This window comes from Pseudomonas sp. BIGb0381, assembly GCF_024809815.1.
GTDB lineage: Bacteria > Pseudomonadota > Gammaproteobacteria > Pseudomonadales > Pseudomonadaceae > Aquipseudomonas.
The window spans coordinates 1-113,487 of the sequence record NZ_JANUEN010000001.1; the positions used below are offsets into that span (position 1 = coordinate 1).

Sequence of the window (113,487 nt, forward strand, 5' to 3'; positions counted from 1 at the left end):
CGATGGTAGTGTGGGGTTTCCCCATGTGAGAGTAGGTCATCGTCAAGATTAAATTCCGAAACCCCATTTGCGAAAGCAGATGGGGTTTTGTTTTGCGTGGTCGAAAAGTGCGGAAAGACGCACGACAAATTTGCACAGTTATTTCTGAACCAGACCACTAGAATAGCCACCTAACCTTTTTTAGAGTTTGAGCCCTATCTATGCCGGATCCGGTTGACGCCCTTGAGGTGTCGGATTTACCACTGGAGAACTTGGTGGCATGCCATGAGTGCGACTTGCTGATGCGCAAACCCGTGCTCGCCCTCGGTGAAAAAGCCCAATGCCCGCGTTGCGGTTATGAGCTCTACGCTCACCGCCATAACGTCGTTGAGCGCAGCCTCGCCCTGGTACTCGCCGCGCTGTTGCTGTACGTCCCCGCGAACTTTCTGCCCATTATGCAGCTCAATCTGCTCGGGCAGTCCTCAGAAGACACCGTGTGGAGTGGCGTAGTCGGCCTATTCGATACCGGGATGCAAGGCGTCGCCGCCGTGGTGTTCCTATGCAGCATGGGCATTCCGCTGCTCAAGCTGCTTTGCCAACTGGCGGTGCTGCTCAGTATTCGTTGGAAAATAGGCCGCAGTTACGGGTTGCTGTTGTACCGCATCTACCACCACATGAAGGATTGGGGGATGTTGGAGGTCTACTTGATGGGCGTACTGGTGGCGATCGTGAAACTCGCCGACATGGCCTCAATCACTATCGGCCTGGGTTTGGTCTGCTTCGTCAGCCTATTAATGGTTCAGGTTCTGCTTGAGGTGGTGATGTCGCCGCACCAGATCTGGCAAGCACTGTCAGGAGAAGATGATCATGCGGGCGATTGACGCAGGCATTCTGATTTGTACCGAATGTCATGAGCTGAACAAACAAGAGCCGGACACCGATGAGCAAACCTGCACTCGATGCGGTGCACTGATCCACGCCCGTCGCCCCAACAGCCTCGCGCGCACCTGGGCTTTACTGGTCACGGCGGCCATTCTGTATATCCCCGCCAATCTGTTGCCGATCATGACCGTCAACTCCCTTGGCCAGGGCGAGCCCAGCACCATCATGGCCGGTGTGATCCAGTTGGTGCAGCACGGTATGTTCCCGATTGCGGCTGTGGTGTTCATCGCCAGCATCCTGGTGCCGACGTTCAAGTTGGTGGGCATTGGCCTGTTACTGTTTTCCGTACAGCGTCACCAACCGCTTTCCGCGCAGCAACGCATTATCATGTACCGCTTTATCGAATTCATTGGCCGCTGGTCCATGCTGGATATCTTCGTGATCGCCATCCTGGTGGCGGTTGTAAATTTTGGACGGCTTGCCAGTGTCGAGGCTAACCTCGGTGCTGCAGCGTTCGCCAGTGTGGTGATCTTGACGATGCTTGCCGCAGTAACTTTTGATCCCCGACTGATTTGGGATAACACGGAGTCGGACGACGACCATGAGTGATTTGCCTAAAGCTAAAACCCGCCCGGCCTCCAACTGGTCAGCCATTTGGGTTCTTCCCCTGATTGCCTTGATCATTGGTGGTTGGCTGGGGTGGCGTGCCTATTCCCAGCAGGGTATTGAGATCCAGGTGCGCTTTGAAAGCGGCGAAGGCATCCAGGCCAACAAAACCGAAGTAGTCTACAAAGGCATGCCCGTGGGCAAGGTCAAGACCCTGGCTCTTGACGATGAGGGTAATAATCGCGGGGTGATCGCCACCATCGAGATGAACAAGGATGTCGACCAATACCTCAAGACCAACACCCGTTTCTGGCTGGTCAAGCCCAGCGTCAGCCTTGCCGGTATTACCGGCCTGGAAACCTTGGTCTCCGGTAACTACATCGCCGCGAGCCCTGGTGATGGTGAACCTACCCGTAAATTCAAGGCGCTCTCCGAAGAGCCTCCGTTATCTGACGCCAAGCCCGGTCTGCACCTGACCATCAAGGCCGACCGCCTCGGTTCGCTCAATCGCGGCAGCCCGGTGTTCTACAAGCAGATACAGGTCGGCCAGGTCAAAAGCTACTTGCTCTCCGAGGATCAGAGCACCGTCGAGATCAAGGTGTACATCGAGCCGACCTACGCCAGCCTGGTGCGCAAACACACGCGCTTCTGGAACGCCAGCGGCATCAGCATCGACGCCAATCTCTCCGGCGTGAAAGTGCGCAGCGAATCTCTTTCCAGCATCGTCGCCGGTGGCATCGCCTTCGCCACCCCAGAGAACCGCAAGGACAGTCCACCCACTGATCCGAGCCTGCCGTTCCGCTTGTACGAAGATTTCGACGCGGCCGCTGCCGGTATCAAGGCCAAGGTCAAGCTCACGGACTTCGAAGGTCTGCAGGCCGGGCGTACACCGGTGATGTACAAAGGCATTCAGGTGGGCAGCCTGAAAACCCTGAAGATCGACCCGGACCTGTCCAGCGCCAACGCCGAGCTGACCCTCGACCCATTGGCCGAAGACTACCTGGTTCAGGACACTCAGTTCTGGGTGGTCAAACCTTCCATCTCGCTGGCCGGTATTACCGGCCTGGAAGCCCTGGTCAAAGGTAATTACATCGCCATTCGCCCTGGCGACAAGGGCAGCGCCCCGCAACGCGAATTCGTCGCCCGTGCCAAGGCGCCGCCGCTGGACCTGCGCTCCCCAGGCCTGCACATGGTCCTATTTACCGACAACCTGGGCTCCCTGGATGTCGGCAGCCCGATTCTCTACAAGCAGGTCAAGGTCGGCTCGGTGCAGAGCTACCAGTTCTCGCGCAAGAACAAGCAACTGGTGATCGGCGTTCATATCGAGAAGGAATACGAAAACCTGGTCAACGGTTCGACACGTTTCTGGAATGCCAGCGGCGTCACCCTGACCGGCGGCCTTACCGGTGGTATCCAGGTGAAGAGTGAATCCCTGGCCAGCCTGATGGCCGGCGGTATTGCCTTCGAAACACCGCAGCCGAACGTACCGCTGAAAAAACGCATTCCACGTTTCCGCTTGTTTGCCGACCGTGAGGCTGCCAATCAGCATGGCACCCTGGTGACCATCAAGGTCGACCGTGCTGACGGTATGCGTCCAGGCACACCGGTACGTTTCAAAGGCCTGGATGTGGGCAAGATCGAGAGTGTGGACCTCAGTGCCGATATGCAGTCGGTGCTGCTCAGCGCACGTATCACCCAAGTGGCAGACCGCATCGCGCGCGTCGGCAGCCAGTTCTGGGTGGTCAAGCCAGAGCTGGGCCTGATGAAAACCTCCAACCTGGAAACACTGGTCACCGGGCAATACATTGAGGTGCAGCCGGCTGCGAAAAACGCCGGCCCGCAGAAGAGTTTCGTCGCGCTGGACCAGCCCCCTGACACTGTCCGTCAAGAGGCTGGCCTGAGCCTGACACTCAGCGCAGCACGCCGTGGCTCGTTGAAGGAAGGCGTACCGGTGACCTACCGTGAAGTCACCGTGGGCAAAGTGACCGGCTACGAGCTTGGCCAGACCGCCGACCGCGTGCTGATCCACATCCTGATCGAACCCAAGTACGCGCCGCTGGTACGCAGTGGCAGCCGCTTCTGGAACACCAGTGGCTTCGGCCTCGACTTCGGCCTGTTCAAGGGGGCGACGGTGCGTACCGAGTCCCTGGAGACGCTGGTGGCCGGCGGTATCGCATTTGCCACGCCAGACGGCGAGCGCATGGGGAACGCAGCGCGGCCGCAGCAAACCTTCCCGCTGTTCGACAAATTTGAAGAGGAATGGCTGACGTGGGCGCCTAAAATCCCACTCGGTAAATAGACTGAGGCGCTGCTATCGGGAGCAAGCCCCCTCCCACATTTTGAATGTGTTCACAAATCAAATGTGGGAGGGGGCTTGCTCCCGATAGGGCCGTCAAAAACACTGCAAAACCCCAGCCCAAAAAAAGGCCGCGATCCAATGGATCGCGGCCTTTTTACATTTCAGCGCAAAGCGTCAGACTTCATCCAACTCCGGCTCATCCGCTTGCACATTCACCGTCGCCTTCACCCCATCATGGCGGCGGATGTACTTCCAGTCCGCCTCATCGATGTAGATCCCGTTCGGCCCGCTGCCGCCCTCCAGGTCGATTGCCACCTGGGCAGACACCTGCGGCTTCACACTGGCGAGGATCGGCACAAAGCCCAGTTGCAAGCTGGTCTCCAGCAACGCTGCCTGGTTCTTCTCATCGATATCCGCCGCCTCGTCGAGGTAGTACGGCAGGCGCACGCGGCCAGCCTGGTCGCGGTCCATCAAGTGCAGCAACAAGTACATGTTGGTCAGCGCCTTGATGGTCATGGTGGTGCCGTTGGACGCCGCACCGTCGATGTCGGTGTGGATCACCGGCTGACCGTGCACCTTGGTGATCTCGAAGGCCAGCTCGAACAGGTCCTTGAGGCCCAACTGGTTATGGTTGGCGGCCACCAGGCGGGCCAGGTATTCCTTGGCCTCTTCGTTCTTGTTGTCCTGCTCGGCACTTTGGCTCAGGTCGAACACCGACAGGGTTTCGCCTTCTTCGTACTGGCCAGCACTGTGGATGATCTGGTCGATATGCTTGAGGGCTTCCTTGTTCGGCGCGAGCACGATGCGAAAGCTCTGCAGGTTGGACACCTGACGCTTGTTGATCTCGCGGTTGAACAGCGCCAACTGGTGTTCCAGGCTGTCGTAGTCGCTGCGGATATTGCGCAGGGTCCGCGCAATGTCAGTGACCGCAGCACGGCGTGCCTTGCCCAGTGTCAGCGCCTCATCGGTGCGGTGCGCATAGGCGTTGATCAGCAATTGCAGGCGACGCTCCACGTCATCCTCGCTGTCGAACTTGGCCACGCCCTTGAGGCGCACCTGAGCGTACAGCGCCTCGATCTGGCCATCGGCACGCAGCAAGCCCTGCCAGCTGTCCTGATAGTCATTGAGCAGCGGCAGCAGGTTGTCCATGGAGTCATCGACCGGGTCCATGAACGGCGTGCCGAATGGCAAGTCGGCCGGCAACAGCTGCCGGCGGCGCAAGGCGTCATCCAGCGTGCGTTGCTTGGCTTCCATATCGCCGATTTGCCGGCCCACCAGTTGCAGCTTGGCGGACAGTTGCTGGACGCGTTCGGTAAAGGCGTCACTGGAACGCTTCAACTCATCCTGGGCCGCTTCCATCTGCGCCAGGTTTTCCAGTTTTTCGCCTTCCTCGGCACTCAGGGTTTGCGCGCGACGGAAATCTTCCAGCGCCTTTTGCGCGTCGAGCACTTGCTGGTACAGCGCTTCGGTCTGGGTCTTGCTTGCGGCACGGTCAGAGGCCACGGCTTGCTGGGTTTTCAGCTGCTTGAGTTCTTTTTCCAGGCGCTCTTTCTGGTCGCGCAACGCCGCGCGATCCGCCAAGGCCTGCAACGCCGGTGGTTCGATGTGCGAGATGTCGATGGACAGCCCCGGCACTTCAAAACGCTCGCCCTTGAAGCCATCCAGGATCTGCTCCAGGGATTTGACCCACTGGCCGTCCTCGTCCAGCGTGATGCCGTGTTCACCCAATGGCAGGCTGAACAACGAGCTGTTGAACAGGCGCATCAGGCGCTCGACATCCTGCTGCGAAAACTCTTCGCGCAGCTTGGCGTAGCTGTTGTTATCCGCGTGATCAAGCTGCTGCTTGACCGACTTCAAGCGCTTTTCCAGGTCGCGCAAACGCTCGTCCAAATCCTCGGCGCTGAACTGTCGCGACTGCGCCAGGGCGCCCGCCAGTTCATCGTGAGCGTCCTTTGCCGCCAGCAGTTGCTGCTCCAGCACCTTGACGTCATCCACCAGGGCAAAGCGATGCTTGAGCACCGACAACTCGCCCAGCCAACGCTGGATACCACTGATTTCCCGCTCCAGGCGCATCAGCTCCTGGGTGCCGCCACGCTGATCGTTCTGCAGCGCATCCTGCTCGTTGCGGTAGTGCTCGGCCTGGATGGTCAGCTCTTCTTTGCGCGCACTGGCGTAGTCCGACCAGGTGCCCAGCAGCGAGTCCAGCAGCGGCGACAGGCGATGCAGCTTGCCGCGCAGGGCGTCGCGCTGTCGGACGCCATTGGCCAGGGCTTCGACCAGCGGGCCGGCAGCGACCAGGGCGTTGTAGTCCTGCTCCATACGTCGTACATCGCGGAAGGCCTCTTCGCACGCGGCGATGTAATCCACGCTACCCGAACGAAGGCTGTGCTCGAACGCATCGAGGAACAACTGCTTGAGCTTGGCGGCGGTGATTTCGCGCATGTGCAGCAGGTTGATAAACAAGGCGCGGAAGGTCTTCAGGCTTTGCTCACTGGTGGAGCGCAGCGGGATCAACGTCAGGTCCAGCGGGATCGACGTGTGACCACCCACCAGCAAACGGCGCAGTTCATCCGGCTTGAGTTCGTAGGCTTTCAGGCCTTCGCGTTCCAGATTGGTGAACAGCTCTTTCTGGCGCAGGCAGGTGTCGTTTTTCTGGTAGTGGGCCAGGTCCAGCTTGCCAGCATAGGCAAAGAACTGGTGACCAAAACCGCCGCCCGGGCCACGCCCGACCACGCCGATGACATGCGGGCCATGGGGCAGGGAGACTTCCACGAGGATGTAGCTGGTGTCGGTGGCGAAGTAGAATCGTCGCGATTGCTCCAGGGTGTACTTGCCGAAACTCATGTCCGACATGCGCGCCAGGATCGGGAACTGCAAGGCGTTGATCGACGCGGATTTACCCAGGTTGTTGGCGCCATACACCGACAGCGGTTCTTCCAGCGGGAATAAGCCCAAGCTGTAACCGGCAGTGTTCAATAGGGCGAAGCGGCGGATGCCGTAGCGTTCCTTACTCATGCGTCGGTCTCCTGTTCTTCGGCAATGGCGCGGGCCAGGGCGTCTTCTTCGCTTTCTTCAGCGAAGTCACTCAAGTCCAGCGGGTCATCGGTCTTCAGCAGCTTCTCATCGCTGTCTTCGTCGATGATCACCGGTGCCGGCAACGGCAACACGCTGTGCACGCTGGCCGCGAGGTCACGGTCTTGCTGCACCGACAGGCACACGTCGAGGAAGCGGTGCATCGGTGGCAGGAAGCGGTAAATGCCGTTGTCTTCGCTGGCAAAACCCAGTTGAGTCATGCGGCGCATGATTTTTTCTTCGAGTTCTTCCTGGGTCTGCACTTCGGCCTGGATAAACAGGTCGCGGTACTTTTCCAGCAGGGACGGCAGTTCATCACGACCGAGGCTGCCACCGTCGAGCACGGCAATCGGGTCGCGGCCCTGGTCGGCCAGGTGCTCGACGATGATGAAGGTGAACAGCGCCAGGCGCTGGGCGGTCTTGTTGACCTGCGCACTGGCAATCGCAGAGTCCGGCACGAAGTAGTAGAAGCCACGGGTATCGCACACCAGCTCAAAGCCCAGGGCCTTGAACAGCGTGCGGTACTGGTCCTGGAAGTTCGACAGTTGCGCGTACAGTTCGGGGTCGCGGCGGCTGACGTGGTAACCCTTGAACAGCTCGCGAAAAATCGGCGCCAGCTGGGACAGTTCGGATAGATCAAGATGCATAAGGTGTACTCGCAGGATGCTCGGCGGCGTCGGTGCCGGCCGGGAGCAGGGCGAATGAGCGCAGGCTGACCTGGTGCTCGTGTGTGTGGTAATCGCGGCGTTCCAGGCGCTCGCGCTTGAAGCGTTTTTCCCGCGAGAGCCGTGAGAACCAGTACAGCAATTCGTCGGTGGCGCCGTCCGGCTCCTGCTCCAGCAGCCACGTCATCAGGTCCGGCATCGGCAGCGCGTCTTCGCAGCGTTCGAGCATTTCCTTGACCGTACGCGGCGCGCGCTGGGCTTCGCCCTTGTGGGATTTGTGCGCCTTGGGGAACCGTGCCGGTTTAGGCTCGAAGTTCGCCAGCGCATACACATAGGCCTCGACCTGGCTGGCACTGCCCAGGAAGGTGCTTTGCGGCCGGGTGAACATCGGCATCGCCGCTTGCGGCACCGCGTCCAGGCCTTTACGGCGGATGGCCGACAGCGCGAGCGCGGCGCCACGGGTCACGGCGTTGTGCCGGCGTGCCTCTTCGCGCAGCGGCAACAGCAGCTCGCGGGCGTGACGCAGGGTCAGCTGGGCGCTGGTCTGCATTTCGAGGATGCGCGCGTGGGTGCGCAGCAGCATGTCGTCGTCCACCAGGTGGCCGAGGCGCTGTTGCTCGGTGAGCATGCGCAACAGCACGTTTTCCACCTTGCGCACGCCTTGTTCGAAGGCACCGTCGGCGTTCACCAGTTGAATCATCGGTTCGACGTATTCGTCCCAGGTCGCCAGGACTTCCGCGTAACGCTGGCGCAACGGGATCTGCCGGTCGCTGGTCTTGGCACGGTCGGCCACGGCCGCGAGGGCCTGTTCGTCGTTGGCGAGTTTTTTCAGTACGTCGCGTACGCGCATGTCGAGCAGGCGCAACTGGCGGGCCAGGTCGTGGCCATCACGGATGTCGAAGGCGTCCTGAATATGACCGGCCAAGCGCTCCAGATGGCGCAGGTAGGCTTCGATTTCCAGGCACAGGCCAAGCCGGTGCTCCTTGCGAAGATAAGCCAGGAAGTCGTGGATCTGCGCGTTGAGCTCGAAACGATTCGGGCTTTTGGCGACAGGCACCAGGATGTCCAGGCGAATCCACACGTCCAGCAGGCTGGTGATGTCCTGGGGCGTGCTGTCCAGTTGTTGGGCGGCCAGTTGTGCGCGCAACTCGCTCAGGCTGAGGGTGCCTTGGTCGAAGTGTTCGCACAGTGGCTCAAGTAAGGCCCAGTGTTCGGCGAGGGCGCGCAGGACGCGCTTGGGTTCGATCATGGGAATGGCCGGCTGGTTGGCGATTAAAAGTCGCGATTGTACTGCATCAGGCGCGGGATTTATCCACAGCCGGTCAGTGCACAGTGGGCGATTGTTACCGAACAGCGGTAGAATCCCCGCTCTTTACTTATCCACAAGTGGCCGAGCTGTGCTTATCGAGTCCCGACGTCGCGCTTACTTGACCGCCATGCAGGTGGTCAACTGGCTGCCCCGCACCGAACTGCCGTTCGCCGCCCCGTCGCGGCCCGAGCTGTTAGAGGCGCTTGAGCCCTATGAGGCGTTCGAGACCTCGGGCGAGGAGGCCGCCGCCCCGGTGGTGGTGGCCAAGCCAGTGCCGCCAGCGCGGCCGGCGGTCGAGCGGGCCAAGATCGAAGTGCCCCGTCCCTCGCCCATGGCCAAGCCGGTGGTAGCCGAAGAGGCAGCCCCGGTGGTCAAGGCCCCGGTGGTGCCGCCACCGCGTTTCGCCCTGCAACTGCTGAGGGCCGGGCGCTGCCTGCTGCTGGTGGAATTGCCCACCGGCGAGCGCTTCCAGACCCGCGACCCCGCCTACATGCTGCTCAAGGACATGCTGCGCGCCGCCGGCCTGCCCGACAGCCCGCAAATCGTCGGCGACCCGGTCCGTTGGCCACTGCTGGTGCGCGGCACCATGGACCAGGGCCCGGAAGCGGCGCGGGATTTTGTGCAAGGCTTCGTCTCGGCGCGCCTGGAAGACGAACCCTGCGTGTGCCTGTGGCTGATCGGCCTGCCCGCCGTACGGTTTGCCGGCGAAGCGAACGCCGAAGCCTGGTACCGCGAACTGCAGGTCGAGGGCCTGGGCGCTGTATGGGCCCTGCCGGGCCTGGAATTATTAATGGAAGAGCCACAGCGTAAGGCTGATGTCTGGCAAGCCATGCGCCGGCTGATGGCGCGCTGGAAAACAACCGATGAGTGAGGCTTTATCCTTCCGCCCGATGACCGAGGCCGACCTCGACGCGGTGCTGAAAATCGAATACGCGGCGTTCAGCCACCCCTGGACTCGCGGGATCTTTCTCGACGGGCTGGGCAAGTACCAGATCTGGCTGATGTTCGAAGGCGAGCAGCAGGTAGGCCACGGCGTGGTGCAGATCATCCTCGATGAAGCGCATTTGCTGAACATCACGGTCAAGCCGGAGAATCAGGGCCGTGGCCTGGGGTTGGCGCTGCTGGAGCACCTGATGTCCCGTGCCTATGCCGCCAACGCGCGGGAATGCTTCCTGGAAGTGCGCGACAGTAATACCGGTGCGTTCCGTCTGTATGAACGCTATGGCTTCAACGAGATTGGCCGTCGTCGGGATTACTATCCGGCTGTCGGTGGTCGTGAAGATGCGGTGGTCATGGCTTGCACCCTGGTCGACTGAGCACACAAAACCCATGTGGGAGAGGGCTTGCTCCCTCCCACATTCAGCTGTGCGGTGTGTCAGCGGTTACCGTCTACCGGGTCGATATCAGCCAACTCGGCCTCATCCAGCCCATTCCCGCCGCCAATGTCATCTTCATCCACAATGCTCAGGTCAAAATCCGCCGGGTTGTCTTCACCCGCCTCCCGAGCATCCCGCGCACCATCTTCATGGATTAGCGTTTCCGGGCTCATATCATCATCGGTCGACTCATGATTATCGGTCGAAGCCCCGGTCATTCCTGCCTCGCGCACCCGTTCGTCGGGCATCAGGTGTTCACGCTCGCCACGCGGAATCTCATTGCCAATCTCCGCCGTCGGTTCTTCCTCGTCAAAATCCAGCTCGCGCATCGAGCCCATGCGATCTTCGTTGTCGTCAATCGGTTCGGGCTGTGTAGCGCCGTAGGGACGTCGTGATTCAGTCATGGCCAATCCTCATACTGTGGGGCTTATAGTGTGTGGACAGGCATGGCCCACCAAGATTCAAGTAATTGCCCGCCGGCTATCTTTATGATCGGCGTGACCCGGACGGGCGGTCGTCTGTCAAAGCTGCGCATCATTCCTGAGGCTTTCCCTGATGAACGAACTACAAGACCTGCTTGATAACAACGAACGCTGGGCGGATGCGATCAAACAGGAAGATCCCGAATTCTTCGCCAAGCTCGCCCGCCAGCAGACCCCTGAATACCTGTGGATCGGTTGTTCCGACGCCCGGGTACCGGCCAACGAGATCGTCGGCATGCTGCCCGGTGACCTGTTCGTGCACCGCAACGTGGCCAACGTGGTGCTGCACACCGACCTCAATTGCCTGTCGGTGATCCAGTACGCCGTCGATGTACTCAAGGTCAAACATATCCTCGTCACTGGCCACTACGGCTGCGGCGGCGTGCGTGCCTCGATGCAGGACCGCCAGTTCGGCCTGATCGACGGTTGGCTGCGCACCATTCGCGACCTCTACTACGAAAACCGTGACGTGCTGGCCCAATTGCCGACCGAAGAGGAACGTGTGGACCGCATGTGTGAGCTGAACGTGATTCAGCAGGTGGCCAACGTCGGCCACACCAGCATTGTGCAAAACGCCTGGCACCGTGGGCAGAGCCTGTCGATCCACGGCTGCATCTACGGCATCAAGGACGGCCGTTGGAAGAGCTTGAACACCACCATCAGTGGTTTTGAGCAGTTGCCGCCGCAGTATCGCCTGCGTCCGCTGGGCGAAGCCTAAGGCCGTTTGCGGTCGCGCCAGCGGGTCATGAATGCCTGGCCCTCGGCGTTCAAAAGCTCTGTGCTGCCGGTGATCCACCCCCGGCAGTTCAGCTCGCCGCATTGGCAGGCGAACTGCCGGAACAAGGCGTCCTCGGTGCTGGCGTAATCCAGGGTCAGCGGGGCGCCGGCGGCTATGGGTTGCACGGTCCATAGTTCCAGGTAGGTGGTGTCGAAAAACACATTCGGGTTGCAGGAATGCCGTAGCAGGCCGCAGAACCAGCTGTCGTACAGGTGGATGCGGGCGGACAGCTGCAACGTACGTGTGCGTCGCTCGTTCACGGCGTAACCGGACACTCGGGCAATGCGCACGCGGCCGTCGAAACTCACGCGAGCCCTGACGCCGCCGTCGTCGCGCTCAACCTTAAAGTGCTTGGCCGAGGGATAGCCCTGTTCAACGAGCAGTGTCTTGAACGGGTACAAACAATCACTCACAGCGGTTTTAGCCTGGTCCATGGCTTGAGTTTTCATAACTCTCCTTGGTGAGGCTGCATCGACCTGCGGGTGGTGGCTGACTACCAGTCTTGCAGCGGATGTGCCCGGCTCAAGACTCGCTGAACATGGAGCCGATTTCTACTGTCAACTTTGACAGTAGAAATCGGTTTTTTTGGCTGTCTACAGCACCGGCGCCGTGATGGTGGGGGCGGGCGCTGTGTTCTTCAGCTGTTTGAGCTGCGTTTTGATCGCGGGCGTGGCGCATTTGGCGTTCGCCTGTTCCGGGGTCAGATTGCGCACCGAGGTGTAGAACAACTCACAGGTCTGCTCTTTGCGCGTGACCTGCCAGGTGTTCATGCAGGCCTTGAGCAGTACATTCGGATCGCTCGCCGGTTTCTGGCCCATTCCGGCCTGCCAGCAGGCGGCGCTCAAGTCCTGGCCCATCACTTTTAAACCCGCATCGTCGGCTTGCTGCTCGTTACCGTCATAGGTGTCCGGGCTGGCCGCGTACCAGATGTAGCTGGGGTGGTTGGCGCCCAGCACCGAGACGGTCTTGCCCGCGGCAGGGCTGATCTGCGCCAGGCCCAGCACACCCACGGTTTGCCCGTATTGTTGTTTGATCCAGCTGCGCACCGGCGCGCCGAACGCGACCATTGGCAGCGAGCCGTTGGGGTGCAGGCTCAGTTCGCTGACCATGCGGGTCTGGTAGTCGGTGAAGTAGCTATAGACGTTCTCCAGGTCCTTGCCCGCATTGGAAGGGGCGGCGATGGGCGCGATATCGATGATGGTCTGGTAGGCCGGGGTTTCGGTGGCCGGCACGCCGTTATCGGTAAGCAGGCTGGCCCAGCGGTCGGTGGTGGCCGACTCCAGGTAATCCTGGGCCTGGGTCAGCGAATAATCCGGCGGAAAATGCAGCAGCTCGATGCTCTTGCGGTTTTCCAGGGCCATGCCCAGTGGCAGGAACAGGTACCAGTTGTAAGCCCACTTGCCGTCGCTGTTGAGTTTGCTGGCGCCTTGGTAGGCCAGGTCGGCGGTGTTGAGCAGCGCGGTCAGGGGCCGGCCGTAACTGTCGGGTACACCGCTGAAGGTCGCGGCGAGCTGCCCTTCATGGTTTTTGACGCTGACCTTGGCTCGGCTGTAGCCGTCGCGCTGCAGGCTTTGGTTGAGGTAGTGCTCGGCGGTCTGCTCCAGCGTCCACGGCCGAAAGCAGATCACATTGCAGTTATTGGGGTAAGCGAACAACTGGGTGACCCGTTGCGTGCTGCCCAGAGGGACTTCGATGTCGGCGTGTACGACCGCACTGGCCATCAGTGCGGCCACGGTGAAGGACAACCTGGTCGGTTTGAACATACTTGATTCCTTGTCAGCGAAAGCCCGTCTGCGCGGGATGAAAGCCCACCCCCTCACAGTAGCGGTTGACCAGGAAAACCGCGTGCTAAATCGCCAGGCATGTCGCTATTGGATAAGCGTCCTACACGCTGAACTGCAACGCGTTGCTCAAATCCCCCATGGGTTTCTGGCCGCGGGCAATCATGGCGTCATCGCGTTGCTTGAGCCCGTCCAGGGTCTCCAGCTGGAAGACCCGCGTTATCAAGCGCAGGATCGACGCGGTGTCGTACACCGTATGGTCCACGGTGCCTTTGCGCGCGAAGGGCGAGACCACCAGCGCCGGGACCCGCGTGCCTGGGCCCCAGCGGTCGCCTTTGGGTGGGGCGACGTGGTCCCACCAGCCGCCGTTTTCATCGACGGTCACCACGACCACCATGTTTTTCCACTGCGGGCTTTCCTGCAGCACCTTCAAGGCGCGGACGATATGGCGGTCGCCCGAGGCAATGTCAGCGTAACCCGCGTGCATGTTCAGGTTGCCCTGTGGCTTGTAGAAACTCACGGCCGGCAGCTTGCCGGCCTGGGCATCGGCGAAGAACTTGTTGGTGCTCGCCTCATCGCCCAAACCGCCATCGCGCAGGCGCTTGTCACGCTCCGCACGGTTCTCGGGGCCTTGCTGCTTGAAATAGTTGAACGGCTGGTGGTGGTACTGGAAGTTTGGAATCTTCGGAATGCCGCCCGAATCCTTGAACTGATCCAGCGTTGCCTGCCATGCCCCGGCGTACCACGCCCAGTCGACGTTCTTTTTCGACAACTTGTCGCCGATATGTTCGTGGGTCTGCGGCACCAGCACGTTGGGCAGGTCGGCTTTTGCGTAGTCCGGGTTTTCCGGGTCACGAATCCAGGTCGGCCAGTAAGGCGGCGCCAGGGTGTTCACACCGTAGCCGTCCGGGGTCAGCGCGCTGGGGCCGAACTGCGGCGGGCCGGTCATGGCGCTGGCCGGGGATTTATCCAGCGGCTTGAGACGCGGGTCGGTGGGGTCATCGCTTTGCAGCGTGGCGATCTGCGCCTTGGCCACCGACTGCGCGGCATTCGGGTAAAACGGCGCGGTGGCGCTGATCAGGTATTGATGGTTGAGGAACGAGCCACCAAACGCTCCCTGGAAGAAGTTATCGCAGAGCACAAACTCCTTGGCCACGTCCCACAGGCGCAGGGAATAACGGCTCTGGGCGTAATGGCCCATGACCAGGCCACCGGAGTCGGCCCAGGCGACGAAACCGTCGTTCTTGCCGCCGTTGATCTGCATCTGGTTCTGGTAGAACACGTGCCACAAGTCGCGAGTGACGAGGCTCAAAGGCAGGTCTTCAGCGTTCGGGCCCTTGAGGGCGAACGGCGCGTTGGGCAGGTTTTCCTGGAATTGCACTTCGCTGGGGTAAGTCACCCCATCCACGCTTTGCGGGCCTACTTGCAGCACACCGCCCCAGGTCGGGGGCAGGGTGGTCAAGAGGCTGCCGTCGCGGTCGCGTTGCTGCGTGTCGGCGGCAGAAAGCGCCGACAGCGGTTTCTCAACGCCTGGGAAGTCCGCAAACAGGTTGTTGAAGCTGCGGTTCTCGGCATAGATCACCACCACGGTCTTCACCTGGTCGCGCAACGCCTTGTCCAGCTCCTGCGGCGTGAGCGGTCGCGCCACGGGCTTGCCGGGCGCCTCACTGCTGTTGCCGCAGGCACTCAAGGTCGCGCCCACCCCCAACACCGCCGCGCCCCCCAGGAAGCGCCGACGGCCGGTGTCTACCGGCGGTTGGGCTATGGAATCGGGGGAAGGGCGGTCTTCGTGATCATCACTCATTGCGGGGAGTCCTTGCTGGCGAGATGTTGCAAGATATTTCGCAGGACGGTAGCAATGCAATGTGACGGAACGAAGACAGTCAGGTGATCACAGCAGACGCAGTGCCAATTGGCTGCCGGCGCGCAAGTACTCCACCTGAGCCGTCACGGCATCCTTGACGATTGCCTCGCCGGTGTCAGTCAGGGTGGCTTTTTTTGCATCGATAACGCTGGTCTGTAGCAGTTGCATGGCCACATCTATGGCCTTCTGGAAGGCCGTCACGTTGTTATGCAGGCCGAATTCCTTGATAACAGCGTCCATGCGGCGATCGGCGTCGTCTCGCAGGGTCTTGTACTCGACGAACGATACGTTGTCGTCCTTGTAAATATCATCGAGCAACTGCTCCAGTGATTTGGATAAGGGTGTCATCGGATTTTCCTTGTGCTATGTGAGGAGGCAGCCAAGGTTAATCAAAGGGGCTGGCAGGAGGAGTCAGGGGTTGTCATCTTATTGAGTAGGGCAACCCCGAAGCACTTCATCAGAAACACCGTGCTCTACGGCATGACGGGCGGCAAATACTTCAACGTCGTCCCCAATGCCCACAGCAGGAACAACACCAGCGGCGTATGCACCAGCAGCTGCACAAACGAAAACCCGATCAAATCCCGCGCCTTCAACCCTAAAACCCCCAGCAACGGCAGCATATAGAACGGGTTGATCAGGTTCGGCAGCGCTTCGGCGGCGTTGTAGATCTGCACCGCCCAGCCCAGGTGGTATTGCAGGTCATTGGCCACTTGCATCACATAAGGCGCTTCGATAATCCACTTGCCGCCGCCTGACGGAATAAAGAAACCCAGCACCGCCGAGTACACGCCCATCAGCAGGGCATACGTGTCGTGGGAGGCGATGGAGGTGAAGAAGGTCGAGATATGGTGCGCCAGGGTCTGGCCGTCGCCGCCCTTGACCACGGTCATCAGTGCCGCAATCGAGCCGTACAACGGGAACTGGATCAATACGCCGGTGGTGGTCGGCACTGCACGGGCCACCGCATCGAGGAAGCTGCGCGGGCGCCAGTGCAGCAGGGCGCCGACCATGATGAACAGGAAGTTGTAGGTGTTCAGCCCTGAAATCGCGCTGATCGCCGGCTTGGTCGAGAATTCATGGAACAACCAGCCCGCCGCCAGCAATGCCAGCAGAATGGTCAGCAACGGGCTGTGTTCCAGCCATTCGCCGGGGCGGGTCGGTGGTTGCAGCTTGGGCAGGTTGAAGGCCGGGTCGACGCCACAGGCCTTGGCGTCACGGGCGCTGTTGGGGCCGGGCGCGGTGGCGTAGGCGATGATTAGCGACACCACGATCAGCGCCAGCAACAGCACGCCGGATTGCCACAGGAAGATGGTGTCGGTAAACGGGATCACCCCGGTGATCGACAGGATCGACGGCGGCAAACTGGCCGGGTTGGCCTGCAATTGTGCGGCCGAAGACGACAGCCCCAATGCCCACACCGCACCAAGGCCAAGGTAGGCCGCCGCACCCGCAGCACGGTAGTCCATGCGCAAATCCGTACGACGGGCCAGCGCACGCACCAGCAAACCGCCGAACACCAGGGACAGGCCCCAGTTGAGCAGCGACGCCACCATGGAAATCAACGCGACCCACGCCACGGCGGAGCGGCCGTTCTTCGGGATGCGTGCCAGGCGGTCGATCAGCTTGACCGCCGGCGGCGAGCTGGCGACCACGTAACCACCGATCACCACGAAGGCCATCTGCATGGTGAACGGGATCAGGCTCCAGAACCCGTCGCCAAAAGCCTTGGCGGCTTCGGCCGGCGCCGCGCCCATGCCCAGGGTCGCGACGGCGACGATGATCACGGCGAGGGCGGCGAATACCCAGGAGTCGGGGAACCAGCGCTCGGCAAAGTTCGAGCAGCGCAGGGCAAATCGGGCATAGCGGCTTTCTTCGATAGCATCGGCCACGAGTCTTTCCTCTTGTATTTATTATGGTGTCGGCAATTTTCCGGCATGTTCCGCTACGGCCATTGATATGGGAATGCAGTTATCTTCATCGATCCATGAGGAAAACAAATATATCTGCCGCGATTGCCATCAACCGACTCAGCTCATAACCTGCACGCCATTTTGTTTGTCTGCCGAGCCTCAACATGACTGCCACCTCTGTTCCACAGGCGCAGCGTTTTTCCCGCTCCGACTACAAAACCCTGGGCCTGGCCGCCCTGGGCGGAGCCTTGGAAATCTACGACTTCATTATCTTCGTGTTCTTCGCGCTGACCCTCAGCCAACTGTTCTTCCCGCCAGAAATGCCCGAGTGGCTGCGCCTGCTGCAAAGCTTCGGCATCTTCGTCACCGGTTACCTGGCGCGCCCGCTGGGCGGCATCCTGATGGCGCACTTCGCCGATCACCTGGGGCGCAAACGCGTGTTCAGCCTGAGCATCCTGATGATGGCATTGCCCTGCCTGCTGATCGGGATCATGCCCACCTACGCACAGATCGGTTATTTCGCACCACTGATCCTGCTGGTGCTGCGCGTGCTGCAAGGTGCTGCGGTGGGCGGTGAAGTGCCCAGCGCCTGGACCTTTGTCGCCGAACACGCACCGCGCAACCATCGTGGCTATGCCCTGGGCTTCCTGCAAGCGGGCCTGACCTTCGGCTACCTGCTCGGCGCCCTCACCGCCACGCTGCTGGCGCAGGTCTTTACCCCGGCCGAAATCCTCGACTACGCCTGGCGTTTTCCCTTCCTGCTCGGCGGTGTGTTCGGCGTGATCGGCGTGTGGCTGCGGCGCTGGCTCAGCGAAACCCCGGTATTTCTCGAAATGCAGGCCCGCCGCCAGGCCGCCGCCGAGATGCCGCTGCGCACCGTACTGCGTGACCATCGCGCCGTGCTGCTGCCGGCGATGATCCTCACCTGCGTGCTCACCTCCGCCGTGGTGGTGCTGGTGGTCATCACCCCGACCATGATGCAGAAAACCTTCGGCATGAGCCCCAGCCACACCTTTGCCTTGAGCGCCCTGGGCATCGTCTTCCTGAATATCGGCTGCGTCCTCGCCGGCCTGCTGGTGGACCGCATCGGTGCCTGGCGCGCGGTGCTGGTCTACAGCCTGCTGCTGCCAGTGGGTATTTTCCTGCTGTACGCCAGCCTGATCAGCGGCGGCATCTGGCTTGGTGCGGCGTACGCGGTAGCGGGCTTGAGTTGCGGGGTGGTCGGTGCGGTGCCGTCGGTGATGGTCGGCCTGTTTCCGGCGCAGGTGCGGGTGTCGGGCATTTCCTTCACCTACAACATCGCCTATGCGCTGTGGGCAAGTACTACGCCGCTGATGCTGATCGCGCTGATGCCGACCAGCCCGTGGATTTGCGTGGCGTATTGCGTGGTAATGGGCGCGGTGGGGGTGGCGAGTGTGGCGCTGTTTGGTAAGCGCCACACGTTGGCGGCCTGAAGGTCAGGTCAAGAAGTGCCACAGCACCAGCGTACCGACCAACCCGACGACCGAAACAATTGTCTGCAACACCGACCATACCCAAATCGTCTGCTTCAGCTGCAAGCCAAAGTACTCGCGCACCATCCAGAACCCCGCATCGTTGACGTGGCAGAAGAACACCGAGCCGGCGCCGATCGCCAGCGCCACCAGTGAGCTTTGCGTCGCCGCCAACCCGGCCATCATCGGCGCGAGGATGCCGGCGGTCGTGGTGGTGGCGACCGTGGCCGAGCCGGTGGCCTGGCGCAGCGCCACCGCGATCAACCAGGCCAGCAGCAGGTACGGCATGTGCGCGCCTTCGGCGACTTTGCTGATGGTCTGGCTGACGCCGGCGTCGAGCAGGGTTTGCTTGAGGCCGCCGCCGGCGCCGATGGTCAACAGCAACACGGCGATGGGCGCGAGGGCCTTGCGCAGGGTGTTGCCGACTTCGGCGCGCGGCATCCCGGCGGCCCAGCCCAGGCAGATCACGGCGGCGATCACCGCCAGGCCGAGGGCGATCAGTGGTTCGCCGAGGAATTTCAGAGTCAGGCCCACGCTGCTTTCCGCTGGCAGCGCGACTTTGGCCAAGGTACTGCCGAGCATCAGAATCACCGGCAACAGAATGATCAGCAATGACACGCCAAAGCTCGGCTGGCGCGGAGCCTTGGGCGGGGCGCTGAACAGCGCGCCGATGTCGGCCGGCTCATCCACATGCAGGCGCTTGGACAGCCAGTTGCCATAGAGCGGCCCGGCGAGGATCACCGCCGGCACCGCCAGGCAAAAGCCCAGCAACATGGTCAGGCCCAGATCGGCGTGCAACGCGCCCACCGCAATCAGCGGCCCCGGGTGCGGTGGCATCAAGGCGTGCAAGGTGGTCATGCCCGCCAGCGCCGGGATGGCGATTTTCAACAGCGGCTGGTTCGAACGTTTGGCCATCACAAAGATGATTGGCACCATCATCACCAGGCCCACTTCGAAGAACAGCGGCAGGCCGATCACCATCGCCACCAGCGCCATCACCCATGGCAACGACTTGCCCTTGCCCAGCCCGAGCAGGGTGGTGGCGATGCGATCGGCCGCGCCGGATTCTGCCATCAGCGCACCCAGCATCGAGCCCAGCGCAATGATGATCCCGGCTTCACCGAGGATCGCCCCGGCGCCCTTGCTGAAGGCCTTGGCCACCTCTTCCGCTGGCAGCCCGGCGCCGACCCCGGCGATAAAGGTGCCGATCAGGATCGACAGGAATGGCGGCAACTTGGTCGCGCTGATCAGCACGATGATGCTGGCGATGGCCAGTAGTACGCAGAGCATGAGGCGGGTGTCGTGAACCATCCACGCGGCAGTCGATAACGCCAAGGCGGGACTCCTTATCGAACAGGTTGGGAAAATTGTTTCTTTTTGTTTCCTGCCCCAAAAGCATACCCGATAACGCCCGCCGCAGAGCCATTGCTGTCGGATTTGTAATCTTTGCTCCACCGCTCTGATAAGTCGCGAACGCTACATTGCCCCCGCTTGGACTTCTTGGGCGTGGAACTCTCGTATGGCAATTTCCGTTAAAAAACTCTTGGGCGCGACGCTGTTGTGGGGAGCTGCCAGCATTGCCCAGGCACAAACCCTCACCCTCGACGCCGCCCTGCAAACCGCCTTCGCCAACAACCCCGACCTGGCGGCTGCGCAATGGGACATCGAGATCGCCGAGGGCGGTCGCCAGCAGGCCGGGCTGATCCCCAATCCGGTGGCGTCCTGGGATGCCGAAGACACACGTCGCGATACGCGCACCACCACCCTCAAGCTAAGCCAAACCCTGGAGCTGGGTGGCAAGCGCGGTGCCCGCATTGACGTAGCGACGCGTGCCCAGGACGCCGCCGCACTGACCTTGGAACAGCGCCGCAATACGTTGCGCGCCGAAGTGATCGACGGCTACTACGGTGCCCTGCGCGCCCAGGAACGTCTCGACCTGGCCCAGCGCTCCCTGGCCTTGGCCGAGCGCGGGCTGGTGGTCGCCAACGGCCGCGTGACCGCCGGCAAATCCTCACCGGTGGAAGCCACACGGGCCCAGGTGCAACTGTCGGAGATCCGCCTCGAATTCAACCGCGCGCAAATGGGCCTCACCGACGCCTATCGCCGCCTGGCCGCCAGTACCGGCAGCGCGGCGACCGACTTCCAGGCCGTCGCCATGCCAAGCCACTCCACACCGCCGTTGCCGTCCGCCACGCAACTGTTGGCGCGCCTTGAACAGACCGCCGAACTGCGTCTGGCCGAACTGCAGATCGTGCAGAACGAAGCCAGCGTGGGCCTGGAAAAAGCCCAGCGGATTCCCGACCTGGATGTGTCCATTGGCAGTCAATACGACGCCAGTGTGCGCGAGCGGGTGAACCTGGTCGGTGTATCGATGCCGATTCCGTTGTTCAACCGCAACCAGGGCAACGTACTTGCCGCCACGCGCCGTGCCGACCAGGCCCGCGACCTGCGCAACGCTGCCGAATTGCGCCTGCGTACCGAAACGCGCCAGGCCCTGGACCTGTGGCAAACCGCGAACACCGAAGTGCGCGCATTCAACCAGCAGATCCTGCCCGCCGCCCAAAGCGCGGTGGACAGCGCCACCCGCGGCTTCGAGATGGGCAAGTTCAACTTCCTCGACGTGCTCGACGCCCAACGCACCCTGATCGCGGCGCGCACCCAATACCTTGCGGCCACCGCCCAGGCCACTGATGCCTGGCTGCGCATCGAACGGATTTACGGCGACCTCGCCCGGTTTTGATTTTTTCTGGAGTGCCTTATGAACAAACGACACGGCGTGGCGCTTGCCGTCGCCTTGGGCCTGATGCTGTCCGGCGTTACCAACGCCGAGGAAGAAGAAGGCACGCTCGAGCTGACTGAACAGCAAATCCAGGCCGCCGGCATCGAACTCGCCGAGGCCCAACCCCGGTCGATCAGCACACTGCTGACGCTGCCGGGGGAGGTGCGTTTCGACGAAGACCGCACCTCGCATATCGTCCCGCGTGCGGCCGGCGTGGTGGAGTCGGTGAAGGTCAATCTTGGCCAGGCAGTGAAGAAGGGCGAGCTGCTCGCGGTGATCGCCAGCCAGCAGATTTCCGACCAGCGCAGTGAGCTGGCGGCCAGCGAGCGTCGGGTTGAACTGGCGCGTATTACCTTCCAGCGTGAACGCCAGTTGTGGCAGGACAAGATCTCCGCCGAGCAGGATTACCTGCTGGCGCGCCAAACCCTGCAAGAAGCCGAAATCGCCTTGAACAATGCCCGCCAAAAAATGACCGCACTTAGCGGCAACACCGTGCTGGTCGGCGGCAATCGTTACGAACTGCGTGCGCCGTTCGCAGGCGTGGTGGTGGAAAAACACCTCGGTGTCGGCGAGGTGGTGAGTGAGACCAGCAATGCCTTCACGCTTTCTGACCTGTCACAGGTGTGGGTCACCTTCGGCGTATTTCCCAAGGATTTAAACAAGGTCCGGCTCGGCAAACCGGTGAAGGTCAGCTCCACGGAAATGGGCACCGATGTGCAGGGCACCGTGGCCTATGTCGGCAATTTGCTCGGCGAGCAAACGCGTACCGCCACTGTGCGTGTGACGGTGCCAAACCCCGATGACGCCTGGCGTCCAGGGCTGTTTGTCACCGTGCAACTGGCCACGGACACCTACCAGGCCAAGGTCACCGTGCCGCAAGCGGCGATCCAGACCGTCGAGGAAAAACCGTCGGTATTCGTGCGCACGCCAGACGGTTTTATCACCCGCCATCTCGAACTGGGCGCCAGTGAAAACGGCTACGTCGAAGTGCGCCAGGGTCTGGAGGCCGGTGCCCAGGTGGCTACCACCGGCAGCTTCATCCTCAAGTCCGAATTGGGCAAGGGCTCGGCCGAGCACGCCCATTGATCCTGCGAGTGATTTCTCATGTTTGAGCGCCTTATCCAATTCGCCATCGAGCAGCGCATCATCGTGCTGCTGGCGGTGCTGTTGATGGCCGGTGTCGGCATCGCCAGCTATCAGAAACTGCCCATCGACGCGGTGCCCGACATCACCAATGTGCAGGTGCAGATCAACTCGGCGGCGGCCGGTTTTTCGCCGCTGGAAACCGAGCAGCGCATTACCTTTCCCATCGAAACCGCGATGGCCGGTTTGCCGGGGCTGCAGCAGACCCGTTCGTTGTCACGCTCCGGCTTGTCCCAGGTGACGGTGATCTTCAAGGACGGCACCGACCTGTTCTTCGCCCGCCAGTTGGTCAACGAGCGCCTGCAGGTGGCCCGCGAGCAATTGCCTACGGGGATCGAAACCGCGATGGGGCCGATTTCCACCGGCCTCGGGGAAATTTTCCTGTGGACCGTGGAGGCCGAAGAGGGCGCCCGCAAGGACGACGGCACGCCCTACACGCCGACCGACCTGCGGGTGATCCAGGACTGGATTATCAAGCCGCAACTGCGCAACGTGCCCGGTGTGGCCGAGATCAACACCATCGGCGGCTTCGCCAAGGAATACCAGATCGCCCCGGACCCCAAGCGCCTGGCGGCCTACAACCTGACCTTGAACGATCTGGTCACGGCACTGGAGCGCAACAACGCCAACGTCGGCGCCGGGTACATCGAGCGCAGCGGCGAGCAATTGTTGATCCGCGCGCCGGGGCAGGTGGCGTCCATCGACGACATCGCCAATATCGTCATCACCACGTCCGACGGCACGCCGATCCGCGTGCGCAATGTCGCCCAGGTCGAGATCGGCCGTGAGCTGCGTACCGGCGCCGCCACGGAAAACGGCCGCGAAGTGGTGCTGGGCACGGTGTTTATGTTGATCGGAGAAAACAGCCGCACCGTGTCCCAGGCGGTGGCTTCCAGGCTCGAACACATCAACCGCTCGCTGCCCGAAGGCGTGGTGGCGGTTACCGTCTACGACCGCACCAACCTCGTCGAAAAAGCCATTGCTACTGTGAAGAAAAATCTCTTCGAAGGTGCGCTGCTGGTGGTCGCGGTGCTGTTCCTGTTCCTCGGCAATATCCGCGCGGCGCTGATCACCGCGATGGTGATTCCCCTGGCAATGCTGTTCACCTTTACTGGCATGTTCACCAACAAAGTCAGCGCCAACCTGATGAGCCTCGGCGCGCTGGACTTCGGCATTATCGTCGACGGCGCAGTGGTGATCGTCGAGAACGCCATCCGCCGCCTGGCCCATGCGCAGCAGCGCCATGGTCGCTTGCTGACCCGCAGCGAGCGCCTGCACGAGGTGTTCGCGGCGGCCAAGGAAGCGCGGCGTGCGCTGATCTTCGGGCAACTGATCATCATGGTCGTGTACCTGCCGATCTTCGCCCTCACCGGTGTGGCCGGGAAGATGTTCCACCCCATGGCGTTTACCGTGGTGATCGCGCTGCTGGGGGCGATGATTTTGTCGGTGACCTTCGTGCCGGCGGCGATTGCGCTGTTCGTCACCGGCAAGGTCAAGGAAGAAGAAAACCTGGTGATGCGTACCGCACGCCGGGCCTATGCGCCGGTGCTGGACTGGGTGATGACCCGCCGGCCGCTGGTGTTCGGTCTGGCCGTGCTGACCATCGTCGCCTCGGGCGTGGTGGCCAGCCGCATGGGCAGTGAGTTTATCCCCAGCCTCAGTGAGGGCGACTTCGCCCAACAGGCCCTGCGCGTGCCCGGCACCAGCCTGACGCAATCGGTGCAGATGCAGCAGCAGCTGGAAAAAACCTTGATGGCCCAGGTGCCGGAAATCGAGCGGGTATTTGCACGTACCGGTACGGCGGAAATCGCCTCCGACCCGATGCCGCCGAATATTTCCGACAGCTACGTGATGCTCAAGCCGAAGGATCAATGGCCAAATCCGAGCAAGTCCCGCGAAGCCCTGATCGCCGATATCCAGCGCGCCAGTGCGATTGTGCCGGGCAGTGCGTACGAGTTGTCGCAACCGATCCAGCTGCGTTTCAACGAGCTGATTTCCGGGGTGCGCAGTGATGTGGCGGTGAAGGTATTTGGCGACGACATGGCGGTGCTCAACACCACCGCCGCAGACATTGCCGAGACCTTGCAAGGCCTCGAGGGGGCTTCGGAAGTGAAGGTCGAACAGACGTCCGGCCTGCCGGTGCTGACCATCAATATCGACCGTGACAAGGCCGCGCGCTTTGGCCTGAATGTCGGCGATGTGCAGGACACCATTGCCGTCGCCGTCGGTGGGCGCCAGGCCGGTACGCTGTACGAAGGTGACCGCCGCTTCGACATGGTCGTGCGCTTGTCCGACGCGCTGCGTACGGATATCGACGGCTTGTCGCGGCTGCTGATTCCGGTGCCGGCGCTGGCCGGGAATGCGGCGGGGCAGTTGGGGTTTATTGCCTTGTCCCAGGTCGCCAGCCTGGACCTGGTGCTCGGCCCGAACCAGATCAGCCGCGAGAACGGCAAGCGCCTGGTGATCGTCAGTGCCAACGTGCGCGGGCGGGATATGGGGTCGTTCGTGGAGGAGGCCGAGGCGGCGATCACGGCGCAGGTGAAAGTCCCGGCAGGTTACTGGACCACATGGGGCGGCCAGTTCGAACAACTGAAGGAAGCCTCCGAGCGTTTGCAAATCGTGGTGCCGGTGGCCTTGCTGCTGGTGTTCGGGTTGTTGTTCATGATGTTCAACAACCTCAAGGACGGGCTGCTGGTGTTTACCGGGATTCCGTTCGCGTTGACCGGTGGGATCATGGCGCTGTGGCTGCGCGATATTCCGCTGTCGATCTCCGCAGGCGTTGGCTTTATCGCCTTGTCCGGCGTGGCGGTGCTCAACGGCCTGGTGATGATTGCCTTCATCCGCAACCTGCGCGAGGAAGGGCGCTCGCTGTCGGTGGCCATCCACGAGGGTGCGCTGACTCGCCTGCGCCCGGTATTGATGACCGCACTGGTGGCCTCCCTGGGGTTTATCCCCATGGCCCTGGCCACCGGCACCGGCGCCGAAGTGCAGCGTCCGTTGGCGACGGTGGTGATCGGCGGGATCATTTCTTCTACGTTGCTGACCTTGCTGGTGCTGCCGGCGCTGTACCAGTGGGCGCATCGCAAGGAAGAGGAAATACCAGGCTGAACCGTGTAAACCGGCCTGGCTGGCTGCTGACGTCGGCGTGCCCCTGATGCAGGTGCATGATCGACTGCACAATGGCCAGCCCCAGCCCGGTGCCACCTTCGGCGCGGGTACGGCTGCTGTCGGCGCGGTAGAAACGTTCGAACAGATGCGGCAGGTGGTGCGCTTCGATGCCACGCCCGGGGTTGCCCACCGACAACGACACGCTCTGGTCGTAGGTCTCCACCAGCAGCAGCACGCTGGAACCTTCGGGCGTGTGGCGGATGGCATTGGACAGCAGGTTGGAAATGGCCCGCTGGATCATCAGGCGATCACCCGTCACCCAGGCGTCGCCGCGCAGGTTGAGGGTCACGTGTTTGTCTTCGGCGCTCAGGGCGAACAGTTCCATCACCCGTTGTGCTTCCGCGCCCAGCGACACCGTGCCGAACCCGGCTCGCGCCGCCGGATGGCTGACTTGAGCGAGAAACAGCATGTCGGAGACCATGCGCGACAGGCGCTCCATTTCCTCGGTGCAGGATTCCAGTCCGGCCTTGTATTCCTCACTGGGCCGTTCACGGGACAGGGTCACCTGGGCCTTGCCCATCAGGTTGGTCAGCGGTGCACGCAGTTCGTGAGCGAGGTCGTCGGAGAACTGCGACAACTGCTGCACGCCGGCGTCCAGGCGATTCAGCATTACGTTGATGCTTTGCGCCAACTCGCCCAGCTCCTTGGGCAGGTTGTCGATGGATAAGCGGTGTGTCAGGTCCTGGGTCGTCACTTGGGCGGCGATATGGCTGAACTGCTTCAAGGGCGCCAACCCGCGTTGCACCAGCCCCCAGGCGCCCATGCCGATAAGAATCAGCAGCATCGGCAGGGCGATGAGGGTGGCGCGCAGGTAGGCACTGAGCAGCGCCTGGTCATCCCTGCGGTCCAGCGACAGCAACACGCGCACGCGCTCGCCGCTGGCCAGGCGCATCAGGCTGGAGGCACTGAGTACCTGGTTGCCGTCTTGGTCTTCCCAGTTGAGGTAGCCGAGGGTTTCCCGGGGGGAAAAGTCGGTCAGTAACGGTTCCTGGGGTTTGGCGCCGACACTGAGCAGCACGGCGTTATCGGGCGCGGTGCCGACGATGGTCAGGTAGAAATTGTCATGGCCCATCACCAGGTCCAGCAACGAGTGGGGGCGGGCTTTGATTCCGTGGGTGTCCAGGCCCATCGCCAGGCTGTGCTGGATCTGTTCCATCTTGCTTTCCAGGCCCTTGCGCGCGAGCTTTTCCAGCTCATGGGTCAAGGCCAGGTAGGCCAGGGTCGCCAGCAGCACGACCAGCCCCGCGCCCATCAGGCTGACCGTCAGCCCCAGGCGCATCGACAGGCTGCTGGTCCTCATTGGCGTGCCTCCAGCACATAACCCACGCCGCGAATGGTGTGGATCAGCTTGACCTCGCTCTGGTCATCGACCTTGCCGCGCAGGCGGCTGATGGAGACCTCGACCACGTTGGTGTCGCAGTCGAAGTTCATGTCCCACACCAGGGAGATGATCTGCGTGCGGGTCATCACTTCGCCGGCCTGGCGCATCAACACATGCAGCAGGGCGAACTCCTTGGTGGTCAGGTCGATGCGCCGGTCGCCGCGATAGGCGCGATGACGACGCGGGTCCAACTCCAGGTCCGCGACGCGCAGCACATCCGGCAGCGGAATATGTTCGCTGCGACGCAGCAAGGTGCGCACACGAGCCAGCAGTTCGGGGAACTCGAAGGGTTTGACCAGGTAATCGTCGGCGCCCATGTCCAGGCCCTTGATCTTGTCGGCCAGGCGGCCACGCGCGGTCAGCATCATCACGCGCTGGTTGCCGTCACGGCGCAGTTGCTCAAGTACTTCCCAGCCGTCGGTGTTGGGCAGGTTGACGTCGAGGATCACCAGTTCATAGGTGTGCTGCCTGGCCAGGTGCAGGCCGTCGATGCCGCTGGCGGCGCAATCGACGACGTAGCCACTTTCGATCAGGCCTTGCTGCAAGTAGTCGGCGGTTTTCTGCTCGTCCTCAACCACAAGGATACGCATGGGGATTTACCTTCAAGGAAAACGAAAGGAGATGGCCTCGTAGAGGCTGAATAGGCTGTAGGAAAACTCTGAAGCCTGAAGTAGCTTTAAGGTCAAGCCGCGTCAGGCCAGTGCGACGATTCGTCACTGACCGGGCACACAAAAAAAACGCCCCGGCTGGGGCGTATAAAATTCATCTCTGTTCCAAAGGAGCTACACAAAAGCTGCAGAGATGAGATGTGTTCGATGCGCAGTATAAAAAGTGCAACTTAACGAGAAGGTGAGGCCGATATTACAGTTCTGACAGACTTCAACCTGTGAAGAGATGTAGGGCATCGGCAAGTGAATGTAAGTGCGTCTTAAAGAATCGCCAGTGGGTATTCGACAATCACGCGGACTTCTTCAAGGTCGGACTCAAATGAACTTGAACGCACGGTGGCCTGGCGCAGCCGCAGCGATAAATCCTTCAAGTTGCCGCTTTGCACCACGTACTTGGCTTCGATATCCCGCTCCCAGCGGCGTTGGTCGGTGAGCGGATCGCCGGCGGCATCGCGGCGCATATACACCGCGTTGGCATTGCTGTAGTCGGCGCCGGTGCCCTTGCCGTAGCGGGTCATGAACGACAGGCCGGGAATGCCGAATGGCTGCATGTCCAGGTCGTAGCGCAGCATCCACGAGCGCTCCTTGGGCGAGTTGAAGTCGCTGTACTGGATTGAGTTGTTGAGGAAAATCGAGTCCGACTGACGCAGGTAATCGAAGTCGTCATCGCCGTTGTTGCGCTGGTGCGACACAGCCAGGCTGTGGGCGCCCACCTTCACGCCGAGCCGGGCGCTCCAGATGGTGTTGTCGAATTCACCCAGCAGCTTTTTGCCTTCGTCCACAGCCTTGTAGTAGTTGACGTCGCCGAACAGCGAGACGTCTTCGTTCAGCGGGTAACTGGCGGCGCTGCCGACGTAGTACTGGTCCCAGGCGTCCTTCAGGCGGCTGCTGTACAGGCTCAGGCTCAGGTGTTTGTTCACGGTGTAGTCGCCGCCGAAGTAGCCGATCCAGGGGGAATCGACCGGACCGGCGTAAAACGTTGCGAACCCTTTGTTCATGCCGCTTTCGTTGGGTTGGCTCATACCGCTCAGGCGCCCGCCCTGCAAGGTCAGGCCGTCCAGGCTGGTGTTCTGCAGGGTCACGCCACGGAAGCTTTCCGGCAACACCCGCGAATCGCCGTAGGCCACCACGGGGGTCAGCGGGAACACGTCGCCGGCCTTGATCACCGTGTCCAATACCCGCAGTTTCGCCGCGCCGCCGACTTTGCTGTAGTTGTCTTCGGGATGGTTGTTGCTGTCCACCGGCAGCACGCCGAACGAGCCCTTGCCGCCGCTGCGGCCGGTGCCCGAGTCGAGTTTCACGCCGACCATGGCGAAGGCGTCCAGGCCAAACCCCACGGTGCCCTGGGTAAAGCCGGATTCGAATTTGCCGATCAGTCCCTGGGCCCAGGCTTCGGAATAGCCATTCCCGGTGGGGCTGGATTGGCTCTTGCGGTCATCGCGGTTGAAGTAAAAGTTGCGCGCCAGCACGTTCACGCTGCTGCCCTCGATAAACCCTTCAGGTTTGTCTTCCGCGGCCACGGCTGCCAGGGGCAATGTGGCGATCAGTGAAAGGGGAAGGGTGTAATAACGGATCCGCATGTTTCGCTCCTCGGTATTGGCAGTTATCAGCTTCTTATGGAGGCGGGCGTTCTTATTGATCTGGCCCGGGCTGATAGTTGCAAACCGTGGATAACGATTGGGTGGCGTGAACATTACAATTCTGGAAGCTCGCCACCACCTAACAAATAAGTAATGTTCTGGTGAACATCGCGTCAGGGTTCGTTCGTTAGTCTCGGCACTGAACTTTCAGTCGAGGAACAGGTGATGAACTTTTATAAAATCGCTCTGGGTGTATTAACGGCCGTCCTGTCTTTCGGCGCATTGGCCGAAGGCGGCGGTGATCGCACCTTTGCCCTGATGATGGAGCGCAATGAAAAGGCCATGGCCGATTACGCCGTGAGAAACGGCAAGCCGGTGCCTCAAGTGCAGGCCTATCGCTATGGAATGAAGCTGGACATTGCCAAGGTGGTCAACGTGACGCCGCCGATCCGCGCGTGCAACACCGTGCCTTCGCGCATGACCTATGAAGACTCCAGCGGCAAGCTCACGACTTTGGAGTACCAAGTCATGGGCGTGTGTCGAAATAACGGCAGTTAAATGTGCTAGCGCTCAACGCGTAGGGCGGTTCGCTAACCAACTGTCGAGCTGATCCATAGGACTCATGCTTAATGTCGCCTGCTGCCCGAACCTCACAACCAGCAGACCTATGACCTGTTCCTCGGCGAAGTGGTCGCAGCCTATGCCGATGAGCGGGTGTTCAGCGAAGGCCACCGGCACTTCGAAGGGCATGATGAATTACGGACTTTGCATCATGTGGCGGGAGGGCATTTCCTGACCATCGGCGAGCCCATCGATGGGCACTCGCTCTAAGCGTACTCAGCGTCCGAGCATCTTCACCCAACGCGACGGCGGCATACCGTAGGTGCTGCGAAATTGCCGGGTCATATGACTCTGGTCGGTGAAGCCGGCGATCAGCGCGGCGTCCACCAGCGACTGTCCCTGCGCGAGCAGACTGCGCACCAGGTCCAGCCGACGCATCGTCAGGTAGCGGTAGGGGCTGGTGCCGAACAGCACGCGAAAATCCCGCGACAATGCCCAGCGGTCGCGGCCGGCGTGGTCGGCGATTTCATCCAGGGTGATGCTGCGGCCCAGGGCGCTGTGGATAAACTCCCGGGCGCGTTCGGCGGCGACGTAATCGAACGCCTTGCGGCTGACGAGGGCGCCAGCGGCGTTGCTCAGCGCGTGGGCCAGGTCGAACATCGCGTCCTGTTCCTGCAACGGGTCAATCGGATGATCGAGGTTCTGCAGCAGCACTTCGCTGGCGCGGAACAGCCTGGGGTCAGTGGATAAACCACTGGGGATAAACGGCAACGGCTTGCCGCCGAGGATCTGCTGGATCAGCGACGGCTCCACGTAAATCATCCGGTACTTGAAACCTTCGTCACTGCCGGCGTGGCCGTCGTGGGTCTCATCGGGATGGAGCACCATGGTCGTGCCGGGCAGGCTGTGGATCATGTCGCCGCGATAGTGAAAACTCTGCACGCCAGACAAGGTACGCCCGATGGCGTAGGTGTCATGGCGATGCGGGTCGAAGGCAAAGCCTGCAAAGTACGCCTCGATACGGTCCAGGCCGCTGGCATGCGGGGCACGGTGCAGCCAGTCGAAGTTGCGGGTCGGTTTGCCCATGGCGGCTTGTCACAAGGAGAGGTGGAAATACGTTAACCCAGTCTGCAACCCTTGTCTGCCGGGGTCTTGTACGATTGTGCGGGCGGTGGGCGAGGTCTATGCTCCTTGCTCGTGCCCTGCGCTGATGGAGCTGCCCAATGGAATTTATCAACCCCGCCTACGTGGCTCCCCTGGTCTCGCTGGCCCTGCTGTGGACAGTGGCGGTGGTGACGCCCGGGCCCAACTTCTTCAACACGGCACAGTTGGCTGCCAGTTGTTCGCGCCGCCATGGCGTGGTGGCTTCGGCGGGCGTGTCCACTGGCACGATCATGTGGGGGCTGGCGGGTGGCCTGGGCATCAAGTCGCTGTTTACCGCCGCCCCCATGTTGTACCTGGCGTTCAAGATCATCGGCGGCTGCTACCTGATTTACCTGGGGCTGAAACTGTTCAAACGCTCGGCGCCAGCCATGGGCCAGAGCGTGTTGCCGGACGAAGCGCGCCGCTCGTTGTTTTCCGCCTGGCGCCTGGGGTTGCTGGGCAACCTGTCCAACCCCAAGGCCGCGTTGTTCGTCGCCACCATCTTCGCCTCCACCATGCCGCCGTCGCCGTCGCCGATGCTGCTGACCCTGGCGGTGATCACCATGGCCACCCTGTCGTTCAGCTGGTATTCCTGCGTGGCCCTGGTGTTTTCCAGTGCGCACATGGCCAACCTCTACAGCCGCTCGCGCAAATGGCTCGACCGTTTTGCCGGCGGTTGCTACGTGTTGTTCGGCGCACACCTGGTAGCGAATCGCTGACCGTCCGTGGTAAGAAGCCTTACTTTCGACAGTGAGGCCGAGTCATGAGCAAGGTGCGGGTGGGGATTATTTTTGGTGGTCGTTCGGCCGAGCACGAAGTCTCGTTGCAGTCGGCGCGCAATATTGTCGATGCACTCGACCGCACACGCTTCGAGCCAGTCCTGATCGGCATCGACAAGGCCGGCCACTGGCACCTCAACGACACCTCGAACTTCCTGATCAACCAGGAAAACCCGGCACTCATCGCCCTTAACCAATCCAACCGTGAACTGGCGGTGGTGCCCGGCAAGGCCAGCCAGCAGGTGGTGGAAACCTCCGGCAACGGCCTGCTGGCACACATCGACGTGATCTTCCCCATCGTCCACGGCACCCTCGGCGAAGACGGCTGCCTGCAAGGCCTGCTGCGCATGGCTGATCTGCCTTTCGTCGGCTCTGACGTGCTCGGCTCGGCGGTGTGCATGGACAAGGACATCAGTAAACGTCTGCTGCGCGACGCCGGCATTGCCGTGACGCCGTTCATCACCCTGACCCGCAGCAACGCCGCGCGTATTTCCTTTGACACTGCGGTGAATAAACTCGGCCTGCCAATGTTCGTCAAACCGGCCAACCAGGGTTCTTCGGTGGGTGTGAGCAAGGTGGGCAACGAGGCTGAGTACCACGCCGCGGTTGAACTGGCCCTGGGTTTTGATCAAAAGGTGCTGGTGGAATCGGCCGTGCGCGGCCGCGAAATAGAATGCGCTGTGCTGGGTAACGAAAACCCGGTCGCCAGCGGCTGCGGCGAGATTGTGGTGAGCAGCGGTTTCTACTCCTACGACAGCAAATACATCGACGGGCAGGCGGCCCAGGTGGTGGTGCCGGCTGATATCAGCCATGAAGCCAGTGAGCGGATTCGCCGCTTGGCCCTCGAGGCGTTTGACGTGCTGGGTTGCGCGGGGTTGGCGCGGGTCGATGTATTCCTGACCGACGATGGCGAAGTGCTGATCAACGAAATCAACTCACTGCCCGGCTTCACCCGTATCAGCATGTACCCCAAGTTGTGGCAGGCGGCGGGGATGAGCTACAGCGAGTTGGTGAGCCGGTTGATCGAGCTGGCGTTGGAGCGGCATGCGGGGCGTAAGGGGTTGAAGATCAGCCGTTGATCCTCAGGGAGTGGCCAGTAACGCCATCAGGCGTTACTGAGGACTTCCCGAAAAACGTCTGGTCTTATGGCCGCAATATGTAGCAGTGAGCGTGCTGCGCCGGAGGGGGAACGACGCCCCTGTTCCCACTCTTGAAGGGTTCTTACCGAAACCCCCAAAAGCTCGGCAAATTTGGGTTGCGACAGTCCTGTCTTGCTTCTTGCTTCGGCAGCTTGAGTGATTTCGATCTGCTGCACGGCGCCGTAGCGTCCTGCTTTAACATCCTGAATAGCGCTCAGTAATTCTTCGCCGATATTGCGTTTGGCGTCACGTTCCTTCAGTTGTTTATCAGTGAGTGGCATGGTTCATCTCCTTCGCAATTTTGTACAGGATGTGCGCTGGAATATTCTCCGTAGCGCCCTTGCCGTAAATCAGTAGGGCTACTATTGCTCCGCAAGCCAATTGAGTGGTGTAGATGACTCGCACTGCCCCCCTTTTGCCCTGACCCTCCAAGCACCAGCGTACTTTTCGGCAACCGCCCGAGCCAGGAATAACATTCCCGGCATCGGGATGGCTGGCAAGAAACGCCATGAAAATACCCTTTTCATCTTCGCTCCAATAGTCAGGCCATAGTTTGCTGAACAATGGAGATTCTATGATCGTTAACACGAGAAATTCTACGTCTTTGACGTAGCCCCTGGCAAGAAAGTGCGGGCCAGAAAATCGCAGGTGAAAAGGCGCCGCTCAAGAGGGGGTTTATCGCAAAAAATGACATGGCATTTTGCGATCTGAAGACATGTAGAGGATTTGAGAAAGAGTGTTGTAGGCCTTCTCGTGTCAGTCTGTACGAGCAATCCACGAATAAATCAACGTCTTCGCTTCCTCCGGCTGATGCGTCCTTCTGCGGTAGCTGGCAAACGTCGGCGACGTGCAGTAGGTGCACACCTCGCTCACGTCGATCTGCTCACGCTTGACGCCCGCCGCTTGCAGCAGCAACAACCCATACCCGCTCAAGTCAAACCACGCACTGCCTGCTTGCCGTGCATGGGGCGGGGCCATCTGCGGGGATTGCAGCGGTGCCGGTTGCACGAAGCTCCACGGTGCCTGGGCGTGTTGCCACAGGTGCCCTTGGTCACTCTGGAAGTCGGCGATAAAGCCTTCGCTCACTTCATAACAGCACGGCTTGATCGATGGGCCGATAGCCACTTGCAGCTGGTCGGCTGCAATCCCTTCGGCGGCAAAGCGCTGCATGACGTTGGCGATAATCCCGCGTTGCAGCCCCTTCCAGCCGCCATGGACTGCGGCCACCCGTTCGCCCGTTTTCGACGCGAACAGAATGGGCAGGCAATCTGCGGTGATCACCGCGATCGGGTGAGCGTGGTGCGTCAACACACCATCGGCCTCGATCGTATTGGCCACCTGGCCCGCCTGCCATTCAATCACCGAGGCGCTGTGCACTTGCTTGCAGATGAATACTTCATCCGGGCGCAGCGGGTCGTCGATCGAACAGAAACCGTGGTCGATGCCAGGGATGGCAGCGAGATTTTCAGCCTGGTGCAAGGGATTCCCTCCGTTCACTAAAGTCAGTCGCCGAGCGCTTCGCCTTCGCGCCGAGGGTCGGCGCCGCCGCTCAGCGACACCTTGCCCTGGGCGTCCCGCTTGAGCACGATGGCCTGGATACCGCTGGTCATGTCGATCTCGCTCAGCTCATGGCCCTTGTCCTTCAACGCCTGCTTCAGGCCTGGGCTGAACAAGCCCGCTTCCAGCTCGGTAGCCCCATTGCGGCTGCCGAAATTGGGCAGGCCGATGGCGGCTTGCGGGTCGAGGTTCCAGTCGAGCATCGCCACCAGGGATTTGCTCACGTACTCGATGATTTGCGAGCCGCCCGGCGAACCGACCGCGGCCAGCAACTCACCGCTCTCGCGGTCGAACACCAGGGTCGGTGCCATGGCCGAGCGCGGGCGTTTGCCGGGTTGCACGCGGTTGGCTACCGGCTGGCCGTTTTCTTCGGGGATGAATGAGAAGTCGGTCATCTGGTTATTGAGTAAAAAGCCCTGGACCATTACATGGGAGCCAAACGCGGCTTCCACCGTGGTGGTCATCGACACGGCGCCGCCCAGGTCATCTACGGCGACCACTTGTGAGGTGGAGATTCGCAGCGGCGAACGGTCCGGTGCGTACGCGACTTGAATACCGGCCGGTCGGCCTGGCTTGGCGATGCCCATGCTGCGCTCGCCGATCAGCGTGGCACGCTGTGCCAGGTAGTTCGGGGCCACGAGGCCGGCCACCGGCACCGGTGTGAAGTCCGCATCGGCCACGTACAGCGCGCGGTCGGCAAAGGCCAGGCGACCGGCTTCGGCGAGCAGGTGCACGGCCTCGGGCGTGGGTTCAAGCCCGGCAGGCGAGGCGCTTTTTATCGGTGTCATCGGCGCGATGGCCAGGCTTGGGTCGCGGGCTTCCAGGGCCTGCAATGTGCCGAGCATCTGCGCGACCGCAATCCCGCCTGAGGACGGCGGTGGCATGCCACAGACTCTCCAGCGCTTGTAATCGGTGCACAGCGGCGCGCGTTCCTTGGCGACGTAGCCCTTGAGATCCGCTTGAGTCAGGCTGCCCGCATTGCGGTTGCCCTGCACCTTGCGCGCAATTTCATCGGCAATCGGCCCGTGGTACAGGGCGTCCGGCCCTTCCTTGGCAATGCGCTTGAACACAGCGGCCAGCGCCGGGTTTTTCAGCCGTGTACCGGCGGCTTTTGGCGTGCCATCGGCATTCAGAAAGTAGGCTGTCATCTCCGGCGATTGCGGGATAAAGCGGTCAGCGGCGATCAGGCTGTGCAAGCGCGGTGAAATCGCGAAGCCCTGCTCCGACAAACGAATCGCTGGCTCGAACAGCTTGGCCCATTGCAGGCGGCCGGTCTTCTTATGGGCCATTTCCAGGGCCCGCAGCACCCCTGGCGTGCCCACCGAGCGCCCGCCGATCTGCGCGTCGGTGAAGGCCATCGGCGTGCCGTCGGTGTTCAGGAACAACCGCTCGGTCGCCCCCGCCGGGGCCGTTTCGCGGCCGTCATAGGCATGCACGTTTTTCCCATCCCACAACATGATGAACGCACCACCGCCAATGCCGGAAGATTGTGGTTCCACCAGGGTCAACACCGCCTGCATCGCAATGGCAGCGTCAATTGCCGACCCGCCCTGGCGCAACATCTCGCGTCCGGCCTCGGCCGCCAGCGGGTTGGCGGCGGCGGCCATATGGCGCTCGGCATGGCGGGTGCTGAGGTCGGTGCGATAGCCCGAGCCCAACTCCGGTGCCGGTGGCTGTTCGTTGACCGGCGTGTGGCAGGCAGCCAGGCTCAGGGCTGCCGCCATGAGCGACAGTTGGCGGAGGGAAATCGAAAACACGTGCTGAACTCCGTTCATTTTGCGAATGATCTTTTGTCCTGGGGGCGCTGCGGTTTACAGGTAAATCGTGCCTTGCATGTACAACACTGCCTTGCCGGAAATAATCACGCGGTCGCCCTGCAGCTCGCAGTGCAACTGGCCCTTGCGCTGGCCCCCTTGTTCGGCCGTCAAGTGCGATTTGCCCAGGCGCTCGGCCCAGAACGGTGCCAGCGAGGTATGCGCCGAACCGGTGACCGGGTCTTCATCGACCCCCACATTCGGCCCGAACCAGCGTGAAATAAAATCAAACCGCGTGCCCTTGGCGGTGACTGCTATCCCGCGCTTGGGCAAGCCCTTGAGCTGCGCAAAATCAGGCGTCAGCGCGGCGACCTGGGCTTCGTCGTCCACCAGCACGATGTAGTCATCGGTGCCGAACACGTCGGCGCTCTCGATCCCCAGGGCACTCAACATTCCAGCGGGCGGTTCGCAACGCTGTGGTTGCCGGGCGGGAAAGTCCATCGCCAGCTCATCCCCCTTGCGCGTCACCCGAAGCTCGCCGCTGCGGGTGGCAAAGCGCAGCACCTGGGGTGCGTCCGCCAGCGCGTGAATCAACACCCACGCCGTCGCCAGCGTGGCATGGCCGCACAGGTCGACTTCGACTTGCGGGGTAAACCAGCGCAACTCATAGAACCCATCGCGGGGCACGAAGTAGGCGGTTTCGGAGAGGTTGTTTTCGGCGGCGATATGCTGCAGTTGCTCATCAGGCAGCCACTCGGTGAGCGGGCACACCGCGGCAGGGTTGCCGCCGAAGGCATGTTGGCTGAAGGCGTCGACTTGATAGATGTCCAGTTTCACCGTGAAGCACTCCGTGTATGGGGAAGGCTGGACACTAACAGTGGCAAGGGAGGGCGTCAAAAACGGCCTACCTCGTGATAGGCCGTGTGGCTCAGGCAGTCAGAAGTCCCAGCGCGTGGTCAGCATGAAGTGACGCGGTGCGCCGTAGATGGCGGAGTTGTAGAAGCCCACGTTGGTGTAATAGGGCTTATCGAACACGTTATTGAGGTTCAGCGTGGTCGACAGGTTTTTCGTGAATTGGTAGCGCGTCATCAAGTCCACCACCCAGTAGGCCTCCTGGGAAAATTTCTCGGTCGTATTCCTGGGGCTGTTGTAGATGTCCTGCCACACCGTGTTCTGCCAGCGCAGGCCACCGCCGACGCTGACTTTGTCCAGCTCGCCCTTGAGCTTGTAGATCGTGAACATGCTCACCTGATCCTCGGGCTCAAAGGTCGAGACTTTTTTGCCGGCATCGTCGCGCACCACTTTGTGGGTGTAGCCACCCTGCAACTGCCAGCCTGGGGCGATTTCGCCGGACAGTTCCAGTTCATAGCCTTTGGTTGTCGCATCGGTGCCCTTGAAGGCAAAGTTGGGCGGTGTCGGCGTCTGGTTGTTGTACGCATCGTCGGGCAGGGAGCGGTTGCTTTCCTTCACCTCGAAGTACGCCAGGCTGGCGTTAAGGCGCCCATCGAGGAACTCACCCTTGAGGCCCACTTCATAGTTCTCGCCTTCGTCCGGGTCAATCAGCTTGCGGTTACGATCGAGGTTGTAGCTTTCCTGGGGCATGAAGACATCGGTGTAGCTGACATAGGCCGACAGGTTGTCCGTGAGGTCATAGATGGCCCCGGCATAGGGAATGAAGCGTCCGGTTTCACGGTAGGTGTCGGTGCTGCCGGTCAGGGTGTAGTCGACCACGCGCCCGCCGAGCAACAGTTTCAGGTCGTCGGTGAGGTTCCAGCGGGTGGTGACGTACATGCCGGTCTGGCGAATGGTGTCGTCGGTGACTTGGGAGGCCACGCCCCAGTCGGGCTTGGCCAGGTTGCCATGCCAGTTGAAGTAGTCGACCAGGTTGGCGGTGGGGAAGGTTTCGTCCCAATAACCCTTGCCCTTCCAATGGGCGGTGCTGATGGATCCACCGACCACCAGGTCATGTTCACGGCCGAGAAAATTGAACGGGCCGCTGATATACAGATCGGCCGAGTCGCTGGTGGTTTCGCCCTTGTAGCGCTGGGCGTTGATATTTGCGGTGCCGTCCGCCGCCGGCTGGTAGAACTGGATCGCACCCATCTGGGCGTCGTAGCCGTTGAGCTTGTGGTCCAGTTGCAGTTTGGTCACCCAGCCGTCGCCGAGGTCGTGCTCCAGGTTCGCGAACACCGTGCGGGTGTATTGCTGCCAACTGCTCCAGTCAGTGGCATTGCTGAAGGAGCGCTTGGCATTGTTCAACTCGCCGGCATAGTTGAACAGCGGGAAGCTGCCGGACCAGGTGGAGCCTTTGGGTTTGCTGTCCTGATAATCGGCGCCCACGGTGAGCAAGGTGTCGGGTGACAGGTCGAATTCGAGAATGCCGTAGAACACCGAGCTTTTGTTCGAGTAGCGGTCGACCCACGATTTGTTGTCCTGATAGGCCGCCACGGCACGCCCACGCACATTGCCGGTTTCGGTCAGCGGGCCGCTGACGTCCACTTCCGTGCGGTAGTGATCCCAGGTGCCCGCCGCCGTGGTGATGTGGCCGAGAAATTCCGCCGTAGGTTTCTTGCGCACCAGGTTGATGGTGCCGCCCAGGGAGCCAGCGCCGCTGAGCAGGCCGGAGGCGCCCTTGAGCACTTCGACCCGGTCATAGATCGCCATGTCGCTCAGGGTGTTGCCCGCCGAATAGGCCACGTTGCGCACGGCCGAGGGGATACCGTCGTACTGGAAATTGTTGATCGAAAAACCACGCGAGTAGTAATTGCTGCGGTCGGTGTCGTAGGCCGACACGGTAATGCCAGGGGTATGGCGCATCACGTCGTCGACACTGTCGAGGGCAAAGTCATCCATGTGCTGGCGCGTGACGACGCTGATGGACTGCGGCGTTTCGCGCGGGGTCAGCACCAGGCGCGTGGCCGTGGCGATGGTGCCCGGGGTGTAGGAACCGGTGCCTTCGGTGACTGTGCCCAACTGGTTGCTGATGACGGTGGTGGTGCCCAGTTGCAAGGCCGCGCCGGGTTGTTCGGTGCGGGTCAGCATGACTGCGTCAGGGCCGTTGCGCTCGAAGCTCAGGGGCGTGCCTTTGAGCAATCGGGTCAGCGCCTCCAGGGCGGTCATGCGGCCGCTGACGCCAGGCGATTCGACGCCTTGGGCCAGGTCAGCCGCATAGGCAATTTGCAGCCCGCTCTGCACACTCAATTGATCCAAGGCATTGACCAGCGACTGACGCGCGATGGCAAAGCTGCGGGTATCTGCTGCTTCACGAATGGCCGGTTTGCCCGCCGGTTCCACGGCAACCGCAGTGCTGCACGCCAGGCAGATGGCGAGCGCAAGAATGCTGCGGGCGTGGGTCGGATTGAGTGCTGGGAAGTGCATGTGAGCCCCGTTAGAAATAGGAATGATTTGCAAAGGCAAAGTTCTTGACGGGTTGAAGCTTCGAAAGCCGTAAAACTTTTTTCGACGGTGTCAGGTGGGCTGTGTCAGCGAATTACCAGGATGCCGCCAGGCAGGCGCTGGACCCGGGTTGAAGTGACTTTACCCAACGCCTGCACGATCGCCTGGGGATCATCCAACTGGTAATTGCCGCTGACCCGCTCCCCGGCGGCGGTATCGTTCAATAACAGGATCGGTGCGGGGTAATAGCGGCGGATTTCTGCCAACACCTGCGCCAGCGGCGCGTTCTGGAACGACAGCCGTCCGTTGATCCAGGCCATCTGTCGTTCACCACCGTCCAGGGACAGCGGTTGCAGATGCCCACCCAGCAACTGTTGCCAGTTGCCCGCCTGCAACAGGCTCTGTTCGCCCTTGCGGTTGGCGAAGCGTACCTGGCCTTGGCGCACGGCGACGGTGACGCCCGCGTCGCGCTGGCTGACGCTGAATTGCGTGCCGACTACGGTGACGCGGGCCTCGGTGGTTTCGATGCTAAGGGGGCGGTCTGAGTCATGGGCGGCTTCGACATAGAGTTCACCGCGCAGCAGCTTGATGCGGCGATGGGCACCGTCGAAAGCGATGCTGATGGCGCTGTGGCTGCCCAGCACGATGTGCGAGCCGTCCTCCAAGTCAAAGCGTTCCAACTGTGCAATGTCGGTCATGTGGTCAGCCTGCAGGCGCATCGGCACATCGGTCATCCAGCCGATGCCCAGCGTGATCAACACGGCAGCGGCGGCAGCCACGAAGCGTGTCTTGCGGTGCGTGGCGGCTTGCGGGGCAGGGGGCAACTCCAGGTCGCCGGCGAGGTTTTTCAAGGCTTGCTCGAAGGCACGGCTTTCCCACATCGCGGTCAGTTCCGCATACGCCGTGGCGTGCCGGGGATCCGCATCGCGCCACTGCTCAAAGCGCTGGCGGGTGATGGGGTTGCGCACCGTCTCATCGCGCTGGGCGAACCAGTCGGTCGCCTGCTTACGTATGGCATCGGGGATATCGGCACGATCAATCATGGTCGGTCGTTTGCTTGACGCAGGCAGTGAGGGCTTGGCGCAGATCTTTTTCCACCGTGCTCAACGACACCTGCAGACGTTGGGCGATCTCGCTTTGGGACAGGTCATGCAGTCGATGCAATACCAGGATTTGTTGCTGGCGTTTGGGCAAGGTAGCGAGCACCTGTTGAAACTGCAGCAGTTGCTGTTGGCCCTGGACCTGGCTCTCCGGTCCGGGTGCCGTGGTGGGCACCTCGACAACCAGGCTTTCGGCCAAATGGCACTCATAGCGCCTTTTGCTGCGCACACTGCGCAGATGATCAAAGGCCAGGTACTGCGCGGTTTGATAAAGAAACGGCTTCAGGTGTTCGATAGGGCGGGCGTACAGCGCTTTCGCCACCTTCAGGTAGGTTTCCTGGGCCAGGTCCTCCGCCTGGCTCGAACAGCCGACGACGCGCGACAGCATACGGATTAACGCACTGCGCTGCCCGATAAAAACGGCGCTGAGTTTTTCCTGATCCCCTGGCGTCCCTGTCTCCATGGCCCCGATACCCTGATGCGGCGTTGCGCGAATAGCAGGCATATTAATGAGAGGTGGTCTCATTTGATAGGGTGGCGGGGGATTTGTTTGGAGAGCAGCCCTGCCGGGCATGTCATGGGTTTGACCGGCGCGTCAGCCCAGTCGCAACACCATCGCCCCGCCGGCAATGATGCACGCGGCCATGATCCGGCGGCGGGTCAGCTGTTCTTTGAGCACCAGTGCCGAGATCACCACGCCAAACAGAATCGACGTTTCCCTGAGCGCCGAAACCGTGGCGATCGGTGCCGCCGTCATTGCCCAAAGCGCCAGGCCGTAGGACACGACGGTGCCGAAGCCGCCGATAACGCCAGGACGCCAGTGGCGCGCCAGATAGCGCCAGAACTCCCGCCGCCTGACGGCACATGCCCATAGGGCAAGCGCGATGCCGGTGAGCAGGAATATCCACAGCGTATAGGCCGCAGGCGCGCCGGATTTGCGCACACCCACACCGTCGATAAGGGTGTAGCCGGCAATGACTGCCGCGTTGACCAGCGCCAGGAGCAGCCCTTTTCGCTGACCGATGCCGGGGGTTGCAGCCATGCTCAAAATGCCGATGCAGATGATGGCAATGCCAAGCCAGGCGAAGGAGGACAAGGATTCGGACAACAGCCCTACGCTCGCTGTCGCCACCAGCAACGGCGCGGTGCCGCGCATGATCGGGTAGGTCTGGCTCATGTCGGCAATGCGGTAAGTCGAGGCGACCAGCACGAAATACACCACCTGCAAAATCACCGACGCGCCGATGAAGGGCCAACTTTCCTTGGATGGCAGTTCCAGAAACGGAATGACCGCCGATGCGATCAGTGATGCGATCGACGCGATCATGCAGGTGGTCAGCAGCTTGTTGTCACCGCCCTTGACCACGGCATTCCAAGTGGCGTGCAACGCAGCGCCCAGCATGATGATTGCGAACACATCAAGGCTCATGAAGGGACGTCCTATTGGCTAAGTTCTGTATCCAGGAGGGGCGCTGCGAGTATGCCCCAGGCACTTTCTTCAAGGCATAAAAAAACGGTCTACCTTTCGGTAAGCCGTTATCAGTACTGGGTTACGCGTCAATTGAGGGCAAATGCTGTTCGATTACGCCTGGCTACCCCATGCCCGGATATGTTTTAACGCCAGGCGTTCTTCTTCGTCTTCGCTGATGCGAACTCCTTTAAGAGCGCAATCGGCTTGATTTTTCCAGTGAGTGACCGTCGAGTCGGTGGCGCGAAGATGAGACAGTGCACCGGTGCATGCCGACAGTGGTGCGCGGCAGCTCGGTGCTCAATGTCTGCTCGATCGATTGTTGGCTCGGGGCTAGACAAACATGTTGTCTTCCTACTCAGAACACCTGCAACAGTCGAACGTTGATGCGGGCGCTTTCCTTGAAGCCATTTTCCACCTCAAGGTCGCGCCCAAGGGCTACTAGCAGTTGCGTCTTCGGGCGGATGAAGTAACTGCCACCCACGCTGATTTTTCGTTGCCGGGCTTCGTCGTTGCTGTCAACGCCATTGACCCGGGTCTCACCGCCCCAGGTCTGCGACAGGCCGACGAAAGCGTTGGCTCCGGGCGTGAACTGGTAACGCAAATATCCCTGCCCCTGGTAGAGCTGTTTCTGCTTGAGCGTGTCGCCGGCAGCGCCATAGTTGTCGTTCTTGCCGTGGAACATGACGTCGCCGGTCAAATCGACATACCAATTGTCGGTCAGCCCTTTGACGAAACCTACCTGTAAATCAAACTTCCAGCGGTTTTCACCCAGATTGAGCGGGCGGTCGTGGCTATAGCTACCCGTTGGAAGGTAAAGATAGGGCGCTATGGCTAGATAGGTGCGAGACGCTGAGTCGTTGATCAACCAGACTGGTGCGGCCAGGATGACGTCACCTACCCCGCTGGTCTTGCCCAGTGCACTCGTGTCGCGCCCGGCATCCAGCCGGCCAAACGGTACCAGGATCTGGGGGCCTACCGTCAGCCCGCCAATCGTGGTGTAGTGCACCAGCCTCCCGATACCGACATCCGAGACCAGCCGAGGATCCCGCGCCGTCTGCCGTCCCTGAGCATAGAGTTTGTCGCGCTTGGCATGCTGCAGGTACAGCAACCCCGCTGTCGTACCCTCCGGCGCCGGGACGAAATCACCGATGTCCACATCGATGGCCCGGGCGGTCATCGGTACCATCGTGACCATCGGTAGACAGGCCAAGGCCAATACCTTGTTCATGCAGCTCAGGGGCGAGTGGGTACCGGCCTTTGACACGTGGCCGGTCCTGCGGGCGACGCTGGAGAATGCTTGGGTCATTACGGAAGTCCTCTCTCGAGTAGTCATCTGTCATTGATCGGTCGGCGAAATGCGGCGACACAGGACAACGCGGTAGTGCGCATGACAAAGATAGGGGGGGAGCGCCCCAAGTCGCTTTGTTGGGGCGGTCATTCGTTGTGCTGGGAAGGACAGCTGCTCGGCGCTTACGCCTCGTGGCACGGGGGCCGCTTCAACTGCGTGCCTCTGCGCAGGCCATGGCGTCGTAGGCCGGCGAGCGCAGCAGGGCATGGAGTTGCCGGCGGCGGACCCCCATGTTGCCGCCGTCGTACAGGGGAAAACACAGCGCGTCCTGCATCAGGCCGGCCAACGGGTAGAGGTCGGTGTAGGCATCGACACCGACAACGCGCATGGCATCGTAGACAGCCTGAACGCACAGTTCCGAACAGTGCACCTTGGTGATGATGGCCAGTTCGCGGCTGCGTCCCTGGGTGATATCGAGCTGGTGACAGGCTTTCCAGGTCAGGTAGCGCGCAGCCTCGATGCGCATCTTGATGTCGGCCATCATGAAGCCAACGTTCTGGTGCTCAATCACAGGCACCGTGCCGGAGCGTTTGTCGGTGCGGGCAAACTTCAACGCGACGTCGAAGGCCGCGCGCATCACACCTACGCAGGCCGCGCCGATAAGAGCCGCAGTCCAGGAGAAGGCATCTTCCACCATGGCAATGCCATCGCCCGGCTTGCCCACAATATTGGCCGCCGGCACGCGCACATTGTTGAAATGGATGCGCGGCGAGATCGTCGCGCGATGGCCGACGGTATCGAGAAAGCCCGCGATCTCGATGCCCTGAGCGCTGCCGGGCACCATGATGACTGCCAGCGATTGCTGTGGCGGCAGGGCCGCATCGGTGCGGCATATGACGCTGTACAGGTGCGCGCCCTTGCCGTCCCAACCGGTACCGTTGGTGGTGTAGTGCTTTGCGCCGTTGATGACCCATTCGTCGCCTTCGAGGCGGGCGAATGTCTGTACGCCGGCGGAGGGGTCAGGGCTGTCGTAGTTCGCGCCTCCGGTGACCTCAGTGAAGGCCAGGGCGGCCAGGCGCGAGCCATCTTCGACGAAGTCCGGCAGGAAGCGGCGTTTCTGCTCCTCGGTGCCGTGGTGCAGCACCGCGTGCAAACCCAGGCCGGTGCCCAGTAAGGCCGAAGGCAAGTTGACGTCGGCGGCGGCGAGTTCTTCGGCAGCCAACGCAAAATCCAGCGTGGTCAGGGCGCTGCCGCCGAACGAGGCTGGCAGCAACGCCTTGATGAAGCCGGCGTCGACCATTGCATCGTAGAACGGCCGCGTGGCGTAGAACCGGTCTTCCGGTCGCGCGATTGGGGCGATGGTGGAGGCGACCTTGCTGAGGACTTCGACGGCGAAGGTTCGCGCGCTTGCCTGTAAAGCCTTCTGTGATTCGGTGAGCTGGAAATCGATAGCCATGGGAAGCGACCTTTCTTGCGGTGGGTTAGGTAACGGACAACCCATCGTAGGCAGCCGGACTGCCTCGGTCTCGCTGGAGCGTGCAACCCCAGTTGACGATTTGCGCAAGGGCGCAGGGCTTTCCCGACTGAGGTTGTGCCTTCTGCAGAAAGAGCCTGTAGCGGGTGAATGCCCCCTTGGTTCTGGCGCGGACTTTGCGTCTTTCTGCCGCAGGTCACATGGGGTCAGTCCTGCGCCTGATTATCCGGCGAAAAACTGCACCGACATGACACATTCGCATTCCCGCCGTGCACCGCGCAGGAACAAACGAAAATGCCGTGCCAGGGCGCCTGCAGCCCATCAACCGGCGACTTGCCTTTGCGTGCAAGACCAGTTGACGATCTGTGCAACAGGAGGAACACATGACACGTCTGAGCGGCCTGCAATACCGTGACATTGGCTCAGAAATTAGTCGCTGGCTTGCGCTCGTGATGATTGTCTTTTGCGCCACTGAGGGGTGACCGCAGGATGCAAATCTGGACTACCGAAGCGTGCGTGGAGCGCGAAAGATTCAGCTACTGGCGTGAGGTCCTCTGCGAAGCCTTCGTCTCGCTCAATCCCATCCTCAAGCAAGAGCATGCAGGATCGGACTTCACGGGCGAGGTGAGCTCCCGGCCCCTCTCCATGAGCGCGCAGACCCGCGTGTTTTCCCGTGCGCAGTTCGTCCAACGACGCTGGGATGAAATCCGCCGCAACCCGGTCGAGTTCTGTTTCGCGAACTTCCAGTTGGAAGGGTCATGCGTGGTGCGTCAGGATGGGCAGGAGACACTGGTGTTGCCCGGTGACTTCTCCGTCGTGGACTCCACGCGTCCCTACTTTCTCGATTTCAGGGAAGATTGGCGAGTGCTGTCATTCCGTATACCCAGGGAGCAACTGGTGTCCAGGCTCGCGGCACCGCGCCAGGCGACAGCGCGCTGCGTCAGTGGACAAGCGGGACTTGGATTGGTCGCGGCTCGCTTCGCCCGTTCGCTTGAACAGATGGACGCCAGCGTCGGCATACAGGCGCAGCATGGGCTCAGCGCCGCGCTCAATGGCGTCATCGCCATCGCGTTGGGCGCCACGCTGGAGGCGCAGGAGCAGGACCGGGTACCGGTGCGGACAGCCTTCCGCCAGGCGGTCGAAACTTATATAGCCGATCATTTATCTGAACCCGGGCTCGGGCCGGACCTGCTTGCGGCGCGATTCAAAGTCTCGCGCCGGACACTCTATGGCCTGTTCGAGGAGGAGCCATTTTCTGTCAGTGGCCTGATTCGGGAGCTGCGCTTGCGGCACAGCGCTCGCGATCTCTGCAGTTCCGGCCATCCTGGCGTATTCGCCGTAGCGCTGCGCTGGGGCTTTAACGATGCTTCGCATTTCTCCCGGTTGTTCAAGCAGCGGTTCGGGATCTCCCCACGCGGACTCGCAGCCAGCGTAGAAGGTGAAGTCAAACCAGGAACGAACAGTTGTGGATCGGTCCAGAATCTTCTTTGATGCCCCGAGCATTGCGGTCTTCGAATGCCCGGGGACAGTCTGACCTGGACTGGCGTCTCTCGACTCAGGCGGCCTGGTACAGACGACGCTCGACCAGCCTGCTATTGCGCAGGTGATGCGTTGCCTTCGCTCCGGCCAGCACGGCCAGGTCCAACAGCGGTTCGAGGATGACGACGGTCATATAGGCACTGCCGAAGGTCAGGACTGACAGTGCGTTCTCTGCCGTGAAGCCCTTCCCGTAGAAGGCCCAGAAGGCAACCCAGGCGACGATGCCTGACTGGAAGGCCGTCGACAGGCCCAGTGCCTGGCGATAGCTCAGATCAACATAGGGCGTGTTTGGCGCGATGATACGCCGCGCCAGGGCAGCAACTGCTAACAGCGGTACCAAAAGGGTGGTGACGTTCATGCCGTACTGCGGCAGGTCGAATGGGGCGAAGAACAGACCCTGGATTAACAGCCCCAAAGCGAGACCTACTGCTGCAGGTGCTGCACCGAACAACAGGAACAGCGTCGAGCCGAGTATGAGATGCACCTCCGAGACGCCAACCGGATGATGGGGTAGCAGTTCAAAGAAGCCAAACACCAGCGCCGTGGCGGCGGCGGCGCGAACTACCAGCGAGACGGCACCTCGTTCACCAATGGCGTCCGCAACGAGTTTGACGGTGTAGGTGCCGACGCTTGCGGCGGTAACATAGCTCAGCCAGAGTTTTCCGGCTTCCACGAGGCCAGGTTCGATATGCATGACGATGACTCCTTGGCCGCCTCTGCGGCTTGCTAGGTAAAAAAGGACAACAAAAAACTGCTCTGCCCTCAGTTAGAGGCTCGGCTGATTGCCACGGGCTTGCGAAGCGGCAGATGCTCAGAGGTGTGCCCGTGGGCCGGCGGACAACTTGCGTTGAGCAAAACCACCGGTTGTCCATGGGGAGTATTCAGGTAGGCCTGCCTCCATTCCTCGCCCCGCTGGAAGATGTCCTCCATCCCGGTCAGGCCGAGGGTGGTGACCATTCTTTCCATGGCCGTGATCCATTGCCGGTAATAGGCGTCATTGACGCTTTCTCCGGGTTGCGCCGGGGCAGCCTTGATCTCTTCGCTGAATACCTGCACCCAGTCCTTCCAGGGGAACACGCCGGCTTGGTGCAAGTGCACCAGCAGGGAAAAAGCCTGAGCCTGCCAAGGCTTGTCGAACACCGGGCCTTCATCGTCGAGAGGGAGGCCGACGGCCTTGTAGTCGTGGTGCATGCTCGTGTTCATACGGCCTCCAGGTAGTTGTCCCATAGGTCGATGCACACACTGTCGGGTCGCCGTACTCCCCACAGCTCTTCGGCACTGAAGCGTACGGCATAGACCTGCTGCGGCTGTTCGCCCAAACCATGGGCCATCGTGTCCGGGGTAGCGAACGCGCCATGTGCAATTACGATGGTGCCGACCTTACCGCGCGCGTAGCGTGGCAGCCGGGTGTGATTGGTTGGGTTGAGGCACTTCGTTCGCACCCGGTCACCGACTCGGAATTGGCCGGGGACATCTTCTTTTGCCCGCGACGAGGCGCCGCCGAGCACTACGGCGTCGACGATGTCCGGAGTTAAAACCGTGACGGGCTGTGTCGGTGGGGTTGGTTTGGCCGTACCCTGCAGTTCGGCGGCGCTGATGACACCCTTTTCTGTCAGCAGGGTCTCGAAGGCGTGCAGCCAGTGCTCGTAGTAGCTCGACTGCAGGTATTCGGCCGGCTTCATGCGTTCGATCGCGTGACGGAATTCGTCGACGTTGAAGTACCCGCCGACGAAGAGCGAGGCGAAGAGCGGAAAAACTCTGCGCTCCCAATCATGATGGAAGATGGGTTCGTGCTCTTCCGTGAGCACTGGGCCGAAGCCATGCATGCCGCCCAGGTCGTGTATACCATTCATGGGTTTTCTCCTTCTCAGGTTCAGGCTACTTGATCTGGTTTCTTAGGCAGTCCGGTGCCGATCATGGCGTCGCGAGTCACGAGTTCGACCAGTTGTTCCTCGTTCCAGCCATCAGTACCCGCCGGACGTTCCGGCAATACCAGATAGCGCAGCTCAGCGCTGCTGTCCCAGACGCGAACTTCCTTGTCATCAGGGATCGTCAGACCGAACTCCGCCAGCACGCCGCGCGGGTCAATGACTATCCTCGAGCGATAAGGTGCGGACTTGTACCAGACCGGTGGCAGGCCCAGGGTCGGCCACGGGTAGCAGGAGCACAGTGTGCATACCGTCACGTTGTGCACGGTCTGGCTGTTCTCCACTACCACCATGTCTTCACCCTGAACACCAGAAAAGCCCAGCTCGGCGATGGCTGCGGTGCCATCTTCCAGCAGCCTGTGTTTGTACAGGGGGTCGAACCAGGCTTTCGCTATCACCTGGGCGCCGTTTCTCGGGCCGACCTTGTGTTGGTAGGTGTCCACCAAAGCATCCATGGCTACGGGATCGACCAGCCCCTTTTCCGTCAGCAGGGACTCGAGCGCTTTGACGCGTAGCGCTATGGCCTCCGGTGGCTCAGTGTGGTCGTGATCATGATGATGTTCGTGCGTATGGCTCATGTCTTTGCCCCCTCTGAAGTTGATGAAATCGCTCCCTGCATTACTTGCCGATGGAGAACCGTTCGCCATGCGTCGAAAGCGGTCCCAGGGATATCGGTACACTCATCGGTTGTTTCCTGATCTGCTTATACGGATGAAGAGCAACGTTCGACGCACAACGTTTTTGAGCCGGCGGTGGAGCAGGCTTACAGCGTTCGCCAATCGACAGAAGCCTCGGATGCGGCGCTGTCATTGTGCTGAGCAATTAAAATAATTGGGGGGCCACGCTGTTGCTTGGTCGAACAGGACAACTACTTGTTTGAGCAGGACAGCTACCTGCTTGAGAAGGAACGTCTATCTGTTTCTGACTCAGAGTGGAAAGCGTGTTGAGTGCACCAACACCATTGACCTGCCACTGCACCTTGAAGGCTTCAATATTCAGGTCCTCGACGAGTGCAGCAATACCAGTATCCGGCGCCAGATAATCAAGTGGGCCGAGCGATGCTGCACATGAAGCCCGCGCGTCGAGGTCCTGGTGTTTTGTGACATCGGCCGCCAACCATTGAAGTTGATCCTCGAGTCGTCATTGCAATTGCTCCGGTCGCTCCCTGCGGGCCATGGCCAGGACGGCAAGCGTGTTCCTGAATTTGCTCATTAAGATTCCTGACAGTCTTGGCAGGTTGATAATGATCTTCAAGAAGTGTCCTCTGCCGACAGCTTTTTTGCAGGTTACTTCCCTCGTTTCGGCCAAATTACCCCAACGCTTTTCATTCCTTTGGCGGGGTCCATTTCGGGGTGTGCGAGTACAACGTCGCGGTAGGAGGGGCTCCCAATCACGGCTGGTTTGAACTTGACCAGAAAATCATTGACCTCTTTGCGCAGATCCGGTGCCAGATCGTAGTCGTTGTAGCATTCCTCAAGACAATCGAGCACAGCTTGCCAGTGCACCTCGGTAAGACCCATTCCGCGATGCGCGGTGACCATGTCCCTACCTCTGTATTTGGCGCTGCCACCCCAGTGTTCAGAAAGGAAGTCGACAAAATTGATGTGTTCCTTCTGGAATGTTGATTCGGACATGTGGGCCCAGATGTGGCCGATAGCGGGATGCCCCATGGTCTTCCGCAAAACTGCACCTGCGAACTGATAAATAACGTCGTAACCCCCAAGACGCGTATAGAGGGAGGGCTGTTGTTCCATGGAGGGTTGCTGGTCGGTCATGATGCGGTTTCTCCGTTTCGGCTGGGGACGATCTTATTCGCTGAATGTCGCGTTCCACGCGGTTGATAAGGGGCGCGAGAGCTTGCGACGGATCCAAATTAGATCTGCTGTCGAGTGCACGCTTTGCTGGCAAGGACAATCGTTTGGTCTAGAGGGACAACGGCTTAGAAAGCCGTGCTTACAGCAGGCGCAGAATGCCGACATCGGAACTGGTCTTGCGGCCATGGGAGTAGATATTGCCCGTTGCTGGGAGCTCCTTTATTTCTGTCTCAAACGGACGGTCGCTGTTCTAGATCCCCGTGGAGGTTGGTGTTTTACGATTGGTACCATTCCATCGGCGTTGCAGCACCAAGGTCCCGAGTTGCAATAGATAAGTGGCAAACTCTTCGGGGGCCATGTCCCATCTCTGTAAAAACCAGGATGAATCGGATAGTCGCTGCTGTTCTCGTAGATGCATGAGACACCTCGTCATTTGTGTTTGTAGGGACACGGCATGGAGTGAAAATTATCTAGGGGAGATGAAGCGCGCTTGGCTCGAATGGACAACCGTTTGGTTAAAAAGGACAGGTATAAATGTTCGGCATACCAATGCGCAGCGATGGTGTGGGGGGAGGAGGCGAGGCGCCCTGGGAAGTCGCATGGGGAGTGTTTAGACGGGTCTATCTACATACATTCCAGCCAAGTGTTCAGCAAGTAAGCGCCCGGCGAAGTCACCTACCCGATGCGGACAGTATCGCGAGTAGCCGGAAGGATCAGGTGACGCTGCCGCTTACATCCGGTGATTTTCCAGTAAGAAGTCCACGAACAGCCGCACCCGCGCTGGCATCGCCGATCCACCTACAAACACCGCATGAATCGGCTCTTGGTCGCCAGGGTTCCAGGCTTCCAGCAGCGGTATCAGGTCGCCACGCTGCAGATCTTCGCCCACGCTGAACTCGCCGATACGCGCAATGCCGGCACCTACTCGCGCGAGTTGTGCCAGCGCTTCACCACTGCTGCATTCGATGTTGCCACTGACCTTCAGGGAAAACTCTATTCCGTCGCGGGTGAACGGCCAGTTGGGTTCGGCACGCCGGAAGTTGAAGCGCAGGCAGTTATGCCGTAGCAGGTCTTCCGGTTCGCGAGGGATGCCGTGGCGTTGCAGGTATTCGGGCGAGGCCACCACTACCTGGCCGGTGTCGCCGATCCTGCGCGCGGTCAGCGGGCTGTCGGGCAGATGGCCAAAACGTACCGCCACATCGGCCTGGCCGCCGAGAATGTCGACCACTTCGTCGCCGAGGGTGAGGTCGACCAAGATGTTCGGATGGCGGGCGCTGAATGCCGCCACCAAGGGGACGATGGCCAGCCGGCCGTGGCCAAGGGCGGCGCTGACCCGCAATCGGCCCCTGGGTACGCCCTGGTCGGCGATGGCTTCTTCCACCTCGGCCATATCGGCCAGGATACGCCGGGCGCCGCGCAGGAAAGCCTCGCCCTCGGCAGTGAAGCTGATCGCTCGGGTGGTGCGCAACAGCAGCCGGGTGCCAAGGCGCTGTTCGGTACGCGCGATGATCCGGCTGACCGCCGAGGGTGTAAGCCCTAATGCACGCGCGGCAGCCGATAGGCTGCCTTCCTGCGCCACGGTGGCGAACACGAGCATGTCACCGGATCTGCCGTTGAAGTCCATTTGTGCTCCTTGCGCATAGGTGATTGCCAGAAATGCTATCTACCGCCTTAAAACGCTGGATCGTAGCATTGGCGGCATAGATAAGGAGCCTTCCATGCGTATCAATCCACCACTTGTCGCACTCGCCATAGGTGCCTTTGGCATCGGTGTTACCGAGTTCGCCCCCATGGGCATGTTGCCGGGCATCGCCGAGGATCTCGGCGTTTCCATTCCCGCCGCAGGCCTGTTAGTCAGTGCTTACGCCATGGGTGTACTGCTCGGCGCGCCACTGATGACCCTGACCACCGGCAGGATTCCCCGGCGCTATCTGCTGATCGGACTCATGGCGATTTTCACCCTGGGTAATCTGATGTCAGCCCTGGCGACCGATTACTACAGCCTCATGATCGCCAGGGTGGTGACCTCACTGAACCACGGTGCGTTCTTTGGCGTTGGCTCTATCGTTGCCGCCAGCGTGGTCGCCCCTGAGAAGCGTGCCGGGGCGGTCGCGGCAATGTTTATGGGCCTCACCCTGGCAACCATCGGCGGTGTGCCGCTGGCCGCCTGGTTTGGCGAACTGTTCGGCTGGCGCACAGCATTCTGGGGTATTACCGGCCTCGGTGTGGTGGCTATGGCCGCGTTGTGGTTCGCCCTGCCCAACCTGAAGGCGCCGCCAAGCGTTGGTGTAATGGCTGAAATTCGGGTACTGGGCCGTGGCCCGGTGCTGGGCGCGTTGGCCCTCACGGTAGTCGGCTCGGGCGCAATGTTTACCGTCTTCACCTACATCGCGCCGATCCTCAGCAGCGAGACCCATGCGTCCACTGCCTACATCACCGCCATGCTGGTACTGTTCGGTGTGGGGTTGACCCTGGGCAACATGTGGGGCGGCAAGGCCGCTGATCGCTCGATAGATCGCACCCTGATCGTTTCGCTGAGCGTGCTGATTCTCGTGTTGCTGGCGTTTACGGTACTGATGCGTTGGCCGCTGCCGGCGGCCGTTGCCATCCTGATATGGGGTATCGCCAGTTTCGCCCTGGTGCCGCCGCTGCAGATGCGCGTCATGGAAGCTGCCAAGGAGGCGCCCAATCTGGCCTCGGCGGTGAACATCGGTGCGTTTAACTTCGGCAATGCGATTGGTGCGGCGCTGGGCGGCGCGGTGATCAATGCCGGGCTAGGTTATCCGGCGATTTCCCTGGCCGGAGCGGCGGTGGCGGGGCTAGGGCTGCTGATGGTGTTGGCGTTTGCGTGGCGTTCCAGAAAGATTGCAACTGCGGTGGTGTGACCTTGATGTGAGCGCCAGTCGCTTAGTTGCTCCGTGACTTTCATCGTGTTTTGGGCATGACCACAGTGGATTGGCTGAATCGCCGATCAACACGCGCCTTGCTGCCCACGGGAACACTTAGAATGGAGCCTGATATGGCGGTTGGAGAGTAGCCTAAGGCCCGCGTTAAGACCCCTCATCTTCCTTCCTTGACACCTCATTAATGAGCACCGGGAAGTGTTGGGCTTCGTGTTACACCGCTCGAAAAATATACGTGCTTAGGGTCGTATTTCCCATCACCGGTACCTGCCGATAAATTTCAGGTTTGATCTAGATGCATGCTCTAGTTCGCGGTATGCCCCGGCCTCAGGCTCCAGGCTGGAAAGTGTCGTGTCAGCGAGAGGGCGTCGTTTGATATCCGTGCGTTCCATCCTTGTATGCCTTCAGCTCAATTTTTATTGAAGCATGCATGGGGGCATACAGGATGTGAAGGATTCGGGTGGATCAGCTTGGACATTCAGAAACAAGAAAGCCCGCACTAGGCGGGCTTCTTGAGGTGATTCATAGACTGCTGTAGACATCTATGGATCGGTACTTGGTGGCTACACAGGGACTTGAACCCCGGACCCCAGCATTATGAATGCTATGCTCTAACCAACTGAGCTATGTAGCCAAGTGGCGCGCATTATTCGCGTAGAACGGGAATGCGTCAAGCATTTATTTTGAGTTTTTATCTACGCTTTCAATTGTTTATCGGAAACGCGCGACTTGGGCGACGAGTGGTTGCTGATTCGCGTCTGCTGTGAAGTGACCCCCATGACGTCAAGCAATTCCTCGACTGCCGGGCAAACCAGCTCGTTGACCCTGCTGGCAGTTGGGCTGATGTTCGGTCGTGGCGGGATCAGTGCGGCGCTGTCAGGACTATTGCTGATCTTCCTGGCACGCACGAAAAAGGTCTGATTCGGTTGGGCAGATATCCCTGTCGCCCAACGCTTGGCCAGTCAGCCGGATTTACGATTGAAACGGGTTCTGGGTGGTGCGCTTGAGCTGTTCGCGCGCTCGCGACAGTCGTGAGCGAACGGTGCCGATAGGGATGTCCAATACGTCGGCTGTGTCCTGGTAGCTGCCGTCGGTTTCCAGCGAGGCGTACATCGTCCTGCGCATTTCCGCCGGCAGGTGGTCAATGGCGCTCAGGGTATTCTCAAGGCGGCGGTTGATCTCAAATTCCCAATCCAGGTTGTTGTTTTCTTCCTGTCCATGCCACAACGACTCATCAAATTCGCAATGCACGGGTTTGGCATACATGCGCCTGAAGTGGTTGCGAATCAGGTTCTGTGCGATGCCGCACATCCAGGTGCTGAGCGAGGCGTTGCCGCAGAAACGCTCGCGGTTGCGCCAGGCTTCCAGGTACGTCAGTTGCAGAAGATCATCCGCATCTTCCGGGTTGAGTACGCGTTTGTGAATGAAGCGCCTGAGCTTTTTCTGCTGGTCGTCTGTCAGGTGATGCATGAATTGAGGCGAGCTGCCAACGAGGTGAGCTAAAGCTTCAATGGGGAGATTCATGTTTTTTTTCCTTAGGGTAGACGCAGTCGAGCGGGTGTCGACAGGTCCCTTTAGCACTCCCTGTGCCAATCGGAAAAAAATCGTAACTTTATGATTTATATATATAAATATTCTGAATCAATGGTTTTTTTTGCAATGATTTGCACGGAGCGCTGAAGGCTTTTGCAAGTTTTATCAAATTCGTATTGAGAGAGGATTTCGATGGAACTGCATGGGGAGACATTGCCACACAGGGAAACACTCTTCCTGTACTGGCGTGTCCATGAAAGTCGAATCCAACAACGATGTGCAAACAATCCGCCCCCTGGATCAGGCGGCTATCAGCCATGCCTCAGTGCCCGCACCCGCGAAGGGCATCGATGAGCTTGCACATCTGTTCGGCCAGGAGGTGGAGCTCAACAGCCGAGCGCTGAGCGAGCGGAAGATGACGGTGCGCGTGCCCCCAGCCGCGCAGCTTGCGCAACTTTATGACCAGTTGGGCCATCCGGCCAAGAAGAAGCTGCCTTTCCTTTTAGCACTCTTCAGACAGCAATTGCAGGACAAACCTACTCTCGAAAAATTGCTGAAGCTTGCGGACGGGGACCCGGCGCGCGCGTTCGTGGTGCTCAAGCATATGGTGACCGAGGCAGGCAGCGAGGTCCGCCAGTCCGAGGCTACGTTGGCGCGCGATGCCATTGCCAAGCTTGAAGCCCGTTTCAAAGGGGAGATCCAGGCAGGCCTGAACATCGCCTTGGCATTGCAGTCTGCCGGGCTCGACCCTCAGGAGCGCCAGGCACTGCGTGTGCTCTACTACAGCAGTGTGGTCACGCGCCAGTCCCTGTCGACGATGATGCAGGCTTTGCTGGGTGTATACGGTGGTGAGCAGTTCCACGTCGGGCTCAAGGTGATGTGTGAGGCTTTGGCGGATGACATTGCGGCCAAGGTGTCGTCAATGCCCACGCCCCTGTTGCGCACTTTGCTGCTGGGCCTGCGGGACTGCGGGCAGTTGAGCTCCGTGTTGGCCGGGTGCAATGCGTTGATCGGGCGCTTGGGCATCGAACATGACGCGGTGGGCTTGTTGCAGCGTCTGCTGGCGTACGCCGGCAGCGGCATTGAGGCTGCTGAGGTCCTGCGACTGGCGAATGATCTGGGAGGGAGCTCATCCCTCCGGCAAGTGGTAGCCCTCCAGACGCTATACCCGTTGCTCCAGCAGTTGCCCTTGGCCTTGTGGTCTGACAGTCATGTACGACGGGATACCTTGGCTCGGCTTGTGGTGGTGGTGGATGAACTGGACCGGCATTTGCGCGGGCCTACACGATTTGCCGCTGAGCCGAGGACCATGACGTGACCGCTCTGTCGGCCATCAACCGCGTATTGCTCAAAGTGGCACAGCGCGCCGAAGTGTTGGGCGCGGTGGTGGTCATGGCCATCGTATTCATCTTTATTGTGCCGCTGCCCACCTGGCTGGTGGACATTTTGATCGCCCTGAATATCTGCATTTCGTGCCTGTTGATCGTGCTTGCGCTTTACCTGCCGGGCCCCCTGGCGTTTTCGTCGTTTCCGTCGATCCTGTTGTTGACCACCATGTTTCGACTGGCCCTGTCGATTGCAACCACGCGTCTGATCCTGCTGGAGCAGGATGCCGGCGACATCGTCGAGGCCTTTGGTAATTTTGTGGTGGGGGGCAACCTGGCAGTGGGGATGGTGATTTTCCTGATCCTGACCCTGGTCAACTTCCTGGTGATTACCAAGGGCTCGGAACGGGTTGCCGAGGTCGCGGCGCGGTTCAGCCTGGACGCGATGCCGGGCAAGCAGATGTCCATCGACAGTGACTTGCGTGCTGGCCTGATTGACGGCACACAAGCGCGGGACAAGCGCGAGCAATTGTCCCGTGAGAGCCAATTGTTCGGCGCGATGGACGGGGCCATGAAGTTCGTCAAGGGCGACGCTATCGCGGGGTTGATCATCGTCGTGGTCAACCTGTTGGGCGGCTTCTCTACGGGCATGTTCCAGCACGGCTTGAGCGCTGCTGATTCAATGGCGTTGTATTCGGTGCTGACGATCGGCGATGGCCTGATTGCACAAATTCCGGCGCTGCTGATCTCCCTGACCGCCGGCATGATCATCACCCGCGTGGCGCCGGAGGGGCGCAAAGGTATCAGTAACATGGGCGCCGAAATTGCCCGGCAAATGACCAGCGAGCCCAAGAGCTGGATAATCGCTTCGGTGGGCATGCTCGCGTTTGCGATAGTGCCCGGTATGCCGACCGGGGTATTTATCCTTATTTCGCTGATAACCGGCACCCTGGGGTATTACCTGATGCGCCAGCGTCAGCGACAAGCAGAGCCTGCGGCCGCAGCCGCCGAAGCCGTGCGTCCCGAAGAGAACGGAAAAGAGGACTTGCGCGGGTTCGATCCGTCGCGCCCTTACCTGTTGCTGTTCCCCCCGGTTTTGCGTGGGACGCCTGAGGTGGCGGAGCTTATTCATGGGATTCGCCAGTCCCGAAATGCACTGGTTGCCAATATTGGCCTGACCCTGCCGCCATTCGAAGTCGAACTCGATGACTCGCTGGCCGCCGACGAAATGCGTTTCTGTGTGCATGAAGTGCCGATGGTCAAGGCTTCGGTTGTCAACTATCTGGCCGTCGAGCGTAACGCCTTGACGGTCGAGACTGAGCATGGAATACCCGGGCTGGCTGAGCGTGATGAACAGGACTGGGTCTGGCTGGCACCGGATGATCCACTGCTCGATGACCCGCAATTGGAACGCTTTACTGCGACCACTCTGATCATCGAACGCATGAAGCAGGCCATGATGCTCAGTGGACCGCAGTTCCTGGGGATCCAGGAGAGCAAGTCGATCCTCAGCTGGCTGGAGCACAACCAGCCGGAGTTGGTGCAGGAACTGCAGCGAATCATGCCGCTATCGCGGTTTTCATCAGTGCTGCAACGTCTGGCCAGCGAAGGTGTACCGCTGCGGGCCGTACGGTTGATTGTCGAATCGCTGATCGAGTATGGCCAGCATGAGCGTGAGCCGGAAGCATTGGCCGACTACGCGCGTATTGCGCTCAAGGCGCAGATTTTCCACCAGTACAGCGAGGCCGACGGCCTGCATGCCTGGCTGCTTTCACCGCACTCTGAAAACATCCTGCGCGAGGCATTGCGCCAGACCCAGACCGGGGTGTTTTTCGCGCTGGACGACGACCATAGCGCTGTGTTGATCACCCTGCTCAGCCAGGCCTTTACCTTAAGGGCCAAGAGCAAGAGTGTGCTGTTGGTGGCGCAGGACCTGCGTAGTCCCTTGCGTACCTTGCTGCTGGAAGAGTTCAACCATGTCCCGGTGCTCTCATTCGCCGAGTTGGGGAGCACCTCCAAGGTCAAAGTGCTGGGGCGCATTGACCTTGGCCAGGACGAGCTGATGCGTGGTGCGGTGGCATGAGTATTTGGCCATGGCCAGCGTGGAGGTCTCGCTGATGTTTGAGTTAAGGGTGCTTGACGGGCTGCGTCAGGGCGCTGCGTTGCCGTTGTTTGGGGAGCAGTGGAGCATTGGCGCTCACGCGGACGCTGACCTGATGCTGAACGACCCGAGCGTCGTCGAGCAGCATGCGCGCCTGCGGTTTATCGACGCCAACTGGTTGGTGCAGGCCGAAGCCGGGCTGTTGCGAGACCCCGAAGGCCAGGTACTGGCGCAGATCGCCAAACTGGAACTGAACGTGCCGTTTTCAGTGGGAGGGGTGCGCCTGTGCGTCACCTTGGCCGAGCAGCCCTGGCCCCAACCCACAGCCCCTGCGACGGTAGCGCCGCTACCGGCCAATGAGCCTGCGCAAGGGATGAAGTTATCGTCAATCTCGCACTCGCAGCAAAAGCGCCTGATCAGCCTGGTGTTGGTGGTGACGGTAATTATCGTGGCAGTGGGCATGGTCTCCACAGGGGAGCGTGAGGCACAGGCTTCGCTGATGCAGCCCGTGGTTCATAAGCAGGAATTGGCCTCGTCTTTTGAAGTACGCCAGCAGCTGTTGAAGATGCTCAGCGAGCGTGAGTTGAGTCAGCGGGTCATCTTGCAAGTGATCAATGGCCAGGTGGCGCTCAGCGGAGATGTTTCTCAGGACGACGTGGAGCTGGTAGCGCGCATGCTCAGCCGTTTTGGTGAGCAATTCGACAGCTCGGTGCCGGTGATCAGCCGTGTGCGTGTGCGTGATAGCACGCTGCCATTTAGGATTGTGCAGATCGTCGGCGGGCCGAACGGTCACGTGGTCCTGGAGGAGGGCGGCCGACTGTTTGTGGGCGACGAAGTGGAAGGGTTGCGATTGGTGCTGATCGACAACAGCAAGGTGGTCTTCGACGGCGCGCAGCGTTACGAGGTGCGCTGGTGAGTGCAGATCTGCAAGCGCGTCTTGAAGCCTGGCAGCAGCGCCAGTCCCAGTCATTGAGCAGCTTTGCGCCGGTGACGATGCGTGGCCGAATCCAGCGCGTCAACGGCATGCTGCTGCAGTGCCGGCTACCCCAGGCGCGTATCGGTGACTTGTGCCAGGTGGAAAAAAGTCCGGGCGACTATATGCTCGCCGAGATCATCGGCTTCGATCAGCAGGATGCGGTGCTCAGTGCCTTGGGTAATTTGGAAGGCGTGCGGGTAGGGGCTGGAGTGGAGCGCCTTGGGGTATCCCATCGAGTCCAGGTCAGCGAGGCCCTGTTGGGCCAGGTGCTGGATGGTTTCGGACGGCCGATTACGGGGCAGGGCGTGAGTGCGTTTGTCGAGGCTGACTTACCGGATACCAGTGCGGTGTTGTGTGAAGCGCCGTTGCCCACCGAGCGGCCGAGGATTAACCGTGCACTGGCCACCGGAGTGCGCTCGATCGATGGCCTGATGACGATTGGCGAGGGCCAGCGTGTAGGCCTGTTCGCCGGGGCCGGTTGTGGCAAGACCACCTTGCTGGCCGAGATCGCGCGTAACGTCGAGTGCGATGTCATCGTATTCGGGCTGATCGGCGAGCGGGGGCGGGAGCTGCGTGAATTTCTTGACCATGAGCTCGATGACCAGTTGCGCGCCAAGGCGGTACTGGTGTGCGCCACCTCCGATCGTTCCAGCATGGAGCGCGCGCGGGCCGCGTTCACGGCCACGGCATTGGCCGAAGGGTTTCGGCGCAAGGGGCAACGGGTATTGCTGCTGATTGACTCCTTGACCCGTTTCGCCCGGGCCCAGCGTGAAATCGGCCTGGCTGCCGGCGAACCCCTGGGGCGCGGAGGTTTGCCTCCCTCGGTATACAGCCTGCTGCCACGGCTGGTGGAGCGTGCCGGGTTGACGCGTGACGGTGTGATCACCGCGATCTATACGGTGCTGATTGAGCAGGACTCCATGAACGATCCGGTGGCCGATGAAGTTCGCTCGCTGCTCGATGGGCATATCGTGTTGTCCCGCAAGCTTGCCGAGCGTGGGCACTACCCGGCGGTGGATGTGTTGGCAAGCCTTTCACGGATCTTGAGCAACGTCGCAGAGCCGGAGGACATCCAGGCGGGTACGGCATTGCGACGGTTGTTGTCGGCGTACCAACAGATCGAGCTGATGCTCAAGCTGGGGGAGTATCAACCTGGCAGCGATGCCCTGACCGATTTGGCGGTGGACAGCCGTCAGGCGGTCGACGGGTTCCTGCGCCAGGACTTGCGCGAGCCTACGCCGATGTTGACGACGCTGGAGCTGCTTAAGGACCTGACCGCCCATGTCCCATTCTGATGTGCTTCTCGGCGAAGTCGAGACGCTGCGGCGCCTGCGCAGGCATAGGGCTGACCGCGCCGAGCGCGCCCTGCGTGAGGCCAAGCGTGCCCAGCAGGCCCTGCTCGCACATATCCAGCAGGCTAAGAATGCGCTTGAGCAGACTCGGCAGGAGGAGGCTCGGCAAAGTGCTGAATTGCTCAGTCAGCATCAGGGTCAGGTGCTGAGCCTGAAGGCCTTGAAATCGTGGGGCGCACAGGAGCGAACATTATCTGCCGGTACCCGGCGGGACCAAGGCCAACTGGCGCAATTACAAGGCCAGCAGGACGAAAAGGAAAGCCGCGTCGGGAGTGCTCAGAGGCACGTCACCGAGTGTCTGCGGCAGGTGGAGAAACTTCAGGAGTTATCCCTACTTCTGGCTCAGGAGCCGACATGACCCAGGTTTCAAATAAACCCCTTGAGCGGCCACGTCCGCGTGAGGTGCGCGAGGAGCGGGAGCCGGGCGCTACGGGCGTAGTGCCTTGGGAACAAGTGCGACTGTTCACTCAACTGTTTGCCGATAACGATGAAGGCACTGGATCGGGAGCTTCCTTAGCGGGAATCAAGGCGTCGGCCGGTGCCTCCATGGTCGAGGCCCTCACCGAACAATTGGCCCCTCGTGTACAGGCCGGTTCCCAATGGCCGCTGCAGGCGGTGTTGTACTTGCCTCGGCTGGGGCGGATCAACGCCAGCGTTCGCCGTGAGCAGAGTGCCTGGAGCATCGAGCTGGAAGCGGAACATGACGCCACGGCACGTTGGCTCAGCGGCGTGCGGCAACAGTGTGAGGACCGGTTCTCGGCAGTGCTGGGGTTGCCGGTCAACCTGCTTGTGCCTAGTACCGGCTGCGCATGAGAGTGCCGCACTTGAGCTTTCCCTTGATCAAGAGCAACACGGTTGCCGCACGCCGTCGACTGGGGCGCGGCTTGTGCCTGGCGTTTCAGGTCGCCGGCGAGGACGGCGAGCTGCGACTGGAACCTGGACGGGCCCCAGCAGGGGCCGAGGCGTTCTGCTTCGAAACCGTGTGTGGTGTCCTGGCGCTCGCGGAAGCGGGGCCGTTGCTCAGCCTGCTGGGCGAATGCCCGGTGACATTGGCCCCGTCCGGCAACGATCCGGAGTCCTGGTTCTGGGCTTTGTTCCAGCATCACCTGAGCCCGCAGGTGAGTGCGTTATTGGGGTATATGCGATTGCTGGAGACCGATCGGCCCAAGGGGTTTGGTTGTCGGCTCAGCGTAACCTTGGGGGCGTCGCGGGTCGTGGGCTATCTGTGGCTGGCCCCTGAAACTTTCTTGGCGTTGTGCGACGCCGGGCCGTGGCGCACCGCTGCCGGGCCGATGCCGACGCGGTTCCAATTGGCTATTGCCGTGACCCTTGGGCGTTTGCAGTTACCGATTGCACAGGCTCGTAGCCTGCGTACCGGTGATGTGCTGGTGCTTGAGCAGACCTTTTTTCAAGCCCAGGGCAGCGGCTACATACAGGTTGGAAAGCAGCGGCTACATGGCTGCATTGACGATGCCACTGGTCTTTTGTGCCTGACCCTTACTTCTATCGAGGACACGTCCATGGACGAAGAGTTTGCAGCGCCCCATTATTCGGAATATGAGGCGGGGGAGCCCGTGGAGGATGTGTTTGGCCATGAGCCGTTCGATGAGTTGAGCATGGCGCTGAATGTACGCTGCGGAACGCTGAACCTCACGCTGGGTGAGCTGCGTAATCTCGCACCCGGCTCGATACTCGGTATTGCCGGCTATGCCCCTGGTATGGCAGGCCTGTACTACGGTGATCGGCCTATTGGCCAGGGGCAGTTGGTGGAAGTCGACGGGCGCCTTGGCTTGCAGTTATCTCGTGTGCTGTTCGGCCGATGATACTCCAGGGGCTCGACCCCCTCGTTCTCGCGCTTTTTCTTGGGGCATTGACGTTGATGCCCCTGCTGTTGGTCATCTGCACATCGTTTTTGAAAATCGTGATTGTGCTGATGATTACCCGAAATGCCATCGGCGTGCAGCAAGTGCCACCCAGCATGGCAATCAATGGCATAGCGTTGGCAGCGACTTTGTTCATCATGGCGCCGGTGGGTTACGAGATCGCCGAGAGCGTCAAGGCTTCGCCCTTGGACATGAGCAATGTGCAAACGGTACTGCAGACGGGTGGAGAAGCCATCAAGCCGTTGCGTGCCTTCATGCTGCGCAACGTGGACCCGGATGTGCTGACGCATCTGTTGGAAAATACCGCGCGGCTGTGGCCCGCACAGATGGCGCAGGAGGTGCAGCGCGAGGACCTGATCCTGCTGATTCCGGCCTTTGTGCTATCGCAGTTGCAGGCAGGGTTCGAGATCGGCTTCCTGATCTACATTCCCTTCATCGTGATCGACCTGATTGTCTCCAACCTGCTGCTGGCGCTGGGCATGCAAATGGTCTCGCCGATGACCATTTCCCTGCCGCTCAAACTGCTGTTGTTCGTGCTGGTGTCCGGCTGGTCGCGGCTGCTCGACAGCTTGTTCCTCTCCTATCTCTGAGTGGCTTATGGAACCGATCGTGCTGTTCAAACAGGGCATGCTGTTGGTGGTGGTGTTGTCGGCGCCACCGTTGATCGTAGCCGTCGTGGTGGGTGTGCTGACGTCCCTGGTGCAGGCACTGATGCAGATACAGGACCAGACGCTGCCCTTTGGCATCAAGCTGGTGGCGGTGGGTATTACGCTGATCATGACCGGGCGCTGGATTGGCGTGGAGTTGATCCAACTGATCAACCTCACCTTCGAGATGATCGGCCGCTCGGCCCTGAACTGAGGCCTCGCCTGTGCTGCTCTATCTCGAATTCCTGCCCAGCCTGGTGATCGGCATGGCGCGTATCTACCCCTGTGCCATCCTGGTGGCGGCGTTTTGTTTTCAGCACATACGCGGCATGCCTCGGCACACCATTGTGATGGTCATGGCATTGCTGCCCGCGCCTGGTATCCATGCGGCGCTGGAGGGCCAGGATTACTCGGCGCTCATGCTCGGTGGGTTGGTGCTCAAGGAGGTGGCGCTGGGGTTGTTGCTGGGAGTGTTGCTGGCGATGCCGTTCTGGATGTTCGAAGCAGTGGGGGCATTGCTGGATAACCAACGCGGTGCGCTTGCCGGTGGTCAGCTCAACCCTTCGCTTGGGCCGGATGCCACGCCCATCGGGCACTTGTTCAAGCAGCTGGCGATTTTTCTGCTGATGGTCAGCCTGGGGTTGGGCGCGGTGACGCAGGTGATCTGGGACAGTTACCTGATCTGGCCCCCCACCGTGTGGTTTCCGCTGCCTGCGCCTAATGGCATGAGTGTATTTGTCGGCCTGCTGGGCGATACCTTCACGCACATGATGCTGTACGCCGCGCCCTTCATTGCGGTGCTGTTGTTGCTGGAGTTCGGTATTGCGTTGCTGGGGGTCTACAGCCAGCAATTACAGGTGAGTACGCTGGCGCCGCCGGTCAAGAGCCTGGCAGGTATTGGTATTGTGCTGTTGTACTTTGCGCTGCTGCAGGACCTGATTGTCGGGCGCATGCTCCAGTTGGGTGACCTGAAACACTCGCTGGGGCTTCTCTTCAAGGCCTCAGTACCATGAGTGACTCGGGGGAAAAAAAGCACCCGGCTTCAGCCAAGAAACTGCGCGACCAGCGCAAGAAAGGCCAGGTCGCCCAGAGCCAGGATGTTCCCAAATTAGTGGTGCTCACCGCCATCAGTGAGATCGCCTTGTTAACCGCCGAGACCAGTCTTCAGCGCTTCCAGCAATTGATGGTGTTGCCGATGTCGCGCTTGAACCAGCCGTTTGTACGCGCGTTGGAGGAGGTGCTGGTTGAAGGGCTGGTCATGTTTGCTTCGTTTGCCCTGTTGATGGTCGCAGTGGCGATCACGGCGAAGCTGATCAGCAGTTGGATGCAATTCGGGTTGCTGTTCGCCCCGGAAGCGCTGAAGCTCGATTTCAATCGCCTCAACCCTGTCAGCCAGATCAAGCAAATGTTCTCTGCCCAGTCGGTGATGAATCTGATGATGAGCATCGCCAAGGCGTTCCTTATCGGCCTGATTGTGTACCTGGTGGTCTGGCCTTCGCTGGGGGTGTTGATCAATTTGGCAAACAGCGATCTGCAAAGTTACCTGCTGGCGCTGATTGCCCTGTTCCGCCATCTGCTGCACGCCTGCCTTGGGTTGCTGCTGGTGCTGGCCCTGATTGACCTGGCCTTGCAGAAACACTTCTTCGCCAAACGCATGCGCATGACCCAGGTCGAGGTCGTCAAGGAGTACAAGGACATGGAAGGCGACCCCCATGTGAAAGGCCAGCGCCGCTCGTTGGCGTACCAGCTGGCCCAGGAGGAGCCGAAGGTCAAGCTGCCCAAGCTGGAGGAGGCCGATATGCTGGTGGTCAACCCGACGCACTTTGCGGTCGCCTTGTACTACCGGCCCGGTAAGACGCCGCTGCCGTTACTGATCGGCAAAGGCACCGACGCCGAGGCCCGCACGTTGATCGTACGAGCCAAGGCCGCCGAGGTGCCCGTGATCCAGTGTGTGTGGCTGGCCCGCACGCTCTATACGAAACAGCTCGGCGCGAGCATTCCTCGCGAAACCTTGCAGGCCGTTGCGCTGATCTACCGCACCTTGCGCGAGCTGGATGACGAAGCCAAGCGCGAAACCCTGGAATTGCCGGAGCTTGAGCGGCGTTGATCAGCGACTGGAAGGCGCGTCCAGGGCGCCGAGGTTGGCCAGCGATAACATCCGGCTGAAAATCTTGTCCAGCGTGTTATGCGCTGCAGGCAGCGCGTGCCAGATCACCAGGGCGTACTGGGCATCGAGGTAGATGAAAAAGCCATCGTATAACGACGCGTACTCAAAGCGTCGCTCCAGTATCCATTGCAGTTGCCCGGTTTGTTGCGCTTCACGGGCGATATGCAAGGCCACCCCCGGCTGACTGCCGCCTTGCAGCGCGCACAGCTTGATGCCGGGAGCGAGCAGCTGGTGAGCGGCAGCGCCGCTCACCAGACTGTTCAGAAACACCTGGCGTTGTGCGTCGGGCATTTCCTTCACGCTCATCGTTCCAGTGATACCGTTTGATAGTCTTTTCGCTCCCCGGCGGGGCCAGGCTCGACACGCATTTGCGGTGGCCACCAGATCACCATTTTGTCCTTGGTCGCTTGCGGGCGAGAGCACGAGTCACCCTTGCAGGTGGGGGTGCAGCCGGCGACGAGCAGTACAGTGCCGATCAGGGTGACGCAAAATAAGCGGTGTTTCATGGGGTAGCCTTTTGAGCAGGAGTGATCAAGGAGGGGCGGGGCACACTGAGGTGTTCATCCTTCACCACAGGGCGCATGGCGATAAATACCTCGGCTTCTTCACCCGGCTTGAGCCAGGCGCGCGGCCATACGCTGACGGCCAGGGTCTGGGAGTTACTGCACTCCTTTTCGTCGATACGCACATTGCGTTTGAACTGGTTGCGCAACACCACCACCGCTACGTTGTACTCAGGGCCTGCATACCACTGGCTGCGTTCGGTGTTCAGCGCCAGCAAGTCGCGGGTGTTGCACAGGGTATTCAGCCCCAGCGGCATCGGTGCCGCCTTGAACGCCTTGGGCACTTCACCGCTGACCAAATGCGCCAGGGTGCTGATGATATCGCTGCGCTTGATCACCGGTTGGTGAGGGCTATAGCGCCGCGCCAACGGTGCGAGGGCTGCCTGCAATTCGACTTGGTCGTCCTGGGGCAGGTAGCGCGACGGATCGGCCTGGTCACCGATGACGCGCGGGGTGAGAATGAACAGGCGTTCACGCCGATTGTTCTGCCGTTCGGTCGAGGAAAACAGCGCCTTGCCCAGCAGGGGGATATCACCCAGCAGAGGCACTTTGTTGTGCTTGTCAGTGTTTTCGGTCACGTGGAAACCGCCGACCACCAATGAACGTTTTTCCGCCATCACAGCCTGGGTGCTGACTTTGCCTCGGCGTACGTCAAGGTTGCCGGGGAGGGGGTTGGTCTCGTCGAAATTGCCGTCTTCAATATCCACCACCAAGTGGATCTGATGGCCCCCACGGCTGGTGATGACGCGTGGCACTACCTGGAAGCTGGTGCCCACGGTGACCGGCAAAATGGTTGCGTTCTCCCTACCGGGCGTCAGGTATTGCGTGCGGTTGAAGTCGATCACCGCCGGTTGGTTTTCCAGCGTGAGCACCGAAGGGTTGGAGACCATGGTTGCCAGTCCCTTGGCTTCCAATGCGCGTATATCGGCATAGAAGCGATCGCGATTTTCGATCGACAGCTGCGACGAGGTGCCCGGTGACACGTTGGCACCGCCGCGGAAACGACTGTTCTGGAAACCCCAGTTCACCCCGAACTCACGCAACTGCGTGCGTTCGATATCGAGAATGATCGCGTCGATTTCCACCAGCTTGCGCGCCACATCGAGTTGGGTGATCAGCTCGCGGTACATGGCCTGGCGTTCCGGCAAGTCATAAATCAGCACCGCGTTGTTGCGCACATCGGCTTCGACGCGAATCCGACTATTGGAGACCGGGGCGCGTGGGGTGAGCGCGGGGCCGATGTCCAGTGATGCCGGGTTGGCGTTAGCACCGAGCATCTGCCCCAGCAACGGGTTGCCCAGCCGGGGAATGGTGGGTGTGAGCGGCGCGGGTTGAGAGGTGGGACGTTGACTCAGCCCCGCAAGCGTTGAGGAGGAGCGCGGCTCCAACAAGCCGCGCAAAATGCTGGCCACCCCTGGGATGGTGAGCTTCTCGCCGCGATAATCCACCAGGCGGTCCGCTGCATTTGCGAACTTCAGCGGATAACTCAGCACACTCTGTTTTTCATCCGGTGAACGGCGTTGACTGCTGAACTGCTTGATCTGCTCGATGTAGCGTCGAGGACCGGAGACGAGCACTACGCCATCTTCGGGTAACTCACCCCAGCCGAAACGACTGTCGAGCAGGCCAATATCGGTGAGGGCCTGTTTGAGGTCGGCGATGGTTTCGGAAGAGACTTCCAGGCGTGCGGATTCCTGCTGGTCGAGGGTGCTGATATAGAGGGTGTTGTTGTACAGGTACCACTGGAAACGGTGCTCTACACCGAGACGGTCGAGCAGCGACTGCGGGGTATTGGCGCGGATCTTGCCATTGACGTTGCCTTCCAGCAGGCCCTCGACTTGAAGCTGTGTGCCGAAGGTCTGGGCGAAGTCTTCGAGTACTTCCCGTAGGGGTTTGTGCTCGGCTTCATAGGCGTAGGCGGTGTTTTTCCATTCGGGGGGGATGGCCGCCAATGTGTGTTCCACTGGAATCAGTAGCCAGGGCAACAGGAGTATGGTGCGCCAATGGGCTCTTTTGGGCGACTTGCCAGGCGAATCAAAGCGCAAGCAACTGCGCTTGTGGATCTTGTTATACATAGACAATTCTCTGGTTAGTACGAGAGTGAACGGAGTGAGGTGGGTTTGAGGTTTTGGGCTGGGCGAGCGAGGCGTGCGAACGTGGCTCGCCATATGTCGCGCTGGTTGAGCAGGGTTTCAAAGCAACAGAGCACTTGTGCTTCTTCCCGCTCCTCGCGCAGGGTTTGAATCAGCCAAAGCTCTTCACTGTCAGCTTTTCGGACCAATACGCCTTGAAAGCGGCTTAGGCTGACCGCGCCCAAGCGCATCCAACTTTGCAAGCTCGCGTTATCTGAAGACGCGGATGTCAGTTGAGCTTCCAATAAAATGAAGGGGCCCTGTCGTTTTAAAATAATTTCGTCGTTATTTTCAGATAAGTTGAGTTGCTCCTCTTGGCTACGTAACCATTCAAGAATCAGGTCGTTCATGTTATTGAAAACTTTCAATGGTCGTTTTTAGAGAAAGCAGCTCAACTCGATGATTCTCAGTGAACATCCCGTGGGTCGCTAAAGACTGCATTGATAACCTATGGAATAGTTCACCGTCCAATTCTTCGCTCACGCTGGCTTGAAGCCGTTTGTACGAAGAGTCAGCCATTTTTGTTGCTTGGTGCGCGAGTGTCTTGGTAGCGGACATAGCGGTTCCTTTAAACTCTGTTATTGGTATTTTTTTACTGATTTGGTTTGTTGCAGAGCGCAGTTTTCAGCATGAACTGAGCATTATTAGATGTTGCTCCGATATTCTTTATAAGGTGTGAAAAAAAGCGGTGAGCATGGTCTCCCAGCTGATACAAAAGTCTCCCTCCTCTGTTTTCAGAATCAGTGTTTGAGGAGGGGTCGCCTCATCCGCGTTAAGTTTCCAAATAGTAGGTTTTTGATGAGCAAACCATCGTTTTATCTCATCAAAATCATGCGGATGGCAGAATAGGTCCGCGCAGACTTCGTGGACTTGATTAGCCATCAATTGCCTCAGGAGTGCCGCCAGCCTGATGGGACGGGGTGTTTCATCAAGCAGGCATCGAATAGCCTCACGGGTGATGAAACTCGCATGTTGCTCGAGCTTGTCGCACATGGCTTGACGATCGTGCTCCCAACGTTTGAGCTGAGCATCAGCGCGTCGCCAGATTTCCAGAGATGCTTCCTCCTTCAACGTCTCACATCTTTTTTGCGCCAAACTCAGCAACTTATCGGCTTGATCGTTGGCGTGCCTCAAGAGCTGTTCTGCCTGTATCCAATTTGCAAGTTCTTCCCGTGGGATGAGACTGCGAGGCAATTCGTGCCTGTCCTTGGGCACATCAATGGTATGTCGGTATAACATCACTGATCTCCTTACCCATGTGAGCCAGGGGGTATAGAGTCGCTTGGCAAGGAGGTTACACGCCAGACGACCGCCTGCCAGAGGGTGCTTAATCGGTTGCTTGTGTTCTCTAGGCAGATAGATTTTTTTTCAACCTCATACGTTCTCTGACGGGGAAAGCGCAATCTAAGGCGCTGCCAGATAGGAGGGTCGAGCCAGCTAAGTAGCAGTTGTAATGGATCTGCGTCGGGGGAAAGCATTGCAGGAGGAAGTGCCTTAGATAGGCGTCTGCACCAGTGGTGATGACTTTCACTCAACGTTGGAGCCGCATGAGGATTAACGGTGTCGTGAGCCAGTGCCAGCGCCAGGTCGAGTTGTTCACTTGACGCAAGGGCCAAGCGCAGCACGGTGGGGTTTGTCGCAGGGGGTAAACAGGCTTTCACACCCATGAATACGCCCCATACCGGCTGTTTGCCCTGATAAAGTGTATTAAACGTAGCGTGCTGACCCTCCTTCCAGTCTTCATGGGCGTTTTGCCAAGGGCATGCCCACCACTGAACCCATGCCAGGTGCTCACTCAGTGGGTATTCGATCTTAGGCATCATTCGCAGGTCCGGCAGAATCGTTCATTACTGACGACGCGTGCAGAAATCGCTGACGCCGACGGTGCATAAATAGCGTGGCAACAACAGTTACCACCACGCCAAGCAGAGCGGTGATTAATGTGCTACGCCAAAAACCTAGATCCTCGCCGGGCACCAGGAAGGGGCCAAAATACACTAGGCGTTGCTGCTCCTGATAAGCAGTCGCTGGAACGAATATCACGCTGAGTTTTTGAGGGTTGTCGATTGCCGTGGCCATGCCTGGGATGCTGCCTGCCACCATCCTGCGAACACGTGCGCGGATGTTGTCGGGATCCAGGCGTGGGTCGTGTTTTATAAACACAGAAGCAGATGCGGGCTGGACCGGTTCACCGGGTGCGATGCGTTCAGGCAGTACCACGTGGACTCGGGCAACGATGACTCCGTCAATGTTGGACAGCGTGGCCTCAAGTCCTTGGGACAAGGCATAGATGTAGCGCGCTCGCTCTTCGAGCGGCGTGGAGATAACGCCTTCCTTGCGAAATGTTTCGCCCAGTGTCGTCCTGGCCGCTCGTGGCAGACCCGCGGCTTCCAAGGTACGTACGGCGCGCCCGATGTCGTTTGCGTTGACCGTCACAATGACACCATCTTTGCTAGGGACTTTTTTCGCGCGAATGTGTTTATCTGCAAGTTCTGCTATGACCTCATTGGCCTCTTGCTCAGAGAGCTTGCTATGGAGCTCGACCCGCTCACCGCAACCGTTCAGCATAAGTATAGTTGCCAAGAGTAATACGAAAGGCAATAAGTTATTCATGTTGATTATTGCAAGTTAGAAACTTTGTCAATGCTTTGTGTCGTCTTGGCAAGGCATTTTACTAGCAGTTGGGAGGTTATTTGTATATTCGCCAGCACTCCAGGGAATTCCCGGAATTTAGTCATGTCCAGCTGCTTGTTAGTTGATTTAAGCAGTTTTGCCATTCGCATTTTAGAGGTATATAACGGATTGATAGCCTCAGCAATCCCGGGGGCTAGAGAAGGCCTGGTATTAGATGCGTTTATCTTTGTATGCTCTTCGAGCAATGATGTGAAGAAACAAGAGTCGCTATGGCAGGTTGACTGATCTCGTTTGGTGTTAGTAGTGCCGAGATCTAGCTTTTTCTCTAAGTCAACAAGTTCTCTTATTTGCATAACATACCTATTATATAAAGCGCCGCAGAAAAATTTACAAAGAATAGTGAGCGCTCACTACGGTTTGGGGTCGAGGCGGGGCCTCTCGGGCTGATATGCCCGAGAGGTAGAAACTATTAAGTTTTGGCAACTTGAAGAAGGTCGTTAAATTTTTTCTTATCAATTTGCTTCAAGGCAGTTTCAATTTTATTCTCTCTGTCAAGGCCGTCAAGAGCGTCTGCGGTGGAGTTAGATCCCGATCCCGAGCTCGGTAAGGCGCCGTAGTTTTGCTGTTGAGGATATAGACTTGTTGGGGAGAGACCGGATATAGCCATGAGAAAAACTCCAGAACATTAATTTTCAAGTTTGTTTTTTGCTGTCGATCAAAAATGTGGAAAAGGTCATTTTTTCTCACAAATGATCTTGGCGTTAGATATGTGGCTTGTAGGTCGGTGGCGTTCCATGTCATGAGTAAATTAGATATTTCTAAATGTGTTACTGGCATGAATGTCGGTATGATATTTTTGTTAAGGTATGGAGTTGCTGAATTTCTCGAGGTGTACCCAGGGGGGGCAAATGTTTCTAGAGAAAATGCACCTTCAAGCCAACCTGATTACCTCAGCGATATCGCTAGCTGTTTCATCCTATAGTATAAAGTCCGTTTGGTTACCTTAAGCTCAACCGCTACATTGTCTACACAGTGTTGGTGCCGGAACAACGACTCTTCAATTAGCGCTTTTTCAATTTGCTGCAAGCGCTCCTTGAGGCTTGCTTGAACTTCTTGTTCGCTGCTCATGGGAGTAGAAAACGGTGGCAAATTCAACACGAACCGTTTGGCCGTTGACCGTAGTTCACGCACGTTGCCGAGCCAGGTGTGGCATAGCAGTTGTTGCAGTAGCCCCTCAGAAGGGTGCGGGGCAGTGCATTTGAAGTGGTTTGCTTCTTGCCGGATCATTTCCAGGAACAGCGGAATGATGCGCTCGCGTCGCTCCCGCAGTGCCGGGAGCTGAATATTCACGACGTTCAGGCGAAAATACAGGTCACGCCTGAAGGTGCCGTGTTCGACCATCTGGTGCAGCGAGTGCTGGGCAGACGCAATGACACGCATGTCCACAGGGATGAAGCGGGTCGAACCCAGGCGCTCCACGCCGCGTGATTCCAGCACGCGTAGCAGCTTGGCCTGCAGGTTCAATGGCATGCTGTCGATCTCATCAAGGTAAAGCGTGCCCAGGTGGGCAGCCTCTACGAAGCCGGCCCTGGATTGCATCGCCCCGGTATAGGCGCCGCTGTTGACGCCGAACAATTGGCTTTCCGCGAGGCTTTCCGGGATGGCTGCACAGTTCACGGGAACAAAATTACCTCGCCGTCCCGATAGAAGATGAATCCGTTGTGCTAGCGTATCTTTGCCTGTACCGGTTTCCCCCAGTAACAAAATGTCAATGTTGAGGGTAGCCGTGTTGTTTAGTGTGTTTTCAATATCTGGGCCTTCGATGAGTGAAAATGCCGTTTCATTTTCCATGTTGAAGGTTGTCGACATTGAAAGATGTTCCCTTCCTGCTATTAATTCATTGTTAAAAGGACGTTATGCTCGCGATGACCAGTGGCGTAGATTATAGGGGCTGTCATTCATTCTTAAAGGGGGGCGACGGGCAATTGCTGTAGGAAAGTGTCTTTCTGTTGTAGCGATGAAGTCGCATCGTTCTTGGTGGGTGCGAGGAATAAGCAAGTCAAATAGGATAAGTCTGAAAGTATTTAATATTCGGATATGAAGGCTATATAAAATTAAATACGTGCCCACAAAAAAGCCGATGCAATGCATCGGCTTTTTTATTGGTGTATTAAGAGTGACGTTTACACGTTAAAGCGGAAGTGCATCACGTCGCCATCCTTGACGATATATTCCTTACCTTCCAAACGCCATTTACCGGCTTCCTTAGCACCGGCCTCACCCTTGAACTGGATAAAGTCGTTGTAGGCGATCACTTCAGCGCGGATAAAGCCTTTTTCAAAGTCGGTGTGGATCACACCCGCAGCCTGTGGCGCAGTGGCGCCGACTTTTACGGTCCAGGCGCGGACTTCTTCGACACCGGCGGTGAAGTAGGTCTGCAGGTTGAGCATTTCGTAGCCGGCGCGGATCACGCGGTTCAGGCCAGGTTCTTCCAGGCCCAGGGCCTCAAGGAACATGTCTTTCTCTTCGCCGTCATCCAGCTCGGCGATTTCCGCTTCGATCTTGTTGCACACCGGCACCACGATGGCGCCTTCTTCGTCGGCGATGGCCTTGACCACGTCGAGCAAAGGGTTGTTCTCGAAGCCATCTTCAGCGACGTTGGCGATGTACATCACAGGCTTGGTGGTCAGCAGATGGAAGCCCTTGACCACGGCCTTCTCGTCAGCGCCCATGGTCTTCATCAGGCTGCGTGCCGGCTTGCCCAGGGTGAAGTGCGCGATCAACTGTTCCAGCAGGCCTTTCTGGACCACAGCGTCCTTGTCGCCGCCTTTGGCGTTGCGTGCGACTTTCTGCAGTTGCTTCTCGCAGCTGTCGAGGTCGGCGAAGATCAGTTCAAGGTCGATGATCTCGATGTCGCGTTTCGGGTCGACGCTGTTGGAGACGTGAATCACGTTCTCGTCTTCAAAGCAGCGGACCACGTGGGCGATGGCATCGGTTTCACGGATGTTGGCCAGGAACTTGTTGCCCAGGCCTTCACCTTTCGACGCGCCGGCTACCAGGCCGGCGATGTCGACGAACTCCATGGTGGTCGGCAGGATGCGCTTGGGATTGACGATGGCCGCCAGTGCTTCCAGGCGCGGATCGGGCATCGGCACGATGCCGCTGTTGGGTTCGATGGTGCAGAAGGGGAAGTTCTCCGCCGCAATACCGGACTTGGTCAAAGCGTTGAACAAGGTGGATTTGCCGACGTTGGGCAGGCCGACGATGCCGCAATTGAATCCCATGGTGTTTCCCCTCGGAAAAAAGTCAGGCCTTCTGGCTGTGCAGGTTTTTCATCGCGCGGTTCCATTCACCGGCGAAGATATCCGGCAGCACGCCGAGGGCAAAGTCGATGCTGGCATCGAGTTTTTCCTGTTCGGCGCGTGGCGCACGACCCAGGACGAAATTTGAAACCATACTGGCGACGCCTGGGTGGCCTATGCCGAGCCGCAGGCGGTAAAAATTATTCTGATTGCCCAACTGCGCGATGATGTCGCGCAGGCCATTGTGCCCGCCATGCCCGCCGCCTTGCTTGAGCTTGGCAACACCGGGTGGCAGGTCCAGTTCGTCATGGGCCACCAGGATTTCCTCGGGTTTGATCCGGAAGAAGCCCGCAAGCGCCGCGACAGCCTGGCCGCTGCGGTTCATGTAGGTGGTGGGAATCAACAGACGAATATCCTGACCCAGGTGCGAGAAGCGCCCGGTCAGGCCAAAATATTTGCGATCGGCCACCAGGTTTACACCTTGGGCGTGGGCGATGCGCTCAACAAAAAGGGCCCCCGCGTTATGCCGGGTCTGTTCGTATTCGGCGCCTGGATTTCCCAGGCCAACGATCAGTTTAATGGCAGTCACGACAGGGGCCCTTCCTTTGGAGTTGTGGATAACATCGCCTGACCTGAGTGCGGCGAAAGTGGACGACAGGAGCTAACTTATCCAGAGATAAACTTCGCGTTATCGCCCGCTTTCTCGCTACGTTTCGGTCCGCGATGTTTCCTCAAAGCTCCGGCAATACAGAGTGAATTACTCTGCAGCGCCTTCTTCAGCTTCTGGAGCAACGCGTGGAGCGTGTACGTTTGCAACAGCTTTGTCATCACCGTGAGCCAGTGCAACGAACTCAACGCCTTTAGGGGCCTTGAGGTCGGACAGGTGAATGATGTCGCCGATTTCCAGAGCCGACAGGTCGACTTCGATGAACTCAGGCAGGTCTTTCGGCAGGCAGGTCACTTCGATTTCAGCAACAACGTGCGAGACTTCGCCGCCTTTCTTGACCGGAGCTTCTTCACCCACGAAGTGCACAGGTACGATAGCGGTCAGTTTCTGACCCGCTACGACGCGTACGAAGTCAGCGTGCAGCACGTGGCCTTTAGCTGGGTGACGTTGCAGGGCCTTGATGATGACGTTCTGCTTTTTGCCACCAACGTTCAGCTCGATGATGTGGCTGTAGGCCGCATCGTTTTCGAGCAGTTTGGCAACTTCTTTAGCCAGCATGCTGATGGATTCAGGGGCTTTGTCGCCACCGTAAACTACAGCTGGAACCAGGCTTGCGAGACGACGCAGGCGGCGGCTCGCACCTTTCCCCAGGTCGGAACGCACTTCAGCATTCAGAGTAAAATCGTTCATGTTGTATCTCCAAAATAACCACATTCGCCCCAGCGTTTGCGACCAGCGCTAAAGGCGATATGGGCAAAAAAGCCCCGCCCCAACAGTATGCTGGGGCGGGGCGCTTTTCGTCAGTGAGGTGTTCCGAAGGTTTGACCCTTAGCGGAACATCGCGCTGATCGATTCTTCGTTGCTGATGCGGCGAACCGCTTCGGCAACTACCGGCGCGATATCCAGTTGACGGATACGCGCACAGGCTTGAGCAGCGGCGGACAACGGGATGGTGTTAGTCACCACCAGTTCGTCCAGCACAGAGTTCTCGATGTTCTCGATCGCTCGACCCGACAGCACAGGGTGTGTGCAGTAGGCGAAGACTTTAGCTGCACCGTGCTCTTTCAAGGCTTTGGCCGCGTGGCACAGGGTGCCGGCGGTGTCGACCATGTCATCAACCAGAATACAGGTACGCCCTTCGACATCACCGATGATATGCATCACTTCAGAGTGATTGGCTTTCTCGCGGCGTTTGTCGATGATCCCGAGGTCCACGCCCAGGGATTTGGCAACAGCCCGTGCACGCACGACGCCACCAATGTCCGGGGACACAATCATCAGGTTTTCAAAGCGCTGGTCTTCGATGTCATCCACCAATACCGGGGAGCCGTAGATGTTATCTACCGGAATATCGAAGAACCCCTGGATTTGGTCAGCGTGCAGGTCAACCGTGAGCACACGGTCGATGCCTACCACGGTGAGCATGTCAGCAACGACTTTCGCGCTGATAGCCACACGTGCGGAACGCGGACGGCGATCCTGACGTGCATAACCAAAGTAAGGGATTACAGCTGTGATTCGAGTCGCTGAGGAGCGGCGGAAGGCATCAGCCATCACGACGAGTTCCATCAGGTTATCGTTGGTCGGAGCGCAGGTCGGCTGGATAATGAATACGTCTTTACCGCGGACGTTTTCATTGATCTCGGCTGTAATTTCGCCGTCGGAAAATTTACCGACAGAGATGTCACCGAGAGGGATATGCAGCTGACGTACGACACGTCGAGCCAGATCGGGGTTGGCGTTCCCCGTAAAGACCATCATCTTGGACACGCGCAGTACCTAGAGGCTGAGGGTAACCTGGATGAGTATTAGAAAATGGCAGGGGCGGCTGGATTCGAACCAACGCATGGCAGGATCAAAACCTGCTGCCTTACCGCTTGGCGACGCCCCTGTATCTGTTGCAACGAGTACCCAGTACTCGATTCCTTTTAGAGCAGACTTTGCAGCTTACGATGCAACATCGAAACGTTGCTTCCCTTTGCTACAAACCCTGTAAGGGTCTCTGTAAGAAGGGCCGAGACTTTATCAGCTTCAGCTTTGCTTGGGAAGCCCCCAAACACACAACTTCCAGTTCCGGTTAATTTTGCTTCGGTAAATTTACCTAACAAATTCAAAGCGTTACGTACCTCTGGATAACGCCTTGCTACAACCGGTAAGCAGTCATTTCGACTGTTTCCCTTGGGAACGGGGCGCACTTTAATGGGAGGAGAGTTACGTGTCAACAGCGGATCTGAAAAAATTTCTGCTGTACTTACAGATACTTGCGGGACAAGCACGACATACCACGGCTCTTCGGGGTATTCCGGGGTGAGTTTTTCCCCCACACCCTCAGCAAAAGCGGCGTGTCCACGCACGAAAACCGGGACGTCGGCGCCCAGCGTGAGGCCCAGCGCAGCCAGGCGATCATGGTCCCAGCCCAGTTGCCACAAGTGGTTCAGTCCCAGCAGTGTGGTCGCGGCATTCGAGCTGCCACCACCGATTCCGCCACCCATGGGCAAAATTTTATCGATCCAGATATCGATGCCCTGGGAACAGCCGGACTGCTCCTGGAGTTTTTTGGCGGCTCTCACGATCAGATTGCTGTCGTGGGGCACGCCTTCGAATTCAGTGTGCAACTGGATCACGCCATCGTCGCGCAGGGCGAAGGTGAGCTCATCGCCGTAGTCGAGAAATTGAAACAGCGTCTGCAACTCGTGATAGCCGTCTTCACGGCGACCGAGAATGTGCAGCATCAGATTGAGTTTGGCCGGCGAGGGCAGGGTCAGTCTTTCTAAGGCCACGTTATTGCCCCAGCTTGCGCGGTTGCCAGTCCTTGATCACCAGCGTGACGTCCAGGTCGGTGCCATGCAGCTTGATACGCTCTGGCAACCAATAACCGCCCTGTTCCACGTAGCTGAGGTACTCGACCTGCCAGCCATCTTGTTCCAGGGTGGCCAGGCGGCTGTCACCGTTAAGGCTCAGGCGGCTCTTGCTGTCCGGCGCAGGCAAGCCGCGGACCCACCACACCAGATGCGAGACAGGCAGTTTCCAGCCAATCTGTTCTTCCAGCAGCGCTTCGGGCGATGTGGCCTCATAGCGACCCTGATTGGCGACTTCGAGGCTGACTTGTCCTGGGCGACCCGTCAGGCGAGCAGCGCCACGCCCCAAGGGGCCGGACAAGCGAATGTCGTAGTAGTCCTGGCGTTGCAGCCAGAACAAGGTACCGCTGCCGGAGTCTTTCGGTGCGCGAACCCCGACTTTGCCTTCGATCTGCCAGCCGTCGATGCTGGCGAGCTGATCCTTGTGCTGCTTCCATTGCGCCGGGTTGCCCTGGCCCTCAACGGATTCGCGGGCACCGAAGCCCGCACAACCGGCGAGCAGGGCAATGAAGCTGAAAACGATAACGTGGCGCAAGAACATAAGCTTAAAGGGTCTCGGATCCGGTCAGGCGCTTGATGGTGCCGCGCAGGATGGGGCTTTCGGGTTGTTCCTTGAGGAATTTTTCCCAGATTTGGCGGGCTTCGCGCTGCTTGCCATTGGCCCACAGCACCTCGCCCAGGTGTGCAGCGACTTCCTGATCGGGGAAGCGCTCCAGGGCCTGGCGCAGCAAGCGTTCGGCTTCGTCGAGGTTGCCCAGGCGATAGTTCACCCAGCCCAGGCTGTCGAGTACAGCCGGGTCTTCCGGGTTGAGCTTGTGCGCTTGTTCGATCAATACCTTGGCTTCGTCGTAACGCGTGGTGCGGTCGGACAAGGTGTAGCCCAGGGCATTGAGGGCCATGGCGTTGTCCGGGTCACGCTTGATGATCAGGCGCAGGTCTTTTTCCATCTGCGCCAGGTCATTGCGTTTTTCCGCCTGCATGGCGCGGGTGTACAGCAGGTTCAAATCGTCGGGGAATTGCAGCAAGGCTTGTTGCAGCACCTTCCAGGCGCGCTCGCCCTGATTATTGGCTGACAAGGTCTCCGCCTGGATCAGGTAAAGCTGGATCGCGTAGTCCGGTTCGGCATCCCGTGCAGCAGCCAGGCGTTTTTCTGCCTCATCGGTACGCCCGTTGCTCATCAGGATGTCGGCCTGGCGCAGTTGGGCCGGCAGGTAGTCGTTGCCTGGCCCGACTTGTGCGTATTCAAGCAGGGCGGCCTGGGGGGCGTTGCGCTCTTCAGCGATGCGGCCCAGGTTCAGGTGCGCCGAGTCGACATGACTTTCGCGCTCGATCAGCTCTTCCAGATAACCCTTGGCCTCGTCCCAGGCCTTGGCTTCCAGGCACACCAGCGCCAGGGAGTAACGCAGTTCATCGTCGTCCGGGTATTGCTGGAGCAGGTTGGCGAACTGCACTTTGGCGTCCTCCATTCGGTCCTGCTCCACCAGCGTGCGCGCGTAAGTCAGGCGCAGGCGCTTGTCGTCCGGATATTTCTTGATGCTTTTTTCCAGCAGTGGAATCGCTTCCTTGCCGCGGTTGAGGTTCTGCAGCAGGCGCGCGCGCAGCAGAATCGGCGCGATCTCGCCGTCTTCCGGCGGGTTCTGTTCCAGCAGCTTCAATGCGGCTTCGGCTTCATCATCCTGTTGCAGCAGCAGGGCCTTGCCGAACACCAGTTGACTGTTCTTCGGGTGTTTTTGCAGCAGGCGGTCGAAACTCTTCATCAGGCCGTTGCGGGTGTCCTGGTCGGTGTCGGCAGCCGACAGCGCGAGGAAGTCGAAATGGGTGTCGCCCTTGCCTTGCAGGACTTTCTCCATATAGACCATGGAGTCGTCATAGCGCCCGGCCCGGGCCAGTTGAATGGCCGCTGCCCGTTGTGCCTCCAGATCGTCCGGCGCGTTCTTTGCCCAGATCAGCGAGGTATCCAGTGCGGCCTGATCGGCCCCCAGGTACTCGGCAATACGGAACGCCCGCTCGGAAATCCCCGGATCCTGAGTGTTGATGGCCTGGGTCACGTAATTATCCAGCGCAATATCGAAGCGATTGCGCTGGCCGGCCAGTTCCGCACTGAGCAGGCTGAACACCGTTTCTTCACTGAACGAGGAATAAACCTTGGGCTTTTCAGGGGCGGGGGTGCTGTCTTCCACCGGCGGTGTACCGTCCGGCGACACGGGTGCCATGGCCTGGCAGCCGCTGAGGAAGACAAAAGCAAGGAGCAACGCGGAGGATCTATTCATATAGGAAGAGGACGACTAACCTGCGGTCGGATCATCATGACACAAGCCTTCGGTCAAACATAACCGTGTGGGAGCGAGCTGGCTCGCGATAAGCCTGAGGACAACGCGTTTTATCAGGAGGCCGCGTCATGGTTCACGACCATCGCGAGCAGGCTTGCGCCTACAGATGGCCTTTTTATAGGCATAAGCTACTAGGACAATAGACGACGGTGGTTGTTCTGAATCTTTCGAAGTAGGACAATTGTCGGCTTCCCGACATCATCAGCGATATTGAATGGCCTTCCTCGCACTCGGTATTAACCACAAGACTGCTTCCGTAGACGTGCGCGAGCGCGTGGCGTTTACGCCAGAGCAGTTGGTTGAGGCCTTGCAGCAGCTCTGCCGTCTCACCGACAGCCGCGAAGCTGCGATCCTTTCGACCTGCAATCGCAGTGAGCTTTATATAGAGCAGGAACATCTTTCAGCGGATGTGGTACTGCGCTGGCTGGCCGATTATCACCATTTAAGCCTCGAAGATCTGCGCGCTAGCGCCTATGTGCACCAAGACGATGCGGCAGTTCGTCACATGATGCGTGTGGCATCCGGTCTCGATTCGCTGGTGTTGGGCGAGCCGCAGATCCTGGGCCAGATGAAGTCAGCCTACGCCGTGGCGCGCGAGGCCGGCACCGTCGGTCCGCTGCTGGGCCGGCTGTTCCAGGCCACTTTCAATTCCGCCAAGCAGGTGCGTACCGATACTGCCATCGGTGAAAACCCGGTGTCCGTGGCGTTTGCCGCCGTCAGTCTGGCCAAGCAGATCTTCAGCGACTTGCAGCGCAGCCAGGCGCTGTTGATCGGCGCCGGCGAGACCATCACCCTGGTTGCCCGCCACCTGCATGACCTGGGCGTGAAGCGCATCGTGGTCGCCAACCGTACCCTGGAGCGCGCCAGCATCCTCGCCGAGCAGTTCGGCGCCCACGCGGTGCTGCTGTCGGACATCCCGGCCGAACTGGTGCGCAGCGATATCGTCATCAGCTCCACCGCCAGCCAGCTACCGATCCTCGGCAAGGGCGCGGTTGAAAGCGCGCTGAAACTGCGCAAGCACAAGCCGATCTTCATGGTCGATATCGCCGTTCCGCGGGATATCGAGCCCGAAGTCGGCGAGTTGGACGACGTTTACCTCTACAGCGTCGACGATCTGCATGAAGTGGTGGCCGAAAACCTCAAGAGTCGCCAGGGCGCTGCCCAGGCTGCTGAGGAGATGGTCAGCATCGGCGCCGAAGAGTTCATGGTGCGCCTGCGTGAACTGGCAGCGGTGGACGTGCTCAAGGCGTATCGTCAGCAGGGCGAACGCCTGCGTGATGAAGAGTTGATCAAGGCCCAGCGCCTGCTCGCCAACGGCAGCAGCGCCGAGGAGGTGCTGATGCAGCTGGCCCGCGGCCTGACCAACAAGTTGCTGCATGCGCCCAGCGTACAATTAAAAAAACTGACTGCCGAAGGCCGCCTCGATGCGCTGGCCATGGCCCAGGAACTCTTTGCCCTCGGTGAGGGCGCGCCCAGCTCTTCGGATAAAAAATCGCAATGAAAGCGTCACTGCTCAATAAACTGGACGTCCTCCAGGACCGTTTCGAAGAACTGACCGCCTTGCTCGGCGATGGCGAGGTCATCTCCGATCAGACCAAATTCCGCGCCTATTCCAAGGAATACGCCGAAGTTGAGCCCATTGTGGCTACTTACAAAAACCTCACCAAAGTGCAGGCCGACCTCGAAGGTGCCCAGGCACTGCTCAAGGACAGCGACCCGGACATGCGTGAAATGGCCGTGGAAGAAGTCCGCGAAGCCAAGGAAAAGTTGGCCGAGCTGGAAGGCGACCTGCAACGCATGCTGCTGCCCAAGGACCCCAATGACGGGCGCAACGTGTTTCTCGAGATCCGTGCCGGCACCGGCGGTGATGAAGCGGCGATTTTCTCCGGCGACCTGTTCCGCATGTATTCGCGTTATGCCGAGCGTCGCGGCTGGCGGGTCGAGATCCTGTCCGAGAACGAGGGCGAGCACGGCGGCTATAAAGAAGTCATTGCGCGGGTCGAAGGCGACAACGTCTATGGCAAGCTGAAGTTCGAGTCCGGAGCCCATCGCGTGCAGCGGGTTCCGGCGACGGAATCTCAGGGCCGTATCCACACCTCGGCCTGCACCGTGGCCGTGTTGCCTGAGCCGGACGAGCAGGAAGCTATCGAGATCAACCCAGCCGACCTGCGGGTCGACACCTACCGCTCGTCGGGCGCCGGTGGTCAGCACGTCAACAAGACGGACTCGGCGATCCGTATCACCCACTTGCCATCGGGCATCGTGGTGGAGTGCCAGGAAGAGCGCTCCCAGCATAAGAACCGTGCGCGGGCCATGTCCTGGCTATCGGCCAAGCTGAATGACCAGCAGACCAGCGCCGCCGCCAACGCGATTGCCAGCGAGCGCAAATTGCTGGTGGGCTCGGGCGACCGCTCCGAGCGCATCCGTACCTACAACTTTGCCCAGGGTCGGGTCACCGACCACCGGGTCAACCTCACCCTTTACTCGCTGGACGAGATTCTCGCTGGTGGCGTGGATGCGGTGATCGAGCCATTGCTCGCCGAATACCAGGCCGATCAACTGGCGGCGATAGGTGAATAAATGACCATTATCGCCAGCCTGTTGCGCGCCGCTGACTTGCCCGACTCGCCCACGGCGCGCCTGGATGCCGAACTGTTGTTGGCGGCTGCCTTGGGCAAGTCCCGCAGCTACCTGCACACCTGGCCGGAAAAAATCGTCAGCAGCGAAAACGCCCTGACCTTTGCCGGCTACCTGCAACGCCGCCGCGGCGGTGAACCAGTGGCCTATATCCTCGGTCAGCAAGGTTTCTGGAAGCTGGACCTGGAGGTCGCGCCCCACACGCTGATCCCGCGTCCGGACACCGAACTGCTGGTGGAAGCGGCCCTGGAATTGTTACCGGCCACCCCCGTCAAGGTCCTCGACCTGGGCACCGGCAGCGGCGCCATCGCCCTGGCCCTGGCCAGCGAGCGCCCGGCCTGGCACGTCACGGCCGTCGACCGCGTGCTGGAAGCCGTGGCCCTGGCCGAGCGCAATCGCCAGCGCCTGCACCTTAATAACGCCACGGTGCTCAACAGCCATTGGTTCAGCGCCCTGGCAGGCCACACTTACGATCTGATCATCAGCAACCCGCCCTACATCGCCGACAATGATCCGCACCTGGTGGCCGGCGATGTGCGTTTTGAACCGGCCAGCGCCCTGGTGGCGGGCCATGATGGTTTGGACGATCTGCGGCTGATCACCGCCCAGGCCCCGGCCCACCTGAACGCCGCCGGCTGGCTGCTGCTGGAGCACGGTTACGACCAGGCCGCCGCGGTGCGCGACCTGTTGCTGAGCCAAGGCTTCGAGCAGGTGCACAGCCGCATCGACCTTGGCGGTCACGAACGCATCTCCTTGGGACGCTGGCCGTGCTGACCGATCAGGAGCTGTTGCGCTACAGCCGACAGATTCTGTTGCAGCATGTCGACATCGATGGCCAATTGCGCCTGAAAAACGCCCGTGCGTTGATCGTCGGCCTCGGTGGCCTGGGTGCCCCGGTGGCGATGTACCTGGCCGCCGCTGGCGTCGGCGAATTGCACCTGGCGGATTTCGACACCGTCGACCTCACCAACCTGCAACGCCAGATCATCCATGACACTGACAGCGTCGGGCAGGCCAAGGTCGACTCGGCCATCCATCGCCTGAGCGCCCTCAACCCCGAAATCAAATTGGTCGCCCATCGCATCGCGCTGGATGCCGATACCTTGGCGGCGGCCTTGGCGGCCGTGGACGTGGTACTCGATTGCAGCGACAACTTCTCCACCCGCGAGGCGGTCAATGCCGCCTGCGTGGCGGCGTGCAAGCCATTGATCAGCGGCGCGGCGATTCGTCTTGAAGGGCAGCTGTCAGTATTCGATCCACGTCGGGCCGACAGCCCGTGCTACCACTGCTTATACGGGCACGGCAGTGACACTGAACTCACCTGCAGCGAAGCGGGCGTGGTCGGCCCACTGGTGGGCCTGGTCGGTAGCCTGCAAGCCCTGGAGGCCTTGAAGTTGCTGGCTGGTTTCGGCGAGCCGCTGGTGGGGCGCTTGCTGCTGATTGACGCATTGAGCACTCGCTTTCGCGAATTGCGGGTCAAGCGTGATCCCGGTTGCAGTGTCTGCGGGACGCGACATGGGTAAGGACGCGCCGATCGGTGTGTTCGATTCCGGCGTCGGCGGCTTGTCGGTGCTGGATGAGATTCAGCAATTGCTGCCCCATGAGTCACTGTTGTACGTCGCCGATTGCGGACATATCCCCTACGGCGAGAAAACCCCCGCGTTCATTCTTGAGCGCTCCCGGTCGGTTGCCGAGTTTTTCCGCGAGCGGGGCGCCAAGGCTTTTGTGATCGCCTGCAACACCGCAACCGTCGCGGCTGTCGCGGATTTGCGCCAGGACTACCCCGATTGGCCCCTGGTGGGCATGGAGCCTGCGGTCAAACCCGCTGCGGCTGCCACTCGCAGTGGCGTGGTCGGGGTGCTCGCCACTACCGGTACCCTGCAAAGCGCCAAGTTCGCCGCGCTGCTCGATCGGTTTGCCACCGATGTGCGGGTGATCACCCAGCCGTGCCCGGGCCTGGTGGAGCTGATTGAAACCGGTGATCTGGATAGCCCGAGCCTGCGTCAGTTGTTGCAGGGCTATATCGACCCGCTGCTCAGCGCCGGCTGCGACACCATCATCCTCGGCTGCACCCACTATCCCTTCCTCAAGCCGCTTCTGGCGCAGATGCTGCCCGCCAGCATCATCCTCATCGACACCGGCGCTGCCGTCGCGCGGCAGCTCAAGCGTTTGCTGGGCGAACGCAATCTGCTGGCCCTCGGCGATCCTGAGCCGACACAGTTCTGGACCAGTGGCGATGTGTATCACCTAAGAAATATCCTACCGACACTATGGAAACATTCTGGAGTTGTGCGAAGCTTCGGGTCGTGAAAATTTCGTGAAATGTCGCTGAACTTCTGAGTGTACGTCAGCTTCTATAGCGAGATGGCCTGTAAAAAATCATACAACTTCGTTTTCAAAGGACTGTTTCTTATGAAGCGCTTGTTCTGTTTGGCCGCGATTGCGGCTGTAGTGGTGGGACACTCTGTTTCGACCCAGGCCGCAGGCCTGGAGTTTGGGGTTGGCAGCACCAGTGATTCGACGTTGACCTATCGGCTGGGCCTGACCTCGGATTGGGACAAAAGCTGGATGCAGAGTGACGTCGGTCGCCTGACCGGCTATTGGAGCGGCGCCTATACCTATTGGGAAGGTGATGACCGTGCAGGCGCCAGCAGCCTGTCGTTCTCGCCGGTATTCGTGTATGAGTTTGCCGGCCAGTCGGTCAAGCCCTACATCGAAGCCGGGATCGGTGTAGCGGTGTTTTCCCGTACCAAGCTGGAAGACAACAACATCGGCCAGGCTTTTCAGTTCGAAGACCGCTTGGGTTTCGGCCTGCGCTTCACCGGTGGGCATGAAGTGGGCATTCGCGCCACGCACTACTCCAATGCCGGGATCAGCAGCAATAACGATGGTGTAGAAAGTTACTCGCTGCACTACACCATGCCGCTGTAATTCCCAGGAACGCTGCAAAACAGTGTGGGAGGGGGCTTGAACCCGATGGCGATGGATCAGTTGGCAAATTCCGCGACTGACACTCCGCTATCGGGGGCAAGCCCCCTCCCACATTAAGGTCTTCACTGGCCTGAGATCAGCGGTAGGCCGTGGCGATTCCTTCGCGCTCGGTCAGGCACTCCGGTGCGCCCATCTCGAACTCGCGGCAAATCAGCGGCCGACGCTCGTAGATCGTGCACATCATCGTGTCGCGATCCAGTGCCGCGCACCAGCCGTCGTCCAGGCGCAGCATCACTTCACCGCCCCAATCGTCAGTGTCGATATAGCGCTCCGGCACGCCGGTGTCGGTGATCAGCATCACTTCCAGCTGGCAGCAGCAGGCCGCGCAGGTCGAGCAGGTGACGGCGGGTTCGGTGATTTGAGTGTGCGGGATGTTGGTCATAGGCGCGCAGTGTAAGGCAAGCGGGTGACGCAGGTGTGAAAGGTCTGACAGGCGTCAGCGCGCCAGCCGATGCAGTCCGACGAACACCACTGCCCAAAGCAGCGCGAGCCCCGCCATGGTGGGTAGCACTGCGTAGCCAAAATGCACGCCCGCCAACTGGCTCCCGGCGTAATACGACAGCGGCCCCCCGATCGCCCCCAATGCTGCCGCACGCCACCAGGGCCGTGCACTCCAGGCCAGGCAATGGCGCAGGGTGGTGGCCAGCACTGCCCACAGCAGGATGAGCCACAACGGAATCAGTGGTCCCGGCTCGCTAAATTGAAAGACGCCCAGGCTGCGCAGCATCGTATCCAGTACCGTGCCGAGCAGCGTCACGCGGATAATCAGCGCGCCGTCCTGGGCCCACGAACTTATCCACAGCAGGTGGATTGCCAGCACCGCCAGCCCCACCAGCAACCAAGGGCTATCGCCACCGAGTACACAGGCAAACCACCCGCACTGGAACAGCACGGCATTGGCCAGTGGTTTAAGCACTGAAGCGCCCGAGTAACGGTGGGTTGATGGCCGACGGTTTGGCCAACAGCAATTGCGCGGTGCCAATGCTGCGCTCCATAAAGCCGCCCTCGCAGTAGCACAGGTAAAACTCCCACAACCGCAGGAAATATTCGTCGTAGCCCAACTCCGTCAGACGGCCGTGGGCGTGGCGAAAGTTCTCGTGCCACAGGCGCAGGGTTCGTGCGTAGTGCAGGCCGAAATCCTCCATGTGCAACAGGTTCATGTCGGTGTCGCGGCTGACGATGTGCAGCATGTTCTGCACACTGGGCAGGGCGCCGCCGGGGAAGATATAGCGCTGGATAAAGTCGACGCTGTTCTTCGCCTGCTCAAAGCGCTGCTCGCGGATGGTGATGGCTTGCAGCAACATCAGGCCATCGCGCTTGAGCAGGTGCGCGCACTGTTTGAAGTAGGTCGGCAGGAAGCGATGGCCCACCGCTTCGATCATCTCGATGGACACCAGCTTGTCGTACTCGCCGGTCAGGTCGCGGTAGTCCTGCAGCAGCAACGTGACCTGGTCTTGCAGGCCCAGGGCCGCGATGCGTTTTTCGGTGTAGGCGAACTGCTCTTTGGACAAGGTCGTGGTGGTGACCTTGCAGCCATAATGCTGCGCCGCATACAGCGCCATGCTGCCCCAGCCGGTGCCGATTTCCAGCAGATGATCGGTGGGTTTGAGTGCGAGCTTCTGGCAGATGCGTTCCAGTTTGTTCAGTTGCGCTTGCTCCAGGGTGTCGTCGGGCGTCAGGAACTGCGCGGCCGAATACATCATGGTCGGGTCGAGGAATTCTTCGAACAGGTCGTTGCCGAGGTCGTAGTGGGCGGCGATGTTTTTCTGCGAGCCCTTGCGCGTGTTGCGGTTGAGCCAGTGCAGGCCTTGGGTGAACGGCCGCGCCAGTCTCGCCAGGCCACCCTCCATCGCGTCGAGCACATCCAGGTTACTCACCATCACCCGCACCACTGCAGTCAGGTCCGGGCTGCTCCAATACCCATGGATAAACGCTTCGCCGGCGCCGATGGAACCGTTGGCCGCCACCAGCCCCCATACCGCCGAATCGAGGATCTGGATTTCCCCCAGCAGGTGCGCTTCCCGTGCGCCGAATACCTGGCGCTCGCCGTCCTCGATCACCACCAACTGGCCATGGCGCAGTTGGCTGAGTTGGCGCAGCACGCCCTTGCGCAGCAGCGCACTGGTCATGCCGTTGACGTTCAGGCGGTTGGTCTTGACCGATAAACTAGTGGATTTCATGGCGTCGATCCTTGGTGTACCCGACAGCTGTGCGAGAGGCGCCGTCGGCGGCCTGATGGGAAAAAATCGGTGTGCGCTTGAGCAACAGGCGCAGGGCCTGCCAATAAATGGCCAGGCAGGTCTTGGCGGTCATCCACGGAAAGCGCCACAGGTAACGGTGCAGGCTGGCGCGGTTCAGCGTTTCTTTGTGCAGGCTCAAGGTGGCATCGAAGACTTTCACCTCGCCCTGCCAATCGGCCATGTGCACGCCGAGCTTGGCGGCGGGCGGGCTGAAGCTCATGCGGTATTCCAGGTCGCGCGGCAAAAACGGCGACACGTGAAACGCCTTGGCCACGGCGAAGTGCTGGTGCTCCTCCGCACCAAGGGCCTGGGCTGGCAGCACGTAGTGATAGCGCTCGCGCCATGGGGTGTTGGTCACTTCGCACAGGATCGCGGCCAGTTGCCCATCGGCCTCGAAGCAGTAGAAGAAACTCACCGGATTAAAAGCCAGGCCCCAACTGCGGGCCTGGGTCAGCAGGCAGATAACGCCCTGGGGTGTATGCCCCAGAGCCTTGCCGACTTCCTGGCGCACGGCATCGGTCAAGCTCATGCCGTGGCGCGTGAATTCATGCAGGTAGTCCTGCTGGCGAAAACCGAAGGGCGCCAGGCGACTTGCGCCGGCCAGGGGCGATAGCCCGAGCACTTCGTCCTGTTCACTTAAGTCCAGGTACAGCAGACCGATGCGGTAGCGAAAGGCGTGGGCTTTGGGGGCAAACCGCCGATGGGCGATCCAGCCACTGTACAGGGCGCTGTTCACAGGCTTTCCCCAAAGGCTTCGGCCACGCGCAAGGCGCTGACCACGCCGTCTTCATGGAAACCATTGGCCCAATAGGCGCCGCAATACCACGTATGTCGCGTGCCGTTCAGTTCCTCCCAACGCGCTTGCGCGGCCACGGCGGCCAGGCTGTATTGCGGGTGGGCGTAGGTGTAGCGTGCGAGGATCTTCAGCGGGTTGATCAGCGACGTCTGGTTGAGGCTGACGCAAAAGGTGGTGGCGCTGTCGATACCTTGCAGGATGTTCATGTCATAGGTGACAGCGGCCTGGGTCTGCGCGTCGCCGCTCAGCCTGTAGTTCCAACTGGCCCAGGCCAGTTTGCGGTCGGGCAGCAGGCGCGTGTCGGTGTGCAGCACCACGTCGTTGTCGGCATAGGGCAGGGCGCCGAGGATCTCCTGCTCGGCCTGGCTCGGCTCGTTGAGCAAGGCGAGTGCCTGGTCGCTGTGGCAGGCGAACACCACCTTGTCGAAAGCTTCGGTGCCGGCGGCGCTGTGGATAATCACCCCCTCAGCGTCACGCTCGACCAGGTGCACGGGGCAGTTGAGGCGGATGTGCTCACGAAAGCTGCGGGTCAGCGGTTCGATATAACGACTGGAACCGCCCTCGATCACGCACCACTGCGGCCGGTTGTTCACCGAGAGCAAGCCGTGGTTCTTGAAGAAGCGCACAAAGAACTGCAGCGGAAAGTTCAGCATGTCCGCCAGGGACATCGACCAGATCGCTGCGCCCATCGGGACGATGTAATGCCGGATAAATCGCGGCCCGTAACCGCCGGCTTCGAGGTAGTCGCCCAGGGTCATCTCGGCGCTGATGCGCTGCTCTTGCAGGTCCCGCGGTGCCTGGCGATTGAAGCGCAGGATGTCGCGCAGCATGCCCCAGAAGCCCGGCGACAGGATATTGCGGCGCTGGGCAAACAGGCTGTTGAGGTTGTTGCCGTTGTACTCGAAGCCGTTGCTCTGGTCGCACACCGAAAAGCTCATTTCGGTGGGCTTGAAGGTGACGCCGATCTGCCCCAGCAGGCGAATGAAGTTGGGGTAGGTCCAGTCGTTGAACACGATGAAGCCCGTGTCCACCGCATAGGGTTCGCTCTCTACGGTGACGTTGACCGTGTGGGTATGCCCGCCGATACGCTCGCCCGCCTCGAACAGCGTGATGTCGTGACGGCGGCTGAGCAGGTAGGCGCTGGTCAGTCCGGCGATGCCGCTGCCGATAATGGCGATCTTCACAGGTCGTCCTTCTTCGGTGGCGGGCTGCGCAACATGCGTTTGCCGATGATCAATTGCGCGCGGTTCGGCAGTTTCGACAGCGGCCACAGCGTGGCGATAAACAGCGCAGGGAAGGCGATCTCCAGCGGGCGCTTCTCCAGCTTGGCGAAAATATGCCGCGCGGCCTTGTCGGCGGACCAGCTCAGGGGCATCGGGAAGTCATTGCGTTCGGTGAGCGGGGTGTCGACAAAGCCCGGACTGATCACCGTGACGTCGATGTTCTCGGGCGACAGGCTGATGCGCAGGGATTCGAACAGGTAGCGCAGCCCAGCCTTGGATGCGCCATACGCTTCGGCCCGTGGCATCGGCAGGTAGGTCACGGCGCTGGCGACGCCCACCAGGTGTGGTGTGCGCCCGGCGCGCAACAACGGCAGCGCCGCTTCAATGCAGTAACTGCTGGCCAGCAGGTTGGTGCGCACCACGTGTTCGATAATCGAGGAATCGAATTGCCTGGCGTCGACATATTCACAGGTGCCGGCGTTGAGGATTACGGTGTCGACCGAACCCCAGGCCGCGCCGATGTATTCACCGATCTCGCGCACGGTCTGGCTATTGGTCAGGTCGCCGGCCACCACCAGCACCTGGCCGGGGTACCGTTGGGCGAGTGCTTCCAGCGGGCCTTTGGTGCGCGAACTGACGGCCACGTGGGCGCCGCTGTTGAGCAGCTCCACCGCCAGGGAAGCGCCGATGCCACTGCTGGCACCGGTCAGCCAATAACGACGGGGCGGCAGTGCGTTCATCCCACTCTCCTTTTCAACCAACTGACGACCCCACCCAGCACGGGAAGGTGTTCGTACAACAGGGCGCCGGCATCGAAGTAATCGCGGTGGCGGTACACCTTGTCACGCCACATCAAATGCGAGCAGCCCTCCACGCGGATGACCTTGCCCTTGCCCAGGCGCGGGTGGCAGAAACTCATGTTCCAGCGCAGGTAACCTTCGCCTTCGGCCACCTGGTCGAAACCGTGGAAGTCGAAGCGCAGCTGGCTGACGTTGCTGTACAGCTCGGCGAAATACGTGTGCAGCGCAGTCAGACCGTGGATTTCATGCAGCGGGTCAGTGAACGCGATGTCCTTGCTGTAGAGGCCGTCGAGCAACTGCAGGTTGTGCTTGTCCAGCGAGGCGAAGGCCTGGGCGAAGCGGGGCAGGAAGTCACTCATGTTCGGCGACCTCCTGGCGTGAAGGCAGGTTGCGAAAGGCCGCCAGGGCGCGTTCGCGGGATTTTTTCAGGTCGACAATCGAGCGCGGATAATCTGTCACGCCAAACAAACCGCCGGCGGTTTCCGGGTTGTGTACTTCCTTCTTGTTCAGCGTGGCCAGCTCCGGCAGCCAGTGCTTGATAAACACACCTTCGCTGTCGAATTTTTCCGACTGGCTCAGCGGGCTGAAAATCCGGAAGTACGGCGCCGAGTCGGTGCCGGTGGATGAGCTCCATTGCCAGCCGCCGTTATTGGCCGCCAGGTCGCCGTCGATCAGGTGCCGCATGAAGAAACGCTCGCCTTCGCGCCAGTCGATCAACAGGTTCTTGGTCAGGAACATCGCCACCACCATGCGCAGGCGGTTGTGCATCCAGCCGGTTTCCAGCAATTGGCGCATCGCGGCATCGATGATCGGCAGGCCGGTGCGGGCTTGCTGCCAGGCGGCGAGGTCCTTGGGTGCATCGCGCCAGGCCAGGGCTTCGGTCTCGGGGCGGAAAGCGCGGTGACGGGAGACCCGTGGGTAGCCGACCAGAATATGTTTGTAGAACTCACGCCACAGCAGTTCATTGATCCAGGTGATGGCGCCGATGTCGCCGCTTTCGAACTCGCCCTGATTGGTTTGCAGTGCGGCGTGCAGGCATTGGCGCGGCGAAACCACGCCGGCGGCCAGGTAGGCGGAGAGCTGGCTGGTGCCGGGCTTGGCCGGAAAGTCGCGTTCGTCTTTGTAGTAGCTGATCTGCTGGTCGGCGAATGCGTCGAGGCGGCGGCGGGCTTCGTCTTCGCCGGCGGGCCAGAGGGCGCGCAGGGTCTCGCTGGGTGGCTCAAAGCCTTCGACCTGTTCGGGAATCGGATCGCTCTTGAGGGGGATCGGGCTTTGGGCCTGTGGCGTCGCGACCAAGCGCGGCAGGGCGCTGTGCAGGCGAGCGTAGCAGACCTTGCGGAACTGGCTGAACACCTGGAAGTAGGTGCCGGTCTTGGTCAGCACGCTGCCCGGTTGGAAAAACAGTTGGTCCAGGTAGCTGTGGAACGTCACGCCGCCGGCTTCCAGCGCCTCAGCGACAGCAGCATCGCGACGGCTTTCATGAATGCCGTATTCCTCGTTGACGTGCACCGACTCCACGGACAGTTCCCGGCACAGTTGACTCAATACGGCGGGTGCCTGGTCCCAGGTGGCGGCGTGGCGGATCAGCAGGGGAATGTTCAGTGCGCCCAGGGCCTGGCTCAAGTGCTGCAGGTTGCGCAGCCAGAAATCCACTTTGCACGGCGCGTCGTCATGGGTCAGCCATTGCTCGGGCGTGATCAGGTACACGGCCGCCACCGGGCCTCGCTGGCAGGCCGCAGCCAGGGCGGTGTTGTCGTGAAGGCGCAAGTCGGTGCGCAGCCAGATCAAGTGCATTTAAATAAGTCCACGCTGGATCAGGAGCTGGTGGGCCGACAGCGGGTCTTCGGCCACGAACAATTCAGGAGTGTCTTGGGTTAATACGGCCAGCTCGGCCTGGTGGATGCAGACCGTGGGTCCGACGAGCAGTTTTGCGCAACTGACTCCGCCCAGCAGCTTGGTCAGTGCGGGCAATTGCAGGGCCTTGCTCGAATACAGGAGCACGGCACGCGGTTGCAGGTGTTCCGCCGCCAGGGCCAATTCGCCGGTGGGCAATGGCCAGTCGAAGACTTCCACCGGGCAATCGGCGCTGCTGGCCAGCCAGGCGCTGAGCCACAGGTGCGGCTCCAGGGGCAGGTCGGAGTGGTTGACCAGCAACAGTGGCGCGCCGTGTAACTGGCGATTGTTGTGGTAGATACGTGCACCGAATTTGCTGCGCAGCCAGGACAGGAAAAACACCCGTTCCATCTGTGCGCCAAACTGGCCTTGCCAGCGTTGCTCCAACTCCTGCAGCAGCGGCAGCAGCAGTTGCTCACACAGGGTGCGCGGCGGGTACAGCGCCATGGCCTGGTTGAACACATCGTCCACCCGGCGTTCGGCCAGCTCGCTGACGGCCTGCACCAGGTTCTGGCGCAAGGCTTGCCACTCGTTCTTTACGGCATCGGGAAGGGCTTGAGCGGAATCGATCAGGCCTTTGACCTGGCTGACCGGTACGCCGCGATTGAGCCAGGTGAGGATGGTGTGGATGCGTTGTACATGCTCGGCATTGAACAGCCGATGGCCCTTGGGCGTGCGCTGGGGCACGATCAGGCCATAACGGCGTTCCCAGGCGCGCAGAGTCACGGCGTTGACGCCGGTCTGGCGCGCCACTTCGCGGATCGGCAGCCAACCGTCTTCGAGGGCTTGGGCGATGTCTGCGCCGGGTTCGTCTTGCAAGATAGCGGTCATGACGCTTTTCATGGTTTAGATCGCATTACGCAGGCTGAGATTTTCCGGGTGCGGCTGCAAGTAGGCCTGCTGCGCGATGTAGCGGTCCGGGTGTTGGCGAAAGTGATGCTTGAGCAGGGTCAACGGCACCACCAGTGGCACGATGCCCTGATGGTACTGGCCGATAACTGTCTGTATTTCCTGTTTGTCATCGGCGCTGATGGCCTGCTTGAGGTAGCCGCTGATGTGTTGCAGCACGTTGGTGTGGGTGCCGCGGGTGGCGCACTTTTTCAGGCCGGTCATCAAGTCGCTGAAATAGCAGGCGCCCAACTCGTCGAGGTCGACGTCCTTGGCCATGCTGCCGAGGCGGTGGCCCAGGCTCTTGTAATGCATCAGGCTGTGGGCCATCAGCAAATACTTGTAGCGCGAGTGAAACGCCAGCAAGCGGTGGCGGGTCAGGCCCTCGGCCTGCAGTTGCTGCCAACTGGCGTAGACGAAGACGCGGGTCAGGAAGTTTTCCCGCAGTACCGGGTCATTCAGGCGGCCGTCTTCTTCCACAGGCAGGTTCGGGTGACGCGCGCAGAACGCCTGGGCGTAAATGCCACGCCCGCCGCCCTCCACCGGCGCTCCGTTTTCACGGTAGACCTTGACGCGTTCCAGACCGCAGGATGGCGACTTCTGCATGAAGATGTAACCGCACAGGTCGGTGTGTTCGGCGGCCATTTTGCGGGCGTATGCGTCCAGCGGCGCGGTGACATTCAGCTCGCGGTGTACGGTGCCGACGGCCTGGGGTTGTTCGGCATCGCCCACCAGGCGAATGGTTTCACGGGGGATACCCAGGCCGATCGCCACTTCCGGGCACAGCGGCACGAAGTCGAAATACTCGGCGAGTACTTCGCTGCATAGCTGGGATTGCTTGTGACCGCCATTGAAACGCACGTTCTCGCCCAGCAGGCAGGCGCTGATGCCAATCTTCGGCTTGATGGACGATGGTGTGGGCATGGCCAAACCTCTGCAAGATTCCTGTACAAAATATAAAATCTGTACAACCAAGTCTCATCATAGGTTTGATGCTGTACAAGTCAAATTATTTGTACAAGTATTTGCTCGGGAGCTATTTCCAACCGATTTGCCAATCCTCGGCATTTTGCAGGGTTTGCCAGGCCAGGCGATCAGTGCGCTTGGTCATCACGGCTTGCAGCTCGATTTCCAGCACGGTGCCTTCTTCGTCACGAAACAGCTCGGTCACCAAGAAGTGTTTTTCTTTGTTGCGGGGCCGGGCTGCCGTCCACTTCGACAGCAGCAGTTTGGCGGGGTTGATGCGGTTCATTGCAGGTGCTCGATCAAACGTCGCGCGGCTTCCTGGCCACTGAGCCATGCCCCTTCCACCCGGCCCGAGAGGCACCAGTCGCCACATACGTACAGGCCCAGGTCGGCGTCGGCCAGCACCCCGAATTCATGGGCGCTGGACGGTCGTGCGTAGAGCCAGCGGTGCGCCAGGCTGAAGGACGGTGCGGGCATGGCGCTGTGGAGCAATTCGGCGAAGGCACCGTGCAGGTGTTCGATCACCGCCTCCTTGGACAGGTCCAGGTGGGCCTTGCTCCAAGTGCTGGTGGCGTGCAGCACCCAGGTGTCGAGGGTGTTGTCGCGCCCGGGCTTGCTGCGGTTGCGCGCCAGCCAGTCGAGTGGGCTGTCTTGCACGAAGCAGCCTTCCATTGGTGTATCCAGGGGCTTGTCGAAGGCCAGGGCGATGGCCCAGGTCGGGTCCATCTTCACGCCGGCGGCGGCGCTCGCCAGTTTGGGGGCGGCGGCCAGAAGCGCAGTGGCCTGGGGGGCGGGCGTGGCGATGATCACGTGGCTGAAGGGGCCGTGGTTTTCACCGTCGGCATCCAGCAGGTTCCAGTGTTGCTTGCCTTGGAACACTTCGGTGATACGGCAACCGAACTCCACCGGCAGGTCGTCGAGCAGGGCGCGGGTGATTGCGCTCATGCGTGGCGTGCCGACCCAGCGGATCTGTTCATCGGGGGAGGGCGTGAGCTGGCCGGACTTGAAGTTGTACAGCTGGGGTTTCCATTGCTCGGCCCAGCCGTTGCTTTGCCAGTGCTGCACTTCGTTGACGAAGCGTCGGTCGCGGGCGGTGAAGTATTGGGCGCCCATGTCCAGTGCGCCGGCGTCGCTGCGCTTGCTGGACATGCGGCCGCCGCTGCCGCGGCTTTTATCGAAGAGTTGTACAACGTGCCCGGCGTCTTGTAACGCTCGGGCGGCGGAGAGACCGGCGATGCCGGTGCCGATGATCGCGATGGGGACAGTCATGGGAGGCCTCGTTTTACCGTTGGGTACAGGCTACGCCGACACCAATAGCTGTACAATATTATTTTTTGGTATAAGTTTTGGCGTACCTGATCGCTTGGCGTGACCTATGGTTAACCATGAGGCTTAAACAAAAGTCACGCTCGATTACAAATTGATCCCTGCTTATAAAATAGACTAGTGATCGGCGGCGAACGTTACATGAGGAGCGTCCCATGCATATTTTGCTGACCGGCGGTACCGGCCTGATCGGTCGCCAACTCTGCCAACACTGGATTGCCCAAGGGCATCGCCTGACGGTGTGGAGCCGTCATCCTGAAGACGTCGCCCGGTTGTGTGGTGCAACGGTGCTGGGCGTGGGTCGTCTGGAGGAGGTGATTGGCGCGGTGGACGCGGTGGTTAACCTGGCGGGTGCGCCGATTGCTGACCGTCCCTGGACCCACAAACGCAAGGCGTTGCTTTGGAGTAGCCGCATCGGCTTGACCGAAACCCTGCTGGCCTGGCTCGAAAGCCAGGCGCAGAAACCGGCGGTGCTGGTTTCCGGTTCGGCGGTGGGCTGGTACGGCGACGGTGGCGAGCGCGAACTGACCGAGGCCAGCGGGCCGGTACAGGACGATTTCCCCAGCCAACTGTGCATCGCCTGGGAAGAAACCGCCCAGCGTGCCGAAGCGATGGGCATCCGCGTGGTGCTGGTGCGTACCGGCCTGGTGCTGGCGGCCGAGGGCGGCTTTTTGTCGCGCCTGTTGCTGCCGTTCAAACTCGGGCTGGGCGGGCCTATCGGCAACGGGCGGCAGTGGATGCCGTGGGTGCATATCAAGGATCAAATCGCCCTGATTGATTTTCTTCTGCACAAGGATGACGCCAGCGGTCCTTATAATGCCTGCGCGCCGCACCCGGTGCGTAACCGCGAGTTCGCCAAGACATTGGGCCAGGTGCTGCACCGCCCGGCGTTCATGCTGATGCCGGCCTTTGCGTTGAAGGTGGGTTTGGGCGAGTTGTCCGGCTTGTTGCTGGGCGGCCAGAAAGCATTGCCCGAACGCCTGGTGGCGGCCGGTTTCACTTTCCAGTTCACTGAGTTGCGTGCGGCTTTGGACGACGTTTCCAGCCGCCTCTAAGAGATAGGATGTTGCATGACGGATCACGCGTTGTTACTGGTCAACCTGGGCTCACCGGCGTCCACTTCGGTGGCCGATGTGCGCAGCTACCTCAATCAGTTCCTGATGGACCCTTATGTAATCGACCTGCCGTGGCCGGTACGGCGCTTGCTGGTATCGCTGATCCTGATCAAGCGCCCCGAGCAGTCTGCCCATGCCTACGCCTCGATCTGGTGGGACGAGGGCTCGCCGTTGGTGGTACTCAGTCGTCGCCTGCAACAGCAGATGACCGCGCAGTGGACCCAGGGGCCCGTGGAGTTGGCGATGCGTTATGGCGAGCCTTCCCTGGAAACGACCCTCACGCGATTGGCCGCCCAAGGTATTCAAAAGGTCACGCTGGCGCCCTTGTACCCGCAATTTGCCGACAGCACCGTGACCACGGTGATTGAGGAAGCCAAGCGGGTGGTGCGTGACAAAAAGCTCAACGTACAGTTCTCGATCCTGCAGCCGTTCTACGATCAGGCTGAATACCTCGATGCGTTGGCAGCCAGCGCCCGACCTTATATAGACGCGCATTACGACCACTTGCTGCTGAGCTTCCACGGCTTGCCCGAGCGCCATCTGAAAAAGCTCGACCCTACCGGTGCGCACTGTTTCAAGGACGCGGACTGCTGCAAGAATGCCTCGCCTGAGGTGCTCGCTACCTGCTACCGCGCGCAATGCTTCAGCGTTGCCCGGGATTTCGCCGCGCGCCTGGGCTTGCCCGATGACAAATGGTCAGTGGCGTTCCAATCGCGCCTGGGTCGCGCGAAATGGATCGAACCCTACACCGAGGCACGCCTGGAAGCGCTGGCCCAGCAAGGGGTGAAAAAGCTGCTGGTGATGTGCCCCGCGTTTGTTGCCGATTGCATCGAGACCCTGGAAGAAATCGGTGATCGTGGTCGGGAGCAATTCCGCGAGGCGGGCGGTGAGGAGTTGGTGCTGGTGCCGTGCCTCAATGATGACCCGCAATGGGCGGCGGCGCTCAATACCCTCTGCGAAAGAGCACCGCTGTCACTGTAGGCGCGAGCTTGCTCGCGAAGGTCGTTAACGATAACGCAGTGCATCTGGGGTAATGCGGCGCTCTCAGGTGCTTCGCGAGCAAGGGGCGGTTAGAGGTTGAGGGTCAGGCTGACGGTGAGGTTGCGCGGCTCGCCGGGATTGACCCAGTAATTGCTGTAGGACCGCTCGTAGTACTTTTCATCGAACAGGTTGTTGAGGTTCAGGCCCACGGTGACGTTCTGCGTGGCCTTGTAATGGGCCAGCAAATCGACGGTGTGGTAGGCGGGCAGCTCAAAGCGACTGCCCGCTTCACCCGAGCGATCCCCTACATAGGTGAACGCCGCGCCCAGGTCTGAACCGCGTAACGCACCTTCCTGGAATTCATACACTCCCAACAGACTGCCGCTGCGCTTGGCCACGCCAAGAATTCGGCTACCTGCTGGAATGGATTTATCACCCTTGGTCACTTCGGCGTCGATGTAGGCAAAGGCGCCGATCACTCGTACGGCATCGGTCAGTTGTCCTGCCAGTTGCAGGTCGAAGCCCTGGCTGCGTGCCTTGCCCATGGCGCGGTTGGTATTGGTGGCCGGGTCCAGGGCCAGCACGTTTTCCTTTTCGATATGGAAGGCGGCGAGGGTGGCGCTGAGGCGGTCGTCGAACAGCTCGCTCTTGATCCCCACCTCATAGCCCACGCCTTCTTCGGGCTTAAAGGTCTTACCGGTGGCGCCCAGGCCGCTGTTGGGTTTGAACGAGGTGGAGGCGTTGGCGAATACGCCGACCTCTGGCGTCAGTTGGTAGAGCAGGCCGGCGCGCTGGGTAAGTGCGTCGTGGGTTTGCCGACTCTTGGCATGGTTACGGGTGAAGTCGTCGGTGCTTTGTTCGAAATGCTCGAAGCGCGCGCCGACCATGCCGCGCAGGCGGTCGGTGAAGATGATCTGGTCTTGCAGGTTCAGCGCCTGGCTTTTGGTCTGTTCGAAGAAGTCGGTGCCGGAACGTTCGCCGTTGGGTTTGGGCTGGCCGTAGACCGGGTTGTAGAGGTCGATGGGGTAGAGGCTGCCGGCAATGGCGGTGACGCGCTCCTTCTTGCGGTAATCCTCGTACTCGGTGCCGACCAGCAGTTCATGTTGCCAACTGCCAATCTCAAACAGGCCGCGCAGTTCCAGTTGGGTGATGCTGTCGTGCCAACCCATGGAACGTTCGCGGTAACGGCGGTTGAGGGTGTGGCCGTCGGCGTTCAGCGCGCCGTTTTCCGAGGCGTCGCCCCACAGGCTGCCTTGCTTGTAATGGCTGGCCAGGCGCAGTTTCCAGGCGTCGTTGAGGTGATGCTCAAGGGTGGCCTGGATGCGGTTGTTGTGGTTGTCGATATCGCCGTCGTTGGGTTCGCCGAGGAAAGTGGAGCGCGATACGCCGGGGGCGTCGACGATGCCCCGGTCGAAGGTGGAGCTGTGGCGTACGAATTCGCTTTCCACCAGCAGGCGGGTGTCCGGGTCCAGCTGCCAGCTGAATGAGGGCGCGACAAATACGCGCTTGCTCTCGACGTGATCGCGGAAGCTGTTGTTGTCTTCCACCGCCAGGTTGACCCGCGACAGCAGGTTGCCCTCGCTGTCCAGTGGCGTGTTGACGTCCAAGGCGGTGCGATAGCGATCCCAACTGCCGGCGCTGGTTTGGAGGGTGGTGAAGGCTTCAGGCTGAGGCTTTTTGGTGACGATATTCACGGTGCCGCCGGGATCACCACGGCCATACAGGCTGGCGGCGGGGCCCTTGAGCACTTCGATACGTTCGATATTGGCCGCGTCCGGCGTGCTCGGGTAGCCACGGTTGGCGCTGAAACCGTCCTGGTAGAACTCCGACGTGGTGAAACCGCGCACGCTGTATTCATAGAGGGTAAGGCCGCCAAAGTTGTTCTGCTTGGACACGCCGCCGGCGAACTCGAGGGCGCGTTCCACGCTGGTGCTGCCTAGGTCCGTGAGTACCGAGGCGGGAATCACGCTGATGGACTGTGGGATGTCGCGAAGGGCGGTGTCGGTTTTAGTCGCGCTGGCAGAACGGGTGGCGCGGTAGCCGTTGACCGGGCCGGTGGCGGATTCATAGGCGTCGGTGGTGACGCTGATGGCGTCCAGCTCAACGGTATTGTCTTCGGCAAAGGCGGGGTCCAGCAACAAACCCAAGGCCAGGCCAGCCAGGGGGGCAAACTTTCGAGACGGCATGATAGAGCGTTCCAATGGCGATATTGAAACAATATAACATGTCCAATGAGAATGCTTCTGCTCTGAAACATGAGCTTACAGGTACCCGCGAACGGGTACCTGCCGAGGTGATTTATTCCTCTTCCTTGACCGGTGCAGGCGGTGGGCGCAGGCCGATTTCCGCCAGCAGCTTGATTTCTTTACCGTTGCGCATCACCTGGATCGCCACCTTGTCGGTCGGCTTGATCCGCGCCACCTGGTTCATCGACTTGCGCCCATCACCGGCCGGTTCGCCGTTGATGCTGAGGATCACATCCCCCAACTGCAGGCCGGCTTTCTGTGCCGGGCCATCGCGGAAGATCCCGGCGACCACGATGCCAGGGCGCCCGGTCAGGCCAAACGACTCGGCCAGCTCCTTGGTCAGCGGCTGCACTTCAATCCCCAGCCAGCCACGAATTACCTGGCCGTGCTCGATGATCGACTTCATCACTTCCATCGCCAGCTTCACCGGGATCGCAAAGCCGATGCCCTGGGAACCGCCGGATTTTGAGAAAATCGCCGTGTTGATGCCGGTCAGGTTGCCATTGGCATCCACCAGTGCGCCGCCGGAGTTGCCCGGGTTGATCGCCGCGTCGGTCTGGATGAAATCTTCGTAGCTGTTCAGCCCCAGCTGGTTACGCCCGGTGGCGCTGATGATGCCCATGGTCACCGTCTGGCCCACCCCGAACGGGTTGCCGATGGCCAGTGCCACATCACCCACCCGCAGCCCATCGGAGCGGCCGAGGGTGATGGACGGCAGGTTTTTCAAATCGATCTTCAGGACCGCTAGGTCGGTTTCCGGGTCGCTGCCCACCACACGGGCCAGGGTTTCGCGGCCGTCACGCAGGGCCACCACAATCTGGTCGGCCCCGGTGGTCACGTGGTTATTGGTGAGGATGTAGCCTTCGGGGCTCATGATCACCCCGGAACCCAGGCTGGACTCCATGCGGCGCTGCTTGGGCCCGTTGTCACCGAAATAACGGCGGAACTGCGGATCTTCAAACAACGGATGGGCCGGCTTGTTGATGACCTTGGTGGTGTACAGGTTGACCACGGCCGGAGCGGCGATGACCACCGCGTCCGCGTAAGTCACCGGGCCTTGCACCACCGAGCTGGTCTGCGGTGCCTGTTGCAGGTTGACATCAAAGGTGGGTAAGCCCACCCACTGGGGATAACGCTGAATAATCAGCATCGCGATCAGCACGCCAGCCAGCAATGGCCATCCAAAAAAACGCAGTGCCTTGAGCATCAAGTAAGTCCTGACAGGTTGCAGGGGGCGGGAGAGCGCCCATAATGTCGCGCATTATACGAGGCTGCGAGCGCCTCGGAACGGGATATTTAGGAGTCTTTTATGGCCGTCCCCCTTACCACCCTCGTCGAGGAAGCGGACCGCTACCTTGGCAGCGCAAAAATTGCCGATTATTGCCCCAATGGCCTGCAGGTCGAGGGGCGGCCGCAAGTGATGCGCATCGTCAGCGGCGTGACCGCCAGCCAGGCCCTGCTGGACGCGGCCGTCGAAGCCCAGGCCGATTTGATCCTGGTGCACCACGGTTATTTCTGGAAAGGCGAAAACCCCTGTATCACCGGCATGAAGCAACGCCGCCTGAAAACCCTGCTCAAGCACGACATCAGCCTGTTGGCCTACCACCTGCCACTGGACCTGCATCCCGACGTTGGCAACAACGTGCAACTCGCCCGACAGCTGGAAGTCACCGTCGAAGGCCCACTGGACCCGAGCAACCCCAAGATCGTCGGTCTGGTCGGCTCGCTCGCCGAACCGCTGTCGCCCCGCGACTTCGCCCGGCGTGTGCAGGATGTGATGGGCCGCGAGCCGCTGCTGATCGAAGGCAGCCAGATGATCCGCCGCGTCGGCTGGTGCACCGGTGGCGGCCAGGGTTACATCGACAACGGCATCGCCGCCGGCGTCGACTTGTTCCTGAGCGGTGAAGCCTCCGAGCAAACCTTCCACAGCGCCCGGGAAAACGACATCAGCTTTATCGCCGCCGGCCACCACGCCACCGAGCGTTACGGCGTACAGGCGCTGGGCGACTACCTGGCGCGGCGCTTTGCCTTGGAGCATCTGTTCATCGATTGCCCCAACCCGATTTGACGGCCAAACCTTGGGGCATATTGATATACCGTTTCGATCTAGCTGGCGCCCTGAATAGAAGAAGGTGCTGTGCTAGCATGCCCCGCTCGAACACGGCCCGCTGGCCGTCCATAAGATCGTTTTTCCGTGAGTAACCATGGTCGACAAACTGACGCATCTGAAACAGCTGGAGGCGGAAAGCATCCACATCATCCGCGAGGTCGCCGCCGAGTTCGATAACCCGGTGATGCTCTACTCGATCGGTAAAGACTCCGCCGTGATGCTGCACCTGGCGCGCAAGGCCTTCTTCCCGGGCAAGCTGCCGTTCCCGGTGATGCACGTCGACACCCGCTGGAAATTCCAGGAGATGTACAAGTTCCGCGACAAAATGGTCGAAGAGCTGGGCCTGGACCTGATCACCCACGTCAACCCGGACGGCGTGGCGCAGGGCATCAACCCGTTCACCCACGGCAGCGCCAAGCACACCGACATCATGAAGACCGAAGGCCTCAAGCAGGCCTTGGACAAGCATGGTTTCGACGCTGCCTTCGGCGGTGCCCGTCGCGATGAAGAGAAATCCCGTGCCAAAGAGCGCGTGTACTCGTTCCGCGACAGCAAGCACCGCTGGGACCCGAAGAACCAGCGCCCGGAGCTGTGGAACGTCTACAACGGCAACGTCAACAAGGGTGAGTCGATCCGTGTGTTCCCGCTGTCCAACTGGACCGAGCTGGACATCTGGCAGTACATCTACCTGGAAGGCATCCCGATCGTGCCGCTGTACTTCGCCGCCGAACGCGATGTCATCGAGAAGAACGGCACGTTGATCATGATCGACGACGACCGCATCCTCGAGCACCTGTCCGACGAAGACAAAGCCCGAATCGTCAAAAAGAAAGTACGTTTCCGTACCCTTGGCTGCTACCCGTTGACGGGCGCGGTGGAGTCCGAAGCCGAGACGCTGACGGACATCATTCAGGAAATGCTCCTGACGCGAACTTCCGAGCGCCAGGGCCGTGTCATCGACCACGATGGTGCAGGCTCGATGGAAGATAAAAAACGTCAAGGCTATTTCTAAGGGGCTGTCATGTCGCATCAATCTGATTTGATCAGCGAGGACATCCTCGCCTACCTGGGCCAGCACGAGCGCAAGGAAATGTTGCGCTTCCTGACCTGTGGCAACGTCGACGACGGCAAGAGCACCCTGATCGGGCGCCTGCTGCACGACTCCAAGATGATCTACGAAGATCACCTGGAAGCCATCACCCGTGACTCGAAAAAGTCCGGCACCACCGGTGACGACATCGACCTGGCATTGCTGGTCGACGGTCTGCAGGCCGAGCGTGAGCAGGGCATCACTATCGATGTTGCCTACCGCTACTTCTCCACCGCCAAGCGCAAATTCATCATCGCCGACACCCCCGGCCATGAGCAGTACACCCGCAACATGGCCACCGGTGCCTCCACCTGTGATCTGGCGATCATCCTGATCGACGCCCGCTACGGCGTGCAGACCCAGACCCGTCGCCACAGCTATATCGCCTCGTTGCTGGGCATCAAGCACATCGTGATCGCCGTCAACAAGATGGACATCAATGGCTTTGATCAAAGCGTGTTCGAGTCGATCAAGGCCGATTACCTGAAGTTCGCCGAGGGCATCGCCTTCAAGCCGAGCACCATGGCATTCGTGCCGATGTCGGCGCTCAAGGGCGACAACGTGGTGAACAAGAGCGAGCACTCGCCGTGGTACACCGGCCAGTCGCTGATGGAGATCCTCGAGACCGTCGAGATCGCCAACGACCGCAACTACACCGACCTGCGTTTCCCGGTGCAGTACGTCAACCGTCCGAACCTGAACTTCCGTGGGTTTGCCGGCACCCTGGCCAGCGGCATCGTGCACAAGGGCGACGACGTCGTGGTGCTGCCGTCGGGCAAGAGCAGCCGCGTCAAATCCATCGTCACCTTCGAAGGTGAGCTGGAGCACGCCGGCCCCGGCCAGGCCGTGACCCTGACCATGGAAGACGAGATCGACATCTCCCGTGGCGACCTGCTGGTGCATGCCGACAACGTGCCGCAAGTGACCGACGCCTTCGACGCCATGCTGGTGTGGATGGCCGAAGAACCGATGCTGCCGGGCAAGAAATATGACATCAAGCGCGCCACCAGCTACGTGCCGGGTTCCATCACCAGCATCGTGCACCGTGTGGACGTGAACACCCTGGCCGAAGGCCCGGCTAGCTCGCTGCAGTTGAACGAAATCGGCCGGGTCAAGGTCAGCCTCGACGCCGCCATCGCATTGGATGGCTACGACAGCAACCGCACCACCGGTGCGTTTATCGTCATCGATCGCTTGACCAACGGCACCGTGGGCGCCGGCATGATCATCGCACCGCCGATTACCCACGGCAGTGCGGCCCATCATGGCAAGTTGGCCCATGTCGCCACCGAGGAGCGCGCCCTGCGTTTCGGCCAGCAACCGGCCACTGTGTTGTTCAGCGGCCTGTCAGGCGCGGGCAAGAGCACCTTGGCCTATGCGGTCGAGCGCAAGCTGTTCGACATGGGCCGTGCGGTGTTTGTGCTGGATGGCCAGAACCTGCGTCACGACCTGAATAAAGGGTTGCCGCAGGACCGTGCCGGACGTACCGAGAACTGGCGTCGTGCCGCTCACGTGGCGCGTCAGTTCAACGAAGCCGGCCTGCTGACCCTGGCCGCGTTCGTCGCCCCGGATGCCGAAGGCCGTGAACAGGCCAAGGCGCTGATTGGCAGCGACCGCCTGCTGACCGTGTACGTGCAGGCCTCGCCGCTGGTGTGTGCCGAGCGTGATCCGCAGGGCCTGTACGCGGCGGGTGGGGATAACATCCCTGGCGAATCCTTCCCGTACGACGTGCCGTTGAATGCCGACCTGGTAATCGACACCCAGGCCCTGTCGCTGGACGACAGTGTCAAGCAAGTGCTGGAGCTGTTGCGTCAGCGCGGCGCGATCTAAACCTCGCTGCAGTCAAATGTGGGAGGGGGCTTGCCCCCGATAGCAGTGTGTCAGTCAGTACATCTGTCACTGATCCACCTCTATCGGGGGTAAGCCCCCTCCCACGTTTTGTTCATCATTTGTCTGGAAAATCTTTGTGAAGACGGTCCAGCAACGCATCCTTGGTTTCCCACAGCTGGTTGATCCACCCCTGGAACGCCAACCGATACTCCCCATCCTGCTCATAATTCTTGCCGATAAACTCGGCCGGAATCTGCACCTCTTCAAACTGCACCACCACTTCCTTCACATTCCCGCACAGCAAATCCCAATACCCAGGGCGTCCGCCAGGGTAGTGAATGGTCACGTTGACCAGTGATTTCAGCTGTTCCCCCATGGCATCCAGCACAAACGCGATACCACCCGCCTTGGGCTTGAGCAGGTAGCGAAACGGCGACTTCTGCTGTGCGTGCTTGCTCGGCGTAAAGCGCGTGCCTTCGGCAAAGTTGAAAATGCCCACCGGATTGTTGCGAAACTTCGCACAGGTCTTGCGGGTGGTTTCCAGGTCTTTGCCTTTTTTCTCCGGGTGCTTCTCCAGGTAGGCCTTGGTGTAGCGCTTCATGAACGGAAAGCCCAACGCCCACCACGCCAAGCCAATCACCGGCACCCAGATCAACTCCTGCTTGAGGAAGAACTTCAGCGGGCGAATGCGTCGATTGAGCACGTATTGCAGGACCATGATGTCGACCCAGCTCTGGTGGTTGCTGGTGACGAGGTACGAGTGCTGGTAGTCCAGGCCTTCAAGGCCTTTAAGGTGCCAGCGGGTGCTGCGCACCAGGTTCATCCAACCCTTGTTGTTGGTGACCCAGGCTTCATGGGTGTGGTTCATCAGCCATTCACTGAAGCGTTTGGCGAAGGGCAGGGCCTTGAACAGCGCCACGACAAACAGGAACGAACACAGCAGGATCGTGTTCAGCGCCAGCAACAAGGACGCGATCACCCCGCGTACGGCGGCAGGTAGAAAATCCAGCATTTAGATATCCATAGGTCGGTTGGCGGCTTGGATCGCAGTCAGCGCGATGGTGTACACGATGTCGTCGACCTGGGCGCCACGAGGCAGGTCGTTGACCGGTTTGCGCAGGCCTTGGAGCATCGGCCCCAGGCTGACGCAATCGGCACTGCGTTGCACGGCCTTGTGCGTGGTATTGCCGGTGTTCAGGTCTGGGAACACGAACACGGTGGCTTTACCGGCGACCAGGCTGTCGGGGGCCAGTTGGCGGGCGACGGTTTCGTTGGCGGCGGCGTCGTATTGCAGGGGGCCGTCGATCAGAAGCGAGCTTTGCTGCTCATGAGCGAGCAGGGTGGCTTCGCGGACCTTCTCCACTTCCTCACCGCTGGCCGAGTCGCCGCTGGAGTAGCTGATCATCGCCACACGCGGGGTGATGCCGAAGGCGGCGGCCGAGTCGGCGCTTTGCAAGGCGATTTCCGCCAGCTCGGCGGCACTTGGGTGCGGGTTCATCACGCAGTCGCCGTAGACCAGCACCTGCTCGGGGAACAGCATGAAGAACACCGATGACACCAGGGTGCAGCCCGGTGCGGTCTTGATCAGCTGCAAGGCCGGGCGAATGGTGTTGGCGGTGGAGTGGATAACTCCGGAGACCAGACCGTCCACTTCATCCAGTGCGAGCATCATGGTGGCGATCACCACGGTGTCTTCCAGTTGCTGCTCGGCCATCGGCGCATTCAGGCTCTTGCTCTTGCGCAGGGCAACCATGGGCTCGACGTAGCGCTGGCGAATCAGGTCCGGGTCGAGAATCTCCAGGCCTTCGGGCAATTCGATGCCTTGGGCGCGCGCGACGGCTTCCACGTCAGCCGGCTTGGCCAGCAGCACGCAGCGCGCGATGCCCCTTGCCTGGCAGATGGCGGCGGCTTGCACGGTCAGCGGCTCGCTGCCCTCGGGCAGCACAATGCGTTTGTTGGCAGCCTGGGCGCGTTGGATCAACTGGTAGCGGAACACCGCCGGCGACAGGCGCATCTCCCGTGGCGTGCCGCAGCGCTGGTGCAGCCAGCGCGCGTCGAGGTGGCTGGCGACGAAATCGGTGATGATCTCCGCGCGCTCGCGGTCATCAATGGGGATTTCCTTGTTGAGGTTGTTGAGCAGGTTGGCGGTTTCGTAGGAACCGGTACTCACCGACAAAACCGGCAGCCCAGCCTGGAAGGCGCCGCGGCACAGCTCCATGATGCGCGGGTCGGGCAGGGTATCGCTGGTCAGCAGCAGGCCGGCCAGGGGCACGCCGTTGATCGCGGCCAGGCTGACGGCGAGGATGATGTCGTCACGGTCGCCGGGGGTCACCACCAGCACGCCGGGCTTGAGCAGCTCCACGGTGTTACGCATGGTGCGGGCGCAGATGATGATCTTGGTCATGCGCCGGGTTTCGTAGTCGCCGGCGTTGAGGATCTGCGCGCCCATCAGATCGGCCACGTCGCGGGTGCGCGGCGCGTTGAGTTCCGGCTGGTAAGGAATGCAGCCGAGCAGGCGGAAATCACCGCTGCGCAGCAAGGGGGAATGCTCCTTGAGGCGCGCCGAGAAGGCTTCCATGCTTTCGTCGGTGCGTACCTTGTTCAGGATCACGCCGAGCACTTTCGGGTCTTTCGGGCCGCCGAACAGTTGGGCCTGCAATTCCACGCGGCCGGAGAGTTCGGTGAGCACTTCGTTTTCCGGGGCCGAGACCAGGATCACTTCTGCGTCCAGGCTCTTGGCCAGGTGCAGGTTGACCCGGGCCGCATAGCTGGCGCTGCGGGTCGGCACCATGCCTTCGACGATCAGCACGTCCTTGCCCACGGCGGCTTGCTGGTAAAGGGTGATGATTTCCTCGAGCAGTTCGTCGAGCTGGCCGTCGCCGAGCATCCGCTCCACGTGAGCCAGGCCCAGGGGCTGTGGTGGTTTTAGTCCGTGGGTGCGCGCTATCAGTTCAGTGGAGCGCTCAGGGCCGGTATCGCCAGGGTGCGGCTGGGCAATCGGCTTGAAGAAGCCGACTTTCAGGCCGGCTCGCTCAAGGGTACGCACCAGCCCAAGGCTGATGGAGGTCAGGCCCACACCAAAATCGGTGGGCGCGATAAAAAAAGTCTGCATGCGAATTCTCTGGAGGTGCATGGCTTCGGTGGCGCTCTATGGTTGAGTGCCTGCCGGGAATCAGGTGCCAAGGTTATCGTTATTCGGGCGCTTGCGCACACCAGCCGCAGGCAAAGGGCTGGCCTATTTTTTCCAGGCGCTGCGCGGGGTCCAGAACCCAGGCGCGGGACTGCCACGGAGGCTGGTGGCGCAGGTGCTGGGTGTGGCCGCAAGACAGCTCGGCAACCCAGTGACCCTCCTCGTCCTAGTGGAAACCGATGATCAAGGATGCCGTTGATCGGCCCCGTCCGTCCGGGTTCTGTTCGCTTTCGGGCAAATCCTTGTTTAGACTTGTCCGTTCTTCATTCTTATGCAAAAGGTCTCGCCCCATGACGATCGCCGCTAACAAGGCTGTCTCCATCGACTATACCCTGACCAACGACGCTGGTGAGGTCATCGACAGCTCAGCCGGCGGCGCGCCGCTGGTCTACCTGCAAGGCGCAGGTAACATCATCCCAGGCCTGGAAAAGGCTCTGGAAGGCAAGAGCGTTGGTGATGAGCTGACCGTTGCCGTAGAACCTGAAGATGCCTACGGCGAATACTCCGCCGAACTGGTCAGCACCCTGAGCCGCAGCATGTTCGAAGGTGTTGATGAGTTGGAAGTGGGCATGCAGTTCCACGCTTCCGCGCCGGACGGTCAAATGCAGATCGTCACCATCCGTGATCTGGACGGCGACGACGTCACCGTCGACGGCAACCACCCTCTGGCTGGCCAGCGCCTGAACTTCCAAGTGAAGATCGTTGCCATCCGCGACGCTTCCCAGGAAGAAGTGGCCCACGGTCACGTCCACGGTGAAGGCGGTCATCACCATTGATTGATGTTTTGATCAAGTGGTAGCAAAAACGCCCCGACTGGTTCGGGGCGTTTTTTTGTGCGCTTGAAAATCTCTACCGGATACCCCTCCCACATTTTGCTCGTGGTGTATTTTCAGGCACAAACAAAAATGCCCCAGACCTTTCGGTATGGGGCATTTCTTAACTGTTTCGCAACCGGGGTTGCGTTGCAGTTGCTACCACTTAGGCTGCAGCAGGAACGCTCAGAGCCTTGATGTGGCCATTCAGGCGGCTCTTATGACGAGCGGCCTTGTTCTTGTGGATGATGCCTTTATCGGCCATACGGTCGATAACTGGCACAGCCAGAACGTAAGCTGCTTGAGCTTTTTCAGCGTCTTTGGTGTCGATGGCTTTAACTACATTCTTGATGTAGGTACGAACCATGGAACGCAGGCTGGCGTTGTGGCTGCGACGCTTCTCAGCCTGTTTTGCACGTTTTTTGGCGGAAGGTGTGTTGGCCACCGTCGAGCTCCTCGAAAGACTTTTTAGGAAATAGCAAACAAAATAGGCCGCGAATCATGCCGATGACTTGATGTGTTGTCAAGGCCGGCTGATGCGAACTGCTGAGTGGTCGATCTGAAGAGGCGGGTGATTTATTTCCGGCGCTTGACCTGTAAACTCGCGAGCTTTGGCGCTGTGCTGTTGCAGGCGCGCAGTATCGCATAAGTAGGCGCTTAGTTCGCCTGCTCTTTATCTATAGGCGCAAACTCTTTCAATGAATCTGCTCAAATCGTTGGCCGCCGTCAGCTCTATCACGATGATCTCCCGGGTTTTGGGGTTTGTGCGTGACACCCTGCTGGCGCGTATTTTTGGCGCCAGCATGGCCACGGATGCGTTCTTTATTGCATTTAAACTGCCCAACCTGCTGCGGCGGATCTTTGCCGAGGGCGCATTTTCCCAGGCGTTCGTGCCGATTCTGGCCGAGTACAAGACCCAGCAGGGGGAGGAGGCGACCCGTACCTTCATTGCCTACGTCTCGGGCCTGCTGACCCTGGTGTTGATGCTGGTGACCATCGTCGGCATGCTCGCCGCGCCTTGGGTGATCTGGGCCACGGCGCCGGGTTTTGCCAATACGCCGGAAAAATTCGCGCTGACCACTGACCTGTTGCGAGTGACCTTTCCTTATATATTGCTGATCTCGCTGTCATCCCTGGCCGGTGCGATCCTCAACACCTGGAACCGTTTCTCGGTACCGGCGTTCGTGCCGACGCTGCTTAACGTCAGCATGATTATCTTTGCCCTGTTCCTGACACCTTACTTCGATCCGCCGGTCATGGCCCTTGGCTGGGCCGTGCTGGCCGGTGGCCTGGCGCAGTTGCTCTACCAACTGCCGCACCTGAAAAAGATCGGCATGCTCGTATTGCCGCGCCTGAACCTCAAGGACACCGGCGTCTGGCGTGTGATGCGCAATATGTTGCCGGCGATCCTTGGCGTGTCGGTGAGCCAGATTTCCCTGATCATCAACACCGCGTTCGCCTCGTTGCTGGTATCCGGCTCGGTGTCGTGGATGTATTACGCCGACCGCCTCATGGAGTTACCGTCCGGCGTGCTGGGCGTGGCCCTGGGCACCATTTTGCTGCCGACGCTGGCGCGCACCTACGCCAGCAAAGATCGCCAGGAATACTCGCGCATCCTCGACTGGGGGCTGCGCCTGTGCTTCGTCCTGGTGTTGCCGTGCGCACTGGCCTTGGGGATCCTGGCCGAGCCGCTGACAGTGTCGCTGTTCCAATACGGGCAATTCGATGCCCATGATGCATTGATGACTCAGCATGCGCTGGTGGCTTATTCCGTCGGCCTGCTCGGCATCATCGTGATCAAGGTGTTGGCGCCTGGTTTCTATGCCCAGCAAAACATCCGCACCCCGGTAAAGATCGCGATCTTCACCCTGATCGTCACGCAACTGCTCAACCTGGTGTTTATCGGCCCGCTGGCCCATGCCGGCCTGGCCCTGGCCATCAGTGCTGGAGCCTGCATCAATGCCGGCCTGCTGTTTTATCAACTGCGTAAGCAACAGATGTTCCAGCCTCAGCCTGGCTGGGGCATGTTCGCCCTCAAGTTACTGGTGGCTGTTGCGATGATGTCGGCGGTATTGCTCGGCCTGATGCACTTCATGCCGGCCTGGGATGAAGGCCATATGCTGGAGCGCTTCATGCGCCTGGGCATGCTGGTGGTGGCCGGTGTGGTGGTGTACTTCGGGATGTTGCTGCTGCAGGGCTTCCGCCTGCGGGATTTCAATCGCAAGTCGTTGAGTTAGAGAGTTTGTCGCGATAAAACGGTTGTTTTATCGATTCGATCCATTTGCCCTGCGCTGTTGCCTGTCGTCCGGGGCCGGGTGTGGTTATAATCGACCACTTTATGAGCAAGAAGCGCGTTATGCAGCTGGTTCGAGGTCTCCACAACCTGCGCCCTGAGCATCGGGGCTGCGTCGCCACTATTGGCAACTTTGACGGTGTTCACCGTGGTCACCAGGCTATCCTGGCCCGGCTGCGCGAGCGTGCGGTTGAGTTGGGCGTACCCAGCTGCGTGGTGATTTTTGAGCCGCAGCCGCGGGAATATTTCACCCCGGAAACGGCGCCGGCGCGTCTGGCCCGCCTGCGGGACAAGCTGCAACTGCTGGCCGAAGAAGGCGTGGACCGCGTCCTCTGCCTGGCTTTCAACCAGCGTTTGCAAAGCCTCAGTGCCGCCGAGTTCGTCGACCGCATACTGGTAGATGGCCTGGGCGTACAGCATTTGGAGGTCGGCGACGACTTCCGTTTTGGTTGCGACCGGGTCGGGGATTTCGAATTCCTGCAACACGCCGGTATCACCCAGGGTTTTACCGTCGAAGCCGCGCAAACCGTCGAACTGGATGGCCTGCGCGTGAGCAGCACCCAAGTGCGTAACGCCCTGGCCGCTGCCGACTTCGCCTTGGCCGAGCGTTTGCTCGGTCGCCCGTTCCGCATTGCCGGGCGGGTACTGCACGGCCAGAAGCTGGCGCGCCAACTGGGCACGCCAACCGCCAACGTGCAACTCAAGCGCCGCCGTGTGCCGCTGACCGGGGTTTACCTGGTCAGCGTCGACATCGACGGCCAGTCGTGGCCGGGAGTCGCCAACATAGGCGTCAGGCCCACGGTTGCAGGTGATGGCAAGGCCCACCTGGAAGTTCACCTTTTGGATTTTGCCGGTGATCTGTATGACCGGCGTTTGACGGTGGTTTTCCACCAGAAGCTGCGTGAAGAGCAGCGTTTCGCCTCCCTTGAGGCGTTGAAAACGGCGATCAATGCGGATGTCGCCGCCGCCCGTGCACTAGCCGCACCTAGCGCCCATCGCTAACCGAAGAGCCTTAAATGACCGACTATAAAGCCACGCTAAACCTTCCGGACACCGCCTTCCCAATGAAGGCCGGCCTGCCACAGCGCGAACCGCAGATCCTGCAGCGCTGGGACAGTATTGGCCTGTACGGAAAGTTGCGCGAAATTGGCAAGGATCGTCCGAAATTCGTTCTGCACGACGGCCCTCCTTATGCCAACGGCACGATTCACATCGGTCATGCGCTGAACAAAATTCTCAAGGACATGATCCTGCGCTCGAAAACCCTTTCGGGCTTCGACGCGCCTTATGTCCCGGGTTGGGACTGCCACGGCCTGCCGATCGAACACAAGGTCGAAGTGACCCACGGCAAGAACCTGGGTGCCGATAAAACCCGCGAGCTGTGCCGTGCCTACGCTGCCGAGCAGATCGAAGGGCAGAAGTCCGAATTCATCCGCCTGGGTGTGCTGGGCGAGTGGGACAACCCGTACAAAACCATGAGCTTCAAGAACGAGGCCGGTGAAATCCGTGCCTTGGCCGAAATCGTCAAGGGCGGTTTCGTGTTCAAGGGCCTCAAGCCTGTGAACTGGTGCTTCGATTGCGGTTCGGCCCTGGCTGAAGCGGAAGTCGAGTACGAAGACAAGAAGTCCTCGACCATCGACGTAGCCTTCCCGATTGCCGACGACGCCAAGCTGGCCCAGGCGTTTGGCCTGGCAAGCCTGAGCAAACCGGCTGCCATCGTGATCTGGACCACTACCCCGTGGACCATTCCCGCCAACCAGGCGCTGAACGTGCACCCGGAATTCACCTACGCCTTGGTGGACGTCGGTGATCGCCTGCTGGTGTTGGCCGAGGAAATGGTCGAAGCGTGCCTGGCTCGCTACGAGCTGCAAGGTTCGGTGATTGCCACCACCACCGGTTCCGCGCTGGAACTGATCAACTTCCGTCACCCGTTCTATGACCGTCTGTCGCCGGTGTACCTGGCTGACTACGTCGAGTTAGGTTCGGGTACCGGTGTGGTTCACTGCTCGCCCGCCTATGGCGTGGACGACTTCGTGATCTGCAAAAAGTACGGCATGGTCAACGATGAGATCATCAACCCGGTGCAAAGCAACGGTGTTTACGTGCCGTCGCTGGAATTCTTCGGCGGCCAGTTCATCTTCAAGGCCGACCAGCCGATCATCGACAAGCTGCGTGAAGTCGGTGCGCTGATGCAAACCGACACCATCAAGCACAGCTACATGCACTGCTGGCGTCACAAGACCCCGCTGATCTACCGCGCCACCGCGCAATGGTTTATCGGCATGGACAAAGAGCCGACCAGCGGCGACACCCTGCGTGTGCGCTCGCTCAAGGCCATCGAAGACACCAAGTTCGTACCGGCCTGGGGTCAGGCGCGCCTGCATTCGATGATCGCCAACCGTCCGGACTGGTGCATCTCCCGTCAACGCAACTGGGGTGTGCCGATCCCGTTCTTCCTTAACAAGGAAAGCGGTGAGCTGCACCCACGTACCGTCGAACTGATGGAAGTGGTGGCCCAGCGTGTCG

107 protein-coding genes, 2 tRNA genes and 2 pseudogenes (1 of these 111 only partly in view) are annotated in these 113,487 nt (G+C 60.3%); 43 read left to right on the forward strand and 68 right to left on the reverse strand.

Features of this window, described 5'->3' with window-relative positions:
• The first annotated feature begins 200 nt into the window (after window positions 1–200).
• From M2397_RS00005 to M2397_RS00015, 3 genes are read left to right on the forward strand one after another with little or no spacing between them, the layout of a single operon-like run.
• Window positions 201–860: a paraquat-inducible protein A gene (locus M2397_RS00005; protein WP_131700459.1), complete on the forward strand. Its 660-nt coding sequence runs from the start codon at window positions 201–203 to the stop codon at window positions 858–860.
• Window positions 847–1,470, forward strand: coding sequence for a paraquat-inducible protein A (locus M2397_RS00010; RefSeq protein ID WP_131700458.1), 624 nt, complete (start codon window positions 847–849; stop codon window positions 1,468–1,470). Before M2397_RS00005 ends, M2397_RS00010 begins: the two co-directional genes overlap by 14 nt.
• The gene (locus M2397_RS00015; RefSeq protein ID WP_131700457.1) at window positions 1,463–3,766 is read left to right on the forward strand and encodes a PqiB family protein; all 2,304 of its coding nucleotides are present in this window, start codon (window positions 1,463–1,465) and stop codon (window positions 3,764–3,766) included. The genes M2397_RS00010 and M2397_RS00015 overlap by 8 nt, the downstream gene beginning before the upstream one ends.
• Before the next feature lie 174 nt (window positions 3,767–3,940).
• Here M2397_RS00015 and mksF read toward each other — a convergent pair whose 3' ends face one another.
• From mksF to mksB, 3 genes are read right to left on the reverse strand one after another with little or no spacing between them, the layout of a single operon-like run.
• Window positions 3,941–6,781: an Mks condensin complex protein MksF gene (gene mksF, locus M2397_RS00020; RefSeq protein ID WP_145335636.1), complete on the reverse strand. Its 2,841-nt coding sequence runs from the start codon at window positions 6,779–6,781 to the stop codon at window positions 3,941–3,943.
• Complete coding sequence (gene mksE, locus M2397_RS00025) at window positions 6,778–7,485, reverse strand: Mks condensin complex protein MksE (protein ID WP_027606956.1); 708 nt, start codon at window positions 7,483–7,485, stop codon at window positions 6,778–6,780. Before mksE ends, mksF begins: the two co-directional genes overlap by 4 nt.
• The gene (gene mksB / locus M2397_RS00030; protein ID WP_259242105.1) at window positions 7,475–8,752 is read right to left on the reverse strand and encodes an Mks condensin complex protein MksB; all 1,278 of its coding nucleotides are present in this window, start codon (window positions 8,750–8,752) and stop codon (window positions 7,475–7,477) included. Before mksB ends, mksE begins: the two co-directional genes overlap by 11 nt.
• A 187-nt stretch (window positions 8,753–8,939) precedes the next feature.
• Between mksB and M2397_RS00035 the strand changes: the two genes are divergently transcribed.
• Window positions 8,940–9,683 (forward strand): energy transducer TonB, encoded by a 744-nt coding sequence (locus tag M2397_RS00035; protein WP_131700462.1) that lies wholly within the window; start codon window positions 8,940–8,942, stop codon window positions 9,681–9,683.
• Window positions 9,676–10,128 carry a ribosomal protein S18-alanine N-acetyltransferase gene (gene rimI / locus M2397_RS00040; protein WP_003188286.1) on the forward strand — a complete coding sequence of 151 codons (453 nt, stop codon included), beginning with the start codon at window positions 9,676–9,678 and terminating at the stop codon, window positions 10,126–10,128. Before M2397_RS00035 ends, rimI begins: the two co-directional genes overlap by 8 nt.
• A 59-nt stretch (window positions 10,129–10,187) precedes the next feature.
• Here the strand turns inward: rimI and M2397_RS00045 are convergent, their stop codons facing one another.
• Window positions 10,188–10,592 carry a serine kinase/phosphatase gene (locus tag M2397_RS00045; protein WP_131700454.1) on the reverse strand — a complete coding sequence of 135 codons (405 nt, stop codon included), beginning with the start codon at window positions 10,590–10,592 and terminating at the stop codon, window positions 10,188–10,190.
• 151 nt (window positions 10,593–10,743) lie between these two features.
• Between M2397_RS00045 and can the strand changes: the two genes are divergently transcribed.
• Window positions 10,744–11,388 carry a carbonate dehydratase gene (gene can, locus M2397_RS00050; protein ID WP_003188288.1) on the forward strand — a complete coding sequence of 215 codons (645 nt, stop codon included), beginning with the start codon at window positions 10,744–10,746 and terminating at the stop codon, window positions 11,386–11,388.
• On the opposite strand, the gene M2397_RS00055 is transcribed toward can, so the two are convergent.
• The 5 genes from M2397_RS00055 to M2397_RS00075 all read right to left on the reverse strand — a co-directional run bounded on the left by M2397_RS00055 (window position 11,385) and on the right by M2397_RS00075 (window position 16,985).
• Window positions 11,385–11,897, reverse strand: coding sequence for an SET domain-containing protein-lysine N-methyltransferase (locus tag M2397_RS00055; protein ID WP_145335633.1), 513 nt, complete (start codon window positions 11,895–11,897; stop codon window positions 11,385–11,387). The genes can and M2397_RS00055 overlap by 4 nt on opposite strands.
• A gap of 144 nt (window positions 11,898–12,041) precedes the next feature.
• Window positions 12,042–13,211: a hypothetical protein gene (locus M2397_RS00060; protein ID WP_259242106.1), complete on the reverse strand. Its 1,170-nt coding sequence runs from the start codon at window positions 13,209–13,211 to the stop codon at window positions 12,042–12,044.
• Window positions 13,212–13,332: 121 nt separating this feature from the next.
• Window positions 13,333–15,033, reverse strand: a complete 1,701-nt coding sequence (locus M2397_RS00065) for an acid phosphatase (RefSeq protein ID WP_145335629.1) — start codon at window positions 15,031–15,033, stop codon at window positions 13,333–13,335.
• 87 nt (window positions 15,034–15,120) lie between these two features.
• Complete coding sequence (locus M2397_RS00070; protein ID WP_141605450.1) at window positions 15,121–15,441, reverse strand: hypothetical protein; 321 nt, start codon at window positions 15,439–15,441, stop codon at window positions 15,121–15,123.
• Between the two features lie 125 nt (window positions 15,442–15,566).
• The gene (locus M2397_RS00075) at window positions 15,567–16,985 is read right to left on the reverse strand and encodes a short-chain fatty acid transporter (protein WP_259242107.1); all 1,419 of its coding nucleotides are present in this window, start codon (window positions 16,983–16,985) and stop codon (window positions 15,567–15,569) included.
• A 185-nt stretch (window positions 16,986–17,170) separates the two neighbouring features.
• On the opposite strand from M2397_RS00075, the gene M2397_RS00080 reads away from it, so the two are divergent.
• Window positions 17,171–18,460 (forward strand): MFS transporter, encoded by a 1,290-nt coding sequence (locus tag M2397_RS00080; protein WP_184744910.1) that lies wholly within the window; start codon window positions 17,171–17,173, stop codon window positions 18,458–18,460.
• Between the two features lie 3 nt (window positions 18,461–18,463).
• On the opposite strand, the gene M2397_RS00085 is transcribed toward M2397_RS00080, so the two are convergent.
• Window positions 18,464–19,834, reverse strand: a complete 1,371-nt coding sequence (locus M2397_RS00085; RefSeq protein WP_092489073.1) for a gluconate:H+ symporter — start codon at window positions 19,832–19,834, stop codon at window positions 18,464–18,466.
• 184 nt (window positions 19,835–20,018) lie between these two features.
• Here M2397_RS00085 and M2397_RS00090 point away from each other — a divergent pair, with 184 nt between their 5' ends.
• The 3 genes from M2397_RS00090 to M2397_RS00100 are packed head-to-tail and all read left to right on the forward strand — an operon-like array spanning window position 20,019 to window position 25,529.
• Window positions 20,019–21,239 (forward strand): TolC family protein, encoded by a 1,221-nt coding sequence (locus tag M2397_RS00090; protein WP_259242108.1) that lies wholly within the window; start codon window positions 20,019–20,021, stop codon window positions 21,237–21,239.
• Between the two features lie 18 nt (window positions 21,240–21,257).
• A complete protein-coding gene (locus M2397_RS00095; RefSeq protein ID WP_167657050.1) occupies window positions 21,258–22,364 on the forward strand; it encodes an efflux RND transporter periplasmic adaptor subunit in 1,107 nt (368 codons plus the stop codon).
• 18 nt (window positions 22,365–22,382) lie between these two features.
• Complete coding sequence (locus tag M2397_RS00100) at window positions 22,383–25,529, forward strand: CusA/CzcA family heavy metal efflux RND transporter (RefSeq protein WP_259242109.1); 3,147 nt, start codon at window positions 22,383–22,385, stop codon at window positions 25,527–25,529.
• Here the strand turns inward: M2397_RS00100 and M2397_RS00105 are convergent.
• The 3 genes from M2397_RS00105 to M2397_RS00115 form a co-directional block, all read right to left on the reverse strand.
• The gene (locus M2397_RS00105) at window positions 25,453–26,889 is read right to left on the reverse strand and encodes a heavy metal sensor histidine kinase (RefSeq protein ID WP_184744900.1); all 1,437 of its coding nucleotides are present in this window, start codon (window positions 26,887–26,889) and stop codon (window positions 25,453–25,455) included. The two genes, M2397_RS00100 and M2397_RS00105, sit on opposite strands and share 77 nt — an antisense overlap.
• Window positions 26,886–27,560: a heavy metal response regulator transcription factor gene (locus tag M2397_RS00110; protein ID WP_259242110.1), complete on the reverse strand. Its 675-nt coding sequence runs from the start codon at window positions 27,558–27,560 to the stop codon at window positions 26,886–26,888. Before M2397_RS00110 ends, M2397_RS00105 begins: the two co-directional genes overlap by 4 nt.
• A gap of 338 nt (window positions 27,561–27,898) precedes the next feature.
• Complete coding sequence (locus M2397_RS00115) at window positions 27,899–29,218, reverse strand: OprD family porin (RefSeq protein WP_259242111.1); 1,320 nt, start codon at window positions 29,216–29,218, stop codon at window positions 27,899–27,901.
• Between the two features lie 225 nt (window positions 29,219–29,443).
• Here M2397_RS00115 and M2397_RS00120 point away from each other — a divergent pair, with 225 nt between their 5' ends.
• A complete protein-coding gene (locus tag M2397_RS00120; RefSeq protein ID WP_167654682.1) occupies window positions 29,444–29,776 on the forward strand; it encodes a DUF2790 domain-containing protein in 333 nt (110 codons plus the stop codon).
• Window positions 29,777–29,848: 72 nt separating this feature from the next.
• Window positions 29,849–30,049: pseudogene (locus tag M2397_RS00125) on the forward strand (flavin reductase); the annotation flags it as partial.
• Window positions 30,050–30,055: 6 nt separating this feature from the next.
• Here the strand turns inward: M2397_RS00125 and M2397_RS00130 are convergent.
• Complete coding sequence (locus M2397_RS00130) at window positions 30,056–30,865, reverse strand: AraC family transcriptional regulator (RefSeq protein ID WP_131700442.1); 810 nt, start codon at window positions 30,863–30,865, stop codon at window positions 30,056–30,058.
• A 137-nt stretch (window positions 30,866–31,002) separates the two neighbouring features.
• Here M2397_RS00130 and M2397_RS00135 point away from each other — a divergent pair, with 137 nt between their 5' ends.
• Window positions 31,003–31,641: a LysE family transporter gene (locus tag M2397_RS00135; RefSeq protein WP_259242112.1), complete on the forward strand. Its 639-nt coding sequence runs from the start codon at window positions 31,003–31,005 to the stop codon at window positions 31,639–31,641.
• Between the two features lie 44 nt (window positions 31,642–31,685).
• Complete coding sequence (gene ddlA / locus M2397_RS00140; RefSeq protein ID WP_145335607.1) at window positions 31,686–32,780, forward strand: D-alanine--D-alanine ligase; 1,095 nt, start codon at window positions 31,686–31,688, stop codon at window positions 32,778–32,780.
• A gap of 26 nt (window positions 32,781–32,806) precedes the next feature.
• Here ddlA and M2397_RS00145 read toward each other — a convergent pair whose 3' ends face one another.
• The 10 genes from M2397_RS00145 to M2397_RS00190 all read right to left on the reverse strand — a co-directional run bounded on the left by M2397_RS00145 (window position 32,807) and on the right by M2397_RS00190 (window position 44,862).
• Window positions 32,807–33,121, reverse strand: a complete 315-nt coding sequence (locus M2397_RS00145) for a DNA-binding transcriptional regulator (RefSeq protein ID WP_090409699.1) — start codon at window positions 33,119–33,121, stop codon at window positions 32,807–32,809.
• Window positions 33,122–33,596: 475 nt separating this feature from the next.
• The gene (gene pgeF, locus M2397_RS00150; protein ID WP_131700438.1) at window positions 33,597–34,319 is read right to left on the reverse strand and encodes a peptidoglycan editing factor PgeF; all 723 of its coding nucleotides are present in this window, start codon (window positions 34,317–34,319) and stop codon (window positions 33,597–33,599) included.
• Window positions 34,320–34,342: 23 nt separating this feature from the next.
• Window positions 34,343–36,172, reverse strand: a complete 1,830-nt coding sequence (gene ggt / locus M2397_RS00155) for a gamma-glutamyltransferase (protein ID WP_259242113.1) — start codon at window positions 36,170–36,172, stop codon at window positions 34,343–34,345.
• Between the two features lie 36 nt (window positions 36,173–36,208).
• A complete protein-coding gene (locus M2397_RS00160) occupies window positions 36,209–36,988 on the reverse strand; it encodes a PhzF family phenazine biosynthesis protein (protein ID WP_131700436.1) in 780 nt (259 codons plus the stop codon).
• A 99-nt stretch (window positions 36,989–37,087) separates the two neighbouring features.
• Window positions 37,088–39,529 (reverse strand): TonB-dependent siderophore receptor, encoded by a 2,442-nt coding sequence (locus M2397_RS00165; protein WP_184744885.1) that lies wholly within the window; start codon window positions 39,527–39,529, stop codon window positions 37,088–37,090.
• 104 nt (window positions 39,530–39,633) lie between these two features.
• The gene (locus M2397_RS00170; protein WP_259242114.1) at window positions 39,634–40,590 is read right to left on the reverse strand and encodes a FecR family protein; all 957 of its coding nucleotides are present in this window, start codon (window positions 40,588–40,590) and stop codon (window positions 39,634–39,636) included.
• A complete protein-coding gene (locus tag M2397_RS00175; protein ID WP_131700433.1) occupies window positions 40,583–41,110 on the reverse strand; it encodes an RNA polymerase sigma factor in 528 nt (175 codons plus the stop codon). Before M2397_RS00175 ends, M2397_RS00170 begins: the two co-directional genes overlap by 8 nt.
• Window positions 41,111–41,242: 132 nt before the next feature.
• Window positions 41,243–42,076 (reverse strand): EamA family transporter, encoded by an 834-nt coding sequence (locus M2397_RS00180; RefSeq protein WP_131700432.1) that lies wholly within the window; start codon window positions 42,074–42,076, stop codon window positions 41,243–41,245.
• A 397-nt stretch (window positions 42,077–42,473) separates the two neighbouring features.
• A complete protein-coding gene (locus M2397_RS00185) occupies window positions 42,474–43,424 on the reverse strand; it encodes a transporter (protein WP_131700431.1) in 951 nt (316 codons plus the stop codon).
• 190 nt (window positions 43,425–43,614) lie between these two features.
• Window positions 43,615–44,862 (reverse strand): acyl-CoA dehydrogenase family protein, encoded by a 1,248-nt coding sequence (locus M2397_RS00190; protein ID WP_259242115.1) that lies wholly within the window; start codon window positions 44,860–44,862, stop codon window positions 43,615–43,617.
• Window positions 44,863–45,369: 507 nt separating this feature from the next.
• On the opposite strand from M2397_RS00190, the gene M2397_RS00195 reads away from it, so the two are divergent.
• Window positions 45,370–46,371, forward strand: a complete 1,002-nt coding sequence (locus M2397_RS00195) for a helix-turn-helix domain-containing protein (protein ID WP_259242116.1) — start codon at window positions 45,370–45,372, stop codon at window positions 46,369–46,371.
• Between the two features lie 64 nt (window positions 46,372–46,435).
• Here M2397_RS00195 and M2397_RS00200 read toward each other — a convergent pair whose 3' ends face one another.
• The 7 genes from M2397_RS00200 to M2397_RS00230 all read right to left on the reverse strand — a co-directional run bounded on the left by M2397_RS00200 (window position 46,436) and on the right by M2397_RS00230 (window position 51,785).
• Complete coding sequence (locus tag M2397_RS00200) at window positions 46,436–47,113, reverse strand: energy-coupling factor ABC transporter permease (RefSeq protein ID WP_131700428.1); 678 nt, start codon at window positions 47,111–47,113, stop codon at window positions 46,436–46,438.
• Between the two features lie 68 nt (window positions 47,114–47,181).
• Window positions 47,182–47,622, reverse strand: a complete 441-nt coding sequence (locus tag M2397_RS00205; RefSeq protein ID WP_259242117.1) for a nitrile hydratase accessory protein — start codon at window positions 47,620–47,622, stop codon at window positions 47,182–47,184.
• Window positions 47,619–48,272, reverse strand: a complete 654-nt coding sequence (gene nthB, locus M2397_RS00210) for a nitrile hydratase subunit beta (protein ID WP_065924014.1) — start codon at window positions 48,270–48,272, stop codon at window positions 47,619–47,621. Before nthB ends, M2397_RS00205 begins: the two co-directional genes overlap by 4 nt.
• A 20-nt stretch (window positions 48,273–48,292) precedes the next feature.
• Window positions 48,293–48,925: a nitrile hydratase subunit alpha gene (gene nthA / locus M2397_RS00215; protein WP_131700426.1), complete on the reverse strand. Its 633-nt coding sequence runs from the start codon at window positions 48,923–48,925 to the stop codon at window positions 48,293–48,295.
• A 244-nt stretch (window positions 48,926–49,169) separates the two neighbouring features.
• Window positions 49,170–49,463, reverse strand: a complete 294-nt coding sequence (locus tag M2397_RS00220; protein ID WP_184837963.1) for a hypothetical protein — start codon at window positions 49,461–49,463, stop codon at window positions 49,170–49,172.
• Window positions 49,464–49,633: 170 nt separating this feature from the next.
• On the reverse strand, window positions 49,634–50,122 hold the full coding sequence (locus tag M2397_RS00225; RefSeq protein ID WP_131700425.1) for a group 1 truncated hemoglobin: 489 nt from the start codon (window positions 50,120–50,122) through the stop codon (window positions 49,634–49,636).
• Window positions 50,123–50,891: 769 nt separating this feature from the next.
• The gene (locus M2397_RS00230) at window positions 50,892–51,785 is read right to left on the reverse strand and encodes a LysR family transcriptional regulator (RefSeq protein ID WP_259242118.1); all 894 of its coding nucleotides are present in this window, start codon (window positions 51,783–51,785) and stop codon (window positions 50,892–50,894) included.
• Between the two features lie 94 nt (window positions 51,786–51,879).
• Here M2397_RS00230 and M2397_RS00235 point away from each other — a divergent pair, with 94 nt between their 5' ends.
• On the forward strand, window positions 51,880–53,046 hold the full coding sequence (locus tag M2397_RS00235; RefSeq protein WP_259242119.1) for an MFS transporter: 1,167 nt from the start codon (window positions 51,880–51,882) through the stop codon (window positions 53,044–53,046).
• A 575-nt stretch (window positions 53,047–53,621) separates the two neighbouring features.
• Here M2397_RS00235 and M2397_RS00240 read toward each other — a convergent pair.
• Window positions 53,622–53,698 (reverse strand) — tRNA-Met (locus M2397_RS00240).
• Window positions 53,699–53,841: 143 nt separating this feature from the next.
• Between M2397_RS00240 and M2397_RS00245 the strand changes: the two genes are divergently transcribed.
• The gene (locus tag M2397_RS00245) at window positions 53,842–53,985 is read left to right on the forward strand and encodes a hypothetical protein (RefSeq protein WP_259242120.1); all 144 of its coding nucleotides are present in this window, start codon (window positions 53,842–53,844) and stop codon (window positions 53,983–53,985) included.
• Between the two features lie 51 nt (window positions 53,986–54,036).
• On the opposite strand, the gene M2397_RS00250 is transcribed toward M2397_RS00245, so the two are convergent.
• The gene (locus M2397_RS00250) at window positions 54,037–54,588 is read right to left on the reverse strand and encodes an RNA polymerase sigma factor (RefSeq protein ID WP_131700422.1); all 552 of its coding nucleotides are present in this window, start codon (window positions 54,586–54,588) and stop codon (window positions 54,037–54,039) included.
• Window positions 54,589–54,850: 262 nt separating this feature from the next.
• Between M2397_RS00250 and sctW the strand changes: the two genes are divergently transcribed.
• The 11 genes from sctW to sctU are packed head-to-tail and all read left to right on the forward strand — an operon-like array spanning window position 54,851 to window position 64,988.
• Window positions 54,851–55,915, forward strand: coding sequence for a type III secretion system gatekeeper subunit SctW (sctW, locus tag M2397_RS00255; RefSeq protein WP_145335563.1), 1,065 nt, complete (start codon window positions 54,851–54,853; stop codon window positions 55,913–55,915).
• Window positions 55,912–58,005 carry a type III secretion system export apparatus subunit SctV gene (sctV, locus tag M2397_RS00260; RefSeq protein ID WP_259242121.1) on the forward strand — a complete coding sequence of 698 codons (2,094 nt, stop codon included), beginning with the start codon at window positions 55,912–55,914 and terminating at the stop codon, window positions 58,003–58,005. The genes sctW and sctV overlap by 4 nt, the downstream gene beginning before the upstream one ends.
• Before the next feature lie 34 nt (window positions 58,006–58,039).
• Entirely contained in the window at window positions 58,040–58,939 is a 900-nt protein-coding gene (locus tag M2397_RS00265; RefSeq protein WP_259242449.1) for an FHA domain-containing protein, read from the forward strand.
• Window positions 58,936–60,294, forward strand: coding sequence for a FliI/YscN family ATPase (locus M2397_RS00270; protein ID WP_131700419.1), 1,359 nt, complete (start codon window positions 58,936–58,938; stop codon window positions 60,292–60,294). Before M2397_RS00265 ends, M2397_RS00270 begins: the two co-directional genes overlap by 4 nt.
• Window positions 60,281–60,709 (forward strand): type III secretion system stalk subunit SctO, encoded by a 429-nt coding sequence (locus M2397_RS00275; RefSeq protein WP_131700418.1) that lies wholly within the window; start codon window positions 60,281–60,283, stop codon window positions 60,707–60,709. Before M2397_RS00270 ends, M2397_RS00275 begins: the two co-directional genes overlap by 14 nt.
• The gene (locus M2397_RS00280; RefSeq protein ID WP_131700417.1) at window positions 60,706–61,164 is read left to right on the forward strand and encodes a type III secretion system HrpP C-terminal domain-containing protein; all 459 of its coding nucleotides are present in this window, start codon (window positions 60,706–60,708) and stop codon (window positions 61,162–61,164) included. Before M2397_RS00275 ends, M2397_RS00280 begins: the two co-directional genes overlap by 4 nt.
• On the forward strand, window positions 61,161–62,174 hold the full coding sequence (locus M2397_RS00285; RefSeq protein WP_259242122.1) for a FliM/FliN family flagellar motor switch protein: 1,014 nt from the start codon (window positions 61,161–61,163) through the stop codon (window positions 62,172–62,174). Before M2397_RS00280 ends, M2397_RS00285 begins: the two co-directional genes overlap by 4 nt.
• Window positions 62,171–62,824, forward strand: coding sequence for a type III secretion system export apparatus subunit SctR (gene sctR, locus M2397_RS00290; RefSeq protein ID WP_115486563.1), 654 nt, complete (start codon window positions 62,171–62,173; stop codon window positions 62,822–62,824). Before M2397_RS00285 ends, sctR begins: the two co-directional genes overlap by 4 nt.
• Before the next feature lie 7 nt (window positions 62,825–62,831).
• Entirely contained in the window at window positions 62,832–63,095 is a 264-nt protein-coding gene (gene sctS / locus M2397_RS00295) for a type III secretion system export apparatus subunit SctS (protein WP_065938437.1), read from the forward strand.
• Between the two features lie 10 nt (window positions 63,096–63,105).
• On the forward strand, window positions 63,106–63,894 hold the full coding sequence (gene sctT, locus M2397_RS00300; protein ID WP_131700415.1) for a type III secretion system export apparatus subunit SctT: 789 nt from the start codon (window positions 63,106–63,108) through the stop codon (window positions 63,892–63,894).
• Complete coding sequence (sctU, locus tag M2397_RS00305) at window positions 63,891–64,988, forward strand: type III secretion system export apparatus subunit SctU (protein WP_131700414.1); 1,098 nt, start codon at window positions 63,891–63,893, stop codon at window positions 64,986–64,988. Before sctT ends, sctU begins: the two co-directional genes overlap by 4 nt.
• Here the strand turns inward: sctU and M2397_RS00310 are convergent, their stop codons facing one another.
• The 17 genes from M2397_RS00310 to M2397_RS00390 all read right to left on the reverse strand — a co-directional run bounded on the left by M2397_RS00310 (window position 64,989) and on the right by M2397_RS00390 (window position 79,474).
• Window positions 64,989–65,339, reverse strand: a complete 351-nt coding sequence (locus M2397_RS00310; RefSeq protein ID WP_145335457.1) for a transcriptional regulator — start codon at window positions 65,337–65,339, stop codon at window positions 64,989–64,991.
• An 11-nt stretch (window positions 65,340–65,350) separates the two neighbouring features.
• On the reverse strand, window positions 65,351–65,554 hold the full coding sequence (hrpT, locus tag M2397_RS00315) for an HrpT family type III secretion system protein (protein WP_131700412.1): 204 nt from the start codon (window positions 65,552–65,554) through the stop codon (window positions 65,351–65,353).
• Window positions 65,551–67,686, reverse strand: coding sequence for a type III secretion system outer membrane ring subunit SctC (gene sctC / locus M2397_RS00320; protein ID WP_131700411.1), 2,136 nt, complete (start codon window positions 67,684–67,686; stop codon window positions 65,551–65,553). The genes hrpT and sctC overlap by 4 nt, the downstream gene beginning before the upstream one ends.
• 14 nt (window positions 67,687–67,700) lie before the next feature.
• Window positions 67,701–68,093 (reverse strand): type III secretion protein, encoded by a 393-nt coding sequence (locus M2397_RS00325; RefSeq protein WP_122309099.1) that lies wholly within the window; start codon window positions 68,091–68,093, stop codon window positions 67,701–67,703.
• A 1-nt stretch (window position 68,094) separates the two neighbouring features.
• Window positions 68,095–68,301 (reverse strand): hypothetical protein, encoded by a 207-nt coding sequence (locus M2397_RS00330; protein WP_145335452.1) that lies wholly within the window; start codon window positions 68,299–68,301, stop codon window positions 68,095–68,097.
• Window positions 68,302–68,409: 108 nt separating this feature from the next.
• Window positions 68,410–68,982 carry a type III secretion system stator protein SctL gene (gene sctL, locus M2397_RS00335; protein ID WP_145335450.1) on the reverse strand — a complete coding sequence of 191 codons (573 nt, stop codon included), beginning with the start codon at window positions 68,980–68,982 and terminating at the stop codon, window positions 68,410–68,412.
• A gap of 573 nt (window positions 68,983–69,555) precedes the next feature.
• The gene (gene sctJ, locus M2397_RS00340) at window positions 69,556–70,356 is read right to left on the reverse strand and encodes a type III secretion system inner membrane ring lipoprotein SctJ (RefSeq protein ID WP_122309105.1); all 801 of its coding nucleotides are present in this window, start codon (window positions 70,354–70,356) and stop codon (window positions 69,556–69,558) included.
• Between the two features lie 490 nt (window positions 70,357–70,846).
• Window positions 70,847–71,044, reverse strand: a complete 198-nt coding sequence (locus M2397_RS00345) for a hypothetical protein (RefSeq protein ID WP_131700407.1) — start codon at window positions 71,042–71,044, stop codon at window positions 70,847–70,849.
• 278 nt (window positions 71,045–71,322) lie between these two features.
• Window positions 71,323–72,246, reverse strand: coding sequence for a sigma 54-interacting transcriptional regulator (locus tag M2397_RS00350; protein ID WP_131700406.1), 924 nt, complete (start codon window positions 72,244–72,246; stop codon window positions 71,323–71,325).
• A 314-nt stretch (window positions 72,247–72,560) separates the two neighbouring features.
• A complete protein-coding gene (ychF, locus tag M2397_RS00355) occupies window positions 72,561–73,661 on the reverse strand; it encodes a redox-regulated ATPase YchF (protein WP_065924046.1) in 1,101 nt (366 codons plus the stop codon).
• 22 nt (window positions 73,662–73,683) lie between these two features.
• Window positions 73,684–74,268, reverse strand: coding sequence for an aminoacyl-tRNA hydrolase (pth, locus tag M2397_RS00360; protein ID WP_131698530.1), 585 nt, complete (start codon window positions 74,266–74,268; stop codon window positions 73,684–73,686).
• 168 nt (window positions 74,269–74,436) lie between these two features.
• Window positions 74,437–75,036, reverse strand: coding sequence for a 50S ribosomal protein L25/general stress protein Ctc (locus tag M2397_RS00365; protein ID WP_131698529.1), 600 nt, complete (start codon window positions 75,034–75,036; stop codon window positions 74,437–74,439).
• Window positions 75,037–75,174: 138 nt separating this feature from the next.
• Window positions 75,175–76,116: a ribose-phosphate pyrophosphokinase gene (locus M2397_RS00370; protein WP_003171603.1), complete on the reverse strand. Its 942-nt coding sequence runs from the start codon at window positions 76,114–76,116 to the stop codon at window positions 75,175–75,177.
• A gap of 46 nt (window positions 76,117–76,162) precedes the next feature.
• A tRNA-Gln gene (locus M2397_RS00375) sits at window positions 76,163–76,237 on the reverse strand.
• Window positions 76,238–76,274: 37 nt separating this feature from the next.
• Entirely contained in the window at window positions 76,275–77,078 is an 804-nt protein-coding gene (gene ispE / locus M2397_RS00380; RefSeq protein WP_205885421.1) for a 4-(cytidine 5'-diphospho)-2-C-methyl-D-erythritol kinase, read from the reverse strand.
• A 49-nt stretch (window positions 77,079–77,127) separates the two neighbouring features.
• Complete coding sequence (lolB, locus tag M2397_RS00385; protein ID WP_131698528.1) at window positions 77,128–77,745, reverse strand: lipoprotein insertase outer membrane protein LolB; 618 nt, start codon at window positions 77,743–77,745, stop codon at window positions 77,128–77,130.
• Between the two features lie 4 nt (window positions 77,746–77,749).
• Complete coding sequence (locus M2397_RS00390; protein WP_131698527.1) at window positions 77,750–79,474, reverse strand: tetratricopeptide repeat protein; 1,725 nt, start codon at window positions 79,472–79,474, stop codon at window positions 77,750–77,752.
• Window positions 79,475–79,748: 274 nt separating this feature from the next.
• Between M2397_RS00390 and hemA the strand changes: the two genes are divergently transcribed.
• The 6 genes from hemA (at window position 79,749) to M2397_RS00420 (ending at window position 85,102) form a co-directional block, all read left to right on the forward strand.
• Window positions 79,749–81,035: a glutamyl-tRNA reductase gene (gene hemA / locus M2397_RS00395; RefSeq protein ID WP_131698526.1), complete on the forward strand. Its 1,287-nt coding sequence runs from the start codon at window positions 79,749–79,751 to the stop codon at window positions 81,033–81,035.
• Window positions 81,032–82,114: a peptide chain release factor 1 gene (gene prfA / locus M2397_RS00400; RefSeq protein WP_027606884.1), complete on the forward strand. Its 1,083-nt coding sequence runs from the start codon at window positions 81,032–81,034 to the stop codon at window positions 82,112–82,114. Before hemA ends, prfA begins: the two co-directional genes overlap by 4 nt.
• Window positions 82,115–82,945, forward strand: a complete 831-nt coding sequence (gene prmC / locus M2397_RS00405; RefSeq protein WP_131698525.1) for a peptide chain release factor N(5)-glutamine methyltransferase — start codon at window positions 82,115–82,117, stop codon at window positions 82,943–82,945. It abuts the gene before it with no gap.
• Window positions 82,939–83,694, forward strand: coding sequence for a molybdopterin-synthase adenylyltransferase MoeB (locus M2397_RS00410; RefSeq protein WP_259242123.1), 756 nt, complete (start codon window positions 82,939–82,941; stop codon window positions 83,692–83,694). The genes prmC and M2397_RS00410 overlap by 7 nt, the downstream gene beginning before the upstream one ends.
• A complete protein-coding gene (gene murI, locus M2397_RS00415) occupies window positions 83,687–84,481 on the forward strand; it encodes a glutamate racemase (protein WP_259242124.1) in 795 nt (264 codons plus the stop codon). Before M2397_RS00410 ends, murI begins: the two co-directional genes overlap by 8 nt.
• Before the next feature lie 102 nt (window positions 84,482–84,583).
• Complete coding sequence (locus M2397_RS00420; RefSeq protein ID WP_131698522.1) at window positions 84,584–85,102, forward strand: acyloxyacyl hydrolase; 519 nt, start codon at window positions 84,584–84,586, stop codon at window positions 85,100–85,102.
• A 136-nt stretch (window positions 85,103–85,238) separates the two neighbouring features.
• Here M2397_RS00420 and M2397_RS00425 read toward each other — a convergent pair whose 3' ends face one another.
• The 12 genes from M2397_RS00425 to M2397_RS00480 form a co-directional block, all read right to left on the reverse strand.
• Window positions 85,239–85,544 (reverse strand): YkgJ family cysteine cluster protein, encoded by a 306-nt coding sequence (locus M2397_RS00425; protein ID WP_016977069.1) that lies wholly within the window; start codon window positions 85,542–85,544, stop codon window positions 85,239–85,241.
• A gap of 54 nt (window positions 85,545–85,598) precedes the next feature.
• Window positions 85,599–86,078, reverse strand: a complete 480-nt coding sequence (locus M2397_RS00430) for a DUF2878 domain-containing protein (protein WP_131698521.1) — start codon at window positions 86,076–86,078, stop codon at window positions 85,599–85,601.
• Window positions 86,071–87,342 (reverse strand): cyclopropane-fatty-acyl-phospholipid synthase family protein, encoded by a 1,272-nt coding sequence (locus M2397_RS00435; protein ID WP_259242125.1) that lies wholly within the window; start codon window positions 87,340–87,342, stop codon window positions 86,071–86,073. The genes M2397_RS00430 and M2397_RS00435 overlap by 8 nt, the downstream gene beginning before the upstream one ends.
• Window positions 87,329–88,138 (reverse strand): DUF1365 domain-containing protein, encoded by an 810-nt coding sequence (locus M2397_RS00440; protein ID WP_259242126.1) that lies wholly within the window; start codon window positions 88,136–88,138, stop codon window positions 87,329–87,331. Before M2397_RS00440 ends, M2397_RS00435 begins: the two co-directional genes overlap by 14 nt.
• Entirely contained in the window at window positions 88,135–89,382 is a 1,248-nt protein-coding gene (locus tag M2397_RS00445; RefSeq protein ID WP_259242127.1) for an NAD(P)/FAD-dependent oxidoreductase, read from the reverse strand. Before M2397_RS00445 ends, M2397_RS00440 begins: the two co-directional genes overlap by 4 nt.
• Window positions 89,379–90,161 (reverse strand): SDR family oxidoreductase, encoded by a 783-nt coding sequence (locus M2397_RS00450; RefSeq protein WP_145335433.1) that lies wholly within the window; start codon window positions 90,159–90,161, stop codon window positions 89,379–89,381. The genes M2397_RS00445 and M2397_RS00450 overlap by 4 nt, the downstream gene beginning before the upstream one ends.
• Window positions 90,158–90,580 (reverse strand): nuclear transport factor 2 family protein, encoded by a 423-nt coding sequence (locus M2397_RS00455; RefSeq protein ID WP_131698516.1) that lies wholly within the window; start codon window positions 90,578–90,580, stop codon window positions 90,158–90,160. Before M2397_RS00455 ends, M2397_RS00450 begins: the two co-directional genes overlap by 4 nt.
• A complete protein-coding gene (gene phrB / locus M2397_RS00460) occupies window positions 90,573–92,015 on the reverse strand; it encodes a deoxyribodipyrimidine photo-lyase (RefSeq protein WP_131698515.1) in 1,443 nt (480 codons plus the stop codon). Before phrB ends, M2397_RS00455 begins: the two co-directional genes overlap by 8 nt.
• Complete coding sequence (locus tag M2397_RS00465; RefSeq protein ID WP_131698514.1) at window positions 92,016–92,945, reverse strand: MerR family transcriptional regulator; 930 nt, start codon at window positions 92,943–92,945, stop codon at window positions 92,016–92,018.
• Between the two features lie 15 nt (window positions 92,946–92,960).
• Window positions 92,961–93,926: a DUF523 and DUF1722 domain-containing protein gene (locus M2397_RS00470; RefSeq protein ID WP_131698513.1), complete on the reverse strand. Its 966-nt coding sequence runs from the start codon at window positions 93,924–93,926 to the stop codon at window positions 92,961–92,963.
• Window positions 93,927–94,038: 112 nt separating this feature from the next.
• Window positions 94,039–94,254: a TIGR02450 family Trp-rich protein gene (locus M2397_RS00475; RefSeq protein ID WP_131698512.1), complete on the reverse strand. Its 216-nt coding sequence runs from the start codon at window positions 94,252–94,254 to the stop codon at window positions 94,039–94,041.
• On the reverse strand, window positions 94,251–95,237 hold the full coding sequence (locus M2397_RS00480) for an NAD(P)/FAD-dependent oxidoreductase (RefSeq protein ID WP_259242128.1): 987 nt from the start codon (window positions 95,235–95,237) through the stop codon (window positions 94,251–94,253). Before M2397_RS00480 ends, M2397_RS00475 begins: the two co-directional genes overlap by 4 nt.
• A gap of 212 nt (window positions 95,238–95,449) precedes the next feature.
• On the opposite strand from M2397_RS00480, the gene M2397_RS00485 reads away from it, so the two are divergent.
• Together M2397_RS00485 and hemH are read left to right on the forward strand one after the other, a co-directional pair.
• The gene (locus M2397_RS00485) at window positions 95,450–96,349 is read left to right on the forward strand and encodes a TIGR01777 family oxidoreductase (RefSeq protein WP_259242129.1); all 900 of its coding nucleotides are present in this window, start codon (window positions 95,450–95,452) and stop codon (window positions 96,347–96,349) included.
• A 15-nt stretch (window positions 96,350–96,364) separates the two neighbouring features.
• On the forward strand, window positions 96,365–97,390 hold the full coding sequence (hemH, locus tag M2397_RS00490) for a ferrochelatase (protein ID WP_131698509.1): 1,026 nt from the start codon (window positions 96,365–96,367) through the stop codon (window positions 97,388–97,390).
• Window positions 97,391–97,479: 89 nt separating this feature from the next.
• Here hemH and M2397_RS00495 read toward each other — a convergent pair whose 3' ends face one another.
• A complete protein-coding gene (locus M2397_RS00495) occupies window positions 97,480–99,576 on the reverse strand; it encodes a TonB-dependent siderophore receptor (protein WP_259242130.1) in 2,097 nt (698 codons plus the stop codon).
• Window positions 99,577–99,688: 112 nt separating this feature from the next.
• Window positions 99,689–100,843 (reverse strand): Do family serine endopeptidase AlgW, encoded by a 1,155-nt coding sequence (gene algW, locus M2397_RS00500; protein ID WP_184744864.1) that lies wholly within the window; start codon window positions 100,841–100,843, stop codon window positions 99,689–99,691.
• Window positions 100,844–100,945: 102 nt separating this feature from the next.
• On the opposite strand from algW, the gene M2397_RS00505 reads away from it, so the two are divergent.
• The 3 genes from M2397_RS00505 to cysN all read left to right on the forward strand — a co-directional run bounded on the left by M2397_RS00505 (window position 100,946) and on the right by cysN (window position 104,666).
• Window positions 100,946–101,704, forward strand: a complete 759-nt coding sequence (locus M2397_RS00505) for a Nif3-like dinuclear metal center hexameric protein (protein WP_259242131.1) — start codon at window positions 100,946–100,948, stop codon at window positions 101,702–101,704.
• A 136-nt stretch (window positions 101,705–101,840) separates the two neighbouring features.
• A complete protein-coding gene (gene cysD, locus M2397_RS00510) occupies window positions 101,841–102,758 on the forward strand; it encodes a sulfate adenylyltransferase subunit CysD (RefSeq protein ID WP_017137614.1) in 918 nt (305 codons plus the stop codon).
• 9 nt (window positions 102,759–102,767) lie between these two features.
• The gene (cysN, locus tag M2397_RS00515; protein ID WP_259242132.1) at window positions 102,768–104,666 is read left to right on the forward strand and encodes a sulfate adenylyltransferase subunit CysN; all 1,899 of its coding nucleotides are present in this window, start codon (window positions 102,768–102,770) and stop codon (window positions 104,664–104,666) included.
• Between the two features lie 115 nt (window positions 104,667–104,781).
• On the opposite strand, the gene M2397_RS00520 is transcribed toward cysN, so the two are convergent.
• The 3 genes and pseudogenes from M2397_RS00520 to M2397_RS00530 all read right to left on the reverse strand — a co-directional run bounded on the left by M2397_RS00520 (window position 104,782) and on the right by M2397_RS00530 (window position 108,178).
• Window positions 104,782–105,678, reverse strand: a complete 897-nt coding sequence (locus M2397_RS00520; RefSeq protein ID WP_131698503.1) for an acyltransferase — start codon at window positions 105,676–105,678, stop codon at window positions 104,782–104,784.
• The gene (pta, locus tag M2397_RS00525; protein WP_053131777.1) at window positions 105,679–107,778 is read right to left on the reverse strand and encodes a phosphate acetyltransferase; all 2,100 of its coding nucleotides are present in this window, start codon (window positions 107,776–107,778) and stop codon (window positions 105,679–105,681) included.
• 60 nt (window positions 107,779–107,838) lie between these two features.
• Window positions 107,839–108,178: pseudogene (locus M2397_RS00530) on the reverse strand (DUF3565 domain-containing protein).
• On the opposite strand from M2397_RS00530, the gene M2397_RS00535 reads away from it, so the two are divergent.
• Window positions 108,147–108,632 (forward strand): peptidylprolyl isomerase, encoded by a 486-nt coding sequence (locus M2397_RS00535; protein ID WP_027606858.1) that lies wholly within the window; start codon window positions 108,147–108,149, stop codon window positions 108,630–108,632. The pseudogene M2397_RS00530 and the gene M2397_RS00535 sit on opposite strands and share 32 nt — an antisense overlap.
• Before the next feature lie 202 nt (window positions 108,633–108,834).
• Here M2397_RS00535 and rpsT read toward each other — a convergent pair whose 3' ends face one another.
• Window positions 108,835–109,113: a 30S ribosomal protein S20 gene (gene rpsT / locus M2397_RS00540; protein ID WP_003188401.1), complete on the reverse strand. Its 279-nt coding sequence runs from the start codon at window positions 109,111–109,113 to the stop codon at window positions 108,835–108,837.
• 253 nt (window positions 109,114–109,366) lie between these two features.
• Between rpsT and murJ the strand changes: the two genes are divergently transcribed.
• The 3 genes from murJ to ileS all read left to right on the forward strand — a co-directional run.
• Window positions 109,367–110,905 carry a murein biosynthesis integral membrane protein MurJ gene (gene murJ / locus M2397_RS00545; RefSeq protein ID WP_131698501.1) on the forward strand — a complete coding sequence of 513 codons (1,539 nt, stop codon included), beginning with the start codon at window positions 109,367–109,369 and terminating at the stop codon, window positions 110,903–110,905.
• Between the two features lie 119 nt (window positions 110,906–111,024).
• Complete coding sequence (gene ribF, locus M2397_RS00550; protein ID WP_065924072.1) at window positions 111,025–111,963, forward strand: bifunctional riboflavin kinase/FAD synthetase; 939 nt, start codon at window positions 111,025–111,027, stop codon at window positions 111,961–111,963.
• Between the two features lie 14 nt (window positions 111,964–111,977).
• On the forward strand, window positions 111,978–113,487 hold the 5' portion of the coding sequence (ileS, locus tag M2397_RS00555) for an isoleucine--tRNA ligase (RefSeq protein ID WP_131698499.1). It continues 1,322 nt past the right edge of the window; only the first 1,510 of its 2,832 coding nucleotides appear in the window; the start codon lies at window positions 111,978–111,980; its stop codon lies off the right edge, out of view.

Coding starts and splice junctions, on each gene's coding strand:
- M2397_RS00325 (WP_122309099.1), bottom strand. CDS start 68,093: ATGAACGACCTGATTCTTGAATGGTTACGTAGCCAAGAGGAGCAACTC.
- hemA (WP_131698526.1), top strand. CDS start 79,749: ATGGCCTTCCTCGCACTCGGTATTAACCACAAGACTGCTTCCGTAGAC.
- phrB (WP_131698515.1), bottom strand. CDS start 92,015: ATGCACTTGATCTGGCTGCGCACCGACTTGCGCCTTCACGACAACACC.
- M2397_RS00435 (WP_259242125.1), bottom strand. CDS start 87,342: ATGAAATCCACTAGTTTATCGGTCAAGACCAACCGCCTGAACGTCAAC.
- M2397_RS00235 (WP_259242119.1), top strand. CDS start 51,880: ATGCGTATCAATCCACCACTTGTCGCACTCGCCATAGGTGCCTTTGGC.
- M2397_RS00280 (WP_131700417.1), top strand. CDS start 60,706: ATGACCCAGGTTTCAAATAAACCCCTTGAGCGGCCACGTCCGCGTGAG.
- M2397_RS00035 (WP_131700462.1), top strand. CDS start 8,940: ATGCAGGTGGTCAACTGGCTGCCCCGCACCGAACTGCCGTTCGCCGCC.
- ispE (WP_205885421.1), bottom strand. CDS start 77,078: ATGCTGCACATTCTCGGTCGCCGTGAAGACGGCTATCACGAGTTGCAG.
- M2397_RS00230 (WP_259242118.1), bottom strand. CDS start 51,785: ATGGACTTCAACGGCAGATCCGGTGACATGCTCGTGTTCGCCACCGTG.
- prfA (WP_027606884.1), top strand. CDS start 81,032: ATGAAAGCGTCACTGCTCAATAAACTGGACGTCCTCCAGGACCGTTTC.
- mksB (WP_259242105.1), bottom strand. CDS start 8,752: ATGATCGAACCCAAGCGCGTCCTGCGCGCCCTCGCCGAACACTGGGCC.
- hemH (WP_131698509.1), top strand. CDS start 96,365: ATGACGGATCACGCGTTGTTACTGGTCAACCTGGGCTCACCGGCGTCC.
- M2397_RS00165 (WP_184744885.1), bottom strand. CDS start 39,529: ATGCACTTCCCAGCACTCAATCCGACCCACGCCCGCAGCATTCTTGCG.
- cysD (WP_017137614.1), top strand. CDS start 101,841: ATGGTCGACAAACTGACGCATCTGAAACAGCTGGAGGCGGAAAGCATC.
- can (WP_003188288.1), top strand. CDS start 10,744: ATGAACGAACTACAAGACCTGCTTGATAACAACGAACGCTGGGCGGAT.
- M2397_RS00065 (WP_145335629.1), bottom strand. CDS start 15,033: ATGAGTGATGATCACGAAGACCGCCCTTCCCCCGATTCCATAGCCCAA.
- hrpT (WP_131700412.1), bottom strand. CDS start 65,554: ATGAAACACCGCTTATTTTGCGTCACCCTGATCGGCACTGTACTGCTC.
- nthA (WP_131700426.1), bottom strand. CDS start 48,925: ATGAGCCATACGCACGAACATCATCATGATCACGACCACACTGAGCCA.
- sctS (WP_065938437.1), top strand. CDS start 62,832: ATGGAACCGATCGTGCTGTTCAAACAGGGCATGCTGTTGGTGGTGGTG.
- ribF (WP_065924072.1), top strand. CDS start 111,025: ATGCAGCTGGTTCGAGGTCTCCACAACCTGCGCCCTGAGCATCGGGGC.
- M2397_RS00480 (WP_259242128.1), bottom strand. CDS start 95,237: ATGACTGTCCCCATCGCGATCATCGGCACCGGCATCGCCGGTCTCTCC.
- M2397_RS00495 (WP_259242130.1), bottom strand. CDS start 99,576: ATGCCGTCTCGAAAGTTTGCCCCCCTGGCTGGCCTGGCCTTGGGTTTG.
- M2397_RS00120 (WP_167654682.1), top strand. CDS start 29,444: ATGAACTTTTATAAAATCGCTCTGGGTGTATTAACGGCCGTCCTGTCT.
- M2397_RS00465 (WP_131698514.1), bottom strand. CDS start 92,945: ATGACCGCTATCTTGCAAGACGAACCCGGCGCAGACATCGCCCAAGCC.
- rimI (WP_003188286.1), top strand. CDS start 9,676: ATGAGTGAGGCTTTATCCTTCCGCCCGATGACCGAGGCCGACCTCGAC.
- M2397_RS00080 (WP_184744910.1), top strand. CDS start 17,171: ATGACTGCCACCTCTGTTCCACAGGCGCAGCGTTTTTCCCGCTCCGAC.
- sctJ (WP_122309105.1), bottom strand. CDS start 70,356: ATGAATAACTTATTGCCTTTCGTATTACTCTTGGCAACTATACTTATG.
- M2397_RS00245 (WP_259242120.1), top strand. CDS start 53,842: ATGACGTCAAGCAATTCCTCGACTGCCGGGCAAACCAGCTCGTTGACC.
- M2397_RS00005 (WP_131700459.1), top strand. CDS start 201: ATGCCGGATCCGGTTGACGCCCTTGAGGTGTCGGATTTACCACTGGAG.
- M2397_RS00190 (WP_259242115.1), bottom strand. CDS start 44,862: ATGGCTATCGATTTCCAGCTCACCGAATCACAGAAGGCTTTACAGGCA.
- sctR (WP_115486563.1), top strand. CDS start 62,171: ATGATACTCCAGGGGCTCGACCCCCTCGTTCTCGCGCTTTTTCTTGGG.
- M2397_RS00250 (WP_131700422.1), bottom strand. CDS start 54,588: ATGAATCTCCCCATTGAAGCTTTAGCTCACCTCGTTGGCAGCTCGCCT.
- cysN (WP_259242132.1), top strand. CDS start 102,768: ATGTCGCATCAATCTGATTTGATCAGCGAGGACATCCTCGCCTACCTG.
- prmC (WP_131698525.1), top strand. CDS start 82,115: ATGACCATTATCGCCAGCCTGTTGCGCGCCGCTGACTTGCCCGACTCG.
- M2397_RS00105 (WP_184744900.1), bottom strand. CDS start 26,889: ATGAGGACCAGCAGCCTGTCGATGCGCCTGGGGCTGACGGTCAGCCTG.
- pta (WP_053131777.1), bottom strand. CDS start 107,778: ATGCAGACTTTTTTTATCGCGCCCACCGATTTTGGTGTGGGCCTGACC.
- M2397_RS00015 (WP_131700457.1), top strand. CDS start 1,463: ATGAGTGATTTGCCTAAAGCTAAAACCCGCCCGGCCTCCAACTGGTCA.
- M2397_RS00130 (WP_131700442.1), bottom strand. CDS start 30,865: ATGGGCAAACCGACCCGCAACTTCGACTGGCTGCACCGTGCCCCGCAT.
- algW (WP_184744864.1), bottom strand. CDS start 100,843: ATGCTCAAGGCACTGCGTTTTTTTGGATGGCCATTGCTGGCTGGCGTG.
- M2397_RS00345 (WP_131700407.1), bottom strand. CDS start 71,044: ATGGCTATATCCGGTCTCTCCCCAACAAGTCTATATCCTCAACAGCAA.
- M2397_RS00010 (WP_131700458.1), top strand. CDS start 847: ATGCGGGCGATTGACGCAGGCATTCTGATTTGTACCGAATGTCATGAG.
- sctC (WP_131700411.1), bottom strand. CDS start 67,686: ATGTATAACAAGATCCACAAGCGCAGTTGCTTGCGCTTTGATTCGCCT.
- M2397_RS00425 (WP_016977069.1), bottom strand. CDS start 85,544: ATGACCAACATCCCGCACACTCAAATCACCGAACCCGCCGTCACCTGC.
- M2397_RS00485 (WP_259242129.1), top strand. CDS start 95,450: ATGCATATTTTGCTGACCGGCGGTACCGGCCTGATCGGTCGCCAACTC.
- M2397_RS00420 (WP_131698522.1), top strand. CDS start 84,584: ATGAAGCGCTTGTTCTGTTTGGCCGCGATTGCGGCTGTAGTGGTGGGA.
- ggt (WP_259242113.1), bottom strand. CDS start 36,172: ATGAACGGAGTTCAGCACGTGTTTTCGATTTCCCTCCGCCAACTGTCG.
- M2397_RS00470 (WP_131698513.1), bottom strand. CDS start 93,926: ATGCCCACACCATCGTCCATCAAGCCGAAGATTGGCATCAGCGCCTGC.
- M2397_RS00055 (WP_145335633.1), bottom strand. CDS start 11,897: ATGAAAACTCAAGCCATGGACCAGGCTAAAACCGCTGTGAGTGATTGT.
- M2397_RS00455 (WP_131698516.1), bottom strand. CDS start 90,580: ATGAGTGACTTCCTGCCCCGCTTCGCCCAGGCCTTCGCCTCGCTGGAC.
- M2397_RS00205 (WP_259242117.1), bottom strand. CDS start 47,622: ATGAACACGAGCATGCACCACGACTACAAGGCCGTCGGCCTCCCTCTC.
- M2397_RS00330 (WP_145335452.1), bottom strand. CDS start 68,301: ATGTCCGCTACCAAGACACTCGCGCACCAAGCAACAAAAATGGCTGAC.
- M2397_RS00535 (WP_027606858.1), top strand. CDS start 108,147: ATGACGATCGCCGCTAACAAGGCTGTCTCCATCGACTATACCCTGACC.
- M2397_RS00135 (WP_259242112.1), top strand. CDS start 31,003: ATGGAATTTATCAACCCCGCCTACGTGGCTCCCCTGGTCTCGCTGGCC.
- M2397_RS00350 (WP_131700406.1), bottom strand. CDS start 72,246: ATGTCGACAACCTTCAACATGGAAAATGAAACGGCATTTTCACTCATC.
- M2397_RS00115 (WP_259242111.1), bottom strand. CDS start 29,218: ATGCGGATCCGTTATTACACCCTTCCCCTTTCACTGATCGCCACATTG.
- M2397_RS00090 (WP_259242108.1), top strand. CDS start 20,019: ATGGCAATTTCCGTTAAAAAACTCTTGGGCGCGACGCTGTTGTGGGGA.
- ychF (WP_065924046.1), bottom strand. CDS start 73,661: ATGGGATTCAATTGCGGCATCGTCGGCCTGCCCAACGTCGGCAAATCC.
- M2397_RS00390 (WP_131698527.1), bottom strand. CDS start 79,474: ATGAATAGATCCTCCGCGTTGCTCCTTGCTTTTGTCTTCCTCAGCGGC.
- M2397_RS00310 (WP_145335457.1), bottom strand. CDS start 65,339: ATGCCCGACGCACAACGCCAGGTGTTTCTGAACAGTCTGGTGAGCGGC.
- M2397_RS00505 (WP_259242131.1), top strand. CDS start 100,946: ATGGCCGTCCCCCTTACCACCCTCGTCGAGGAAGCGGACCGCTACCTT.
- M2397_RS00070 (WP_141605450.1), bottom strand. CDS start 15,441: ATGACACCCTTATCCAAATCACTGGAGCAGTTGCTCGATGATATTTAC.
- sctL (WP_145335450.1), bottom strand. CDS start 68,982: ATGTTATACCGACATACCATTGATGTGCCCAAGGACAGGCACGAATTG.
- M2397_RS00180 (WP_131700432.1), bottom strand. CDS start 42,076: ATGAGCCTTGATGTGTTCGCAATCATCATGCTGGGCGCTGCGTTGCAC.
- mksF (WP_145335636.1), bottom strand. CDS start 6,781: ATGAGTAAGGAACGCTACGGCATCCGCCGCTTCGCCCTATTGAACACT.
- mksE (WP_027606956.1), bottom strand. CDS start 7,485: ATGCATCTTGATCTATCCGAACTGTCCCAGCTGGCGCCGATTTTTCGC.
- lolB (WP_131698528.1), bottom strand. CDS start 77,745: ATGTTCTTGCGCCACGTTATCGTTTTCAGCTTCATTGCCCTGCTCGCC.
- M2397_RS00195 (WP_259242116.1), top strand. CDS start 45,370: ATGCAAATCTGGACTACCGAAGCGTGCGTGGAGCGCGAAAGATTCAGC.
- murJ (WP_131698501.1), top strand. CDS start 109,367: ATGAATCTGCTCAAATCGTTGGCCGCCGTCAGCTCTATCACGATGATC.
- M2397_RS00475 (WP_131698512.1), bottom strand. CDS start 94,254: ATGAACCGCATCAACCCCGCCAAACTGCTGCTGTCGAAGTGGACGGCA.
- M2397_RS00060 (WP_259242106.1), bottom strand. CDS start 13,211: ATGTTCAAACCGACCAGGTTGTCCTTCACCGTGGCCGCACTGATGGCC.
- sctU (WP_131700414.1), top strand. CDS start 63,891: ATGAGTGACTCGGGGGAAAAAAAGCACCCGGCTTCAGCCAAGAAACTG.
- M2397_RS00095 (WP_167657050.1), top strand. CDS start 21,258: ATGAACAAACGACACGGCGTGGCGCTTGCCGTCGCCTTGGGCCTGATG.
- M2397_RS00170 (WP_259242114.1), bottom strand. CDS start 40,590: ATGATTGATCGTGCCGATATCCCCGATGCCATACGTAAGCAGGCGACC.
- M2397_RS00520 (WP_131698503.1), bottom strand. CDS start 105,678: ATGCTGGATTTTCTACCTGCCGCCGTACGCGGGGTGATCGCGTCCTTG.
- M2397_RS00200 (WP_131700428.1), bottom strand. CDS start 47,113: ATGCATATCGAACCTGGCCTCGTGGAAGCCGGAAAACTCTGGCTGAGC.
- M2397_RS00185 (WP_131700431.1), bottom strand. CDS start 43,424: ATGACCCAAGCATTCTCCAGCGTCGCCCGCAGGACCGGCCACGTGTCA.
- nthB (WP_065924014.1), bottom strand. CDS start 48,272: ATGAATGGTATACACGACCTGGGCGGCATGCATGGCTTCGGCCCAGTG.
- M2397_RS00175 (WP_131700433.1), bottom strand. CDS start 41,110: ATGGAGACAGGGACGCCAGGGGATCAGGAAAAACTCAGCGCCGTTTTT.
- murI (WP_259242124.1), top strand. CDS start 83,687: ATGGGTAAGGACGCGCCGATCGGTGTGTTCGATTCCGGCGTCGGCGGC.
- ddlA (WP_145335607.1), top strand. CDS start 31,686: ATGAGCAAGGTGCGGGTGGGGATTATTTTTGGTGGTCGTTCGGCCGAG.
- M2397_RS00285 (WP_259242122.1), top strand. CDS start 61,161: ATGAGAGTGCCGCACTTGAGCTTTCCCTTGATCAAGAGCAACACGGTT.
- M2397_RS00450 (WP_145335433.1), bottom strand. CDS start 90,161: ATGAACGCACTGCCGCCCCGTCGTTATTGGCTGACCGGTGCCAGCAGT.
- M2397_RS00365 (WP_131698529.1), bottom strand. CDS start 75,036: ATGAACGATTTTACTCTGAATGCTGAAGTGCGTTCCGACCTGGGGAAA.
- M2397_RS00100 (WP_259242109.1), top strand. CDS start 22,383: ATGTTTGAGCGCCTTATCCAATTCGCCATCGAGCAGCGCATCATCGTG.
- M2397_RS00110 (WP_259242110.1), bottom strand. CDS start 27,560: ATGCGTATCCTTGTGGTTGAGGACGAGCAGAAAACCGCCGACTACTTG.
- M2397_RS00275 (WP_131700418.1), top strand. CDS start 60,281: ATGTCCCATTCTGATGTGCTTCTCGGCGAAGTCGAGACGCTGCGGCGC.
- M2397_RS00265 (WP_259242449.1), top strand. CDS start 58,040: ATGTTTGAGTTAAGGGTGCTTGACGGGCTGCGTCAGGGCGCTGCGTTG.
- M2397_RS00225 (WP_131700425.1), bottom strand. CDS start 50,122: ATGACCGACCAGCAACCCTCCATGGAACAACAGCCCTCCCTCTATACG.
- sctW (WP_145335563.1), top strand. CDS start 54,851: ATGAAAGTCGAATCCAACAACGATGTGCAAACAATCCGCCCCCTGGAT.
- M2397_RS00045 (WP_131700454.1), bottom strand. CDS start 10,592: ATGACTGAATCACGACGTCCCTACGGCGCTACACAGCCCGAACCGATT.
- M2397_RS00145 (WP_090409699.1), bottom strand. CDS start 33,121: ATGCCACTCACTGATAAACAACTGAAGGAACGTGACGCCAAACGCAAT.